The 113479-nt window shown below is 70.7% G+C and carries 105 protein-coding genes, 2 tRNA genes and 1 pseudogene (1 of these 108 cut by a window edge); 63 read left to right on the plus strand and 45 right to left on the minus strand.

The annotated features are described in order from the left end of the window. Positions 1-156 precede the first annotated feature (156 nt). Positions 157-417, minus strand: a pseudogene (locus tag H7965_RS08995) (transposase); the annotation flags it as partial. Positions 418-602: 185 nt separating this feature from the next. Between H7965_RS08995 and H7965_RS31695 the strand changes: the two are divergent. Then, positions 603-1706 (plus strand): tyrosine-type recombinase/integrase, encoded by a 1104-nt coding sequence (locus H7965_RS31695; protein ID WP_186770244.1) that lies wholly within the window; start codon positions 603-605, stop codon positions 1704-1706. A 20-nt stretch (positions 1707-1726) separates the two neighbouring features. Here the strand turns inward: H7965_RS31695 and H7965_RS09005 are convergent. The 5 genes from H7965_RS09005 to gyrA form a co-directional block, all read right to left on the minus strand. After that, a tRNA-Lys gene (locus H7965_RS09005) sits at positions 1727-1802 on the minus strand. A 103-nt stretch (positions 1803-1905) separates the two neighbouring features. Continuing rightward, complete coding sequence (locus H7965_RS09010; protein ID WP_186770245.1) at positions 1906-2520, minus strand: peptidylprolyl isomerase; 615 nt, start codon at positions 2518-2520, stop codon at positions 1906-1908. A gap of 24 nt (positions 2521-2544) precedes the next feature. Then, positions 2545-3036 carry a peptidylprolyl isomerase gene (locus tag H7965_RS09015; RefSeq protein WP_222440537.1) on the minus strand — a complete coding sequence of 164 codons (492 nt, stop codon included), beginning with the start codon at positions 3034-3036 and terminating at the stop codon, positions 2545-2547. A gap of 86 nt (positions 3037-3122) precedes the next feature. Next, positions 3123-3635, minus strand: coding sequence for a pantetheine-phosphate adenylyltransferase (gene coaD, locus H7965_RS09020; RefSeq protein WP_186770247.1), 513 nt, complete (start codon positions 3633-3635; stop codon positions 3123-3125). Continuing rightward, a complete protein-coding gene (gene gyrA, locus H7965_RS09025; protein ID WP_261394127.1) occupies positions 3628-6453 on the minus strand; it encodes a DNA gyrase subunit A in 2826 nt (941 codons plus the stop codon). Before gyrA ends, coaD begins: the two co-directional genes overlap by 8 nt. 237 nt (positions 6454-6690) lie before the next feature. Here gyrA and H7965_RS09030 point away from each other — a divergent pair, with 237 nt between their 5' ends. Further along, positions 6691-7923: an ABC transporter substrate-binding protein gene (locus H7965_RS09030; RefSeq protein ID WP_186770248.1), complete on the plus strand. Its 1233-nt coding sequence runs from the start codon at positions 6691-6693 to the stop codon at positions 7921-7923. Between the two features lie 181 nt (positions 7924-8104). Here H7965_RS09030 and H7965_RS09035 read toward each other — a convergent pair whose 3' ends face one another. Together H7965_RS09035 and H7965_RS09040 are read right to left on the minus strand one after the other, a co-directional pair. Beyond that, entirely contained in the window at positions 8105-10408 is a 2304-nt protein-coding gene (locus H7965_RS09035) for a DNA topoisomerase IV subunit A (RefSeq protein ID WP_186770249.1), read from the minus strand. A gap of 218 nt (positions 10409-10626) precedes the next feature. Then, positions 10627-12531: a hypothetical protein gene (locus H7965_RS09040; RefSeq protein WP_186770250.1), complete on the minus strand. Its 1905-nt coding sequence runs from the start codon at positions 12529-12531 to the stop codon at positions 10627-10629. A 596-nt stretch (positions 12532-13127) separates the two neighbouring features. On the opposite strand from H7965_RS09040, the gene H7965_RS09045 reads away from it, so the two are divergent. Both H7965_RS09045 and H7965_RS09050 read left to right on the plus strand, forming a co-directional pair. Next, entirely contained in the window at positions 13128-15680 is a 2553-nt protein-coding gene (locus H7965_RS09045) for a glycosyltransferase family 2 protein (RefSeq protein WP_186770251.1), read from the plus strand. Positions 15681-15752: 72 nt separating this feature from the next. After that, the gene (locus H7965_RS09050; protein WP_186770252.1) at positions 15753-17099 is read left to right on the plus strand and encodes a glycosyltransferase; all 1347 of its coding nucleotides are present in this window, start codon (positions 15753-15755) and stop codon (positions 17097-17099) included. 29 nt (positions 17100-17128) lie between these two features. Here the strand turns inward: H7965_RS09050 and H7965_RS09055 are convergent, their stop codons facing one another. Next, positions 17129-18436, minus strand: coding sequence for a hemolysin family protein (locus H7965_RS09055; protein WP_186770253.1), 1308 nt, complete (start codon positions 18434-18436; stop codon positions 17129-17131). 177 nt (positions 18437-18613) lie between these two features. On the opposite strand from H7965_RS09055, the gene H7965_RS09060 reads away from it, so the two are divergent. From H7965_RS09060 to H7965_RS09075, 4 genes are all read left to right on the plus strand, one after another. Beyond that, positions 18614-18907 carry a hypothetical protein gene (locus tag H7965_RS09060; protein WP_186770254.1) on the plus strand — a complete coding sequence of 98 codons (294 nt, stop codon included), beginning with the start codon at positions 18614-18616 and terminating at the stop codon, positions 18905-18907. 203 nt (positions 18908-19110) lie between these two features. Continuing rightward, complete coding sequence (locus H7965_RS09065) at positions 19111-19740, plus strand: bifunctional 4-hydroxy-2-oxoglutarate aldolase/2-dehydro-3-deoxy-phosphogluconate aldolase (RefSeq protein ID WP_186770255.1); 630 nt, start codon at positions 19111-19113, stop codon at positions 19738-19740. Continuing rightward, complete coding sequence (locus H7965_RS09070; protein WP_186770256.1) at positions 19737-20687, plus strand: sugar kinase; 951 nt, start codon at positions 19737-19739, stop codon at positions 20685-20687. Before H7965_RS09065 ends, H7965_RS09070 begins: the two co-directional genes overlap by 4 nt. A 46-nt stretch (positions 20688-20733) precedes the next feature. Beyond that, entirely contained in the window at positions 20734-21156 is a 423-nt protein-coding gene (locus H7965_RS09075; protein ID WP_186770257.1) for a hypothetical protein, read from the plus strand. Between the two features lie 84 nt (positions 21157-21240). Here H7965_RS09075 and H7965_RS09080 read toward each other — a convergent pair whose 3' ends face one another. From H7965_RS09080 to H7965_RS09095, 4 genes are read right to left on the minus strand one after another with little or no spacing between them, the layout of a single operon-like run. Next, on the minus strand, positions 21241-22734 hold the full coding sequence (locus H7965_RS09080) for a M81 family metallopeptidase (protein ID WP_186770258.1): 1494 nt from the start codon (positions 22732-22734) through the stop codon (positions 21241-21243). Beyond that, positions 22734-23981, minus strand: a complete 1248-nt coding sequence (locus H7965_RS09085; protein WP_229682548.1) for an allantoate amidohydrolase — start codon at positions 23979-23981, stop codon at positions 22734-22736. The genes H7965_RS09080 and H7965_RS09085 overlap by 1 nt, the downstream gene beginning before the upstream one ends. After that, positions 23978-25234: a Zn-dependent hydrolase gene (locus tag H7965_RS09090; RefSeq protein WP_186770260.1), complete on the minus strand. Its 1257-nt coding sequence runs from the start codon at positions 25232-25234 to the stop codon at positions 23978-23980. The genes H7965_RS09085 and H7965_RS09090 overlap by 4 nt, the downstream gene beginning before the upstream one ends. A gap of 4 nt (positions 25235-25238) precedes the next feature. After that, entirely contained in the window at positions 25239-26531 is a 1293-nt protein-coding gene (locus H7965_RS09095) for an ArgE/DapE family deacylase (RefSeq protein WP_186770261.1), read from the minus strand. Between the two features lie 112 nt (positions 26532-26643). On the opposite strand from H7965_RS09095, the gene H7965_RS09100 reads away from it, so the two are divergent. From H7965_RS09100 to H7965_RS09120, 5 genes are all read left to right on the plus strand, one after another. Further along, positions 26644-27678 (plus strand): histone deacetylase family protein, encoded by a 1035-nt coding sequence (locus H7965_RS09100; RefSeq protein WP_186770262.1) that lies wholly within the window; start codon positions 26644-26646, stop codon positions 27676-27678. Further along, the gene (locus H7965_RS09105) at positions 27678-28664 is read left to right on the plus strand and encodes a dipeptidase (protein WP_186770263.1); all 987 of its coding nucleotides are present in this window, start codon (positions 27678-27680) and stop codon (positions 28662-28664) included. Before H7965_RS09100 ends, H7965_RS09105 begins: the two co-directional genes overlap by 1 nt. 65 nt (positions 28665-28729) lie before the next feature. Continuing rightward, entirely contained in the window at positions 28730-30259 is a 1530-nt protein-coding gene (locus H7965_RS09110) for a YifB family Mg chelatase-like AAA ATPase (protein ID WP_186770264.1), read from the plus strand. Between the two features lie 153 nt (positions 30260-30412). Then, positions 30413-32119 (plus strand): gamma-glutamyltransferase, encoded by a 1707-nt coding sequence (ggt, locus tag H7965_RS09115; RefSeq protein WP_186770265.1) that lies wholly within the window; start codon positions 30413-30415, stop codon positions 32117-32119. A gap of 50 nt (positions 32120-32169) precedes the next feature. Next, positions 32170-32649, plus strand: a complete 480-nt coding sequence (locus tag H7965_RS09120; protein ID WP_186770266.1) for a CreA family protein — start codon at positions 32170-32172, stop codon at positions 32647-32649. Here H7965_RS09120 and H7965_RS09125 read toward each other — a convergent pair. The 6 genes from H7965_RS09125 to H7965_RS09150 are packed head-to-tail and all read right to left on the minus strand — an operon-like array spanning position 32601 to position 39428. Continuing rightward, complete coding sequence (locus H7965_RS09125; RefSeq protein WP_229682549.1) at positions 32601-33767, minus strand: ABC transporter ATP-binding protein; 1167 nt, start codon at positions 33765-33767, stop codon at positions 32601-32603. The two genes, H7965_RS09120 and H7965_RS09125, sit on opposite strands and share 49 nt — an antisense overlap. After that, a complete protein-coding gene (locus tag H7965_RS09130; RefSeq protein ID WP_186770267.1) occupies positions 33760-34761 on the minus strand; it encodes an ABC transporter ATP-binding protein in 1002 nt (333 codons plus the stop codon). Before H7965_RS09130 ends, H7965_RS09125 begins: the two co-directional genes overlap by 8 nt. Continuing rightward, positions 34761-35669, minus strand: coding sequence for an ABC transporter permease (locus H7965_RS09135; RefSeq protein ID WP_186770268.1), 909 nt, complete (start codon positions 35667-35669; stop codon positions 34761-34763). The genes H7965_RS09130 and H7965_RS09135 overlap by 1 nt, the downstream gene beginning before the upstream one ends. Position 35670: 1 nt before the next feature. Further along, entirely contained in the window at positions 35671-36657 is a 987-nt protein-coding gene (locus H7965_RS09140) for an ABC transporter permease (RefSeq protein ID WP_186770269.1), read from the minus strand. A gap of 25 nt (positions 36658-36682) precedes the next feature. Then, positions 36683-38278, minus strand: coding sequence for an ABC transporter substrate-binding protein (locus H7965_RS09145; protein ID WP_186770270.1), 1596 nt, complete (start codon positions 38276-38278; stop codon positions 36683-36685). A gap of 49 nt (positions 38279-38327) precedes the next feature. Continuing rightward, positions 38328-39428 (minus strand): AI-2E family transporter, encoded by a 1101-nt coding sequence (locus tag H7965_RS09150; protein ID WP_186770271.1) that lies wholly within the window; start codon positions 39426-39428, stop codon positions 38328-38330. A gap of 125 nt (positions 39429-39553) precedes the next feature. On the opposite strand from H7965_RS09150, the gene otnI reads away from it, so the two are divergent. From otnI to H7965_RS09165, 3 genes are all read left to right on the plus strand, one after another. Next, positions 39554-40330, plus strand: coding sequence for a 2-oxo-tetronate isomerase (otnI, locus tag H7965_RS09155; protein ID WP_186770272.1), 777 nt, complete (start codon positions 39554-39556; stop codon positions 40328-40330). A gap of 43 nt (positions 40331-40373) precedes the next feature. Further along, positions 40374-41255, plus strand: coding sequence for a 2-hydroxy-3-oxopropionate reductase (locus H7965_RS09160; RefSeq protein ID WP_229682550.1), 882 nt, complete (start codon positions 40374-40376; stop codon positions 41253-41255). 344 nt (positions 41256-41599) lie between these two features. Further along, entirely contained in the window at positions 41600-42481 is an 882-nt protein-coding gene (locus H7965_RS09165) for a helix-turn-helix domain-containing protein (RefSeq protein ID WP_186770274.1), read from the plus strand. A 64-nt stretch (positions 42482-42545) separates the two neighbouring features. Here the strand turns inward: H7965_RS09165 and H7965_RS09170 are convergent, their stop codons facing one another. Continuing rightward, positions 42546-45197 (minus strand): bifunctional acetate--CoA ligase family protein/GNAT family N-acetyltransferase, encoded by a 2652-nt coding sequence (locus tag H7965_RS09170; protein WP_186770275.1) that lies wholly within the window; start codon positions 45195-45197, stop codon positions 42546-42548. Positions 45198-45372: 175 nt separating this feature from the next. On the opposite strand from H7965_RS09170, the gene H7965_RS09175 reads away from it, so the two are divergent. The 6 genes from H7965_RS09175 to H7965_RS09200 all read left to right on the plus strand — a co-directional run bounded on the left by H7965_RS09175 (position 45373) and on the right by H7965_RS09200 (position 55947). Then, positions 45373-46323, plus strand: coding sequence for an alpha/beta hydrolase (locus tag H7965_RS09175; RefSeq protein WP_186770276.1), 951 nt, complete (start codon positions 45373-45375; stop codon positions 46321-46323). Between the two features lie 305 nt (positions 46324-46628). After that, positions 46629-47588, plus strand: a complete 960-nt coding sequence (locus tag H7965_RS09180; protein WP_186770277.1) for a complex I NDUFA9 subunit family protein — start codon at positions 46629-46631, stop codon at positions 47586-47588. Positions 47589-47826: 238 nt separating this feature from the next. Continuing rightward, complete coding sequence (locus tag H7965_RS09185) at positions 47827-49293, plus strand: NAD(P)-dependent oxidoreductase (protein ID WP_186770278.1); 1467 nt, start codon at positions 47827-47829, stop codon at positions 49291-49293. 5 nt (positions 49294-49298) lie between these two features. Then, positions 49299-53828, plus strand: coding sequence for a glutamate synthase large subunit (gene gltB / locus H7965_RS09190; protein ID WP_186770279.1), 4530 nt, complete (start codon positions 49299-49301; stop codon positions 53826-53828). A 149-nt stretch (positions 53829-53977) separates the two neighbouring features. Next, positions 53978-54646, plus strand: a complete 669-nt coding sequence (gene fzlA, locus H7965_RS09195; protein WP_186770280.1) for an FtsZ-binding protein FzlA — start codon at positions 53978-53980, stop codon at positions 54644-54646. Between the two features lie 341 nt (positions 54647-54987). Next, positions 54988-55947: a Bug family tripartite tricarboxylate transporter substrate binding protein gene (locus tag H7965_RS09200; RefSeq protein WP_186770281.1), complete on the plus strand. Its 960-nt coding sequence runs from the start codon at positions 54988-54990 to the stop codon at positions 55945-55947. A 78-nt stretch (positions 55948-56025) separates the two neighbouring features. Here the strand turns inward: H7965_RS09200 and H7965_RS09205 are convergent, their stop codons facing one another. The 4 genes from H7965_RS09205 to H7965_RS09220 all read right to left on the minus strand — a co-directional run bounded on the left by H7965_RS09205 (position 56026) and on the right by H7965_RS09220 (position 60140). Continuing rightward, positions 56026-57174, minus strand: a complete 1149-nt coding sequence (locus tag H7965_RS09205; RefSeq protein ID WP_456308136.1) for an ABC transporter substrate-binding protein — start codon at positions 57172-57174, stop codon at positions 56026-56028. A 197-nt stretch (positions 57175-57371) separates the two neighbouring features. Continuing rightward, positions 57372-58448, minus strand: a complete 1077-nt coding sequence (locus tag H7965_RS09210) for a tartrate dehydrogenase (protein WP_186770283.1) — start codon at positions 58446-58448, stop codon at positions 57372-57374. A gap of 52 nt (positions 58449-58500) precedes the next feature. After that, the gene (locus H7965_RS09215; protein WP_186770284.1) at positions 58501-59307 is read right to left on the minus strand and encodes a calcium-binding protein; all 807 of its coding nucleotides are present in this window, start codon (positions 59305-59307) and stop codon (positions 58501-58503) included. Positions 59308-59420: 113 nt separating this feature from the next. Next, positions 59421-60140: a DUF1028 domain-containing protein gene (locus H7965_RS09220; protein ID WP_186770285.1), complete on the minus strand. Its 720-nt coding sequence runs from the start codon at positions 60138-60140 to the stop codon at positions 59421-59423. Between the two features lie 102 nt (positions 60141-60242). Between H7965_RS09220 and H7965_RS09225 the strand changes: the two genes are divergently transcribed. The 17 genes from H7965_RS09225 (at position 60243) to H7965_RS31705 (ending at position 72628) form a co-directional block, all read left to right on the plus strand. Further along, on the plus strand, positions 60243-61232 hold the full coding sequence (locus H7965_RS09225) for a Bug family tripartite tricarboxylate transporter substrate binding protein (protein WP_186770286.1): 990 nt from the start codon (positions 60243-60245) through the stop codon (positions 61230-61232). Between the two features lie 9 nt (positions 61233-61241). Continuing rightward, entirely contained in the window at positions 61242-62024 is a 783-nt protein-coding gene (locus H7965_RS09230; protein WP_186770287.1) for an NUDIX hydrolase, read from the plus strand. Between the two features lie 162 nt (positions 62025-62186). Further along, entirely contained in the window at positions 62187-62906 is a 720-nt protein-coding gene (locus tag H7965_RS09235; RefSeq protein WP_229682551.1) for a response regulator transcription factor, read from the plus strand. A 20-nt stretch (positions 62907-62926) separates the two neighbouring features. Beyond that, positions 62927-64315, plus strand: a complete 1389-nt coding sequence (locus H7965_RS09240; protein ID WP_186770288.1) for a sensor histidine kinase — start codon at positions 62927-62929, stop codon at positions 64313-64315. Positions 64316-64492: 177 nt separating this feature from the next. Further along, positions 64493-64579 (plus strand) — tRNA-Leu (locus H7965_RS09245). A 26-nt stretch (positions 64580-64605) separates the two neighbouring features. Beyond that, positions 64606-65277 (plus strand): ribonuclease D, encoded by a 672-nt coding sequence (locus H7965_RS09250; RefSeq protein WP_186770289.1) that lies wholly within the window; start codon positions 64606-64608, stop codon positions 65275-65277. 210 nt (positions 65278-65487) lie between these two features. Next, positions 65488-66192 carry an LPS export ABC transporter periplasmic protein LptC gene (lptC, locus tag H7965_RS09255; protein WP_229682552.1) on the plus strand — a complete coding sequence of 235 codons (705 nt, stop codon included), beginning with the start codon at positions 65488-65490 and terminating at the stop codon, positions 66190-66192. Further along, complete coding sequence (locus H7965_RS09260; RefSeq protein WP_186770290.1) at positions 66189-67190, plus strand: LptA/OstA family protein; 1002 nt, start codon at positions 66189-66191, stop codon at positions 67188-67190. The genes lptC and H7965_RS09260 overlap by 4 nt, the downstream gene beginning before the upstream one ends. Further along, positions 67190-67963: an LPS export ABC transporter ATP-binding protein gene (gene lptB / locus H7965_RS09265; RefSeq protein ID WP_186770291.1), complete on the plus strand. Its 774-nt coding sequence runs from the start codon at positions 67190-67192 to the stop codon at positions 67961-67963. The genes H7965_RS09260 and lptB overlap by 1 nt, the downstream gene beginning before the upstream one ends. A gap of 78 nt (positions 67964-68041) precedes the next feature. Beyond that, positions 68042-69538 (plus strand): RNA polymerase factor sigma-54, encoded by a 1497-nt coding sequence (gene rpoN / locus H7965_RS09270; protein WP_186770292.1) that lies wholly within the window; start codon positions 68042-68044, stop codon positions 69536-69538. Between the two features lie 155 nt (positions 69539-69693). Then, on the plus strand, positions 69694-70308 hold the full coding sequence (hpf, locus tag H7965_RS09275) for a ribosome hibernation-promoting factor, HPF/YfiA family (RefSeq protein ID WP_186770293.1): 615 nt from the start codon (positions 69694-69696) through the stop codon (positions 70306-70308). Positions 70309-70531: 223 nt separating this feature from the next. Continuing rightward, on the plus strand, positions 70532-70903 hold the full coding sequence (locus tag H7965_RS09280) for a hypothetical protein (protein ID WP_186770294.1): 372 nt from the start codon (positions 70532-70534) through the stop codon (positions 70901-70903). Between the two features lie 4 nt (positions 70904-70907). Next, positions 70908-71162 carry a hypothetical protein gene (locus H7965_RS09285; RefSeq protein WP_186770295.1) on the plus strand — a complete coding sequence of 85 codons (255 nt, stop codon included), beginning with the start codon at positions 70908-70910 and terminating at the stop codon, positions 71160-71162. Beyond that, positions 71159-71497 (plus strand): DUF1488 family protein, encoded by a 339-nt coding sequence (locus tag H7965_RS09290; protein WP_186770296.1) that lies wholly within the window; start codon positions 71159-71161, stop codon positions 71495-71497. The genes H7965_RS09285 and H7965_RS09290 overlap by 4 nt, the downstream gene beginning before the upstream one ends. 17 nt (positions 71498-71514) lie before the next feature. After that, positions 71515-71652 carry a hypothetical protein gene (locus H7965_RS09295; protein WP_186770297.1) on the plus strand — a complete coding sequence of 46 codons (138 nt, stop codon included), beginning with the start codon at positions 71515-71517 and terminating at the stop codon, positions 71650-71652. Between the two features lie 166 nt (positions 71653-71818). Next, on the plus strand, positions 71819-72088 hold the full coding sequence (locus H7965_RS31700; protein WP_315898684.1) for a hypothetical protein: 270 nt from the start codon (positions 71819-71821) through the stop codon (positions 72086-72088). Between the two features lie 30 nt (positions 72089-72118). Beyond that, the gene (locus tag H7965_RS31705) at positions 72119-72628 is read left to right on the plus strand and encodes a transglutaminase-like domain-containing protein (RefSeq protein ID WP_315898685.1); all 510 of its coding nucleotides are present in this window, start codon (positions 72119-72121) and stop codon (positions 72626-72628) included. A 57-nt stretch (positions 72629-72685) separates the two neighbouring features. On the opposite strand, the gene H7965_RS30820 is transcribed toward H7965_RS31705, so the two are convergent. The 6 genes from H7965_RS30820 to H7965_RS09325 form a co-directional block, all read right to left on the minus strand. After that, positions 72686-72820, minus strand: coding sequence for a hypothetical protein (locus H7965_RS30820; protein WP_261394128.1), 135 nt, complete (start codon positions 72818-72820; stop codon positions 72686-72688). Between the two features lie 7 nt (positions 72821-72827). Further along, positions 72828-74000: a uroporphyrinogen decarboxylase/cobalamine-independent methonine synthase family protein gene (locus tag H7965_RS09305; RefSeq protein WP_186770298.1), complete on the minus strand. Its 1173-nt coding sequence runs from the start codon at positions 73998-74000 to the stop codon at positions 72828-72830. A gap of 55 nt (positions 74001-74055) precedes the next feature. Further along, positions 74056-74439, minus strand: a complete 384-nt coding sequence (locus H7965_RS09310) for a c-type cytochrome (RefSeq protein ID WP_186770299.1) — start codon at positions 74437-74439, stop codon at positions 74056-74058. Next, the gene (locus tag H7965_RS09315; RefSeq protein WP_186770300.1) at positions 74436-75440 is read right to left on the minus strand and encodes a Vgb family protein; all 1005 of its coding nucleotides are present in this window, start codon (positions 75438-75440) and stop codon (positions 74436-74438) included. Before H7965_RS09315 ends, H7965_RS09310 begins: the two co-directional genes overlap by 4 nt. A 290-nt stretch (positions 75441-75730) precedes the next feature. Then, positions 75731-75985, minus strand: coding sequence for a DUF1150 family protein (locus H7965_RS09320; protein WP_186770301.1), 255 nt, complete (start codon positions 75983-75985; stop codon positions 75731-75733). 55 nt (positions 75986-76040) lie between these two features. Continuing rightward, entirely contained in the window at positions 76041-76541 is a 501-nt protein-coding gene (locus tag H7965_RS09325; protein ID WP_186770302.1) for an Hsp20 family protein, read from the minus strand. 126 nt (positions 76542-76667) lie between these two features. On the opposite strand from H7965_RS09325, the gene def reads away from it, so the two are divergent. Genes def through truA form a run of 3 tightly spaced genes read left to right on the plus strand, consistent with a single transcriptional unit; the run spans position 76668 to position 78899 of the window. Next, positions 76668-77201 (plus strand): peptide deformylase, encoded by a 534-nt coding sequence (gene def, locus H7965_RS09330; protein WP_186770303.1) that lies wholly within the window; start codon positions 76668-76670, stop codon positions 77199-77201. A 31-nt stretch (positions 77202-77232) separates the two neighbouring features. Further along, positions 77233-78138 (plus strand): methionyl-tRNA formyltransferase, encoded by a 906-nt coding sequence (gene fmt, locus H7965_RS09335; RefSeq protein ID WP_186770304.1) that lies wholly within the window; start codon positions 77233-77235, stop codon positions 78136-78138. Further along, on the plus strand, positions 78138-78899 hold the full coding sequence (gene truA, locus H7965_RS09340; protein WP_186770305.1) for a tRNA pseudouridine(38-40) synthase TruA: 762 nt from the start codon (positions 78138-78140) through the stop codon (positions 78897-78899). The genes fmt and truA overlap by 1 nt, the downstream gene beginning before the upstream one ends. 138 nt (positions 78900-79037) lie before the next feature. Here the strand turns inward: truA and H7965_RS09345 are convergent, their stop codons facing one another. Continuing rightward, the gene (locus H7965_RS09345) at positions 79038-80465 is read right to left on the minus strand and encodes an amidase (protein WP_186770306.1); all 1428 of its coding nucleotides are present in this window, start codon (positions 80463-80465) and stop codon (positions 79038-79040) included. Further along, on the minus strand, positions 80462-80668 hold the full coding sequence (locus tag H7965_RS09350) for a hypothetical protein (protein ID WP_186770307.1): 207 nt from the start codon (positions 80666-80668) through the stop codon (positions 80462-80464). The genes H7965_RS09345 and H7965_RS09350 overlap by 4 nt, the downstream gene beginning before the upstream one ends. Before the next feature lie 126 nt (positions 80669-80794). Here H7965_RS09350 and H7965_RS09355 point away from each other — a divergent pair, with 126 nt between their 5' ends. Genes H7965_RS09355 through H7965_RS09380 form a run of 6 tightly spaced genes read left to right on the plus strand, consistent with a single transcriptional unit; the run spans position 80795 to position 86521 of the window. Beyond that, positions 80795-81934, plus strand: coding sequence for a mandelate racemase/muconate lactonizing enzyme family protein (locus tag H7965_RS09355; RefSeq protein ID WP_186770308.1), 1140 nt, complete (start codon positions 80795-80797; stop codon positions 81932-81934). Between the two features lie 3 nt (positions 81935-81937). Next, positions 81938-82933 (plus strand): hydroxyacid dehydrogenase, encoded by a 996-nt coding sequence (locus H7965_RS09360; RefSeq protein ID WP_186770309.1) that lies wholly within the window; start codon positions 81938-81940, stop codon positions 82931-82933. Further along, complete coding sequence (locus H7965_RS09365) at positions 82930-84099, plus strand: mandelate racemase/muconate lactonizing enzyme family protein (protein WP_186770310.1); 1170 nt, start codon at positions 82930-82932, stop codon at positions 84097-84099. Before H7965_RS09360 ends, H7965_RS09365 begins: the two co-directional genes overlap by 4 nt. Beyond that, positions 84096-85232 carry a mandelate racemase/muconate lactonizing enzyme family protein gene (locus H7965_RS09370; protein ID WP_186770311.1) on the plus strand — a complete coding sequence of 379 codons (1137 nt, stop codon included), beginning with the start codon at positions 84096-84098 and terminating at the stop codon, positions 85230-85232. Before H7965_RS09365 ends, H7965_RS09370 begins: the two co-directional genes overlap by 4 nt. A 52-nt stretch (positions 85233-85284) precedes the next feature. Continuing rightward, a complete protein-coding gene (locus H7965_RS09375; protein WP_186770312.1) occupies positions 85285-86244 on the plus strand; it encodes a Bug family tripartite tricarboxylate transporter substrate binding protein in 960 nt (319 codons plus the stop codon). Between the two features lie 52 nt (positions 86245-86296). Beyond that, positions 86297-86521: a PsiF family protein gene (locus tag H7965_RS09380; protein ID WP_186770313.1), complete on the plus strand. Its 225-nt coding sequence runs from the start codon at positions 86297-86299 to the stop codon at positions 86519-86521. A gap of 90 nt (positions 86522-86611) precedes the next feature. Here H7965_RS09380 and H7965_RS09385 read toward each other — a convergent pair whose 3' ends face one another. Both H7965_RS09385 and H7965_RS09390 read right to left on the minus strand, forming a co-directional pair. Continuing rightward, on the minus strand, positions 86612-88555 hold the full coding sequence (locus H7965_RS09385) for an AsmA family protein (protein ID WP_186770314.1): 1944 nt from the start codon (positions 88553-88555) through the stop codon (positions 86612-86614). 101 nt (positions 88556-88656) lie between these two features. Next, the gene (locus H7965_RS09390; protein WP_186770315.1) at positions 88657-89343 is read right to left on the minus strand and encodes a DUF1194 domain-containing protein; all 687 of its coding nucleotides are present in this window, start codon (positions 89341-89343) and stop codon (positions 88657-88659) included. Positions 89344-89468: 125 nt separating this feature from the next. Between H7965_RS09390 and H7965_RS09395 the strand changes: the two genes are divergently transcribed. Further along, complete coding sequence (locus H7965_RS09395; protein WP_186770316.1) at positions 89469-90275, plus strand: alpha/beta fold hydrolase; 807 nt, start codon at positions 89469-89471, stop codon at positions 90273-90275. A 178-nt stretch (positions 90276-90453) separates the two neighbouring features. Here the strand turns inward: H7965_RS09395 and H7965_RS09400 are convergent, their stop codons facing one another. Further along, positions 90454-91428 carry a tripartite tricarboxylate transporter substrate-binding protein gene (locus H7965_RS09400; RefSeq protein ID WP_186770317.1) on the minus strand — a complete coding sequence of 325 codons (975 nt, stop codon included), beginning with the start codon at positions 91426-91428 and terminating at the stop codon, positions 90454-90456. A gap of 81 nt (positions 91429-91509) precedes the next feature. Then, entirely contained in the window at positions 91510-93222 is a 1713-nt protein-coding gene (locus tag H7965_RS09405) for a gamma-glutamyltransferase family protein (RefSeq protein ID WP_186770318.1), read from the minus strand. A 140-nt stretch (positions 93223-93362) separates the two neighbouring features. Here H7965_RS09405 and H7965_RS09410 point away from each other — a divergent pair, with 140 nt between their 5' ends. The 7 genes from H7965_RS09410 (at position 93363) to phoB (ending at position 99744) form a co-directional block, all read left to right on the plus strand. Next, positions 93363-94157 (plus strand): enoyl-CoA hydratase-related protein, encoded by a 795-nt coding sequence (locus H7965_RS09410; RefSeq protein ID WP_186770319.1) that lies wholly within the window; start codon positions 93363-93365, stop codon positions 94155-94157. A 202-nt stretch (positions 94158-94359) separates the two neighbouring features. Continuing rightward, positions 94360-95409, plus strand: coding sequence for a phosphate ABC transporter substrate-binding protein PstS (gene pstS, locus H7965_RS09415; RefSeq protein ID WP_186770320.1), 1050 nt, complete (start codon positions 94360-94362; stop codon positions 95407-95409). Positions 95410-95491: 82 nt separating this feature from the next. Then, on the plus strand, positions 95492-96475 hold the full coding sequence (gene pstC, locus H7965_RS09420) for a phosphate ABC transporter permease subunit PstC (protein ID WP_390624559.1): 984 nt from the start codon (positions 95492-95494) through the stop codon (positions 96473-96475). A 4-nt stretch (positions 96476-96479) separates the two neighbouring features. Continuing rightward, positions 96480-97367: a phosphate ABC transporter permease PstA gene (gene pstA, locus H7965_RS09425; protein ID WP_186770321.1), complete on the plus strand. Its 888-nt coding sequence runs from the start codon at positions 96480-96482 to the stop codon at positions 97365-97367. Between the two features lie 80 nt (positions 97368-97447). Further along, entirely contained in the window at positions 97448-98233 is a 786-nt protein-coding gene (gene pstB / locus H7965_RS09430) for a phosphate ABC transporter ATP-binding protein PstB (RefSeq protein WP_222440542.1), read from the plus strand. 60 nt (positions 98234-98293) lie between these two features. Next, entirely contained in the window at positions 98294-99013 is a 720-nt protein-coding gene (gene phoU / locus H7965_RS09435) for a phosphate signaling complex protein PhoU (RefSeq protein WP_186770323.1), read from the plus strand. Between the two features lie 14 nt (positions 99014-99027). Continuing rightward, positions 99028-99744: a phosphate regulon transcriptional regulator PhoB gene (gene phoB, locus H7965_RS09440; protein WP_229682555.1), complete on the plus strand. Its 717-nt coding sequence runs from the start codon at positions 99028-99030 to the stop codon at positions 99742-99744. Here phoB and H7965_RS09445 read toward each other — a convergent pair. Next, the gene (locus H7965_RS09445) at positions 99717-100301 is read right to left on the minus strand and encodes a nucleoside 2-deoxyribosyltransferase (RefSeq protein ID WP_186770324.1); all 585 of its coding nucleotides are present in this window, start codon (positions 100299-100301) and stop codon (positions 99717-99719) included. The genes phoB and H7965_RS09445 overlap by 28 nt on opposite strands. A gap of 88 nt (positions 100302-100389) precedes the next feature. Between H7965_RS09445 and H7965_RS09450 the strand changes: the two genes are divergently transcribed. From H7965_RS09450 to H7965_RS09470, 5 genes are all read left to right on the plus strand, one after another. Further along, positions 100390-101202, plus strand: a complete 813-nt coding sequence (locus H7965_RS09450) for an alpha/beta hydrolase (protein WP_186770325.1) — start codon at positions 100390-100392, stop codon at positions 101200-101202. 75 nt (positions 101203-101277) lie between these two features. Next, positions 101278-102201 carry a branched-chain amino acid ABC transporter permease gene (locus H7965_RS09455; RefSeq protein WP_186770326.1) on the plus strand — a complete coding sequence of 308 codons (924 nt, stop codon included), beginning with the start codon at positions 101278-101280 and terminating at the stop codon, positions 102199-102201. Between the two features lie 5 nt (positions 102202-102206). Then, the gene (locus H7965_RS09460) at positions 102207-103151 is read left to right on the plus strand and encodes a branched-chain amino acid ABC transporter permease (RefSeq protein ID WP_186770327.1); all 945 of its coding nucleotides are present in this window, start codon (positions 102207-102209) and stop codon (positions 103149-103151) included. Beyond that, on the plus strand, positions 103144-103899 hold the full coding sequence (locus H7965_RS09465; RefSeq protein WP_186770328.1) for an ABC transporter ATP-binding protein: 756 nt from the start codon (positions 103144-103146) through the stop codon (positions 103897-103899). Before H7965_RS09460 ends, H7965_RS09465 begins: the two co-directional genes overlap by 8 nt. Next, the gene (locus H7965_RS09470) at positions 103899-104615 is read left to right on the plus strand and encodes an ABC transporter ATP-binding protein (RefSeq protein ID WP_186770329.1); all 717 of its coding nucleotides are present in this window, start codon (positions 103899-103901) and stop codon (positions 104613-104615) included. The genes H7965_RS09465 and H7965_RS09470 overlap by 1 nt, the downstream gene beginning before the upstream one ends. Positions 104616-104722: 107 nt before the next feature. Here the strand turns inward: H7965_RS09470 and H7965_RS09475 are convergent, their stop codons facing one another. The 7 genes from H7965_RS09475 to pqqA all read right to left on the minus strand — a co-directional run bounded on the left by H7965_RS09475 (position 104723) and on the right by pqqA (position 109806). After that, positions 104723-105484 (minus strand): enoyl-CoA hydratase, encoded by a 762-nt coding sequence (locus H7965_RS09475; protein WP_186770330.1) that lies wholly within the window; start codon positions 105482-105484, stop codon positions 104723-104725. 197 nt (positions 105485-105681) lie between these two features. After that, positions 105682-105942 carry a hypothetical protein gene (locus H7965_RS09480; protein WP_186770331.1) on the minus strand — a complete coding sequence of 87 codons (261 nt, stop codon included), beginning with the start codon at positions 105940-105942 and terminating at the stop codon, positions 105682-105684. A 175-nt stretch (positions 105943-106117) separates the two neighbouring features. Continuing rightward, positions 106118-107221: a pyrroloquinoline quinone biosynthesis protein PqqE gene (pqqE, locus tag H7965_RS09485; RefSeq protein ID WP_186770332.1), complete on the minus strand. Its 1104-nt coding sequence runs from the start codon at positions 107219-107221 to the stop codon at positions 106118-106120. Next, a complete protein-coding gene (pqqD, locus tag H7965_RS09490) occupies positions 107218-107487 on the minus strand; it encodes a pyrroloquinoline quinone biosynthesis peptide chaperone PqqD (protein WP_186770333.1) in 270 nt (89 codons plus the stop codon). Before pqqD ends, pqqE begins: the two co-directional genes overlap by 4 nt. After that, positions 107484-108227, minus strand: coding sequence for a pyrroloquinoline-quinone synthase PqqC (gene pqqC, locus H7965_RS09495; protein WP_186770334.1), 744 nt, complete (start codon positions 108225-108227; stop codon positions 107484-107486). Before pqqC ends, pqqD begins: the two co-directional genes overlap by 4 nt. Beyond that, positions 108224-109156: a pyrroloquinoline quinone biosynthesis protein PqqB gene (pqqB, locus tag H7965_RS09500; RefSeq protein ID WP_186770335.1), complete on the minus strand. Its 933-nt coding sequence runs from the start codon at positions 109154-109156 to the stop codon at positions 108224-108226. The genes pqqC and pqqB overlap by 4 nt, the downstream gene beginning before the upstream one ends. A gap of 542 nt (positions 109157-109698) precedes the next feature. Continuing rightward, positions 109699-109806 (minus strand): pyrroloquinoline quinone precursor peptide PqqA, encoded by a 108-nt coding sequence (pqqA, locus tag H7965_RS09505; protein ID WP_222440532.1) that lies wholly within the window; start codon positions 109804-109806, stop codon positions 109699-109701. A 134-nt stretch (positions 109807-109940) separates the two neighbouring features. Between pqqA and H7965_RS09510 the strand changes: the two genes are divergently transcribed. Further along, entirely contained in the window at positions 109941-110975 is a 1035-nt protein-coding gene (locus tag H7965_RS09510; RefSeq protein ID WP_186770336.1) for an aspartate-semialdehyde dehydrogenase, read from the plus strand. A gap of 196 nt (positions 110976-111171) precedes the next feature. Further along, positions 111172-112389, plus strand: a complete 1218-nt coding sequence (locus tag H7965_RS09515; protein ID WP_186770337.1) for an NADP-dependent isocitrate dehydrogenase — start codon at positions 111172-111174, stop codon at positions 112387-112389. 180 nt (positions 112390-112569) lie between these two features. Here the strand turns inward: H7965_RS09515 and H7965_RS09520 are convergent, their stop codons facing one another. Next, positions 112570-113479, minus strand: partial view of a serine/threonine-protein kinase gene (locus H7965_RS09520; protein ID WP_186770338.1) — the 3' portion only. The gene runs 1184 nt beyond the window's last position; 910 of the gene's 2094 nt are visible here — the last part of the coding sequence; its start codon lies off the right edge, out of view; its stop codon occupies positions 112570-112572.

Consider the following 113479-nt stretch of genomic DNA (forward strand, 5'->3'; position numbering starts at 1 on the left):
CAACATGGCGGCGGCCGATGCGCTGACCCCGGAGAGAAGCAAGAGCTCCGCAGGCTCCTTCATCCCTCATCCACTCAGGCCAGGAGCAGCAAATGAGGAGTTGCGCCATGCGCCCCGAATAGAGAAGTAGTTTCCCTCCGGTGCGGGGCAGTGCCCCGCACCTTTCAGGATCTGCTTGTCGAGCGTCAGCTCCGCCACCGCCCGCTTCAGCCGCGCATTCTCTCGCTCAAGGTCCTTCAGCCGACGCGCCTGGTCCACCTTCAGGCCACCGTACTCAGATCGCCAGCGGTAGAACGTCGCCTCCGATACCTCGAGCCGGCGGCAGATCTCCCCCACCGTCCGACCCTGCGCAAACTCCACCTCAGCCTGCCGCAGCAGCCCGATGATCTGCTCCGCCGTGTGACGCTTCCTTGGCATCACTGCCCCCTTCCAAGGAGGCCAACTCTCTCATCACAGATGGATCCCAGGCAGGGGGGAAGGTCAGCCCCGGCGCTCGCCCCGATCCGGCCCAGCCCTGGTGTGATCCTCTACCTGCGCCGGGATCTGGACGCATGGCTTGACCGCCATTCGCCTGGAGGCGCAGCGTCCGCGGAGGCAAACCCGTGGCTGAACCCGTGACGACGATCCGGCTCAAGCACATCCAGCGGTTCCGTGACCGCCACGGGCACCAGAGGCACTACCTACGGCTGCCCGGCCGCCCCAAGGTGCCGCTGCCCGGTGTCCCGGGCTCGGCCGAATTCATGGCCGCCTATCAGGCAGGTATCACCCTGCCAGCACCGGATGTCCCGCCAGCCGTGCGGGAGCCTGCCGCTGGCACGCTGGACGCGCTGGCGGTCTCCTACTACCGGAGCGAGGCTTTCACCGCCCTGCGAGCCTCCACGCAGGCAAACCACCGCAGAATCGTGGAGCAGATGCGGGCAAAGCACGGCACCAAGCCGGTGCAGCTGCTAACGCCGGAGGCGGTGCAGTTGCTCTTGGCCGAGAAGGCCGGACGCCGCGTGGCAATGAACCACCGGCTGAAGCTACTGAAAGCCCTCATGGCCCGGGCTGTCGAGACGAAAACGATCGTTGCCGATCCGACGACCGGGTTGCGGCGGGTGAAGCACAAGGCCCGCGAATACACGACATGGAGCGAGGATGAGATCGCCGCATATGAGGCGCATTGGCCGAGCGGCACCCGGCAGCGTCTCGCCTTCGCGCTGCTGCTCTACACCGCCCAGCGGCGCAGCGACGTGGTGCGGATGGGCCGGCAGCATCTTCGCGGTGGCATGATCGAGGTTCGGCAAATCAAGACCGGCGCCGAGCTGCTGCTGCCCATCCATGCGGAGCTGGCGGCCGAGCTACGGCATGTGCCGGCCGGGCAGATGGTGTTTCTTATGACCAAAGAGCGTGGCGGGCAGTCGAAGCCGTTTACCTCGGATGGCTTCTACAACAGCTTCATCGGTTGGTGCCGCGAGGCCGGCATCCCTCCAGGTCGCTCGCCGCACGGCCTACGGAAGGCGTGCGCCCGCCGCCTAGCCGAGGCCGGAGCGACGGTCCACCAGATTGCTGCCGTCACAGGGCACCGGAAACTGGCCGAGATCGAACTCTACACGCGGGCGGCTGAACAGGCCCGCTTGGCAAAGGCTGGGATGGGCAAAATACGGAACGGGTCTGTCAACCCTCGCCCGGTCAAGCTGTCTACCCGGCGTAAGATCGGCGGATAACTGCGATTTTTCCCGTGATGTGGTGAGCCGGGTGGGACTCGAACCCACGGCCACGAGATTAAAAGTCCCGTGCTCTACCAGCTGAGCTACCGGCTCACGCGTCGCGGGGGGCGCCCGTACGGGCACGCATCCCCGCTGTCAAGTCAGGCGCGGGCCCTAGCAGGCGCCCGCGCCGGCATCATCCTTTCCGCGACCGGGCTCAGCCCGCCGGCGCATCCGCCGCGACGCGGGCCTTCACCAGCCGGTCCGGGCCCTGGACGATACCGTTGCCACCGGTGCCGCGCTTGATCTTGTCCACCGCTTCCATCCCGCCGACGACCCGCCCCCAGATGGTGTACTGGCCGTCGAGGCTCGGCGCCGGCGCGAACATGATGAAGAACTGGCTGTTGGCGCTGTCCGGGTTGGCGGTGCGCGCCATGCCGCAGGTGCCGCGGACGAAGCGCGCCTTGCCGGGTGGCGAGAATTCGGCCGGCAGGTCGTCGTAGCCGGCATCGCGGGCGCCGCCGGTGCCGGTGCCGGTCGGGTCGCCGCCCTGCGCCATAAAGCCTTCGATCACCCTATGGAAGGGCGTGTTGTCATAGAAGCCGGCTCTCGCCAGCGTCTTGATGCGCTCGACATGCTTGGGCGCCAGCTCCGGCAGCAGCTCGATGGTCACCGCGCCGTCCTTCAGCTCCAGGATCAGCGTGTTCTCGAGCTTCGGGTCGGGCTCGGCGGGCGCGGCCGGCGAGTTGGATGGCACGGTCTCGGTCGACTCGGGCGCGGTGCCTTCGGTGACGATGATCTCGGTCGGGGGAGTGCCGGCTTCGTCGCTCATGGTCTGGATCCTTTATCGGTTTGGTCAGGCGGTGACGAGGCGGGCGCGGATCAGCCGGTCCGGCCCCTGCACCATGCCGCTGCCGCCTGCGCCGCGCTTGATCTTGTCCACCACATCCATGCCGGCGACGACCCGGCCCCAGATGGTGTACTGGCCGTCGAGGCTCGGCGCCGGCGCGAACATGATGAAGAACTGGCTGTTGGCGCTGTTCGGGTTCTGGCTGCGCGCCATGCCGCAGGTCCCGCGGATGAAGCGGTACTTGTTGGTGAACTCGGCCGGCAGGTCGGGGAAGCCGGCATCGCGGGCACCGCCGGTGCCGGTGCCGGTCGGGTCGCCGCCCTGCGCCATGAAGCCTTCGATCACCCGGTGGAACGGGGTGCCGTCGTAGAAGCCGCGGCCGACCAGGGCCTTGATCCGCTCCACATGCTTCGGCGCCACATCGGGCAGGAACTGGATGGTGACCTGGCCGTCCTTCAGCTCCAGCACCAGCCGTTCCTCGGCGGCACGGGCGCGCATCGGCAGCGCAGCCGTACCGGCGAGCGCGGCAAGCCCCGCGAGGTCGCGTCGTCGTATCATCCCCTACTCCTGATCCAGGTCGGCAGTCAGTCGGCGGCGGGCTGGCGCACCCGCGCCAGGGTCCGCTCATGCGTCAGCTTCGGCACGAAGCTGGCGATATCGCCCCCCAGCCGGGCGATCTCCTTGACGAAACGCGAGGAGATGAATTGGTTCGTCTCGCTGGCCATCAGGAACACCGTCTCGATCTTGGGATCGAGCCGGCGGTTCATCCCGGCCATCTGGAATTCATAGTCGAAGTCCGAGACGGCGCGCAGCCCGCGCACGATGACGCCGGCGCCGAGCTGCTGGGCGAAGCCGATCAGCAGCCCCTCAAAGGGCACCACCTCGATGACGGTGCCGGTGCGGGCGGCGATGGTATCGGTTTCCGCGCGCACCAGCTCCACCCGCTCCTCCAGCGGGAACAGCGGGCCCTTGCCGATGTTGATGGCGACGCCGACCACCAGCCGGTCGACGATGCGGGCGGCGCGGCCGATGATGTCCAGATGGCCATTGGTCACCGGGTCGAAGGTGCCGGGATAGAGGCCGATGCGCTCAGCCATCGGTGTCGATCCCTGGCCCGGCCTCGGCCGGCGGCTCGGTTGCCGCAAGCGCGCCAGTCTGCGCCGTGCCGGCTTCGGGGCCGGCCTCCCCCTGGTCGTCGACGACCGGGAAGCAAGATGTCACGCGTTCCCCCTCGTTCAGTCTGAGCAACATCACGCCCAGGCTGCGCCGGCGCGTCAAGCGCACCTGGTCGGCTGGCAGCCGGATCAGCCGGCCGGTGTCGGTCACCAGCATCACATCGTCGCCGGGGCGCACCGGGAAGGTGGCCACCACCTCGCGGCCGGTGCGGCGGCTGAACAGCATGCCTTCCAGCCCCTGCCCGCCGCGGCCGGTCAGCCGGTAGTCGTAGGCCAGGCTGCGCTTGCCGAAGCCGCCATCGGTGATGGCGAGGATGATCTCCTCCGCCTCCTCAAGCTCCCGCGCCCGCTCCGGCGTCAGGGTGATCTCGGCGATGTCCTCGGCCGCGCCGCCCTCCTCGGCCTCCTCGGCCGCGGCGGGCGCAGCCTCGGCCTCCTCATGGCCATTGTTGCGGCGGCGCTGGGCGGCGTTGCGGATAGCGGCCTCGCGCTCGGCCGGCGTCGCCTCCACATGGCGCAGCACCGACAGCGCGATCACCTCATCGCCCTTGCCGAGCCGGATGCCGCGCACGCCGTCCGAGCCGCGCCCGGCGAACACCCGCAGCACGTCATCGGAGGCCTGGAAGCGGATGGTGCGGCCCTTGCGGGTCGCCAGCAGCACGTCATCGCCCTCGCGGCAGGTCTGTACGCCGATCAGCGAATCGCCGTCATCCAGCTTCATCGCTATCAGCCCGGCGGAGCGGACATTGCGGAAGTCGGACAGCTTGTTCCGCCGCACATTGCCCGAAGCCGTGGCGAAGACCAGATGCAGCCCGTCCCACAGGCTCTCATCCTGCGGCAGCGGCAGCACGGCGGTGATCTGCTCGGCTTCCTGCAAGGCCAGCACCTGGCGCAGCGAGCGCCCCTTGCCCTGAGCGCCGCCTTCCGGCAGCTGCCAGACCTTCTCGCGGAAGGCGATGCCGCGGCTGGTGAAGAACAGCACCCATTGGTGGGTATGCGCGATGAAGCTGCGCATCACCACATCGTCCTGCCGCGTCGCCGCGGCGCTGCGGCCGCGGCCGCCGCGGTGCTGCGCCCGGAAGGTTTCCAGCGGCGTGCGCTTCACATAGCCGTCGCGGGTCAAGGTGACGATCATGTTGCCCGGCTCGATCAGGCTCTCGTCGTCGACATCGGCGATGCCGTCCATGATCTGCGTCATGCGCGGCGTGGCGATCTGCGCCCGCACCGCCCGCAGTTCCTCGGTCATCACCTCCATGCGGCGGGGGTGGCTGCCGAGGATGTCCAGCAGCTCGCGGATGCGGGCGCCGACCTCCTCCAGCTCGCCGGTGATCTTGTCGCGCTCCAGGCCGGTCAGGCGGTTCAGGGTCAGTGCCAGGATGCCGCGGGCCTGCGCCTCGGTCAGCCGCACCGTGCCTTCCGGCGTCACCACATTGCCGCTGTCGTCGATCAGCGCCAGCAGCACGCCGACATCGCCGGCCGGCCAGTCGCGCGCCATCAGCGCGGTGCGCGCCTCGGCCGGGTCGCGGCTGGCGCGGATCAGCCGGATGACCTCGTCGATATTGGCCACCGCGATGGCGAGGCCGATCAGCAGGTGCCCGCGTTCCCGCGCCTTGGCCAGCCTGAAGCGCGAGCGGCGGAGAATCACCTCCTCGCGGAAGGCGATGAAGGCCTTCAGCGCATCGATCAGCCCCATCTGCCGCGGCCGGCCATTGTCGAGGGCCAGGAAATTCACCGCGAAGGAGGTCTGCAGCTGGGTCATGCGGTAGAGCTGGTTCAGCACCACCTCCGCCGTCGCATCGCGCTTCAGCTCGATGACGATCCGCATGCCGTCGCGGTCGCTCTCGTCGCGCAGGTCGGAGATGCCCTCGATCGCCTTGGAGCGGACCAGCTCGGCGATCTTCTCAATCAGGCTGGCCTTGTTGACCTGGTAGGGGATCTCGGTGGCGATGATGGCCTGGCGGCCGCCGCGCATCTCCTCGATCTCGCATCTGGCGCGCAGCGGGATGGAGCCGCGGCCGGTCTCGAAGGCGGCGCGGATGCCGGCCCGGCCGAGGATCAGCCCGCCGGTCGGGAAATCCGGCGCCGGCATGATCTGCATAAGCTCGGCGAGCGGAGTGGCTGGCTCGGCGATGAGCTTCAGGGCAGCGTCGATCACCTCGCCCGGGTTGTGCGGCGGGATGTTGGTCGCCATGCCAACGGCGATGCCATTGGCGCCATTGACCAGCAGGTTCGGAAAGGCGGCCGGCAGTACCCGCGGCTCCTCGCCGGATTCATCGTAGTTCGGCTGGAAATCGACGGTGTCCTCGTCGATGCCTTCCAGCAGCGCCGCAGCGGCGCGAGCCATGCGCACCTCGGTGTAGCGCATGGCCGCCGGCGGATCGCCGTCCATGCTGCCGAAATTGCCCTGGCCGTCGATCAGCGGCACCCGCATGTTGAAGGGCTGCGCCATACGCACCATGGCATCATAGATCGAAGCGTCGCCATGCGGGTGGTATTTGCCCATGACGTCGCCAACCACGCGGGCCGATTTGCGGTGCGGCTTGTCGGCGGTGTAGCCGCTTTCCTGCATCGCAAAGAGGATGCGGCGGTGCACCGGCTTCAACCCGTCCCGCGCATCCGGCAGGGCGCGCGCAACGATCACGCTCATGGCATAGTCGAGGTAGGAGCGGCGCATCTCCTCCTCGAGCGCGACCGGGAGGCTCTCCTCCGGCCGGCTGCCGCCGTTCTCTGTCTCGCTCAAGCGCTGGATGCTCTCGTCTGCTGCGGATCGGGCTTCGGCCGGCGGCCATGACGGGACCCGCGCCCGGCTGGCGCGGGGGGTCCCGACCCATTGGAATCGTGGTCTTCATATAGGCTCTGCGGGCGAATTTTCCAAACCGGATCGCTCGACAAACCGCTACCGCGCCTGGCCTTCTCCCCCCTAGGCTGGCGACTTCGAAGACGGCGCAACGGCCGCAGAACGAACAGGGAGTCGAGCATGCCGCAACCCACCGCCACCCTCACCCGCCGGGCTGGACTCGGCCTTGCCGTGGGCGCCGCCATCGATCGTCAGGGGCACGCCCAGGCGCCGATCCTGCGCATCGGCGTGCTCTCCGACATGTCCGGCCCCTACCGCGACATCAGCGGGCCGAATTGCGTCGTCACCGCGCGCCAAGCGATCCAGGATTTCGGCAACCGGGGCTTCGCGGTGGAGCTCGTCCAGGCCGACCACCAGAACAAGGCCGATGTTGGGGTGAATATCGCCCGGCAATGGTTCGACCAGGGGGTGGACGCGGTATTGGAGGTGAACAACAGCGCTATCGCCCTGGCGATCAACACCCTGGCGCGGGAGAAGAACAAGGTCCACCTGAACAGCGGCGGGGCGTCGAGCGATCTCACCGGCCCCGGCTGCTCGCCCAATATGGTGCATTGGACCACGGACACCTGGGCGAATGCGCAGAGCACCGGCGGGGCGCTGGCCAAGGCCGGAGCGAAGCGCTGGTACTGCATCACCGCCGACTACGCCTTCGGCCACTCGGTCCAGCGCGAGGTGACGCGGGTGATACAGGCCAATGGCGGCCAGTTGGTCGGCAGCAGCGTCTACCCTTTCCCCCAGACCACCGACTACTCCTCCTTCCTGGTCACCGCGGCGTCCATGCGGCCGGACGTCATCGCCCTTTGCAACGCCGGCACCGACATGATCAACTGCGTGAAGCAGGGGCAGGAATTCGGCCTCGCCGGCCGCAACATCCGGGTCGCGGCGATGATCGGCTTCATCATGGACGTCCACACCCTGGGCCTGCCGACCGCGCAGGGGCTGATCCTGACCGAGAGCAGCTATTGGGACCTCAACGACCGGACCCGGGCGCTGACCGAGCGGCTGCGCGGCAAGATGGTCAACAACCACATGCCGAACAGCGTGCATTTCCAGGCCTATTCCTGCGCCCTGCATTACCTGAAGGCGGTGGAAGCGATCGGCCTACCGGCGGCCAAGGCCAGCGGCCTCGCCGCCGTCGAGGCGATGAAGCGCCTGCCGGCCGATGACGACGCCTTCGGCCCCGGCGCGGTCCGCGCCGATGGGCGGAAGATCCACCCGACCTACCTGTTCCAGGCCAAGGCCCCGGCCGAAAGCCGTGCCCCCTGGGACTATCTGAAGCTGATCGCCACCACCCCGGCGGAGCAGGCCTTCCGACCGGTCGCCGATGGTGGCTGCCCCTTCCTCCGGGGCTGAACGGCGAAACCGGGCCGCCGGCGCCTGTTACCGACGGCCCTGAAGGTTGTCACCTTCAGGCCCCCTCAGTCGCCGGGCGCAAACCTCCGGTTTGCTTGGCTTCGCGCCACCTGGCGCGGGCATTCGCGGCCTCGGACCGGCCAAGGAACCGGTCCGCTGCTATGACCCGGCGGCCCCTGCCCTATTCGAACCGGTTGCTCTTCGGGAAGCCGTGCGGCGGCGGCCTGCCGGCGCCGGCCCGGTTGCCACGCCAGGGCTGCAGATCGGTTTCCACCCGCATCCGCCCACCGCCGTTGCGCCAGCTCAGCCCCTCCTTCCGGGTGAACACCTTGGCGTCGGACAGCCCGCCATCCTTGTAGGATTGCAGCTGCACGCCGCGGCCGCGCGCCATCTGCGGCAACTGGTCCAGCGGGAAGAGCAGCAGCTTGCGGTTCTCACCGACCACCGCGACGGTGTCCCCCTCGGCCGGGATGCAGAGCAATGCCTCCCGGCCCGGCTCTGGCATCAGCACCTGCTTGCCGGTGCGCTTCTCCGCCAGCAGTTCCTCGCCGGCGACGAGGAAGCCGCGGCCGTCGGTGGTGGCGACCAGATAGCGCAGCCCCTCCGCATGGACATGCATGGAGAGCAGCGTGTCCTCATTGGTCAGGTCGAGCAGCAGCCGCACCGGCTGGCCGTCGCCGCGGCCGCGCGGGATGGCCTCGGCCTTCAGCGTATAGGCCTTGCCGTTGGTCGCGAAGAACACGATGCGGTCGGTGCTCTGGGCATGCGCCCAGGTGTGCAGCGAATCGCCTTCCTTGAACCGTAGCTCGGCATCCTCGGCGATGTGGCCCTTCTGCGCCCGGATCCAGCCCTTCTCCGAGAGGATGATGGTGATTGGCTCGCGCTCGACGAAGGCGTTCTCATCCACCGTGATGGCCGGCAGCGCGGCGCCGGTCTCGGTCCGTCGCTTACCCAGCGCGCCATCGCCGAACTTCACCCGCGTCGCCTCGATCTCGGCGCCGATCGCCTCCCAGCGCTTCGGCTCGGATTTCATCAGCCCCTGCAGGCCCTTCTGCTCCGCCGAGAGCTTCCTGTGCTCCTTGCGGATCTCCATCTCTTCCAGCTTGCGCAGGGCGCGCAGCCGCATGTCGAGAATGGCGTTGGCCTGCAGCTCGGTCAGTTCGAAGGTCGCCATCAGCGCCTCCTTCGGTTTGTCCTCCTCGCGGACGATGCGGATCACCTCGTCGAGGTTCAGGTAGACGATCAGGTAGCCGTCGAGGATTTCCAGCCGGCGGGCGATCGCCGCCAGCCGGTGCTCGGTGCGCCGCACCAGCACCACATGGCGATGCTCCACCCAGCTCCAGACCACCTCGGGCAGGCCCATCACCCGCGGCGTGCGCTCGGCGTCCAGCGCATTCATGTTGAGCGGCAGCCGTGTCTCCAGATCGGTGGCGCGGAACAGCGTCTCCATCAGCATGGCCGGATCGACCGCGCGACTCTTCGGCTCCAGCACCAGCCGCACGATGTCGGTGCTCTCGTCGCGGATATCGCCGAGGAGCGGCAGCTTCTTCTCCTCCAGCAGGGCGGCGATCTGCTCGATCAGCTTGGCCTTGGCGACCTGGTAAGGGATCTCGCTGACGATGATCTGCCAGGTGCCGTTCTTCGCCGGCACCTTCTCCCACTTCGCCCGCACCCGGAAGCCGCCGCGGCCGATGCGATAGGCCTCGCGCATCGCCGCCGCCGGCTCCACCAGCACGCCCCCGGTCGGGAAATCCGGCCCCTTCACCTCGGCCAGCATCGGCGCGAGGGAGGCATCGAGGAACTCCGCGCGGGCGCTGCCGGGCGCCCCGAGCGCGACCTCGGCCAGGGTGAGCTTGCGGTCGCGGAAGACCTGCAGCTGCGTCAGCGCCGCGCCGCAGAGCTCGCCGGCGTTGTGCGGCGGGATACTGGTCGCCATGCCCACGGCGATGCCGTTGGCGCCATTCGCCAGCAGGTTCGGGAAGGCGGCAGGCAGCACCATCGGCTCCTGCTCCTCGCCGTCATAGGTGGCGCGGAAATCGACGGTGTTCTCGTCGATGGCCTGGAGCATCGCCTGGGCGACCTCGGTCAACCGCGCCTCGGTGTAACGCATGGCCGCGGCGTTATCGCCGTCGATATTGCCGAAATTGCCCTGGCCCTCGACCAGCGGGTAGCGGGCGGCGAAATCCTGCGCCAGCCGCACCATGGCGTCGTAGATCGCGGCATCGCCATGCGGGTGGTATTTGCCCATCACGTCGCCGACGATGCGGGCGCATTTCTTGAAGCCGGCGGCGGGGTCCAGCTTCAGCTGATGCATCGCCCAAAGCAGCCGCCGATGCACCGGCTTCAACCCATCCCGCACATCCGGCAGGGAGCGCGCCATGATGGTGGACATGGCATAGGCCAGGTAGCGTTCGGACAGCGCATCGGCGAGCAGCGTGTCGCGGGTGCCGCCGGCGTCGGGCAGCGCCTTGGTGTCGTCGGGCATGGGGCTCCGGTATTCGCGCTTCGTTCTCATCGGCGGTGTAGCGGATTGGCCGCCCCGATGCCAGCCTCAGCCCGCAACCGCAGCGACGCCGAGGGCCTAGCCCCCGGGCCGGGCCTGCGCGGCCATGGCCGCCGCCGGCCGTGCGATCCGCTGCGCCGGGCGCATCCAGTGCCGCGTCACCTTGTATTCGGCCAGGCTATGCAGCGCGACCTGCCGGGTCACTGCCAGATGGTCGTGAACCAGGATGCCCGCCGGCAGCTTCGCCTCGGGCTGCGCCGCCAGATGCATCGCCAGGGCGCGGGTGAGCAGCCCGGCCCGGTCCGCAGCCAGACCGAATCGGCATCGCCGCGGTTCACCCCCTCCACCGCCAGCCGCAGCGCCAGCGCCACCACCGGATGCCCCGGCGCGGCACCGATCAGGTTGTTGCCGATGGAGCCGAGATCCTCCTGGTACAGCACCAGCGTCGTCCCCGGCGGCGCCAGGGGCGCGAGGCTGCCGAACAGCCGGTCATCGGCATCGGCCCACCAGCCGCCCTCGGTCGCCAGCACCGCCAGGCGCAGCAGGTCGGACCGCTGGGTGGCATCGCGCAGCCGCCGCCAGGCCACCACCACCGGCACCGGCTGCGTCGCCCGCAGCCAGCCCAGCGCCGCCGCATCGTCGAAGCGGGTGATGGTGAAGCCGGGGCAGCGCTCCGCCCAGCTCGCCATCAGCGCGGCGACATCATCCGGCAGCACCGCGCCGTCCCTGTACTGCGCCAGCCACGGCGGGATCGGCGGCGCGGCGGCCGGGCCGCCGGCCGGGGTGAAGCCGCCGGACTGGTGCAACGCGATCATCAGCGCATAGGCGCTGCCGAAGTGATCCGGCATCTCCCGCACCAGCCCGAGCAGCGGGGCGATCCGCGCCGCCGCCGGCTGTGCGGCCAGGGCGGCAAGCCGCGCCAGCAGCTCCGGCTCCAGCGCCAGGTCATCCAGCAGCTGGCCGTGGAAGGTCTGCAAGACCCTCGCCACCCGCCCCTGCAACCGCGCCGCCGCCGCATCCAGCCGGACCTGCGCCGCCAGCTCCGCCCGCGTCCCCGCCAGGTCGAAGCGGGCCAGCCGCACCATGGCCAGCCGGGCACGCGGCCAGGGATCGTCCGGCGCCAGGGCGGACGCGCGGGCGAGATGCGCCTCGGCCGCCGCCAGATCCCAGTGATCGGCGGCGACCAGACCGTGTAGATGCTCGATCCGGGCCCGCCCGGCGAGGCTGGTTGCCGGCGGTCGTGCCGCCAGCAGCGTGGCGACCGCGGCCGGGTCGCCCGATTGGTGCTCCAGAACCACCCGCTCGAACCAGGGGGCGAAGCGGTCGGCGGGCATGCCGCGGGCGAGCGCCAGCGCCTCGGTGACGGCGCCGCTGCGACGCAGCAGCTCCAGTCGCTTGGCCGGCAGTGCCGGCACCGCCGGCAGCGTCCGGCTGCCCTCCTCCAGCAGCGCCAGCGCCGCCGGCATCCTGCCCTGCTCGGCGAGGATCTCGGCCGCGCCGAGGTAGCACCAGGGGCCGGGCCGGCCGGTGGCAATCCCGGCCTCGAAGCTGGCCAGCGCGGCAACATGGTCGCCGGCCATACGATGATGGGCGGCGGTATGCTCCAGCGCCGGGGCATGCGCCGGGTCGATCTCCAGCGCTCGCTGCAGCAGCGCCAGCGCCTGCGCCGGGGCATTCAGCGCGCGTTCCTCAACCGCCGCCTCGAATCGCGTCACCGCTTCGGCCGCCCGACCGCCGCGGCGCAGCAGGTGGCCGAGGGCCATCCGGGCGGTGACATTCTGCGGGCAGAGCGCCAGCACGCCGCGCCAGGCCAGCTCGGCCTCCTCCGGCGGCGCGGTCCGCGCCAAGGCCTCGGCGGTGGCGACCAGCGCGGCCGGGTCCGGGTCGCCTGGCGGCGCCTCCGCCAGCCTGCCGAGCCCGACCAGTGCCTTCGATTCGCCCGGGGTGTCGCGCAGCAGCAGGCGGTACAGCGCCACCGCTTCCGCCTGGCAGCCGAGGCGGTGCAGCGCCCCGGCGAGGGCCAGCCGCCCGGTCACGCTGGCCAGCGCCGCCGCCAGGTGGTCGGCCAGGGTCCCGCCGTCCTGCCCCTCCGCCAAGGGGACCACGGTATAAGCCGCCGGTTGAAGGTCATGGGCGTAACATACCATCGCCGCGCGGCGGCGCATCCATGGAGGCGACCCATCGGGGTGCTTCGCCACAGGCGCTTCATGGACCGGCAACCTATGCGGGCTAGAGCCGGCCGGGTTCAGGTCGCGCCGCCCGAAGCGCCGCCAAGATGCGCCTGATACCGGTGGCCAGCTGGTGGGATCGCCGGGAAAGAACCAGCAGGCAGGCATGCGGTACGGGGTCGCGTATGACAGAAATGAATCTCGGCCCGTCAATAAACCGGAACAGTCGGCGTCCTATGCGACAGAATATCCCCTGCGCCTGGTCGGCGAAAAATCCATCGCTGCGTGACCTGGCGCCCGACATGCTTATTCGCCTGAAGGGCGCTGTGCGCTTGACACAATATGACCCCTGCGCGAGTTTGCCGTGGCAGGCGGGGGCGAGCGAATCCGTAGCAGAACAGAGGCGACTCCCGTCACCGGCACTGCCGCGCCGCAGCGTTCTTTGCCCCAACCGGAAGCATGTCCGGCGCCACCTCCAGGCCCAGCCATAGCACCTGTCGTCACGACCCCGCCGCCCGCGGAGACCAATACGCATGACCGATGCCGCCGCCACGGATACCGCCCCTCGCCCTGCCTCGGCCGCGCCGCCCCCACCTGAAGCCGCATTCGAGCGGCTGGAGATCGGCGACCGCTTCCTGCTGCTGTCCGGCTGGGTCACCGCCCCGGCGCCGCACCGGCTGATCCTGGGCGATGCGGCCGAGATACCGCTCAACGGCACCTTCCCCCGGCCCGACCCGGCATCGGACGCGGCCGAGGAAACGCAGGGCTTCGTTATCGACCTGCCGCGCCCGGCCGGGCCGCTGGAGGCGATGACCATCGGCCTGCGGAGCCTGGCCCGTGGCCTGATCACCGTGCCGCTCGGCGGGCTGCCCAGCCGCGCGTTCCAGCCGCGCGGCCATCTTGATCATGTCTCGCCCGACCGTCTTGCCGGCTGGATCTTCAACCCGGCCCTGTGGCACGGCCCGGCCGATCAGGCGGCGATCGAGCTGCTGATCGACGGCCAGCACCGGGTGCCGCTGTCGCTAAACTGCCAGCGCCCGGACCTGCCCGTCTCGGCCGCCCAGGCGGGGCGGCTGCTCGGCTTCGAGCTCGGGCTGCGCGAGGTGGCCGAGCTGATGGCGCAGGCCCAGGTGCGGCGCGAGCTGCTCGGCGGCGAGCACGACTACGCGCTGCTGACCGGCGGCATCCAGGTCGGCGGCCTGCGCCGCGGCCGCGGCCGGGTGATCCTGCGCAGCCAGCGGGCGGGGACCGCGGCCCCCGCCGCGCCCAAGCCGTCGCCCGCCGCACCAGCCCCGAGCCCTACCGAGCCCGCCGGCTACATCGACTACTACGGCCATATCCCGGCGCTCGGCGGCTGGATCTTCGGCGGCTGGGTGCGTGGTGAGCTGCTGGCGGAGGTCACCGAATGCCCGGCGACCGCGAGCTTCGAGGCCGGCGCCCTGACGGCCCAGGCGATGACCGGCCGCCACCCGCGCCAGGACATCGCCGGCCTTGGCCAGGGTTTCGTCGCCTTCCTGCCGGGCGACCCGGTGCCGGCGGCCGAGGATGCGACGCTAGGCGCGCTGAAGGGCCTGACCTTCGAGATCGGCGGGGCCCGCCAGCTCAGCCCCTCGCTGGGCGCGATCCTGCCGGAGCCGACCGAGCTCATCGGCATGGTCCGCGCCCTGCTCGCCACCGCCGAGGGCGGGCTGGCGAAGCCGACGCCGCTGCACAGGCTGCTCTCCCGCCCGGTGTTCGATGGCGTCGAGACAGTGTCGCGGCTCTCCACGCCGGTGCATCTCGAAATCGACACGCTGCTCTTCGCGCCGGACCGAGGCCTGGCGATGATCGGCTGGTTTCTCGACCCAACGCGGTCGGTGAAGAGCATCCGGGCGCGGGTCGGCGGCAGGCTCTCGGTGCCGCTGACGACGCGCTGGATCGCCACCGAACGGGCCGATATCCGCGACGCCTTCGCCGGGCGCTACGCCCTGGACCATGCCCGCTGGGGCTTCGTCACCTTCGTCGAGGCGCCGACCGCGGAACTGCGCAACGCCCATCTGGAGATCGAGCTGCAGGATGGCGCGATCGCCTTCTACCCACTGCCGCCGCCAGCCGAGGGCGGGGTCGCCGCGATCCGCCGGCTGCTGAACGGCCTCGACCTCGCAGCCGATGAGGTGGTGGCGCTGTGCTCCAGGGTGCTGGGCCCGCCGACGGTCGCGCTGAACCGTGCCCGCCTTGCCGCCGCCGGCACCCCGACCGAGGTGATGGTGGGCGAGCCGCCGGAGCGGCCGCGCTGCTCGGTCATCATCCCGCTCTACGGCCGCATCGACTACCTGATGTACCAATGCGCGCTGTTCTCCGAATACGGGCTGCCGGCGGATGAACTGATCTATGTGCTCGACGACCCGCCGAAGCGGGCCGAGCTGATCGCCCTGGCGCGCTCCGCCTACCGTCGCTTCGGCATTCCGCTTCGGCTGGTGCTGCTGCCGCAGAACCTCGGCTACGCCCCGGCCAACAACGCCGGGCTGGCGGTGGCGCGGGGCGAGTTCATCTGCTTCCTGAACTCCGACGTCATGCCGCGCGACGGGCAGTGGCTGGACCGGCTGACCGGGGCGCTGCGCGACGACCCGACGCTCGGCGTCACCGGCGGGCTGCTGCTGTTCGAGGACGGCACGGTGCAGCACGACGGCATGGCCTTCGAGCGACTGCCGCAGCTCGGCAACTGGCCCTTTCCGATGCATCCTGGCAAGGGCCGCATCCGTGGCCCGGCGCGCGGCCTGCACCGCGAGCCGGCGATCACCGGCGCCTGCATGGTGCTGCGGCGCGATCTGGCGCAGCGGCTCGGCGGCTTCGACACCGACTACGTGATCGGCGATTTCGAGGATGCCGACCTCTGCTTCCGGATCCGCGCCGAAGGGCTCGACTGCGCCGTCGACGACGCCGCGGTGCTGTGGCACCTGGAACGCCAGTCGCAGGGGCTGCCGGGAAATTCCTGGCGATTCAACCTGACCCTGGTGAATGCCTGGACCTTCGCCGAACGCTGGAGCGGGATGATCCCCGGCGCAACGCCGGCCGGCGGCGATCCCGCGGTGCTGCGGCTGTCCTGACCTCCCTGCCGGCCGAACGTCTTCCGAACCGATGGTGATCCCGATGCAGCGCCCGACCTGCGGAGCCCCGGCGTGAGCCGCCCCGCCACCCGCACCCGCACCCTGTCCCGCCCCGCCGCGCCCGAGCCGGAGGCCCCTGCCCGGCCGCCCATGCGGGTGCTGGTGATGTCGCACATGGACCCGCGGGTCTCCCGCGGCGGGGCGGAGATCGCCGCCTTCCAGCTCTATACGAAGTTGAAGGCGGACCCGGGGGTGAAGGCCTGGTTCCTCGCGGCCGCCCCCGGCCGGATCAACGAGCGGCTCGGGGTCCGGCTGACCCAGCCCTTCGGGCCGGATGAATACGTCTATGTCGGGCATGGCTTCGACCATGCCATCCACGCCAACTCCGACCCGGAGTTCCCGCCCGAGTTCATCCGCCTGTTGCAGGAGTTGCAGCCGGATGTGGTGCACCTGCACCACTACACCAACTTCGGCGTGGAGGTGCTGCTGCAGATCCGGCGGGCGGTGCCGGCGGCGCGCATCATCCTGACGCTGCATGAGTACCTCGCCATCTGCAACCACTTTGGCCAGATGGTGAAGCGGCCGGGCTTCGGCCTGTGCGAGAAATCCAGCCCGCGCGACTGCGCCCGCTGCTTCCCCGAAAAGTCCGAGCCGGATTTCTTCCTGCGCGAGCTGTTCATCAAGCGCTTCCTCCGCCTGGTCGACCGCTTCATCTCGCCGAGCCGGTTCCTCGCCGACCGCTACATCGCCTGGGGCATCGAGCCGGCGCGGATGACGGTGATCGAGAACGGCATGCCGGAACGCCCGGGTCATGCTGCGCCGCTGCCCTACCCGCCGGTGGAGGATGGCGTGGTATTCGGCTTCTTCGGCCAGATCTCGGCGCTGAAGGGCATCAACGTGTTGCTTGAGGCGGCGGCACTGCTCGACAAGGCAGGCGTCGACCGGGTCCGCATCGACGTGAACGGCGACTATTCCGGCCAGCCGGAGCCGTCCCGGCAGGATTTCGAGAGGCGGCTGGCCGGCGCCCCGGGGAATTTCCGCTATCGCGGCGCCTATGAGAACAACCGCGTCGACAGCCTGATGCAGCAGGTGCATGCGGTGCTGGTGCCGTCGGTCTGGTGGGAGAATTCGCCGCTGGTGATCCAGGAGGCGCTGCTGAACCGCCGGCCGGTGATCTGCTCCGACATCGGCGGCATGGCCGAGAAGGTGCGCGACGGTATCGACGGTTTCCATTTCCAGGCCGGCAGCGCCTGGTCGCTGGCCAATCTGCTGCGTGGCCTGGCCGCCGACCCGCAGCGGCTGCTGGCGGTGCAGCGCAGCCTCGCCATGCCGCCGACGCTGAGCGAAACCGCCGCGGCGGTGCAGGCGGTCTATGCCGAGCTGATGGCGGCGCCGGCGCCCGGCGTGGCGGCGGAATAGCCTTGCCGCGGCGGGGCCAGTGGCCCCGCCTACCCGCCGCCCGGCGCCTCCTCCCGGCTCGCCAGCACCTTGTCCACCCGCCGCCCGTCCATGTCGACGATCTCGAACCGCCAGCCGGCCCAGACGATCCGGTCACCCTCGCGCGGCACCCGCTGCAGCAGCGCCAGCATCAGCCCCGCCACGGTGTGGTAGGTGCCGCGCGCCGGCAGCTCCGGCAGGTCGAGCTGCGCCCGCAGCTCGTCGCTCGGCATCATTCCGTCCAGCAGCAGGCTGCCGTCGGCGCGGGTCACCGACTCACCCGGTGTCGCCGGCAGCTCCGGCACGCCGATCTCGCCAATGATCGATTCCAGCAGGTCGCTGTCGGTCACCACCCCCTCGAAGCTGCCGTATTCATCAAGCACCAGGGCGATGCCGAGCGGGTCATGACGCATCCGCTCCAGCGCATCCATGGCCGAGAGGTTGTCGGGCAGCACCATCGGCTGGCGCAGCGCCCGCTGGATCGACAGCGGCTCGCCTTCCAGCAGCAGGTTGAGCAGGTCCTTCGCCACCACCACGCCGACCACATTGTCGACCCGCCGCTCCGCCACCACGAAGCGCGAGACGGTGTGCGCCCGCAGCACCGCGGCGATATCCGCCGGCTGGGCGTTGCGGTCGATCCAGACCACGTCGTTGCGCGGCGTCATCAGCGCCCGCACCGGCTTGTCGGCCAGGCGCAGCACGCGCTCGATCATATGGCGTTCCTCATGCTCGAGCGCGCCGGCCTCGACACCCTCGGCGACCACCGCCTTGACCTCCTCCTCGGTCACCGACTGGTCCTGCGGCAGGTGCGCGCCGAACAGCCGCAGCACCAGGCCGGAGGAGCGACTCAACACCCAGACCACCGGCCCGGTCCAGCGCGCGAGGAATGCCATCGGCCGGGAGACGGCGATCGCGAAGCGTTCCGGGTCGCGCAGCGCCAGTTGCTTCGGCACCAGCTCGCCGAGGATGAGATTGGCGTAGGTGATGATGACGACGACCAGGACGAAGGCGACTTCATTCGCCAGCGGCGCCATTATGGGGATCCTCGCCAGCGCCTCGCCCAGCGGCCCGGCGAAGCGGGCGCCGCCGAAGACGCCGGCGAGGATGCCGACCAGGCTGATGCCGACCTGCACCGTCGGCAGGAAGCGATGCGGATCCTCGGCCAGCGCCAGCGCCGCGGCGGCGCCCGGACTGCCGAGCCGTTGCATCGCCATCAGCCGGCCACGGCGGACCGAGACGATCGCCAGTTCGCTGAGGGCGAAGACCCCGTTCAACAGCACCAGAAGCAGCAGAATCGTGATCTCGACGCCGATGAGCATGCCAGTCCCCGTTTCGCCACGTCTTCTACGCCGCCTACCGGCGGCACGGTAGCGGTGGCCTGGCAGGGGAGGCCCGGCAGATCGGGTACCGGACCAGTATCAAATTTTTAACAAATCCCGCTGGACGCGAATCAGCTGCGCATTTACCGTTGCTTCATCATTCGATGAGGGCCGCCCATGCCGGACCAGCTCACCCCCGCCGTCGTCCTGGCTTTCCCAGCGCGACCGCAGGACCGGCTGCGCCACGCCCTGCGCAACCTGGAAACTGCGCTGGCCGAGCAATCCGCGGCGGTCGCCGGGCTGCGGGCCGAACTCGGCGCGCTTTCCGGCGCGGTCGCCCGGCTGGAGAGCTCGATGACCTGCTATGCCGGGGCGCTGGACCAGGCTGCCGCCACCGCCGCCGGAGCCGACCAGGCCGCCCGTGCGCTGGAAGCCACTGCCGGCGGAATGCTGCGCACCGTGCAGGGCTGATCCGGCCCGCGGCATCGCCGATCGCGACGGCCCACACCCGCCCCTGGTCGCCCGCCTGCCACCGCCGCAGGATGGCGGCTACAGCAGATTGGCGTTCATGTCGGAGCACCAATCCACTGTAGCCTGCTGTCCGTAAAACGGGTCGGCGCTCCCGGGCGTTCACGCCCTTCCGCGATCCGCTCCAACCGCGGGAGGCAACGGCGATGACCCACCCCTTGATTCCTGAATTGCGCCGGGCCCGGGTGGTCCCGGTGATCCGCACCTCCACCGCCGCCCTGGCCGCCACCGCCTGCGACTGGCTGCGGGCGGAGGGCCTCAGGATCCTGGAGATTACCCTGACAACCCCCGATGCCATCGGGCTGATCCGCAACTTGGCGGCGCAGCCCGGGCTGCTGGTCGGCGCCGGAACCGTGCCCGACACCGCGGCGGCCGAGGCCTGCCTCGCCGCCGGCGCGCAATTCCTGGTGACCCCCTGGGTGGCGCCCGAGATCGCGGCGGCGGCGCGGGCCGCCGGCGCCTGTGCCATGCTCGGCGCCATGACACCGACCGAGATCCGCGCTGCCCGCGCCGCCGGCGCCGATGTGGTGAAGCTCTTCCCCGCCAGCTCGGCCGGCGGGCCGGCGCATGTGAAGGCGGTGCGCGCGGTCTTCCCCGATACGGTGTTCTGCCCGACCGGCGGGGTCGATGCGGCGAACGCGCCCGACTACCTGGCGGCCGGCGCCGCCTTCGTCGGCATCGGCGGCAAGCTGGTGGAGGAGGCCCGCATCGCCGCCGGCGACCGCGCGGCGATTCAGCGCGCCGCGCGCGATGCGCTCGGGCTGATGCAGGCATGAGCGCCGCCGCCCCCGCCGCCGTCGACATCCTCTGCATGGGCGAGCCGATGCTGGAGCTGAACCAGCGCCCGGCGGATGCCGAAGGCCGCGTGTCGTACCTGGAAGGCCATGGCGGCGACACCAGCAACGCCGCCGTCGCCGCGGCGCGGCAGGGCGCCCGCGCCGGCTACATCACCGCCATCGGCGAGGACCGCCCCGGCCGCTCGCTGCTCGCGCTGTGGCAGCGCGAGGGGGTCGACACCGGCACGGTGCTGCGCCGCGCCGATGCGCCGACCGGGATGTATGTCGTCACCCACGACGCCGAGGGCCACCACTTCACCTTCTATCGCCGTGACAGCGCCGCCAGCCGCTACGGCGTGCAGGACGTGCCGGAGGCCGCGATCCGCGCCGCCCGGGTGCTGCATGTCTCGGGTATCAGCCAGGCGATCTCCACCAGCGCCTGTGACGCGGTGTTCCATGCCATCGCCGTGGCGAAGGCGGCCGGGGTGCGGGTATCCTACGATACCAATCTGCGGCTCGCGTTGTGGCCGGCTCGGCGTGCCGCGGCGGTGATCCATGCCGCCGTCGCCGAGGCCGATATCGCCCTGCCCTCGCTGGATGATGCGCAGGCGCTGACCGGGATCGAGGCGCCGGAGGCAATCGCCGATTTCTATCTTCGGCTCGGCTGTCCGCTGGTGCTGCTGAAATGCGGCCGCGACGGCGTGCTGCTGGCGACGCCGGAGACGCGGCTGTGCATCCCGCCCTGCCGCGTCGAGGCGGTGGATGCGACCGGCGCGGGCGATACCTTCGCCGGCGCCTTCCTCGCCCGCACCATGCTGGGTGATGCGCCGGAGGCCGCGGCGCGCTACGCCAATGCCGCCGCCGCGCTCTCCACCACAGGCTTTGGCGCGGTGGCGCCGATCCCGCACCGGGCTGCGGTGGAGGCGCTGCTGCAGACATCCGGCTGACAGGCGATCGTTTACTTCTCGGAAGCCATCGGGCTAGGGATGACCAATGCGCCGTGCCGCCCTCGGGATCCTGTTGCTGCTCACCGCCTGCGCCGAAACCGGCGCGCGCACCGCCGGCACCGCCGCGCCGGGCGAGATGCTGCTGGCGCGTGCGCCGACCATCGGCGCGCTGGTTCGCGCCGCCCCGCTCTGCGGCCGGCCACTGACCATGCTGGCGCAGGACCGCGCCGCACGGCTGGAAACCGCCGCCATCGCGCTGCACCAGCAGCAGGGCGGCCTCGCCGCGCGTGACGAATTCCTGCGCGGCATGGAGCCGCCGGCCTTCGACCCACGCCGTCGGGGCAGCGACCGCGCCGCCTGGTGCAGCGCGCGCGAGGCCGAGATCACCCGGCTCGATGCCATGCTGAGCGGGGAGGACGGCAAGGCGCTGGTGCGGAGTGCCGAGGCGGTGATGGGCGAGGTGCGCTGATCTCGACAGGCGCCCCTGGGGAGGGCGCCGTCTTGCCCGCCCCCCTGTCGCCAGGGGGCGAGCGCCCCCTGGACCGGCCCGAGTTCAACGATTGGCCCCCGGCCGCAGCCGCAGCGAGGGCCGGAGGTTGGTGAAGGGCAGCACCGCCGGATCCGCCACCACCGGACCGGGCGCCGCGACGACGATCACCCGCTCCGCGATCGGCTGGAAATGTGCCCGGAAATGCACGCTGCTCTTCAGCGCGATGATCTTCTGCGCGGCCGGCTCCACCCCGATGTGGGTGAATAGCGCCTGGTCCAGCGCCTGCATCTTCCGCGACACCACGATGACCCGCACGCCGGAGGAGACGCGGATCAGCGCGGTCGGCCCAAGGTCGGCGGGATTGCCCTTCGACATCGGTCCGGTCGCGGTGAAGCGGCCGTCGGTCAACGCCTCCACCACCGCGGTCACCGCCAGCGGCGCGCCGTCGCTGCGGCCGCCAAGGGAGAGCGGCAGGGTCGCGCCCACCCCCGCGGCATGGCAGGCGGCGGCGCTCTCGGCGTCGTTGATCAGCCCGAGCACCGCGCCCTGCGCATCCTGCCGGATCAGCTCCGCCAGCAGCCCGGTGGTGTCGCCATGCCCGCCACCGCCGGGGTTGTCCTGGGTATCGGCCATCACCACCGGCTTCGCCGCGCCGCGGGCGATGCCGATCGCCTCCGCCACACCCTCCGCCGCAAGGGCGACGCCGCCGGCGAAATCCGGCTCATGCGCCTCGATCCAGAATTTGAGCCCGGCGACCGCGGCCTCGGCCTGCGCCGGAGTGTCGGCGTAGCCGGCGATGGCGACGCCGCAGCCGGGGAAATCGGCGTAGGGAAAGCCGAAGCAGAAGGCGAGTTCCGTCGCGCCATGCTCCGCCTCAAGCCGCGCCCGCTCCTCCAGCACCGCGGCCATCGGCGGCACCATGGTGCATTGCATGGTCAGCGGGATCAGGAAATCGATCTCGGCGAAGGCACGCGCCCAAGGCTTGCCGCGCTGGATGCGCTGCAGCAGCAGCCGCGTCGCCTGCGCCCCGGCCGGCTTCATGTCGACATGCGGGTAGGTGCGGTAGGGCACGAGCGCATCCGCCAGCGCCACCATCTGCCGGGTCATATTGGCATGCGGGTCGAGGCTGACGGTGATCGGCAGCGCCGGGCCCACCACCGCGCGGACCCGCCGCAGCAGCTCGCCCTCGGCATCGTCATGGCCGACCGCGACCATGGCGCCGTGCAGTTCGAGGAAGATGCCGTCGAGCGGCCCCGCCGCCAGTGCATCGGAGAGCTCGGCGACCATCAGCGCGGCGATGCGCTCGAAGGCCTCGGCCGTCACCGGGCCGGCCGGGTTGGCGAAGCACCAGACCAGCGGGACGATCTCGGCGCCGACCGCTTCCAGCACCTCGATCGCCCCGGCGCAGGGCACGGAGGTGTGGCGCAGCGTCTCGATCATGGTCGCCGGCCGCTGCAGCCCGGGAAAGCCGCCGGGCTGGAGGAATTCACGCCAGCCGGTCGGCAGCGGGGCGAAGGAATGGCTCTCGTGCTGGAAGCCGGCAATGGCAATGCGCATCAAACTCGGTCCTTGGAATTGGCCGTGGCGACCACGGCATCGGCCAGCACCCGCAGGCCGATATCGGCCCAGGCGCGGGAGATGGATTCGCTCGGGTGGTGGCTGATGCCGCCATGGCACGGGATGAACAGCATCACCGCCGGCATGCATGCCGCGGCGTGGTAGGCGTCGTGGCCGGCGCCGGAGAGCATGTCGCGGTGCCTCGCGCCATGTCGCGTGGCGGCCTCGCGCAGCCGGGCGGCGAGCGCTGCATCGAAGCCGACGCGCGGGAAGGACCAGTAGGGCTCGCGCCGGACCACGACGCGGCGGCGGGCGGCGATGCCGGCAAAGGCTGCATCGGCCTCGGCCAGCAGCGCGGCCAGGGTGGCATTCTCCGGATGGCGGTACTCGAAGGCGAAGCGGGCGCCGCCGGGCACCACCCCATCGGCGCCCGGGTCGGCCATGAAGCGGCAGATGGTCATGCGGCCATCCGGCGCGCGGTCGTAGAGGATGCGCTCGCCGGCCGAGATCATCTCGGCCGCCGCCAGCACCGCATCGCGCCGCATCTCCATCGGCGTGGTGCCGGCATGGCTGGTCTCGCCGGTGACGGTCACCAGCGCCCGTTCCGTGGCGAAGCCGCCCGTGACGATGCCGAGGTCGAAGCCCTCGGCCTCCAGCACCGGCCCCTGCTCGATATGCGCCTCGAAATACGCCGCCGCGGTGCGCAGCCCGGCGGGATCGGCGCTGCCGGCCCAGCCGGTGGCGGCGAGGGCGTTGCCATAGCGCTCGCCGTCATCCAGGGCGCGGCGGTCCAGGACCTCGTTCTCCGGCAGCACGCCCATGGCGCCGGCGGCGCCGATCATCGAGGGGCTGAAGCGGCAGCCCTCCTCGCTGGTCCAGTTCACCAGCACGATCGGCGCTTCGGTGACGGTGCCGCTTTCATGCAGCGCGTGCAGGATTTCAAGCCCCGCCAGCACGCCATAGGGCCCGTCGAATTTGCCGCCCGAGGGCTGGGTATCGAGATGGCTGCCGACAAGCACTGGCGGGCGGGCGGGGTCCCTGCCCTCCCGCCGCAGCGCCATGTTGCCGAGGCGGTCGACGCTGAGGGTCAGGCCGATCTCGCCGCCCCAGCGTGCCAGCAGCGCCCGCGCCTCGCCGTCCAGCGCCGAGAGGGCGGGCCGGTTGTTGCCGCCCTCCGGCGTGGCGCCGATGCGGGCCATCGCCATCAACCGGTCCCACAGCCGGTCGGGCGAGAGAGGGAGGTTCACCGGCCCACCAGCCCGGCCGTCGCCAGCGCCGCATCGGCCAGCACCTGCAAGCCGGCGGTGGCCCATTCGGGGGTGATGCTCTCCGCCTCATTGTGGCTGATGCCGCCGTGGCAGGGGGTGAAGACCATCACCACCGGCACCTTGCGCGCCAGGTAGACGGCGTCATGGCCGATGCCGGTCGGCATCTCGTGGTAGTTCAGCCCGCGCGCCTTCGCGGAATCGCGGGCGCGCTGCACCAGGGTCGTGTCGAAGGGCGTCAGCGGCGAGTGCCAGAAGGGCGTGACGGTCGCCGTGACCTTGCGTGCGGCACTGACCTCGGCGGCGCGCGCGGCCAGCGCCTCGCCCATGCGGGTCAGGCAGTCCGGATCGCCGTGGCGCATGTCGACGGAAAAGAAGACCCGGCTCGGCGCGATGTTGCGGGAGCTGGGGTAGACCTCCACCACCCCGACCGTACCGCGCCCCGCCTCCCCCGTGGGAGAGCAGGTCGAGAGCGCGATCTCCTCCACCGCCGAGATCAGCGGCGCCGCGGCCATCAGCGCGTCGCGCCGCCCGGCCATGACGCTGCCGCCATGGGCTTCCTCGCCCTCCACCACCACCTCGAACCAGCTCTGGCCCAGGGCATGGGTGACGATGCCGACGTCATGGCCGCCATCCTCCAGCACCTTGCCCTGCTCGATGTGCAGTTCGAGATAGGCGCCCACCTTCTGCAACTCCGTCGGGTCCGCCTCGCCCTGCCAGCCGATGCGCCGCAGCTCCTCGCCGAAGACCGCGCCATCGGCGGCGCGCTTGGCCAGCACCTCCGCCTCGGTGAAGAGGCCCATGGCGCCGCCGCTGCCCATCATCGGCGGGGAGAAGCGGGCGCCCTCCTCATTGGTCCAGTTGACCAGCAGCAGCGGCGCCTCGGTCTCGGCGCCGGATTCATGCAGCGCCCGCATGATCTCGAGCCCCGCCAGCACGCCCAGCACGCCGTCGAATTTTCCGCCCGTTGGCTGGGTGTCCAGATGGCTGCCGATGGCGACGGGCGCGCGCGAGGGGTCGCGCCCCTCCCGCCGGAATACCATGTTGCCGAGCCGGTCGACGCTGAGGGCCAGCCCGCAGGCCTCGCCCCAGCGCCGGAACAGGGCGCGGCCCTCGGCATCCGCGTCGGTCAGGGTCTGCCGGTTGCTGCCGCCCTTGGCGGTGCCGCCGATCCTCGCCATCTCCATCAGGCTGTCCCACAGCCGCGCCCCGGAAAGCGGGATATTGCTCGTCATCGCATCATACCTTCTCGACGCCGCACCATTCGGCCATCGTGAGCGCGATGGTGCGGGTGATGTCCTGCATGCTGTCCAGCCCGACATTCTCGTCGATGCCGTGGATGTCGACCGCATCCGGCCCGAAGCATGCAACCGGCGTGCCCTGGTAGAGCTGGAAGAAGCGGCCGTCGGTGAGGCCGGTAGCGGGATAGTCGCGCAGGCTGCCGCCGCTGACCTCGGCGTGGTGGCGCCGCGCCAGCCGCACGATCTCGGCCCCGGTGTCGAAGACGCAAGGGTCGGCCATGAATCCCTTGAACTCCAGCTTCACCTGGGCGCCGCGCAGCCGCTCATGCTGGCACATCCGCGCAACGAGCGCCTCGATATCCGCCTTGGTTTGCACCGCGGTGTAACCCATCATCACCCCGACCCTAAGGCCGATGCGGCAGCGGCTGGCGACCGAGGAGTTCCACTCGCCGCCCTCGATGGTGCCGAGGTTGACGTTGACCGGATGGTTGATGCCGCGGAAGGCCGGGTGGATGCGCTCGGCGCGGTTCAGCTCCGCCTCGTAGTCCTTGAAGGCGCCGGCGATGATCGTCGCTGCCTCGATGGCGTTCACCCCCGCCTGCATGTCGCGCACATGCGCCGGGCGGCCGCTGACGGTCACCCAGGCCCAAACCACCCCGACCTCGGCGGTGTAGAGCGCCGCCATGCCGGGGCCGGGCTCCGGGATGATCACCGCATCGGGCTTCGGCATCGCCAGCATGGTGGCAAGCGCCCCGTTGCCGCTGCATTCCTCCTCGATCACCGCCTGCATCTGCACCTCCCCCGCCGGCTGCAGCCCGGCGAGCTGCAGCGCGCGAAAGGCGGTGACGTAGGAGACGATGCCGGCCTTCATGTCGCCGGCGCCGCGGCCGTACATCCGGCCGTCGCGGATGCTGGGCTCGTAGGGCGGCGTCGCCCACATGTCGGCGGCGCCTTCCGGCACCACATCGACATGGCCCTGCAGCGCCAGGCTGCGGCCGCCGCCGGCCTTCGGCCGATGCAGCGCGACCACGTTGTCGCGGCCCTCATAGGGGATCAGTGGCGGCGAGAAGCCGGGATGCGCGGCCAGCGCCTCCGCCACCACCGGCACGCGGCGCGGTGCCAGGCTTAGCCCTTCGTAGATCCGCGCCATCTCCTCCAGCGCCGATTGCTCGTTGCCGAGGGTCGAGGGGTAGCGCACCAGCCGCTCCAGCGTCTCCACCGACCAGTCGCGCAGCGCGTCGACGGCGTCGAGGATGGCGCGGCGGGCGCCGGGGTCGAGGGCATGGGTCATGGCGGCTCCTGCGCGGATCCGGGCGAGTCCAGCGGTTTCGCCGCACGCTGTCCAGGCATTGCCGCGCCGTCCGGCTTATGGACAAGGCCGCCGCCGCTGCTAGCGTTCCCCGATGCGCGCATTCCACCATCCCGACCAGCAGCGGCACCAGCCACGCTTCTTCCTCATCCGCGGCCAGGTCCGGCCGAATTTCGAGGTTCCGGCGCGGGCCGAGGCGCTGCTCTCCGGCCTTGCCACCCTCGGCATCACGCCGGAGGTCGCCCCCGCGCCGGATCGCGCGGCGCTGGAGGCGGTGCATGCGCCAGACTACCTGGCCTATTTGGAAGGCGCCGCCAGCGCCTGGGCGGCGCTGCCGGATGCCGGGCCGGAGGTGGTGGCCAACATGCACGCCACCGCCGATGCCCTGGCCAATGGCGCGCGCCGGCCGCAGGGCATCATCGGCCAGGCCGCCTGGTACAGCGCCGACAATGCCTGCCCCATCGGCCCGGGCACCTGGGAAGCGAGCCGCGCCGCCGCCGGGGTGGCGCTGGCCGCGGCGGCGGAGGCATCGGCCGGGCGCAGCGCCTATGCGCTGTGCCGGCCGCCCGGCCACCACGCCTACCGGGCCCGGGCGGGCGGGCACTGCTACCTCAACAACGCCGCCATCGCCGCCGCCGCGCTGCAACGCGCCGGGGCGAAGCGGGTGGCCACCATCGACATCGACAGCCATCACGGCAACGGCACCCAGGGGCTGTTCTGGGAGAGCGATGCGGTCTTCACCTTCTCGGTCCATGGCGACCCGCACCGCTACTACCCCTTCTTCACCGGCCATGCCGAGGAACGCGGCGGCGGCCCCGGCACCGGGCTGAACCTCAACGCCCCCCTCGCCTTCGGCACCGGCGACGCCGGCTGGCTGGCGGCGATCACGGATGGCGCCGCCGCGGCGCGGCGCTTCGGCGCCGAGGCGCTGGTGGTCTCGCTCGGCTTCGATGCCAGCGAACATGAGCCGCTGAACGCCCTCGCCGTCACCGCCGATGGCTTCGCCCGGGCCGGGGCGCTGCTCCGCGGCCTCGGCCTGCCGACGGCGATCATCCAGGAGGGCGGCTACAACGTGGATTGGCTGGGGCGGCTGCTGGAACGCTTCCTCACCGGCTGGGGCGAGGCGTGATGGGCCTGCTGACCCTCGACACCCATATCGACATCCGCTGGCCGGAACCGCCGGATCCGCTCGCCGAAGGCCCGATGCGGGTGGATTTCCCGAAGATGGCACGCGGCGGCCTCGGCGCCGCGGTGTTCATCGCCTATGTCCCCCAGGGCCGGCGCGACGAGGCCGGCCATGCCGCCGCCGCCGCCCGCGCCGAGGCCATGCTGCGCCACATCCGCGCCCGTGCCGATGGCGAGGCGCGACGCTTCTGCGCCACGCCGGACGAGCTGCTGGCCTGCCATGAGGCCGGCGCGCTGGCGGTGCTCTCGGCGGTGGAGAACGGCTATGCCATGGGCCACGACCTCGGCGCGCCGGCCCGCTGGCGGGCGCTCGGCGCCTGCTACCTGACCTTGACGCATGATGGCCACAACGACCTCTCGGACAGTGCCCGGCCGCGCGAGCCGCTCGGCGATGCGGCGGAGGAGCATGGCGGGCTCTCGCCGCTCGGCCGCCAGGCGGTGGCGGCTCTGAATGCGGCGGGAATGCTGGTCGATGTATCGCATGTCTCGAAGGCGGGGATGATGCAGGCGGCGGACGTCTCACGCTCCCCGGTCGTCGCCACCCACACCGCCTGCCGCGCCCTCTGCGACCACCCGCGCGGCATCGATGATGCGCAGCTCGACATGCTGCGCGCGGTCGGCGGGCTGGCGCAGATCACCGCCGTCCCCTCCTTCCTGCGGCCGACGCCGGAGGGGGGGAAGAATCCGGCGAGCGTCGAGGACATGGCCGACCATGTCGATCATGCGGTGCGGCGCATCGGCATCGAGCATGTCGGCCTCTCCTCCGACTTCGACGGCGGCGGCGGGGTGGAGGGCTGGCAGAATGCCGCCGAGACCGCCGGGCTGACCGCGGCACTGGAGTGGCGGGGCTATGGCCCGCGCGAGCTCGGGCTGCTGTGGTCGGGGAATTTCCTGCGGATCTGGCGGCGGGCCCAGGCCATCGCCGGCTGAGCGGCAGCGCCCGGGGCCAGCTCCTGGTTGATTGCCTATCCGGATCGGCTACTCTCCACCCCCGGATGAGCATCGCCCGCATCGCCACCTTCGCCTTCTCCGGCATCGAAGCCGCGCCGGTGGAGGTGCAGGTGCAGATCGCCGCCGGCCTGCCCGCCTTCCTCGTCGTCGGCCTGCCGGACAAGGCGGTGGCCGAGAGCCGGGAACGGGTTCGGGCCGCGCTTTCCGGCATGGGGCTGTCGCTGCCGCCGAAGCGGGTGCTGGTCAATCTGGCGCCGGCCGACATCCTCAAGGAAGGCTCGCATTTCGACCTGCCCATCGCGCTCGCCGTGCTGGCGGCGATGGATGTGCTGCCGCGGGAGGAGATGGCCGGCTATGCGGCGCTGGGCGAGTTGTCGCTCGACGGCACGCTGAATCCGGTCAGCGGCGTGCTGCCGGCGGCGATCGGCGCCTCCTCCCGCGACCTCGGGCTGATCTGCCCGGAAGCCCAGGGCGGCGAGGCCGCCTGGGCCGGGCGGATCGAGGTGCTGGCGGCGCCCGACCTGCCGGCGCTGCTGAACCATTTCCGCGGCACCCAGGTGCTGACCCCGCCGGAGCCACCGCCGCCCGAGGCCGGGCCCTGGCAGGGCCCCTGCCTCAGCGATGTGAAGGGCCAGGAGAGCGCCAAGCGGGCGCTCGAGATCGCCGCCGCCGGCGGGCACAACCTCCTGATGGTCGGGTCGCCGGGCGCCGGCAAATCCATGCTCGCGGCCCGGCTGCCCGGCCTGCTGCCGGCGCTGACCCCGGCCGAGGCGCTGGAGGTCAGCATGATCCACTCGGTCGCCGGCATGCTGCGCGACGGGCGGCTGGTGGTGCGCCCGCCCTTCCGCGAGCCCCACCACTCCGCCACTGCCGCGGCACTGAATGGCGGCGGCAACCGCGCCCGGCCGGGTGAGATCAGCCTGGCGCATCACGGCGTACTGTTTCTCGACGAATGGCCGGAATTCCCGCGCCAGGCGCTGGAAGCGCTGCGCCAGCCGATGGAGACCGGGCGCACCACCATCAGCCGCGCCAATGCGCATGTCACCTACCCCGCGCGCTTCCAGTGCATCGCCGCGATGAATCCCTGCCGCTGCGGCTACCTCGGAGATGCGTCGCGGGAATGCGGCCGGGCACCGCGCTGCGGCGAGGAGTACCAGGGCCGGCTCTCCGGCCCGCTGCTGGACCGCATGGACATCGCCATCGAGGTCACGCCGGTGCCGCCCACCGAGCTGTCCCGCGCGCCGGCCGGCGAGCCGACCGAGGTGGTCGCCGCCCGCGTCCAGGCGGCGCGCGACCGCCAGCGCGACCGCTACGGCGCCGATGGCCCGCGCTGCAACGCCGCGGCGGCGGATGGCGTGCTGAACCGTACGCTGGAGGCGGAACCGGCGGCGCGGCAGCTCGCCGAACAGGCGGCCGAGCGGCTGCGGCTCTCGGCTCGCGGCTTCACCCGCACCCTGCGGGTGGCGCGCAGCATCGCCGACCTCGCCGGCAGCGCCACGGTGCAGCGGGCGCATGTGGCGGAGGCGCTGGCCTTCCGGCATCGCGGCGCGGCGCGTGCACCGGTCGCGCCGTGACACCGGAGGGGTGCTGCCGCTAGATAGAGCGGATCGCCGGAAGGCCGAGAAGCCTGAAGGCGTGAATCTGCTCTGAAACCAACAGGCTGGAGCCGGACGCAGCCCGGTTGGGACTGCGACCCGCTTCAGCGCCCCTTCACTTGCGGAGTGGCCATGGTCCGCCTGCTGCTGCTCCTGCTGCTTCTTGCCGTCTCCGCGCAGACACCGGCCCGGGCGCAACGCCAGATGGTGGCGGCGGCGCATCCGCTGGCGGCCGAGGCGGGCATGGCGATGCTGCGCGCCGGCGGCGGCGCCATCGACGCCGCCATCGCCGCGGGGGCAATGCTCGGGTTGGTGGAGCCGCAATCCTCCGGCCTCGGCGGTGGCGCGCTCATGCTGCATTGGGACGCGGCGGAGCGGCGCCTTGCCGCCTGGGACGGGCGGGAGGTGGCGCCGGCGGCGGCGCCGCCCGGCCTGTTCCTCCGCGACGGCCAGCCCCTGCCCTTCCTCGATGCCGCAGTCGGCGGCCGGGCCGTCGGCGTGCCGGGGGCGATGCGCATGCTGGAGGCGGCGCATCGGGCGCATGGCAAGCTGCCCTGGGCGCAGCTCTTCCAGCCGGCCATCACTGCCGCCGAGGAGGGCGTCAGCGTGACCCCGCGCCTCGCCGCGCTGGTGGCGCGGGAGGAATCCCGGCTGCGGCGTGACCCGCAGGCGCGGGCATTGTTCCTGCCGGATGGCAGGCCGATCGCCGAGGGCAGCCTGCTGCGCAACCCGGCCTATGCCGCGACCCTGCGCGCCATCGCCGAGCAGGGCGCCGATGCGCTGCACCGTGGCGCCATCGCCGGCGAGATCGCCGCCGCGGTGCGGGCCAGCGGCAACCCCGGGCTGCTGACGACGGATGACCTTGCCGGTTACGCGCCCCGGCGGCGCGAGGCGGTCTGCGGCCCCTATCGTGAGCACATGATCTGCGGCATGCCGCCACCCAGTTCCGGCGGCGTCGCGGTGCTGCAGATCATGGCGATGCTGGCGCATCAGGACATGACCGCACTCGACCCACGCAACGGCGCGACGGAGGCGCAGCTGCTGGATGCCGCGCATCTGCTGGGCGAGGCCGGGCGCCTCGCCGTCGCCGACCGCAACCGCTACCTGGCCGATTCCGACCACGTGCCGGTGCCGGTGCGCGGCCTGCTCGACCCCGGCTACCTGATGCTGCGGGCCCAGCTGATCGACCGCGACCGGGCGCTGGCCACGCCCCGCGCCGGCAATCCGCCGTGGCAGGAAGGGCCGCCGGTCGCCAGCCAACCGGTGCAGCCGGACGGCGGTACCAGCCATCTCTCCATCATCGATGCCGCCGGCAATGCGGTGGCGCTGACCACCACCATCGAGGATGTCTTCGGCGCCCGGCTGATGGTGCGCGGCTTCCTGCTGAACAACGAGCTGACGGATTTCAGCTTCCTGCCGGAGCTGGGCGGCCGGCCGGTGGCGAACCGCGTCGCGCCGGGCAAGCGGCCGCGCTCCTCCATGTCTCCGACCATCGTCTTCGGCCCGGACGGGCTGCCGCTGGCGGTGCTCGGCTCGGCCGGCGGCTCGCGCATCATCGGCCATGTGGCGCAGACCCTGGTTGCGCTGCTGGATTGGGGGATGGAGCCGCAAGTCGCGGTATCCCTGCCACGCATCGGCGCGCTGAACGCGACCTTGGAGCTGGAGGCCGGCACCGGCGCCGCCGCCCTGGCCCCGGCGCTGGAGGCGCGCGGCTTTCCGGTGGAGGCGCGCACCATGACATCCGGCCTGCATGTCATCCGCGTGCTGCGGGATGCCGAGGGCGTGCGGCTGCAGGGCGGTGCCGATCCGCGGCGCGACGGCGTCGCGCTCGGCGAGTGAAACCATTCTCGGCCCGGCGCGTGATGGCCGGGCCATTCGGGAGTTCCGCCATGCGACCGCTGCTGCTCGCCATGCTGCTGATCGCCGCCTCCCCCGCACTGGGGCAGGAGACGAAGGAGATCGGCCATGTGAACACCGCGCTGACCAACCTCGGCCTGACCCGCAGCCATCGCGTGGTGATCGAGCGCTTCGACGATCCTGAGGTTTCCGGTGTCTCCTGCTACATCAGCCAGGCCCGCACCGGCGGGGTCAGCGGCATGGTCGGGCTGGCGGAGGATCCGGCGCGCTTCGGCCTGAGCTGCACCACCACCGGCCCGGTGCGGGTGACCGAGGGCGCCCGGCGCGGCGAGCGCGGCGAACGGGTCTACGAGAGCAACACCAGCCTGTTCTTCAAGGAAACCCGGGTGCACCGCTTCCTCGATGAGGAGCGCGGCGTGGTGGTCTACATGGCCTGGTCCACCAAGCTGGTGGATGGCTCGCCCTACAATGCGGTGGCGGTGGTGCCGATACGCGGACCCGGGGGCCGCTGATCCATCGGGGTGAAGGCGGCGCCGTCGCGGCCTTCCTCCACCGCATGGCAGGCGACCACGGTTTCCGGCGTGCCGCGGGCCGGGATCAACGCCGGGCGCTCCGCCTTGCAGCGGTGATTGGCCAGCGGGCAGCGTGGATGGAAGGGGCAGCCGGAGGGCGGGCTGATCGGGCTCGGCACCTCGCCGCCCACGGGCACGCGCTGGCGCCCGGTCATGTCGAGGTCCGGGATCGCCTCCATCAGCGCCCGCGTGTAGGGGTGGCGCGGGGCGTTGAACAGCGTCTCGGCCGGCGCCAGCTCGACCAGCCGGCCGAGGTACATCACGCCGATGCGGTCGCTGATCTGCCGGACCACGGCCAGGTTGTGGCTGATGAACAGGTAGGTCAGGCCGAGGCGGCGCTGCAGATCCTTCATCAGGTTGAGGATCTGCGCCTGGACCGAGACATCCAGCGCCGAGGTTGGCTCATCGCAGACCAGGAACTCCGGGTTCGAGGACAGCGCCCGGGCGATGGAGATGCGCTGGCGCTGGCCGCCGCTGAACTCATGCGGATATTTCTCGCCATCCAGCGGGGAGAGCCCGACCTGCGCCAGAAGTTGCGCGACCCTCTCGCGCTGAGCCGCATTGTCACGGGTCAGCCCGAAGGCGCGGATCGGCTCGGCGACGATGTCGCGGACCCGCCAGCGCGGGTTGAGGGAGGCATAGGGGTCCTGGAAGATCATCTGCATACGGCGCCGCTGCTCGCTCGCCGCGCGGGCCTTCTCCAGGTCCTGGCCGTCGAACAGCACCCGGCCGCGGGTCGGCTGGTAGAGGCCGACGACCAGCCGTGCCACGGTGGATTTGCCGCAGCCGCTTTCGCCGACCAGCGACAGGGTGGTGCCCTTCGGAATCTCGAAGGAGACGCCATCCACCGCGCGCAGGATGCGGCGCCCCTCCCGCGCCAGCAGGCGCTGCAGCAGCGGACGGGAGACATCGAAGTATTTCGCCAGCTCCTCGGCGGCAAGCATGGGGGTCGCGCCGGAGGCGCGCGGGGGAGAGGCGCCGGAGGCGCGCGGGGGAGATGCGTCGGAGGCGTGTGGGGGAGGTGCGCCGGAGGCGCGCATGGCGATGTCGTCAGCCATGCCGTAGCGCCTCCGGCGCCTGCTTCTCCGAAGCTGGGTCGTAGAGCCAGCAGGCCGCCCGCGTCGCGCCGGTCTCCAGCAGCTCCGGCCGCTCCACCCGGCAGCGGTCGAAGACATGCGGGCAGCGCGGGTTGAAGGCGCAGCCGGGCGGGATGGCCGAGAGCCGCGGCATGGCGCCGTCGATCTGCGCCAGATGCTCGACACGGCGGTCGAGCGGCGGGATGGAGGCCATGAGGCCGGTGCTGTAGGGGTGCCTCGGGTCCTTCACCACTTCCCGCACCGGGCCGATCTCGGCGATCCGGCCGGCGTACATCACCGCCACGCGGTCGGCGGTCTCGGCGATCACGCCCATGTCGTGGGTGACCAGCATCATCGCCGTCCCCTTCTCCCGCGCCAGGCGCTTCAGCAGCGCGATGATCTGCGCCTGGATGGAGACGTCGAGCGCGGTGGTCGGTTCATCCGCCACCACCAGCTTCGGCTCGGCGCAGAGCGCCAGCGCGATCACCACCCGCTGGCGCATGCCGCCGCTGAACTCATGCGGGTAGCTGTCGACCCGCTGCGCCGCCGCCGGGATGCCGACCATCTCCAGCCAGCCGATGGCGCGCTGCCGCGCCTCCCCGCCGGAGAGGTCGAGGTGGGTCTGCATCGTCTCGATGAGCTGGTCGCCGACCGTGTAGAGCGGGTTCAGCGTGGTCAGCGGATCCTGGAAGATGGCGCCGATCTCACGGCCGCGGATGCGCCGCATCTGCTCATGGGGCAGGTTGTCGATCCGCCTTCCGTTCAGCAGGATCTGGCCGCCGGCGATGCGGCCAGGCGGCTCCAGCAGCCCGATGATGGCGGCCCCGGTCATCGACTTGCCGGCGCCGCTCTCGCCCACGACGCCCAATACCTCGCCCGGCTCGATCGCGAAGGAGACGCCATCGAGCGCGGTCAGGGTGCCGCGCCGGGTCGGGAATTCCACGCGCAGGTCGCGGACGTCGAGGATCGGTGCCATCAGCGGAGCTTCGGGTTCAGCGCGTCGCGCAGCCAGTCGCCCAGCAGATTCACCGACAACACCATGGCGACCAGCGCGGCGCCGGGGAAGATGGTGATCCACCACTCGCCGGAGAACAGGAAGTCGTTGCCGATGCGGATGAGGGTGCCGAGCGAGGGGTGGGTCGGCGGCACGCCGACGCCGAGGAAGGAGAGCGTCGCCTCGGTGATGATGGCGTTGCCGAGGTTGAGGGTGGCGATGACCAGCACCGGCCCCAGCACGTTCGGCAGCACATGCGTCGCCATGATGTGCAGGGGCGAGAGGCCGATGACCCGCGCCGCCAGCACGTATTCCTTGTTGCGCTCGACAAGGGTGGAGCTGCGCACGGTGCGGGCGAATTGCGGCCAGGCGCTGATGCCGATGGCGAAGATGACGACGAAGAGCGCGATCTGGTCATGCGCCTCCCGCGGCAGGGCGGCGCGGACGATGCCGTCCACCAGCAGCGCGATCAGGATGGAGGGGAAGGTCAGCTGGATGTCGGCGATGCGCATCAGCAGCCCATCCACCGACCCGCCGAGGTAGCCGGCGACCAGCCCGATGGTCACCCCCAGCAGGGTCGAGAACAGCACCGCGCAGACGCCGACCAGCAGCGAGATGCGGGCGCCGTACATGATGGCCGAGAGCATGTCCCGTCCCTGGTCGTCGGTGCCAAGCGGGTAGCTCGCCTCGCCGATCTCGTCCCAGGCCGGCGGCTTGAAGGCATCGCCGAGGTTGAGGCTGGCGAGGTCGAAGGGGTTGTGCGGCGCGATCCAGGGCGCCAGCGCCGCGCCGAGGACGCAGACCAGCGCCACCAGCGCCGAGAGGACGGTGACCGGCGAGCGGCGGAAGGACCAGAACAGGTCGCTGTCGAGCAGGCGGGCGAGCGCCATCTCAGCGCCCCCGTGCCACGGCGCGGCCGATCCGCAGCCGCGGGTCCACCGCATAGTACAGCAGGTCGACCACCAGGTTGATGGTCACGAAGACCAGCGCGATCAGCACCAGATAGGCGGCCATCACCGGGATGTCGGCGGCGCTGACGCTCTGGATGAACAGCAGCCCCATGCCGGGCCACTGGAACACCGTCTCGGTGACGATGGCGAAGGCGATGATGCCGCCGAGCTGCAGCCCGGCGATGGTGATCACCGGCACCAGCGTGTTGCGCAGCGCATGGCCGAAATGGACGGCGCGGTTGCCGAGGCCCCGGGCGCGGGCGAATTTGATGTAGTCGGTCCTGAGCACCTCCAGCATCTCCGCCCGGACCAGCCGCATGATCAGGGTGAGCTGGAACAGCCCGAGCGTCACCGAGGGCAGGATCAGCGCCTTGATGCCGGACCAGGTCAGGAAGCCGGTGGACCACCAGCCAAGCTGCACCACCTCGCCGCGGCCGAAGCTCGGCAGCCAGCCGAGCCAGACGGAGAAGACCAGGATCAGCAGGATGCCGACCAGGAAGGGCGGCAGGCTGACGCCGATCAAGCTGACGGTCAGCAGCAGGCGGCTGAGCCAGGAGTTGCGGTAGAGTCCGGTGTAGACCCCCATCGCCACGCCGGCGACCAGGGCGATGATGGCGGCGCAGAAGGCCAGTTCCAGGGTCGCCGGGGCGCGTTCGCCAATCAGCTCCGCCACGGGACGGGACAGCCGGTAGGACAGGCCGAATTCGCCCTGCGCCGCATTGCCGATGAAGCGGAGGAATTGCACGAAGAAGGGCTGGTCGAGCCCGAGGTCGCTGACCAGGGCGGCGCGCTGCGCCTCGGTGAAATCCTGGCCGAGCATGATGGCGACTGGGTCGCCGACATAGGCGAACATGGCGAAGCTGATCAGCGCCACCGCCAGCATCACCGGCACCGCCTGCAGCACCCGCGAGACGATGAAGGCGAACATGCCTAGCGGCCGTGCCGTTGCGCGGTCATTGCGCGCCTGCCATGGCCCAGCGGAAATACGGCTGGTTGTTGGCCATGTGCGGGATGGTGACGGTACTGCGCATCGCCCAGGGAATCATCTGGTGGTGCAGCGGGATATGCGGCAAATCCTCGCGGTACAGTTGCAGCGCCTCGCGTATCGTGGCCTTCCGGGCCTCGCCGCTTTCGACCTTCATCCGCTGGATCAGCGCATCCATCCGCGGGTTGGAATAGCCGCCGTAATTCCAGATGCCGTCGCCCTGGGCGCCGTTGCGGGTCGCCAGCAGCGACTGGAAGGAATAGAGCGCATCGAGTGTCGGCACACCCCAGCCGAGCAGGTAGACGCTGGTGTCGTCGCGCTGGATCTGGGCGAAGAAGGGAGCCAGCGGCTGCGCCTTCACCGCGGTCCGCACCCCGGCGCGCGACCACATGGCGGCGATGTTCTGGCAGATCTGCTCGTCGTTGATGTAGCGGTTGTTCGGGCAATCCAGCGTCACCGAGAAGCCCTGTGGGTAGCCGGCCTCGGCCAGCAGTGCCCGGGCCCGCGCCGCGTCGAAAGGCAGCCGCACATCCTCCGATTTGGCATAGCCGTTGACCTGTTCGGGAATGAGCGTGCCGGTCACCACCGACTGGCCACGCATGGTGGTGCGGTGGATCGCCTGGATGTCGATCGCCTGGTACAGCGCCTGCCGCACCCGCAGGTCGCGGAACGGGTTCCTGCCCTTCACGTCGCTGTACAGCAGTTCCTCCCGCGCCGTGTCGAAGGCGAGGAAGATGGTCCGCACCTCCGGCCCCTCCACCACCTTCACCCCGGGTGCGGCGCGCAGCCGGTTGAGGTCCTGCAACGGCGGGTCGAGCACGAAGTCCACCTCACCCGACAGCAGCGCGGCGATGCGCGTGGCATCCGAGGCGATCGGGCGGAAGACGATCTCGGCGACGTTGCCGGTGTTGCCCTCCACCTGCCAGCCCCACCACGCCGGGTTGCGGACCAGCACGGTGCGCACATCCGGCTCCCGCGTCGCCAGGCGGTAGGCGCCGGTGCCATTGGTGTTGCGGGTAGTGACCATCTCCTCCCGCGCCCTGGTGTTCTGCGGGCGGGCAGCGTTGTTCGCCTCGGACCAGGCCTTCGACATCATGAAGACGCTGGCCAGCTTGTTGGGCAGGATCGGGTCTGGGGCCTTGGTGATGATGTCGACGGTCTGCGCGTCCACCGCCTCGACCTTGGCGATAGTATCGACATAGATGCCGAAGTTGCTGGTCGGCTGCAGCGCCCGGGTGATCGAGAAGACCACATCCTCCGGCCCGAAGCCCTGGCCGTCGTGGAAGCGGACGCCCTGCCGCAGGGTGAAGCGCCAGCGGCTCGGCTCCACCTGCCGCCATGCGGTGGCGAGGCCCGGGGTCAGCGAAAGGTCGCGGTCGCGGTGGATCAGCGGATCGTAGATCTGCTGCAGCACCATGGTTACGGTGCCGACGTTCTGGCTGTGCGGGTCCATGGTGTTGGGGTCGCCGCTCGCCGCCCAGCGCACGGTCTGCGCCATGGCCCCCACCGCCGGCATGGCCCCGAGGACCGCCACCAGGGCGGCCGCACGCACCCAGTGAACCATCGCCCAGTCTCCCATCGCGGCGCCGGTATGGCCGGTGCTCGGTGTTGCCCTATACGGCGGGCCCCGATGGCGCGGAAGGCCCCGCACGAACCTCCGAATCGGCCGTCAGCCCATCCGCTGCCCAGTCCTTCAGCAGGGTGAACCCGACCGCAAGCAGAACCGGGCCAAGGAACAACCCGAGGAAGCCGAAGGCCAGCACCCCGCCCAGCGCCCCAAGCAGGGTCAGCAGCAGCGGCAGGTCAGCGCCGCGGGAGATCAGCCAGGGCCGGATCACGTTGTCGGCACTGCTGATGCCGAAGGTGCCGTAGAGGCCGAGAAAGATCGCCCAGCCGGTCTCCCCCTGGCTGAACAGCCAGAGCGTCGCCGGGATCCACACCAGCGGCGCCCCCGCCGGCAGGATGGAGATGACGCCGGCGATCACCCCGAGCAGCACCGGCTGCGGCACGCCGGAGATCCACAACCCGAAAGCCGTCATCAGCCCCTGCACCACCGCGGTGCCGAGCAGGCCATAGACCACGCCACGGGTGACGTCGCCGACCAGCACCATCAGCCGCCGGCTGCGGTCACCGGCCAGGCGGTGCAGCGCCGCCTCGCTGCACTTGGCGATCGCCGGGCCGTCCCGGTAGAAGAAGAAGGCGAGGAAGATCGCCAGCAGCACCTCGGCGAGCCCCGACAGCACCGCCAGCAGCACGGAGAGCAGGCCCTGCGCCAGGGTGCCGGCATAGGGCTTCAGCAGATCGGTTATGGCCGAGAAGCCGAAGTCGATCTGACCCAGATACTCCGGCAGATACGACCCGACCAGCGGCAACCGGCCCAGCCAGTCGCCGAGGCCGGGCATGCCCTGGGTCAGCAGCGCTTCGACCGAGCCGCGCAGCCCCTCCACTTCCTCCCGCCGCGTCGGCGTCGCCAGCACGAGCGGTACGCCGATCAGCAGGAATTCCACCAGCACCATCACCAAGGCCGCGAGGCCGTTCGACATTCCGGTGCGCTCGCGCAGGAAGCGGAAGCCCGGCCAGGTGGAGAACACCAGGATTGCCGCCCAGAGCAGCGCCGAGAGGAAGGGCCGCAGCACCATGAGGCAGGCGATGGTCAGCGCCAGTACGGCGATCAGGCCGAGCAGGCGCGCCGCGGTGGAGCTTTCGGTCTGCATGCGGGCCTCCGTTCCGCCCCTGCGTAGCATCCGCCGGGCATGGCGTCAGTGGTTTGGCGCAGTAGCCAGGGCTGCGTGCCGCCGGTAGCCTCCCCGGAACCACGTCCGGGGGAGGTCACCGCATCATGCCGCGTTTCGCAGCCAACCTGTCGATGATGTTCACCGAGCATCCCTTCCTCGACCGGTTCGCCCGCGCCCGCGCCGCCGGCTTCGAGGCGGTGGAGTTCCTCTTTCCCTACGAGCATCCGGCCGCCGAGATCGCCCGGCGGCTCAAGGACAACGGGCTGCAGCAGGTGTTGTTCAATGCCCCGCCGGGCGACTGGGCGAAGGGCGAGCGCGGCCAGGCAGCGCTGCCCGGCCGCGCGGCCGAGTTCCGCGAGGGGGTGAAGCGGGCACTGGACTACGCCGCGGCGCTGGCCTGCCCACGGCTGCATCTGATGGCCGGCCTCACCCCCGCGGGGGTGCCGCGAGACACGCTGCTGGCGACCTACGCCGTCAACCTCGCCTGGGCCGCCGAGGAATGCAGCAAGGCCGGGGTCAAGCCGGTGATCGAGCCGATCAACCATCGCGACATCCCCGGCTTCTTCCTCAACACCACGGACGAGGGCGCGGCGATCATCGAGGCGATCGGGCCGGAGCGGATCGGGCTGCAATTCGACCTTTACCACTGCCAGATCACCGAGGGCGACGTGGTCAAGCGGGTGGAGAAGCACCTGCCGCTGATCGCCCACATGCAGGTGGCCGACAACCCGGGACGCCATGAGCCGGGCACCGGCGAGGTGAACTGGCCCTTCGTGTTCAGCCGCATCGATGCGCTCGGCTTCCGCGGCTGGATCGGTTGCGAATACCGCCCGGCCGGCGAGACCGAGGCCGGGCTCGGCTGGTTCCAGCCCTACAAATGAGGCACCCGGCCGCTCCACGAGACCGCAAGGAAGGACCATCGCCATGAAGATCGGATTCATCGGCCTCGGCATCATGGGCAAGCCCATGGCCGGCCACCTCAGGGACGCCGGCCACGAGATCATCGTGCCGGAACGCAAGAGCCTCGGCGCCGACCAGCGCGCCACCTTCACCGTCGTCGCCGACGCCAGGGCCGTCGCCGCCGCGGCCGAGATCATCATACTGATGGTGCCCGACACCCCCGATGTGGAGGCCGTGCTGTTCGGCCCGGCCGGCGTCGCCGAGGGGCTGGCGAAGGGCAAGCTGGTCATCGACATGTCCTCGATCAGCCCGACCGCGACCAAGGAATTCGCCGCGAAGGTGAACGCCCTCGGCGCCGACTACCTGGATGCGCCGGTCTCGGGTGGCGAGGTCGGCGCCAAGCAGGCGACGCTGACCATCATGGTCGGCGGCGAGGAGGCTGCGTTTGCCCGGGCCAGGCCGCTGTTCGAGCTGATGGGCAAGAACATCACCCTGGTCGGGCCGAACGGCGCCGGGCAGACCACCAAGGTCGCCAACCAGATCATCGTCGCCCTGACCATCGAGGCGGTGGGCGAGGCGCTGGTCTTCGCCAGCAAGGCCGGCGCCGACCCGGCCAAGGTGCGGCAGGCGCTGATGGGCGGCCTCGCCACCTCCCGCATCCTGGAGCTGCACGGCGAGCGGATGATCAAGCGCACCTTCAACCCCGGATTCCGCATCCTGCTGCACCAGAAGGATCTGAATCTGGCGCTGCAATCCGCCAAGGAGCTGGGCGTGGCGCTGCCCAACACCGCCTCGACCCAGCAGCTGTTCTCCGCCTGCGTCGCCGCGGGACATGGCGGGCTGGACCATTCCGGACTGGTGAAGGCGCTGGAAACCCTGGCGGTGCATCCGGTGATGGCGGATTGATCCCGGCATGAATGTTCCATTCATGCCGTGGCCGCGACGGGTGCCCATGGGCGGTTGCGCAGCGCCGGCCATGCGGCCTGGAACGCTGCCCGCGGGTTACGCCATGCGGCGCGCGTCGTAGCAGGACGCCTGGCGGCTGGGGCAGGACCGGTTGCGTCCGGCGCCTGCCTACAACCTATGGAAGGGGTAGGTGTTCATTAGATTTTGGCACTCCGCCCGTTACATGACGCGGCAGCGCTTGCTTTTGGCCTGAAGGGGCGCCAGTAATCCTAGACTCGCGCTCGGCATATGATCTAGTCTCAAAAATAGCCCAGGCGCGACTTGGGTCAGGTCTGGAGGCTTGCATGCGGTTTGTCGACATCGGGCAGCAATTGCGCGCCTATCGCCTGGAGTCCGGCCTGCGTGCCGAGGAGATCGCCGCGCGACTCGGCGTCTCCCGTGCCGCCCTCTACCGCTACGAGAAGGGCGAGGTCATCAAGCTGGATACCATCCGGCGGCTGGCCGAATTGCTCAAGATCTCGCCACTGTCGCTGCTTGGCATCGGGGTTGAGTATTTCTCCCGCCCGATCGCCTTCCTCGAACGCCTGCGCCAGGTGGAGGAAGAGGCCGACCAGATCCTCTTCGTCGGCGGTGCCGCCTGCTACCAGACCGCGACCGACGCCTTCGACGGCGCGGTGACCGAAGCCTGGACCGAAGCCGCCGACGCCAGCGCCGACCGGGCCTCGGCCCGCGCCCTGGCCGACCAGGCGCTTGGCCTGCTCGCGGCCCGGCGCAAGCAGCACCAGCAGCGTCGACCGACGATCATCGGCATCCTCTCCGAAGCTGCGCTCATCCGCTCCCTGCAGGATGGCGTCGCTGCCGGCCTCCCGCTGCCGGCCCGCACCCGCGCCCGCTGCCGCAGCGCCGCCATTACCGAGGCGGAGAGCATTGCCAGCTTGATGGAATCCGTCCCCATCGGAGTCCAGCTCGGCCTCTCCACCGGTTCCGACCTCTCAGGCAGCTTCATGGTGCTGCGCGGGCGGGACCGGGCGCATGTCGTCGGCAGCCCCTTCGCCCCGGACACCGCCCCCGGCGGCGGCCTCGGCGTCGCCATGATCACCGCCGCGGATGAGGCCATTTCGGTGCACCAGAGGGTGGCCGAAGCCGCCTGGCGGGATGCGCTGAAGGGCGCCGCCGCCGCCGCCCGGCTGCGGGATTTGATCAAGGTCGCCCAGGCGGCCGAATAGGCCCACCCCGGGTCACGCCCGATGGTGGGCCCGGCTCCGGGGCGTGCGCACCCCGCCGCGATCCCTACCCGCCCAGTTCCAGCACCGCCTCATACACCTCATCCTCCTCCGGCGACCGCCGAAGGGTGAAGCCGAGCGCGCGGACGAAACCGAGCATCGGCGCGTTATCGGCCAGCACATGGCCGAGCACCCGCCCAACGCCCTCCGCCCGGCCCCATTCGAACAGCCGTTCCATCAGGTGACGGCCAAGCCCCTGTCCCTTCATCTCCGGCGCCACCGTCACCGCGAACTCCGCGGTAGCCGAGTCCGGATCGCGGATCAGGCGCGCGACGCCAAGCGTCATCTCCGTCCGGTCCGCCTGACGGCGGGTGGCGACAAAGGCCATCTCGCGGTCGTAGTCGATCTGGGTCAGCCGGGCGACCAGTGCCGGCGACATCTCCTTCAGCGGCGAGAAGAAGCGCCAGCGGACATCCTCGGTGCTCAGCCGGCCGAAGGCTTCGGCATGCGCCGCGGCATCTTCCGGCCGAATCGGGCGAATGGTCAGCACCTCCCCGTCGCGGACACGGAAGGGCCGCGCCAGCTCGGCCGGATAGGGCGCCACCGCCAGCACCCCGGCCTCGCCCGCCGGGCGCAGCACCAGCGTCGCATCCGCCGCCAACACGCCCGCCGCATCGGCGAACAGCGGGTTGATCGTCAGGCTGGCGATCTCCGGGAAGTCCACCGCGACCTGGGACAGCCGGACCAGCGCATCGGCCACTGCTCCGGTATTGGCCGGCGGCCAGTCGCGAAACCCGGCCAGCAGCCTGGCGGTCCGCGACCGGCCGATCAGCTGGTCGGCCAGCGCCAGGTTCAGCGGCGGCAAATCGTATTCCTCATCCTCCAGCAGATCCGCGGCGGTGCCGCCCTGGCCGAAGCCGATCCACGGCCCGAACATCGGATCCTCGCCGAGCCGGAGCCGCAGCTCCAGCGCCCGCGCCGCCTGGCGCTGCACCAGGAAGCCGGCGATGCGCGCCTCCGGCCGGCGCTGCCGCACCCGCGCCAGCATGGCGACGGCTGCCTCCCGCACCTGGGCGGCTGTGCCGAGGCCGAGCTGCACGCCGCCCACCTCGCTCTTGTGCGGCAGATCGGGGCTGAGGATCTTGAGCACCGCCGGGAAGCCGAGCATGGCGGCGGCATCACCCGCCTCGGCCGGGCCGGCGGCGCGGCGGCCCGGCACCGTCGGCAAGCCATAGGCGGCGAGCACGCCCAGCGCCTCCTCCTCAGTCAGCCCCAGCCTGCCGGCGGCCCGGGCATCGGCCAGGATGCGGCGGACGGCGGCATGGTCGGGCGCCAGTTCCAGCACCTGGCGCGGCGGCAGCTCGGCGGCGGCGGCCCGGTTGCGGCGGTCCTGTGCCAGATGCAGCGCGCCGCGCACCGCCGCCTCCGGCGTGGCGAACACCGCGAGCCCGGCATTCGCCAGCAGTTGCCGCTGCCGCCCTGCCGTCGCCTGGCCGGACCAGCCCACCAGCACCGGCGCGGCGCGGCGGCCGGCGCCGGCTCGGCAGGCCGCCACCATGGCCTCGGCAGCGACATCGCCCGGCTCGAAGGGCTCCGGCGCGTGCAGCGCGACCACCGCATCGACCTCCGGCAGCGCCGCCATCATGGCGGCCACCTCGGCGAGCCGCGGCCCGGCTCCGGAGCCGAGCGAGAGCGGGTTGTCAGGTTGACGGCCACCTGGAAGCAGCGCGGCAAAGGCGGCCTGCGCCCCCGGCGACAGCACCGCCAGCCGGCCGCCACCGGCGACCACCGCATCCGCCGCCAGCAGGCCGAGTCCATGGCCATTGGTGACGATGCCGATGCGGTCGCCCTGGGCCGTGCCAGGGCGCGGCCGGGCCCGGGCCAGCGTCTCCGCCGCGGCGAGCAGATCCTCGAGCCCGGAGACCCGCAGCACCCCGGCGCGGCGCAGCGCCGCTTCCATCACCGCATCGCCGATCCCGGCGGCATCGGCCAGCCGCCCGCCGGCGCGCAGCGCGACCACCGGATGGGTCCGGGCGGTCGCGCGGGCAGCGGAGATGAAGGCGCGGCGGTTGCGGATCCGCCGCAGGTCGAGCAGCACCGCGCCGGTGTCCGCCTGCCGCGCCAGCCAGTCGAGCGCCGCGGCGAAGCCCAGGGTGGCATTGCCGCCGATGCCGATGACATGGCTGAAGCCGAGGCCCTCGGCGGCCGCCCAGTCCAGCACCGCCCGCGCCAGCGCCGAGGATTGCGTCACCAGCGCCAGCCGCCCCGGCAGCGGCGCGACATGGGAGAGCGAAGCGTTCAGCCCGATGGCCGGCACGCAGAGGCCGAAGCTGCCCTGCCCCAGCGCCCGGACCCCGGTGCGGGCGGAGACGGCGGCGAGGTCGGGTGCCGTGACGGGGACGATGGCGGCGAAGCAGCCGCGCGCCGCCAGCGCCTGCATCGCCGGCTCGAGCTCCGCCTGCGGCAGGCAGAGCACGGCGAGGTCGGGCGGATCCGACAGTTCGGCGATGCTGCCGGCCGGGGCCAGCCCCTCCTGCGCGATGCCGATGGCATGGAGCCGCCCCTTGAAGCCGCCGGCGGCAAGGTTGCTGGCCAGCACCGGCGCTTCCGCCATCCCGGGCGCCGCCACCAGCACCAGGCTGCGGGGCCGGAACAGCGCGCTGGCGCGAAAGGCGGCAGTGCCGCGAAAGGGCTGGGCAAGGACCATGGGGCGATGCACCACGACTCCAGATGCGGCTGGATCGGATCACGGTCCGGTCGGGACCGCGATCCGACCAGGCATTTCATTGTCGGAGCGGATGCCTCCGGGCGTGATCCGCTCCGGCGCGCGACACCCCCTTGCGGAGGACGGCGCGACCGCCTCCACTTCTTCCGGACAATGAGGGTTCAAGGCAATGGCGGATGCGCGGCTCGATCCGGAGATGGCGGCGTTCAACGCGATGATGGAAGCGCGGGCGGCGGCAATGCCGCCGATCACCCTCACCTTCCCCTTCGACGGGCCGCGGGCGCTGAACGACCAGCTCAGCATGAGCGTGGCCGGTGGCGGCCCGGCGCTGGCGGTCAGCGAGGACCGCTGGCTGCCGGTGCGCGGCCGCCGCATCCAGTGCCGGGTCCACCTGCCGCCCGGCCCCGGGCCGCATCCGGTGCTGGTCTACATCCATGGCGGCGGCTGGGTCTGGGGCAGCATCGACACCCATGACCGGCTGATGCGCGAATACGCCGCCGCCGCCGGCTGCGCCGTCATCGGCCCGGATTACGCGCTGAGCCCGGAGGCGGTCTTCCCGCAAGCGTTGGAGGAATGCGCCGGAGTGCTGCGATGGGTCGCGGCGCATGGGGCGGAATGGGGGCTCGATACCGGCCGCATCGTGCTCGGCGGCGACAGCGCCGGAGGCAATCTCGCGGCCGGGCTGGCGCTGTACCTGCGGGAGTCGGGCGAATCGCTGGCGCTGCGCGGCCTGCTGCTCAACTACGGCGTCTTCGACAGCCGGCTCGACACCCCGAGCTACCGGGAATTCGCCACCGGCTATGGGCTGAGCGAGGAGCGGATGCGCTTCTACTGGAGCGTCTACGCCCCCCGGGCGGCCGACCGGCTCTCCCCTTTTGCCGCGCCGCTGCGGGCCGACCTCCGCGGCCTGCCGCCCTGCCTGCTGCACATCGCCGAGCTGGACGTGTTGGCCAGCGAGAACCACGCCATGGCGGCAAGGCTGCGCGAGGCGGGGGTGGTGGTGGAGAGCGCCGTCTTCGCCGGAACCGTGCACGGCTTCCTGCGCGCGGTGGGGCATGTCGGCAAGGCGAAGCAGGCGGTGGCAGAGGCCGCGGCCTGGTTGCGGGCGCGGTTCAGGTAGATGCAGGCATGGCGCGAATAGTAAAATCAATAAAAACAATGGTTTGATCGGTATTCCATTCAAGCTGAGGCGCTGCCCCTAAACCCCTGCCGGGGCCAAGGCTTGGCCCTGGACCCCGCCGTCAGCCGCCAGTCGAACAGCTTCGCCTCGACAGGCCAGGGTCTGGAGGACATCCGTCCCTCCGGCGGGGCCATGGGGCAGCGTCCCCATTCTTCCTGCCTTTCCCCATGCCACCTCCACGGCTTGGCGGCGGACGACGCCCGCCATATGGTCCGCGGCCGCCTACCAGGGAGCCTCGGGTCATCATGCGCGGAACCACCGTCAGGAAAGTCGCCACGGTATTCGGAGGCTCCGGCTTCATCGGCCGCTATGTGGTCCAGCGGCTGGCGCAGCGCGACTACATCGTGCGCGTCGCCGGCCGGCACCCCTCCGCCGCGCGCTTCCTGCAGACCCAGGGCCGGGTCGGCCAGATCGTCCCACTGGCCGCCGCGGTGACGGATGAGCCGGCGGTGGCCCGCGCCGTCGCCGGCGCCGATCTGGTGGTCAACCTGGTCGGCATCCTGCACGAGCGGCGGCGCGACGACTTCACCCGAATCCACACCAATGGCGCCGGGCTGGTGGCCCAGCTGGCCGCGGCAGCAGGGATCGAGCGGCTGGTGCATGTCTCGGCGATCGGCGCCGATCCGGCCAGCCCTTCCGCCTATGGCCGCAGCAAGGGCGAGGGCGAGGCGGCGGTGCGCGCGGCCTTTCCGCAGGCCACCATCCTCCGCCCCTCCATCGTCTTCGGTCCGGAAGACCAGTTCTTCAACCGCTTCGCCGGCATGGCCCGGATGCTGCCCTTCATGCCGGTGGTCTCCGGCGCCACCAGGTTCCAGCCGGTCTATGTCGGCGACGTGGCCGATGCGGTGGCGGCGGCGGCCGAGCACGAGGAGGCGCCGGGCCGCAGCTATGAGCTGTGCGGCCCCCGGGCGGTCAGCTTCCGCGAGTTGCTGCACTATATCCTGGAGGTCACCGGCCACCGCCGGCCGCTGGTGGACATGCCGGCCGGTCTCGTGCGGCTGCAGGCGCGGCTGTCGGAATTCCTGCCCAACCCGCCGCTGACCCGAGACCAGCTTTTGATGCTGCAGCGTGACAACATCTGCACGGGCGAGGCGCCGGGGCTGCCGGCGCTCGGGATCAGCCCGAAGGCGATGGAGGCGGTGGTGCCGGGCTATCTGCTGCGTTTCCGGCCGGGTGGCGGGCGCCGGCCGCAGCACGCCGGATGATAGGTCCGATTCGGCCTTTTTTATGCTTGACGTTGCTCTCCTGTCCGGCAGCTTGATGATGGGCGGCTCGAAAAAGGACAGATAATCTGCCCTAACTGGGAAAAAGGACTCGCCTTCGGGCTGGCAGGGCTCTAAAGCTGCGCCAAAGCTTCCGGCCGCAGCGGTTGGGTCGTGCCTGGTGTCGTTTCAGCCATGCCTCGGTGCCCACCACGCGTCGCCGGCATTCCGAGGATCCGACATGGCCGAGCGCATGCTGCAATTCGTCCGCCTCCGACAGGCCCAGCCGGACAAACGCGACCTGTCGGCGCGGCGTTCGGACTTCGGCGAGATCTATCGCGAATTCGCCGCCGAGGCGGCGGCCGAACAGTCCAGCCGCTGCAGCCAGTGCGGTGTCCCCTTCTGTTCGGTGCACTGCCCGCTGAACAACAACATCCCCGACTGGCTGAAGCTGACCGCCGAGGGCCGTCTCGAGGAAGCCTACGAAGTCTCCTCCGCAACCAACACCTTCCCCGAGATCTGCGGCCGCATCTGCCCGCAGGACCGGCTGTGCGAAGGCAATTGCGTCATCGAGAAGGGCTTCGAGAGCGTCACCATCGGCGCCGTCGAGAAATACATAACGGATACCGCCTGGGAGAAGGGCTGGGTCAGGCCGCCGACCCCGCGCCAGGAACTGCCCTACAGCGTCGGCATCATTGGCGCCGGCCCGGCCGGCCTCGCGGTGGCCGAACGGCTGCGGCTGCGTGGCTACCAGGTGCATGTCTACGACCGCTATGACCGGGTCGGCGGGCTGATGATCTACGGCATCCCCAACTTCAAGCTGGAGAAGGACGTCGTGCTGCGCCGCTGGCAGCAGTACGAGGCCGGCGGGATCCAATTCCACCTCAACCTCGCCGTCGGCCGGGACATCTCGCTCGCGGAGCTGCGGGCGCGGCATGACGCGGTCTTCATCGGCACCGGTGTCTACAAGGCGCGCGATATCGAATGCGTCGGCAGCGGGCTCGACGGCATCGTCCCCGCGCTCGACTACCTGACCGCTTCCAACCGCGACAACCTCGGCGATGCGGTGCCGGACTTCGCCTCCGGCGCGCTGAATGCGAAGGGCAAGCGGGTGGTGGTGGTCGGCGGCGGCGACACCGCCATGGATTGCGTGCGCACCGCGGTGCGCCAGGGCGCCACCTCGGTCACCTGCCTCTACCGGCGCGACAAGGCGAACATGCCGGGTTCGATGCGGGAGGTGAAGAACGCCGAGGAGGAGGGCGTGGAATTCACCTGGCTGGCGGCGCCCGAGGCGTTCCTCGGCGATGCCGGCTCCGCCAGAGGGGGCGAAGGCCAGGTCAGCGGCGTGCGCGCGGTGCGGATGCATCTCGGCCTGCCCGATGCGACCGGGCGGCAGCAGGTGGCGCCGATCGCCGGCAGCCAGTTCACCATTCCCTGCGACCTGGCGATCAAGGCGCTGGGCTTCGACCCGGAAGACCTGCCCCTCGCCTTCGGCGAGCCGGCCCTGCCGGTGACGAAATGGGGCACGCTGAAGGTGCACCACCGCACCATGATGACGGAGCTGCCCGGCGTCTTCGCCGGGGGCGACATCGTCCGCGGCGCATCCCTGGTGGTCTGGGCGATCCGCGACGGCCGGGACGCGGCGGAGCAGATCGATGCCTATGTGAAGGCGAAGGCGAGCCAGGCGCTCGCCACGGCGGCGGAGTGACGGTGATGGACGAGAACGGGCAGGCTTTCGCCGAGGGCTTCCGGGCCAATACCGCGCGCCTCGCGGATGCGCATATCGACCTCACCGAGCATGACGCCTGCGGCGTCGGCATCGTTGCCGCGCTGGACGGCAAGCCGCGGCGGGAGGTGGTGCAGGCTGGCATCGACGCGCTGAAGGCAGTGTGGCACCGCGGTGCCGTCGACGCCGACGGCAAGACCGGCGACGGCGCCGGCATCCATATCGAGATCCCGCAGGATTTCTTCGCCGAGGTGGTGCAGCGCGGCGGCGACCGGCTGCGCCCCGGCCGCATCGCGGTCGGCATGGTGTTCCTGCCGAAGACCGATTTCGGCGCGCAGGAACGCTGCCGGCAGATCGTCGAGACCGAGATCCTGGGCGCCGGCTATGCCATCTATTCCTGGCGCCAGGTGCCGATCAACGTCGAATGCATCGGCGAGAAGGCCAATGCGACCCGGCCCGAGATCGAGCAGATCCTGATCTACGACCCCGAGCAGCGCGACGAGTCGACGCAGGAGCGTGACCTCTACGTCATCCGCCGGCGGATCGAGAAGCAGGCGATCGCGGCGCAGATCAACGAGCTGTACCTCTGCTCGCTGTCCTGCCGGTCGCTGATCTACAAGGGCATGTTCCTGGCCGAGAGCCTGACGGAATTCTACCCCGACCTGCTCGACCCGCGCTTCGTCTCGCGCTTCGCGGTCTACCACCAGCGCTACAGCACCAACACCTTCCCGACCTGGCGGCTGGCCCAGCCGTTCCGGATGATCGCCCATAACGGCGAGATCAACACCGTGAACGGCAACGCCAATTGGATGAAGAGTCACGAGACCCGGCTCTCACACCCGCTGCTCGACCCCTATCTGGACGACATCAAGCCGGTGATCCAGGCCGGCGGCTCCGACACCGCGACGCTCGATAACGTCTTCGAGCTGCTGGTGCGCGGCGGCCGCGACGCGCCCATGGCGAAGGCGATGCTGATCCCGGAATCGCTGAGCAACAACGCCACCATGCCGGAGGCGCACCGCGACCTCTTCCTCTACTGCAATGCGGTGATGGAGCCCTGGGACGGCCCGGCCGCCATTGCCGCCACTGATGGCCGCTGGATCATCGCCGGCCTCGACCGCAACGGTCTGCGGCCGCTGCGCTACACCCAGACCGCTAGCGGGCTGCTGATCGTCGGCTCCGAGACCGGCATGGTGAAGTTGCCGGAGGAGCAGATCGTCGCCAAGGGCCGGGTCGGCCCCGGCCAGTGCATCGCCGTCGACCTGGAGGAGGGCACATTCTACAGCGACACCGCGCTGAAGGACATGCTGTCCGGCCGCAAACCTTTCGGCAAATGGACCGAGCGCACCACCCGCATCGACGGCATCGTCAAGGCCGACAACGCCGAGCCGGAGCTGTTCCGCGGCGAGGAGCTGCGCCGCCGCCAGCTCTCGGTCGGCTATACGCTTGAGGAGCTGGAGACCATCCTGCATCCGATGGTGGAGGACAGCGCCGAGGCGGTCGGCAGCATGGGCGACGACACGCCGATCGCCGTGCTTTCAAGCCAGTACCGCGGGCTGCACCATTACTTCCGCCAGACCTTCAGCCAGGTCACCAACCCGCCGATCGACAGCCTGCGCGAGACGCGGGTGATGACGCTGAAGACCCGTCTCGGCAACCTCGGGAATATCCTCGACGAGGACCCGACGCAGTGCGACATGCTGATGCTGGACAGCCCGGTGCTGTCCAACGCCGAATTCGCCGCCATGCGCCAGTACATGGGCGCCAGTGCCTGCGAGGTGGATTGCACCTTCCTCGTCGCCGACGGCGAGGCCGGCCTGCGCCGCGCCATCGACCGGATCCGGCGCGAGGCGGAGGAAGGCGTGCGCAGCGGCTGCGCCCATGTCGTGCTGACCGATGAGCAGCAGGGGCCGGAACGCGCCGCCATCCCGATGATCCTCGCGGTCGGCGCCGTGCACACGCATCTGGTGAAGAACTCGCTCCGCACCTTCACCAGCCTCAATGTCCGCGTCGCCGAATGCGTCGACGTGCACTATTTCGCCGTGCTGATCGGCGCCGGCGCCACCACGGTGAACGCCTATCTGGCGCAGGAGAGTATCGCCGACCGGCACCGCCGCGGGTTGTTCGGCGACATGCCGCTGAAGGAGTGCGTCACGCACTACAAGAAGGCGGTGGACAAGGGCCTGCTGAAGGTGATGTCGAAGCTCGGCATCTCGGTGCTGTCGAGCTACCGCGGTGGCATGAATTTCGAGGCCATCGGCCTGTCACGCGCCCTGGTGAACGAGTTCTTCCCGGGCATGCCGAGCCGCATTTCCGGCATCGGCCTCTCCGGCATCGCCCGCCGCATCCTGGCGCTGCACCGCACCGCCTGGGACGCCGATGTGGTGACCCTGCCGGTCGGCGGGCTCTACAAGCTGCGCAAGCGCGGCGAGAATCACGCCTTCGACGGCAGCCTGATCCATACCCTGCAGCGTGCGGTGGAGACCGACAGCTACACCACCTTCAAGCGTTATTCGGAAGCGGTGCGGCGGCTGCCGCCGGTCGCGCTGCGCGACCTGCTGGACTTCCGCGCCGATGGCCGCGCGGCGGTGCCGCTGGAGGAGGTCGAGAGCATCACCGAGATCCGCAAACGCCTGCTGGCGCCCGGCATTTCGCTCGGCGCCCTCAGCCCCGAGGCGCATGAGACGCTGTCGATCGCGATGAACCGCATCGGCGCCCGCTCCGACAGCGGCGAGGGCGGCGAGGACCCGGCCCGCGCGCGGCCGCGCGCCAATGGCGACAACGCCAACAGCGCCATCAAGCAGATCGCCTCCGGCCGCTTCGGCGTGACGGCGGAGTATCTGAACGCCTGCCGCGAGATCGAGATCAAGGTGGCGCAGGGCGCCAAGCCCGGCGAGGGCGGGCAGCTGCCCGGCTTCAAGGTGACCGGGCTGATCGCCAAGCTGCGGCACTCGACCCCCGGCGTCACCCTGATCTCGCCGCCGCCGCACCACGACATCTACTCGATCGAGGATCTGGCGCAGCTCATCTACGACCTGAAGCAGATCAACCCGGATGCCGCGGTCTGCGTGAAGCTGGTCAGCCGCTCCGGCATCGGCACCATCGCCGCTGGTGTCGCCAAGGCGAAGGCGGATGCGATCCTCGTCTCCGGTCATTCCGGCGGCACCGGCGCGAGCCCGCAGTCGAGCATCAAATACGCCGGCCTGCCGTGGGAGATGGGGCTCTCCGAGACCCATCAGGTGCTGCTGCTGAACCGGCTGCGACACCGGGTGAAGCTGCGCACCGATGGCGGCATCAAGACCGGCCGCGACGTGGTCATCGCCGCCATGCTCGGCGCCGAGGAGTTCGGCATCGGCACCGCCAGCCTGGTCGCCATGGGCTGCATCATGGTGCGGCAGTGCCACAGCAACACCTGCCCGGTCGGCGTCTGCACCCAGGACGAGACGCTGCGGCAGAAATTCGCTGGCTCCCCGGAAAAGGTGATCAACCTGTTCAGCTTCGTGGCGGAGGAGGTGCGGGAGATCCTCGCCTCCCTCGGCTTCCGCAAGCTGACCGACGTGATCGGCCGGACCGAGCTGCTGAAGCAGGTCAGCCGCGGCTCCGAGGATCTCGACGACCTCGACCTCAACCCGCTGCTGGTCAAGGCGGATGCCGGCCCGCATGCCAGCTACTGCACGCTGGACGGCCGCAACGAGGTGCCGGAGACGCTGGACGCGGACATGATCCGCGATGCCCAGCCGCTGTTCGAGCGGGGCGAGAAGATGCAACTCGCCTACAACATCCGGAACACCCACCGGGCGATCGGCACCAAGATCAGCAGCCGCATCGTGCGGAAATTCGGCATGTCCGGGCTGCAGCCGGGGCATCTGACGGTGCGGCTGCGCGGCACCGCGGGCCAATCGCTCGGCGCCTTCGCGGTGCGCGGCCTGAAGCTAGAGGTATTCGGCGACGCCAACGACTATGTCGGCAAGGGGCTGTCCGGCGCCTCCATCGTGGTGCGGCCGGCGCCCTCCTCGGCATTGGTCTGGAACGAGAACAGCATCATCGGCAACACCTGCCTCTATGGCGCGACGGCGGGTGAGCTCTTCGCCGGCGGCCAGGCCGGCGAGCGATTCGCCGTCCGCAACAGCGGCGCGACGGCGGTGGTGGAAGGCTGCGGCGCCAATGGCTGCGAGTACATGACCGGCGGCACCGTCGTCATCCTCGGCCCGGTCGGAGATAATTTCGGCGCCGGCTTCACCGGCGGCATGGCCTTCCTCTACGACGCCGACGACACCTTCGAGAAGCGGGTGAACCCCGACACGCTGCTGTGGTCGCGCCTCGCCTCCGCGCATTGGGAGGCGGCGCTGAAGACGCTGATCGCCCGGCACGCCGAGGAGACGGGATCGCGCCTCGCCGCCCGGCTGCTGAACGACTGGACGGAGGAGCGGACGCGCTTCTGGCACGCGGTGCCGAAGGAATACGCGAAATACCTGGCCGCGCCGATGCGCGACCCGGTGGCCGTCGCGGCGGAGTAGAGCGTGACCGCCTGGGGTTGGAACAACCGAAGGCGGGAAGCGCACGGCCTGGCACCAGGGACCGGGTTGGCGCGCGGGGAAGGCGAATAACCTCCTCCGCTGCGCCGCAACAGCTTCTCCACGGATCGCACCGGTGGCATAAGCCGCCGGTGCGCATCCTTCATCACCTGCCGCTGTCGCCCTATGCCCGCAAGGTCCGCCTCGCATTGGCGGAGAAGCGGATTCCCTTCGAATTGCGGGTCGAGCGGGTCTGGGACCGCCGCCCGGAATTCCTCGACATGAACCCGGCCTGCACCGTGCCGGTGCTGATCGAGGAGACCGGCCTGGCGATCGCCGACAGCTACGCCATCTGCGAGTACCTCGACGAGGCCTATCCGGACATCACGCTGTTCGGCCGGACCCTGGCGGAACGCGCCGAGGTGCGGCGGCTGGTGTCCTGGTTCGACGACAAATTCAACACCGAGGTCACCCGCAACCTCTACTACGAGAAGCAGATGAAGCGGCTGCTCGGCCGCGGCAATCCGGATTCCGGGGTAATCCGCGCCGGTTACGCCAACCTCCGGCCGCATCTGGAATACCTTGGCTGGCTGGCGGAAACCCGCGCCTGGCTGGCCGGGCCGCAGGTGAGCCTCGCGGATTTCGCCGCCGCGGCGCATCTCTCGGCGCTCGACTACATCGGCGACGTGGATTGGAGCACCAATGAATCGGCGAAGGAGTGGTATGCGCGGATGAAGTCCCGCCCCGCCTTCCGCCCTCTGCTGGCCGACCGGGTCAGCGGCGTGACGCCGCCGCCGCATTACGCCGATCCGGATTTCTGACGCTCGCCCGCCGCAGCGCCGGCGCCATCAGCCCGCGGCGCCACCACTGGCAAGTTGTCGCCTGGCGGGACGCCGGGCTCGGCACCGTGATCATCACCGCGACGCCAGCGTCCGCATGCCGCGCCACAACACCAGCGCGCTTGCCGGCACCCGGAAGCGCAGCGGCCAGCCCGGACTGGCGCATCGCTGCCGAGGCGGACGGTGGCACCGGGTTCTCGCAGGCGGGCTGATCGCCACCATGGCGCATCGTCGTCAGTGCCGGCCGCGCCGGAGCACGGACATTGCCGATATCTGACGCCGTGATAGCAATGCCGCTACCCACTGATCCCCGGAGTGCATTGATGGCTTTCTCGCGTCGTGTCGCATTGGCCGCCCCGGCCCTGCTGCTGCCCAGCCTGGCCAGGGCACAGGGCTGGCCGGACCGGCCGATCCGCCTGGTTGTCGCCTTCCCCGCCGGCAGCGTCACCGACACGCTGATGCGCCATTTGGCGGAACCGCTGGGGCGTGAGCTCGGCCAGCCGGTGATCGTCGACAACCGCCCCGGCGGCAATGGCGTGGTCGGCACCGAGAGCGCCGCCCGCAGCCCGGCGGATGGCCATACCTGGTGCGTGGTGAGCGTCACCAATGGTGCGCTGAACACCTATACCGTGCCGCGGCTGCCCTATGACCCGCTCAAGGATTTCACCCCGATCGGCTTCATCGCCGAAACCGCCTACATCCTGGTGGTGCCGGCCGCCTCGCCGGCGAAGGACCTGGCCGGGCTGATCGCGCTGGCGAAACAGCGACCGGGCCAGCTGACCTACAGCCACGGCAATTCGAGCGCGCTGATCGCCTCGGCGACCCTGGCGCGGATGGGTGGGGTGGAAATGACCGCGGTGCCCTATCGCGGCGGGCCGGAAGCGCTGACCGATGTCATTGCCGGGCGAATCGACAGCACCTGGACGGATTTCCCCGCCGGCATGCCGCAGATCCGCGAGGGCAAGGTGCGGGCGCTGGCGGTAACCCTGCCGCAGCGCTTCCCGCTGGCACCGGAGATCCCCTCGGCGGCGGAGACGCTGCCAGGCTATGGCTTCACCTTCTGGTTCGGCATGTCGGCCCCTGCCGGCACCCCGGCGCCGGTGGTGGCGCGGGCGAATGCGGCGATGAACAAGGTTCTGGCCTCGCCGGAATTTGCCGACCGCGTCGCCCGCCTCGGCTATGTGCCGCGGCCGACCGAGCCGGAGTGGTTCCGGAGCTTCCTGCGCGACCAGATCAAGGAGCTGACGCAGCGGGCGAAGGAGGCAGGGATCGAGCCGGGCTAACGCGGCCCCCTGCCCTTTCGCCTCCTCGATCCAGCCGCGCCTGCGCGGCCCCTATCACCGGCTGCTGGCGATGCTGTTTTAGCTCCGCACCAGCGGGCAGCCGCCCTCGGCGATCGGCCGGAATGCCTCATTCGCCGGAATGGTGCGGACCAGCTTGTAGTAATCCCAGGGGCCCTTCGATTCCTCGGGCTTCTTCACCTCGAAAAGGTAGACAGGGTGGATCTTGCGCCCATCGGCGCGCACCTCGCCCTCGCCGAACAGCGGGTCGCTGGTCTTGATCTCCTTCATCCTGGCCACCGTCGCGGCGCCGCTGCGCTTCGCCGCCTCGACGCCGCCCATTGCCTCCACCGCCTTCAGGTAGTGCAGGGTGGAGGAATAGCAGCCGGCGTGGATCTGGGTCGGGCGGATGCCGCGGAACTGCGGGTGGAACCGCTCGGTGAAGGCGCGGGTACCGTCGTTCAAATCCCAGTAGAAGGATTCCGTCAGGTTCAGCCCCTGCGCCGTCTGCAGGCCGAGCGCGTGCACGTCGGTCACCTGGAACAGCAGCGCGGCGATCTTGGTGCCGCGCCGGGTCAACCCGAATTCCGCCGCCTGCTTGATGCTGTTGATGGTGTCGCCGCCGGCGTTGGCCAGGCCGATCACCTGCGCCCGGCTGGCCTGGGCCTGCATCAGGAAGCTGCTGAAATCGGTGGTGCCCGGGAAGGGCGTGCGTACCGAGCCCAGCACTTGGCCGCCGCCTTCCCTGACCTTCGCCATGGTGTCGCGCTCCAGCGCATGGCCGAAGGCATAGTCGGCGGTGATGAAGTACCAGGTGCGGCCACCGGCCGCGACCATGGTCTTGCCGGTGCCGTTGGCCAGCATCCAGGTGTCGTAGGACCAGTGGATGGTGTTCGGCGTGCAGGCCGGGCCGGTGAGATCGGCCGTCGCCGCGCCGGAGTTCAGGAACACCTTGTCCCGTTCCTTGGTCACCGATGAGACGGCGAGCGCGACGGAGGAGGTCGGGACGTCGAGGATCACATCCACGCCATCGCGGTCGAACCACTGCCGGGCGATGTTGGAGCCGACATCCGGCTTGTTCTGGTGGTCGGCCGCGATCACCTCGACGCGGATGCCCTTCTCCGCCACCTTGAAATCCTCGATCGCCATGCGCGTGGCGACGACCGAGCCCTGGCCGGTCAGGTCGGCATAGAGACCCGACTGGTCGTTCAGCACGCCAAGCCGGAGCACCGGCCCACCCTGAGCAATGGCCGGCCTCGCAAGCCCTGCCGGAAGAGTCGCAACTGCGGCACCGAGCTTCAGAATAGTCCTGCGGTCCATGGCCGATCTCTCCTGCGGGCCGGCTTGGCGCCGGGCCCGTTACAAGAAGAAATCGCCCAGACTTACAAAGCGTTCAAGGTCGTTTCGTAATTCTCTCGCGGCTTGGCTCAGGCATTGATGCCGGCCAAGGCGGCGATCACCGCATCGGTCACCGCAGCGGTCGTTGCGGTGCCGCCGAGGTCCGGGGTCAGCACCGCGCCGCGCCCTGTCACCGCCTCCACCGCCGCCATCAGGCGACGCCCGGCCGCGGCCTCGCCGAGGTGCTCCAGCAGCATCGCCGCGGTCCAGAAGGCGCCCAGCGGGTTGGCGATGCCCTTGCCGGTGATGTCGAAGGCCGAGCCGTGGATCGGCTCGAACATCGAGGGGCGCTTGCGGGACGGGTCGATGTTGCCGGTGGCGCCGATGCCGAGCGAGCCGGCCAACGCCGAGGCCAGGTCGGAGAGGATATCGGCATGCAGGTTGGTGGCGACCACGGTGTCGACCCGCCCCGGCTGCATCACCATGCGCGCGGTCATCGCATCGACCAGCACCTTCTCCACCGTCAGTTCCGGGTACTGGGCGGTCACGCCGGCGCAGACCTCGTCCCAGAACACCATGCCGTGGCGCTGGGCATTGGATTTGGTCACCACGGTCAGGTGCTTGCGCGGGCGGGACATGGCGATCTCGCAGGCATGGCGGCAGATGCGCTCGACCCCGGCGCGGGTGAAGACCGCGACATCCATGCCGACCTCGATCGGCAGCCCACGATGGGCCCGGCCGCCGACGCCGGCGTATTCGCCCTCGGAATTCTCCCGCACAATCACCCAGTCGATCTGCCGGCCGAGTTCCTCGCGCAGCGGGCCGGTCACGCTGGGCAGCAGCCGGGTCGGCCGGACATTGGCGTATTGGTCGAAGCCCTGACAGATCGCCAGCCGCAGCTCCCAGAGCGTGACATGGTCGGGGATGTCGGGCGCGCCGACGGCGCCGAAAAAGATGGCGTCGAAGCCTTCGAGCTGGCGCAGCCCGTCCGCCGGCATCATCTGGCCGGTAGTGCGGTACATCGCGCTGCCCCAGTCGAAATCCTGGATATCGCAGGCGAAGCCGCCATCGGCGGCGGCGGTCGCCGCCAGCACGCGGCAGCCGGCGGCGATCACCTCCGGCCCGATGCCGTCGCCGCCGATGGCGGCAATCCTCAAACGGCGCATACGCCCCTCCCCTCTCTCCTGGATCGGCGCCGGCTGTACGAGCGCGCGGCCTTCAGGCGAAGAGGAAGTCGCCCGCGCCCGGATGATGCTCGCCGAGCAAGGTGATGCTGACGTTGCCCTGGGTCGGCACCTCGTCGGGCGGCAGCGAGTAGATCGGTACCCAGACCTCGACCAGGGTGTTGCCGTCGACGACGCTGCTGCGAACCTGCAGATGCGTGGCGTCGGTGAACGCCGCCTCGCCCAGAATGTCGAGGGCCGCATCCGGGACGATCGACCGCAGGTGGGAGAAGTCGAGCTTGTCCAGCCCGTCCTCGAAATCCGTCACCACATCGCCGCGGGTGTCGAATACCGGCAGCTTCGCCCGGCTGTCGAGGGCGCCGAAGACGAAGCGGTCGGCGCCGGCGCCGCCGGTCAAGGTATCGGCGGCGACGCCGCCTTCCAGCACGTCGTCGCCGGCGTCGCCGTGAAGAAAGTCGGCCCCGCCGCCGCCGAGCAGCGTGTCATTGCCGTCGCCGCCCAGCAGCGTGTCGGCACCATCGCTGTCGCGGGCGTAGGCGTCGCGGTAGGGATTGCTCTCCGCCAGCACGCCCCAGCCGGAGATCAGGTCGTTGCCGAGGCTGCCGTTGGCGTAATCCGCCCCGTAGCCGGCATGCACCGTATCGTCGCCGAAGCCGGCGTCGATCAGGTTGCCGGGGATGACGACATCCGTATAGGGCTCCGGAAAGATCGGTGGGTGCGGCCCGTCGAGGCCGTCGCCGTAGATGAGGTCATTGCCGGCACCAGCCCAGATCAGCTCGGCTTCGGCGGAGCCATGGAGGGTGTCGGCATTCCAGGTCCCGATAATCAGGCGATAGGACATCATATCCTCATAAAAACGTATATATTATTCTATATCAACCTAAACGCGCACCTCCGTCATCTCTCTGCACAACCAAGCGACGGCTCGGAAGGTTACTCTGGCAAGGCCGCGATTCAGCGACGGAACCGCAAGGCCAGCCCCCGGGCCCGCCAATCCGCCTCGATCCCGTCGAGGTCCACCCGGCCGGAGGGGTTGCCCCGCCGCGGCATCTCCAGCAGCGCCGGTTGCCGCTCCCGGGTCCAGACGCCCAGCAGACGCCGGAGTTCATCGAGCGGAGCCAGATGGTCATCGACCCGTATGTTGAGGTCGGGGAAATCCTCCGTCGTCACCATCAGCATCGCCGCGGATTGCCGGCCGCGCCGGTCACCGCCTGCCGCCTCTCCGGCATCGAGCGCCGCCATCAGCCGGTCCGGCAGCGGCAGCGACGCATCGGCGGCGAAGCGGGCGTAGGTGTCCGCCACCACCGCCGGCCCGGCCAGCATGTTGCCGGCGACGGAGAAGCCCTCGGCGGTGCTGTGGCCGCACCATTCGACGCAATTCTCGCCGGTCCAGGCGGCACTGCGGCCGTGCCGGTCCACGGCGTGCACCTGACGGATGCCGCGGCCCTCGTCGCCGACCAGCGCACCCTCGATGGCCGCCGCCGGATGCAGACCGCGCTGCATCGCATCCAGGATCGCCGGACCGAGATAGCGGTTGGTCATGGACTGCGTCGAGACCGCGCCGACCCCGGCACGGACAAAGGGGCAGCTGGCGCCGACGGCGAAGGCGCAGGTGGTGACGGCGACAGCAAAGGCGCCGGTGACGCTGTCATGGGCAACAATGGACCAGGTCATCTCTCGGAGCTCCCGCGGCGGACCCCCCATCCTACGCGCCGGGTTGCGCCGCGGCAGGGGTAGAGGCAGCCTGCTGACAAATCAGGGAGGCAACAATCCATCATGACCGTCACCCATCCTGCCGTCGGCCGCCGCGCCGCCCTGGCCCTCCCGGCGCTGCTGGCCGCCGCCCACCCGGCGCACGCCCAGGCCGCCTGGCCGGACCGGACAGTGCGGCTGGTGCTGCCCTTCGGCGCCGGCGGGGCCATCGACACCCTGGCCCGCACGGTGGCCAACGCCTTTCCCGCCCAGGCCGGTGGCCAGACCCTGGTGGTGGAGAACCGCGCCGGGGCCGGCGGCACCATCGCCGGCGCGACGGTGGCCCAGGCACGGCCGGATGGCGCAACGCTGATGATGGCCGATCTCGGCGCCAACGCCATCGGCAAGGAACTGCAGCCGAGCCTATCCTATGACCCGGTCGGGAGCTTCGCCGCGATCTGCCATCTGGTGAACCTGCCGCTGGCACTGGTGGTGCCGGCGGCCTCCCCGGCGCGCGATGTGGCCGGGCTGGTCGCGCTGGCGAAGCGCGAGCGCGACATGGTCTACGCCCATCCCGGCATCGGCTATGTCGGGCATCTGGCGCAGGAGATGTTCCTCCGCCAATCCGGCATCCGGATGACCCCGGTGCCCTATCGCAGCGGCGCCGAGGTGGTCCGCAGCCTGCTGGCGAACGAGACTGGCAGCTCCTTCATCACCGTCTCCACCAGCCTGCCCTTCCTGCGCGAGGGCAAGCTGCGGGCATTGGCCGTCGCTTCCCCGAAGCGGGTCGGGCTGCTACCGGAGGTCCCGACCGTGGCCGAGACACTGCCGGGCTTCGAGGCGACGGTCTGGCACGGCATCGTCGGCCCCGCCGGGTTGCCAGTGGAGATCATCGCCGCCGCCAACCGCGTTTTCAACGCGGTGGCGCAACAACCCGAGGTGCGGCGCATGGTCGAGCAGAATCAAGCGGGCGAAGTGGTTGGCGGCAGCGCCGAGAGCTTCGCCGCCTTCATCCGCGCCGAGCACGTTCGCTGGGCGCCGCTGATCCAATCCTCCGGCCTTCGCATCGAATAGGCAGAACTGATGTCCGAGAGCACCCCCGCCCCCGCCCGCCCCGCCGCCACCGTCCTGCTGCTGCGCGACTCCGCCTCGGGGCCGGAGGTGTTCATGGTGGTGCGCCATCGGCAGATCGAATTCGCCGCCGGCGCGCTGGTCTTCCCTGGCGGCCGTGTTGAGGCGGCGGATGCGGAGATCGCCGCCGGACTAGGCGCCACCGACCCCTTCGCTGCCTTCCGTGTCGCCGCCATCCGCGAGGCCTTCGAGGAAAGCGGGCTGCTGCTGGCCCGCACCGCCAGCGGCGTGCCGCTGACGCCGGACCAGGGCGCCGCTGTCGCCGCGGCGCATCGCGACGCGCTCAACGCCGGCAGCCGCGGCTTCGCGGCGCTGCTGCAGGCGGAGGCGCTGGTGCCCGACATCGGGGCGCTGGTGCGCTTCGCCCATTGGGTGACGCCGGACGACTTGGCCAAGCGGTTCGATACGCATTTCTTCCTGGCCCCGGCGCCCGGCGGCCATGCCGCGACGCATGACGGGCATGAGGCGGTGGACAGCGTCTGGATTTCCCCCGAGGCGGCTCTGGCCGAAGCCGCGGCCGGCACAAGGACACTGCTGTTCCCGACCCGGATGAACCTCGGCCGGCTGGTCGGCGCCACCTCGCTAACGATGGCGCTGGAGACGGCGGCGGCGCAGCCGGTGGTGACGGTACAGCCGCGGCTGGAAACCGATGCGACCGGCACCCGCCTGCTCCGCATCCCGGTCGAGGCCGGCTATGGCGGGCCGCTGTTCCCGGTCGGCCAGCGGGCGATGTAGCCGGGTTCGGCCGCCCGGAACCAGCGGCGCCGGCCGCTGCCGGTGATGGATGCGCCGCCGGGTCAGGCGCCAACTGGAACGATTCCAGAATATCTTGCGGTACCGGGCTTCCAGCCTCATGTATTCACTGATGAATTGCGCCACCCGGGCGGTCCCGCCCCGGTGTCGCCGACGGGAATTGGAGAACGGACGCTGCGGACCCTGCTTGTCGAGGATGACGCCCGCCTCGCTGAACTCGTCGGCGAGGCGCTGCGCCGGCATGGCTGGCTGGTCGATGTCGTGGGGAGTTGCGCCGACGCCTATGCGGCGCTGCGCTCGGCCGATTACCGGGTGATGGTGCTCGATCTCGGCCTGCCGGATGGCGATGGCATCAGCCTCGTGCGCGGCCTGCGCATGGTCGGCGATCCGCTGCCGATCCTGATCCTCACCGCGCGCGGCCGGGTCGCCGAGCGCATCGCCGGGCTGAACGCCGGCGCGGATGATTACGTGGTCAAGCCCTGCGCCGCGGCGGAGCTGCATGCCCGGATGCGCGCCCTGACCCGCCGGGCCGCCGGTGCGGCCAGCCCGACGCTGCGGCTGGGACCGCTGGAGTACGACCAGTCATCGCGGATGGCGAGCGTGAACGGCGCGGCGCTGCGGCTGACCCTGCGGCCGTCGATGGTGCTGGAGACGCTGCTGCTGGCGCGTGGCCGCTTCGTGCCGCGCGCCACAATCGAGAACGCGCTGAGCAATTTCGAGGGCGGGCCGGAGAGCGGCGCCATCGAGGTCTATGTCAACCGGCTGCGCAAGGCACTGGAGGCCGCCGCGCCGGATGTCAGGATCGAGAACCAACGCGGCTTCGGCTACCGCATCGTCCATGCCGCCACCGGCGCCGACTCCTGATGCGATCTTCGCGATCCTTCATGCCGCGATCGCTTACCCGGACCGGCGTCGTCATCCTGCTGGCCGCCACCCTCGTCGCCGCCGCCGCATCGGTCGGCCTGCTGCTCAGCCGCAACACGGTGGTGATCGCCGACAAGGAACTGGAGGTGCTGGCGGCGAATGCGCATACGCTGGCAAGCGGGCTGCGCTATTCGGACGACACCGGCGAATGGCACCTGGACCTGCCGCAGGTCCTCGCCAGCCGCTTCGACCCCGCCTATGGCCGTGCCTTCTACGCGGTGCGGGACGGCTCCGGCCGGGCGGTGCTGTCCTCGATGGACCAGATGCCGGGCGACGTGCCGATCGTCCTGCCGAATTCGACCTTCGAGGAGCCGGCCACCTTCCGCCTGCGTCGCGGCGGCATGGTTCTGCGCGGACTCTCCATCCCCGTGGAGATCGCGGGCACGCCGCTGATCGTCCAGGTGGCGGATAACGTCATCCACCCGGATGTGGTGACCGACGATCTTTCGGCGGATTTCCTCGCCCGCGTGTCCTGGGTGATCCTGCCGGTCTTCGTGGCGCTGGCGGCGGTGTGCTTCGGCACGCTGCATCTCTGCATGCGGCCGATCCACCTGCTGTCGCGCCGCGCCGCGGCGCTGTCGGGCGCCAACGAGCGCCTGCCGGAGGACGAGACCCCGGATGAGATCCGACCGCTGGTGCGGGCGATGAACGCCGCGCTCGACCGTGCCGAGCGGGCTTTCGACGCGCAGCGCCATTTCACCGCAGAGGCGGCGCACCAGATGCGGACCCCGCTGGCCGTGCTGAAGGCGCATGCGGAGCTGATCCAGGACCGCCGCACCGGTGCGCTGCTCGACCACGATGTCACCGCGCTGGAACGCATCGTCGACCAGCTGCTGATCCTGGCCGAGATCGACACCGCGGAGATCGCTCCCTCCGGCACGCCGGTGGATCTGCGGGCGCTGGCCGAGGCGGCGGTCGAATTCCTCGACCCGCTGGCGGCCAGGCAAGGTGTGGAGCTGGTGCTCGACACGCCGGCCGAGCCGGTGTTGGTCGACGGCCATGAGGAGCCGCTGTATCAGGCCATCCTCAACCTGCTGCACAACGCCCTCGGCCACAGCCCGGCGGCAGGCAAGGTGCGCGTCGGCGTCCTGGCCCCCGGCATGGTGGAGGTTGCCGACCAGGGGCCCGGCGTGCCGCTGCAGCAGCGGGAGCTGGTGTTCCGCCGCTTCTGGCGATCGCAGGGGGAACGCGCGACGCGGCGGCGCGGCGCCGGGCTTGGCCTGGCTATCGTGCAGCGGGTTGCCGATTTGCATCGCGGCAGCATCGAGGTGGAGGACGCCCCCGGCGGCGGCGCCCTGTTCCGGTTGCGCCTGCCGGCGCTGGCGGCGGCGGAAAGCGCCGCCGCCTGACGCCGTGGCCGGCCTCTCCGGGTGCTGCCTGCGGCCCGCGGGAGCACCGCCGGGACGGCGGAGCGGCGGACCTGCCCGATCGGAAACGAATGTCGCAAACTTCGCTGGGGGGTGCTTGACGACGGCATCGCCGGCCTCTATTTCGCGCCTCCTCTGCAGCGACTAAGTGCAGCAGATGCCCAGGTGGTGGAATTGGTAGACGCGCTGGCTTCAGGTGCCAGTGACCGCAAGGTCGTGAAGGTTCGAGTCCTTTCCTGGGCACCACCGCCCTCCCCCGCGACATATCACCGATGGCGGTGACGCTGTTCTCCCGCGGGACCTCAGCCAGGAGCCCCGCCGTGATCCGCCTGCACCGGCACGATCTGCCCGAAGGCCTCGACCTCGGCCCGATGGTCGCAATCGACACCGAAACCATGGGACTCAACCCGCACCGCGACCGGCTGTGCCTGGTGCAGCTCTCGGCCGGTGACGGCGATGCCCATCTGGTGCAGATCATCCCGGAAGCGCTCGGCGGCCGCGGCGCCAATTGCCCGAACCTGAAGCGCCTGCTGACCGACCCTGACCGGGTCAAGCTGTTCCACTTCGCCCGCTTCGACTGCGCCGCGCTGCGGCAGCACCTGGGGGTGACGGTGGCGCCGGTGGTCTGCACCAAGGTTGCCGCCAAGCTGGTCCGCACCTTCACCGACCGGCACGGTCTCAAGGATCTCTGCAAGGAACTGCTGGGGGTCGAGCTGTCGAAGCAGCAGCAGAGCTCGGATTGGGGCGCGCCGGAGCTGAGCTCCGAGCAACTGGCCTATGCCGCCTCGGACGTGCTGCACCTGCACGCGCTCTGGGCGAAGCTGGAGGCGCTGCTGCGGCGCGAGGGCCGGCTGGAGCTCGCCGAGGCCTGCTTCCGCTTCCTGCCCACCCGCGGCGCGCTTGACCTGCTGGGCTATGAGGAGCCTGATATCTTCGCCCATTGAACGGCTGGAGACGGACCGGCAATCGTCCGTCGGCCACATTGGCATGATTCTTGTCCTGCATCGCCAAGGGAACGTTGACCCCTGTCGCGGCGCAGCCCATACAGCGGGCGTGACCTTGTCCCTGCCCCTTCCCGGCCCGGCCCGGCCGTGGCGCCCGGCCAGGACCGCGGCGCGGCACGAATGCAACATGCCACCCCGGGCGGAGGCGCCATGCCGCCGATGACCCCGGATCGCAGCACGTCCCCGCGTCCGGCCGCGGGGCGGGCCATGGTGCTGCCTGGCCGCCAGATGCTGGCGCCGTCGCGCCGCCGCCGCCCGCCAACCTCCGGCCAGCTCGCCCGGCGCCGCTTCGCCGTACGCTGGGCCAAGCGGCTGCTGCCGGCGCTGGCGCTGCTGCTGCTCGGCGCCGTGGCCTTCTGGCCGGAACTCGAAGGCAATGAGGACCGCTCCCGCGTCAGCTTCCGCCGCACCGTCCAGCCGCGGGCCGAGGCGCTGCGGGTGGTCAACCCGCGCTACCAGGGAATCGACGAGCTGAACCGCCCCTTCACCATCACCGCCAAGGTCGGCCAGCAGCCGGGCAGCGCCGAGATCCTCGACCTCGAGGAGCCGCGCGCCGACATCACCCTGACCGATGGCGCCTGGATCTTCGTCCAAGCCCACCAGGGCCGCTTCGACAAGCCGGCCCAGCACCTCGACCTCACCGGCGAGGTGACGATCTACCATGACAATGGCACCATGCTGCTGACCGACAGCGCCGCGGTGGAGATCGATGCCGGCACCGCCAGCGGCGACAGCCCGGTCGCCGCCCAGGGCAGCTTCGGCACCCTCACCGCCGACGGCTTCCGGCTGACCGAGCGCGGTGCCGTCATCGTCTTCACCGGCCATGCCCATGCGGTGCTGGAGGGCGGGCGATGAGCGCCCCCCATCCGCGCCGAACCGGCCGCGTCCTTGCCGCGCTGCTGCTCGGCCTCGCCACCTTCGAGGGGGCCCTTGGGGGCGTGAAGGCCCAGGGCATCGACCTGTCCCAGGGCGGGCCGGTCGACGTCACCGCGACCGATGGCATCGAATGGCGCCAGGCGGAGCAGGTGGTGATCGCCCGCGGCGATGCCCGGGCCGCCCGCGGCGGCGTGGTCGTCACCAGCGACCGGCTGCTCGCCCGCTACCGCCAGTCCGGCGCCGGCGCGGCCCCGCCGGCCACCGCGCCAGCCTCCGCCCCGGGGCGTCCCGCCGGGGCCGCGGCGGATGCGGCGCTCGGCGGCAGCAGCGAGATCTGGCGGCTGGAGGCGGAAGGCTCTGTCCGCATCACCACCGCCACCGACACAGCGCGCGGCGATCGTGCGGTCTATGACATCGACCAGGCGGTGCTGGTGCTGACCGGCCGCAACCTCGGCCTGACCACGCCGCAGCAGGTGATCACCGCCAGCAACAGCCTGGAATACTGGTCGCAACGCAAGATGGCGGTGGCCCGCGGCAATGCCGTGGTGGTCGACACCGCGGAGGATCGCCGCATCACCGCCGATACCCTCGTCGCCTATTTCCTCGACGGCCCCGGCGAGGCCCCGGCGCCACGCCCGGTGGCCGAGCCGCGCCAGGGCGAGCGTAACGTGCCCGGCGCCGGCCGGATGGACCGGGTCGAGGCCTTCGGCAATGTCGAGATCCGCACGCCGACCGATGTGGTGCGTGGCGACCGCGGCGTATATTCCGCCGCCACCGGCATGGCCCGGCTGCTCGGCAATGTCCGCATCACCCGCGGCGACAACCAGCTTAATGGGCGGGAGGCGATCGTGAACCTGCATACCGGCGTGGCCCGCCTGGTCGCCTCGCCCGGTGCCCGGGTGCAGGGCCTGGTGGTGCCGAACAGCCAGACGAGCGAGGACGCCGGCCGGCCCGTCACGCCGGAGGGCGAGCGGTGATGGACCAGACCGCGACTGCCGCGGCGCCGGCGCTGCGCGCCCTGGGCGGCGACGGCGGGCTGGTCGCCACCGGCCTTGGCAAGCGCTACCGCAAGCGGCCGGTGGTGCGGAACGTCTCCGTCAACCTGCGCCGCGGCGAGGCGGTGGGGCTGCTCGGCCCGAACGGCGCCGGCAAGACCACTACCTTCTACATGATCACCGGGCTGGTGCAGCCGGACGAAGGCAGCGTGGTCATGGATGGCCATGACGTGACCCAGATGCCGATGTACCGCCGTGCCCGCCTCGGCCTCGGCTACCTGCCGCAGGAGGCCTCGATCTTCCGCGGCCTGTCGGTGGAGGACAACATCCGCGCCGCGCTGGAGGTGGTGGAGCCGGTGCGCGACCGGCGGGAGCAGATGCTCGACAGTCTCCTGGCCGAATTCGGCATCGCCCATCTGCGCCGCGCCCCGGCGCTGGCGCTCTCGGGCGGCGAGCGGCGGCGCTGCGAGATCGCCCGGGCGCTGGCCACTCATCCTTCCTACATTCTTCTCGACGAACCTCTGGCCGGCATTGACCCGATCGCGGTGGGCGAGATCCGCGACCTGGTGAAGCATCTGAAGGACCGCGGGATCGGCGTGCTGATCACCGACCACAATGTGCGCGAGACGCTGGAGATCATCGACCGTGCCTACATCCTGCACGAGGGCCAGGTGCTGATGGAGGGCGCGCCGCGCGACATCGTCGCGCATGAGGGCGTGCGCCGGGTCTATCTGGGCGAAAGGTTCAGCCTGTAGCCCCGCCATGCACGACGCTTCCACCCCACCCCAGCGTGCATCGGGCGGCGCGGCGCCGCGCCGGCGGGATAGCTAGCCATGGCGATGGTCCCCCGCCTCGACCTGCGGCAGTCGCAGGCGCTGGTGATGACGCCGCAGCTGCGGCAGGCGATCAAACTGCTGCAATCCTCCAACCTCGAGGTCAATGCCTTCGTCGAGGAGGAGCTGGAGCGTAACCCGCTGCTGGAGCGCGACGAGCGTTCCCTGCCCGGCCCCGAGGCCGGCCACCGGGTCGACCCGCTGCCGGCGCAGACGGAGGGCCAGGACAGCCACGCCGCCGCCAGTTCGGATGCGCTGCCGGATGCCGCCTCGGGCCCGCTCGATGCGGAATGGCACAATGTCTATGATAACGGCGCCAGCTACGAGAGCCCCTATGGCCGCGGCGGCCGGGCCGATTTCGCCGATGAGCTTTCCGGTGTCGAGGATCTCGCCGGCACCGGCCTCACCCTGCGCGAGCACCTTGGCGAGCAGGTGCGGTTGACCTTCCGCGACCCGCGCGACCGGCTGATCGGGGCGCAGCTGGTGGCGCTGGTCGATGGCGCCGGCCGGCTCGCCATCACCGATGAGGCGCTGGCGGCGGCGATGGGCTGCGAGGTGGAGCGCGTGGCCGGCGTCCGGTCCCGCATGCAGCGGTTCGATCCGGTCGGAATGTTCTGCCGCGACCTGCGGGAATGCCTCGCTGTCCAGCTTGCCGAACACAACCGGCTGGACCCGGCCATGCAGGCGCTGCTCGACAACCTCGACCTGCTGGCGCGGCGCGACCGGCTGGCGCTGCTGCAGGTCTGCGGCGTCGACAGCGAAGACCTGGCCGAGATGATTGCCGAGCTGAAGCGGCTGGACCCCAAGCCCGGCGCCAGCTTCGACGCCGCCCCGGCGCCGGCGGTGGTGCCCGACGTGCTGATGCGGCGGGCCCCGGATTTCGTCGAAAGCGGCGCCTGGATCCTGGAGCTGAACCCCGAGACCCTGCCGCGCGTCCTGGTCAACCGCGGCTTCCACGCCCGCTGCCAAGTCGGTGCCCGCAACCGCGAGGACAAGGCCTTCCTGGCGGAGAAGTTGCAGAGCGCGAACTGGCTGCTGAAAAGCCTGGAACAACGGGCCACCACCATCATCAAGGTGGCGCAGGAGATCGTCCGCCGCCAGGACGGCTTCTTCCGCCACGGGGTCGAGCACCTGCGCCCGCTGATCCTGCGCGACGTGGCGGAGGAGGTGGAGATGCACGAGAGCACCGTCTCCCGCGTCACCGCCAACAAGTACATCGCCACGCCGCGCGGCACCTTCGAGTTGAAATACTTCTTCACCACCGCCATCGCCGGCACGCTGGGCGGCGAATCCCACAGCGCCGAGGCGGTCCGCCACCGCATCCGCAGCATGATCGAGGCCGAGGACCCTGAGGCGGTGCTGTCGGATGACGCCATCGTCGAACGGTTGAGGCAGGAAGGCGTGGACATCGCCCGGCGGACCGTGGCCAAATACCGGGACGCGCTGCGCATCCCATCCTCCGTGCAGCGCAAGCGGGAGAAGGCCGTCCCGGCCTGATCCTGCCGGGCGGCGCCCGACCTTTCCCCGGTGCGGGCATGCCGCGCGGCATGACCCTGCGGCTTGCGCCGCGTCCGCCCCTCGTCGTGGCGCGCGGCGCCACCGCCGGCGCGCCGGGTGGACCTTTTCCGGAACGGGAAAGGAGAGTCGCCCTTATGCACATCACCGTCGCAGGCAAGCAGGTCGAGACCGGCGAGGCGCTGCAGCAGCACGTCCGGGACGGGCTTGCTGGTATCGCTCAGAAATATTTCGACCATGCGCTTGAGGCCAACGTCACCTTCCGGCGCGATGCCAAGGGCAGACTTGGGGCCTTCTTCGCCTGCGACATCAACCTCAAGGCCGGCCGCAACCTCTTCATGCGCGGCGAGGGCGAAGGCACCGATGCTCACCGCGCCTTCGAGGTGGCGGCCGAGCATGTCGCCAAGCGGCTGCGCCGCTACCGCCGCCGGGTGAACGAACATGCCCGCAGCCTGGCCGAGGCGCGTGACTCCGTGGCGGAAACGGCGACGCAGTACGTGTTGCAGGCCGAGGAGGATCAGCCGGAACAGGAAGCGCCGGCCGCGGCTGGCGACGGCCATGACAGCCATGGCGTCATCGTCGCCGAGCAGCTCACCGAAATCGCCCGGCTGACGGTCGGCGAGGCGGTGATGCGGCTCGACCTGACGCACCAGCCGGTGATGATGTTCCGCAACAGCGCCTCCGGTGCGCTGAACGTGGTGTATCGGCGGCCAGATGGCTGCGTCGGCTGGATCGACGCGGCCGCGCAATAGGCCGGATGGCCGGCAAGCACCCGGGCTGATCCCAAATCCTCGGCAAATCATGATGGCGAGGATTATTTTCAGGGTATTTGGCGACGACAGGATGTATTGGCACGTCATCGTCGCCATATCTGCTGGTGCGCTGGACCGCAAGCATTGCACGCCGATCGGCATCCGCACCCTTGCCGCGGATGCCGCCCCGAACTGCGCATCCCCGGCGCCGGAGGATGAAGCCATGAGCGGCCAGCCCGTGACCGGATCAGCGACCAAGCCGGCGACCATGATGGAGACGGCGGCGGCGAAATGGGCCGAATGGAAGCCCATCGCCATCGGTGTGGTGATCGGCCTGATCGCCGGGCCCATCGTCTCCAGCATCGCTGGCTTCCAGACCCGTACCAGCACCGCAGAGGCAGCCACTCGTGCCGGCATCGTCGAGCAGCAGGCGATGTTCTGCGCCGAGCGCGCCCGCGGCGCGATGCCGGCCGGCGCCGCCGTGCCCGAGTGGAATGCCCGCAACGAGCTGGCGCGCAAATGGGCCATCATGCCGGGCGCCACCACCGCCGACCCCGAGGTGGTCTACGCCTGCTCCGGCAAGCTCGCGGGCTGAGGCCATGTCGAACCGTTCACGCCGCGAGGAAGTGATCTTCCGTCGTCCCTTCCGCCTGAAGGGTTCGGCGGCCCTGGAGCCGGCTGGCACCTACACCGTGGAAACCGAGGAGGAGCTCATCGAGGGGCTGTCCTTCCCGGCCTGGCGGCGGGTCTCGACCACGCTGACGCGGCAGGCGGCGGGCAGTGCCACCTTCCAGGCGCTGCCGGTCAGCCCGCAGGAACTGGCCGCGATGCAAGCCGCGGACGCCGGCGCGTGATCGGCCTGGTCCCCGCGACTACCCCGGCACGTCCGCGCTGCGACGGACGGCGGGTGCTGTTCGAACTCAGCGACCAGGGCCGCAGCATCGCCTGCGCCATCTCGCTCGACGCCTTGCGCGACCTCAACGGGATGCGCGGCGACCGCGCGGCCGCGCTGCTCGAATGCTTCGTCGCAGCGCGCGGCCGCATCGAGGCGATCGCGCGGGACAAGCACCGGACCCGTTCGGCCGGTGTCTCCGGCACGCTGCACATCTGGTCCGACGACATCGACGACCCGCCGGCTGCCGGCGCCCCCGCTGTCGCCCTGCCCAGGCGGCATCGCCAAATCGCCTGACACGAAGGAGAACCGCCATGGCCAAGGGTCAGAAGCGCAGCAACCGCGAGATCAAGAAGCCGAAGGCACCGAAGAAGCCGGAGGCGATCACTGCCTCCCCGTTCAGCCGCGAGCCACCGGCAAAGAAGCCACCGCCCCCGCGCAGCACCGGCTGATCCTGGCCCGGACGGTCTCGGCCCTCCGCACGCGCCCGGCGTGACAGGCCGCGCGGCAGCAAACCCACGCCCACCATTGAATGGTGGCACCTGGGGCGAGGCCCCGGCAGGACAATCCGAATCGGCGCCGCCACTGCTCCCGCGTGCCGATTCCAGGGGACACGCCATGCGCATCAGCGCCGGCTGTCAGATCACCTACGACTGTCTCCAGCCGACGCCGATGTTGCTGATGATCAGCCCGCATCCCTCGCGTCTGCCCGTCCTGGTCGGGCCGCATGAGACGCGCTTCGATCCGCCGATCCCGGCCCGGGACTACCTCGACGGCTTCGGCAACCGCTGCACCCGCATCATCGCCCCGATCGGGCGGCTGGTGATCTCGATCCGGCTGGTGGTCGAGGATCCCGGCACGCCGGATGCCGTCGTGCCGGCGGCGTGACAGCGCCAGCTCGATAACCTGCCGGATGAGATGCTGGTATGGCTGCTCGGCAGCCGCTACTGCGACACCGACCGGTTGGCCGACACCGCCTGGCCGCTGTTCGGCCATGGCCCCATGGGCAGGGCCCGGGTGCAGGCGATCTGCGACTTCGTGCATGAGCGGATCGTCTTCAACGACCAGCACGCGCGGGCCACCCGCTCCGCCTCCGAGGCTTTCGAGGAGCAGCGCGGGGTCTGCCGCGACTACGCGCATCTGGCGGTGGCGCTGTGCCGCTGCGTCAACATCCCGGCACGCTACTGCACCGGCTACCTCGGCGACATCGGCATACCGCCGCCCTATGGGCCGATGGATTTCGCCGCCTGGTTCGAGGTGTACCTCGATGACCAGTGGCACACCTTCGACGCCCGCAACAACCAGCCGCGCATCGGCCGCATCCTGATGGCACGCGGCCGGGACGCCGCCGATGTGGCGATCGCCACGACCTTCTGGCCCTGCACCCTGGTGGATTTCCGGGTCTTCACCGATGAAGTCACGGCCTAGGCCGTTCCCACGCCGATCGGCATCCGCGAGCAGTATTCCCGGCCGGGCGATGCCCGGTCAGGCCGGGTCCGGTTCAGGGCCCGGCGTTGCCACCGGCGCGGCGGCGACCGGCTGATCCTTCGGCGGCGGCGCCTCCGGCGGGTCCGGCAGCTCCGCCTGGAAGCCACGCCGCGCCTCGCAGAGCCAGCACATCCCCGGCTCAGCCCGGGAACAGCCGGGCCGAGGCGAGGCGTGCCCCCTCGGCCAGACTGCGCAGCTTGGCCCAGACCACGTCCGGCGCCACCCGGCCTCGCCCTGCCGAGGTGTCGAAGCCGCAATCCGTGCCGGCCAGCACCCGGCGCGGGTCGCCCAGCACCTCGGCGGCGCGGATGATGCGCTCCGCCACCACCTCCGGGTGCTCGACGAAATTGGTCAGCGTGTCGATGACGCCGGCGACCAGCAGCTGGTCCGCCGCCAGCGGCATGCGGGCGAGGCAACCGACCTCATGCGCATGGCGCGGATTGGCGAAGGGCAGCACCAGCCCGCCGACCTCGGCCCGCAGCAGGATGGGCAGGATTTCCTCCAGCGGCACGTCGTGGTCGTGCGGCGCCTCGTAATTGCCCCAGCAAACGTGCAGCCGCACCCGGTCGCGCGGCAGGCCGGCGATGGCGGTGTTGATGGTGGCGACCACCCGCTCGACGAAATCGAGGAAATCCGCCAGCGGCCGGTCGCGGTAGGAGCAATGCCGCTCCAGCGCCAGATCGGGACAGTCGAGCTGCAGCAGGAAGCCATGCGCGACGATGGCGCGGTACTCGACGGCAAGCGCGGCGCCGAGCGCGGCGAAATAGGCGTCCTCGGTGTCGTAGTGCCGGTTCTGCACGATGGCGGCGACGATCCCAGGCGAGGGCGCGGTCAGGAAGGCCTCGGCATAGCGGCCGGCGGCGGGCGCCAGGGCGGCTGCGAAATCCTCGCACTCCGCCTCGATCACGCCGGGGTCGGCATAGGTCACCGGCGCCACCGCGGCGGGCAGGAATGCGGTGTTGCTGACGAACTCCTTCTCCGCCGATTGCTGGGCGAAGCCGGCCTGGAATTCCGGATAGGCCTCGATGTCGGCGAAGGTGGTGCGCTGGCTCTCACCACCAAAGCCGGTCAGCCGGTGACGCAGGTAGAGGGCGAAGGAATCCCGCTGCTGCTCGCCATTGTTGATGACGTCGAGCCCAGCCTCGAGCTGGCTCGGGACGATGCGGTGCAGCGCCGCCTGGCCCGCCGCCGCCACCGCCGCCGCGTCCACCGCCTCGCCGCGTGCCCGGCGGGCGTAGAGCCGGGTCAGCTCGGGCGGCCGCGGCAGGCTGCCGGTATGGGTGGTGAGGATGCGGTGTTCCGAGCGCTGCATGCGGCGTTTCCTTCGCTTGTCGGCCGCCAGCATAGCGCATCGGGGTGGCGGGACGTCAGTGGGCGCCCGCGTTGCGGCGGAGGAACCGCGCCACCGCCGCCCGGTCGGCCGCCTGCCGCAGCCCGTTGCCGCCCATCCAGAGGCCGGGGAACATCTCCTCCGGGTCCGCCAGGAAGCGCTCCAGCATCGGTGCGTCCCAGACCTGCCCGGCGGCACCACGCAGCACGGGCGAATAGTCGAAGCCCGGATCGCCGCCGACCTGCCGGCCGATGACGCCGGCGAGGTTCGGCCCGGGCCTCGGCGGGGCCCCGGCCTCGGCGCTGTGACAGCTGGCGCAGCGGGCGGCGAAGATGTCCGCGCCAGCCTCTGGCCGGGCCTCCGCCTCGGCCTGGGCCGGCGGCGCCAGCAGCAGCAGCGCCAGCAGGGCCGCCCGGATCACAGCCCGTAGTCGATCCGGATGATCCGGTCGGTGCCGCTCTCACCGCCCCAGGCCTGGCCATCCACCCCATCCATCTGCCGGACATTGGCGTTGGCCCGGTCCGAGGGGAATGCCAGGAACTGCTCCGTCAGCGGGTCGAAGCGGAGGATGGCGTTGGCGCCGAAATCGGTCAGCCAGACCTTGTCGGCCGGGTCGACCCAGACCGAATAGGCCCGCGGCCGCTCGCCCGGCAGGCGCCAGACCTTCCAGGAGCCGTCGCGCGGATCGTGCATGGAGACGTTGCCGCTGTTCCACTCGCTGATCCAGAGCCGCCCCTGCCGGTCCGACCAGACCCGACGGGCGCCCTGGTTCGGCGTCGGCGGCTCGATGATGCGGACCCGGCCGGTATCGAGGTCCTCGATCTGCGCCAGGTGGCTGCCGGCGAGGGAGACGTACCAGAGCGTGCCCTGCGGGGTGCGGGTGATGCCATAGGGGCCACGGCCGCGCGGCGCCTCCCACACCTCCATCCGCTCGCTGCGCGGATCGAAGCGGCCGTAGATGCCGTTCTGGCCGGTGAACCAGTAGCGGCCCTGCGGGTCGAAGACGCCGGTGTTGAGATTGGCGTTGGCGAAGCGCTCCGGCAGCGGCCAGAGCCGCACCCGGTGGTCGGCGGGATCAACCCGAACGATGGCGTTCCGGCCACCCTCGGTGACCCAGGCGGCGCCGTCCGGGCCGCGGGTGACGCCATGCGGCGCCGCGCCGGGCCCGAGGTTCACCACCCGGATGGAGCCATCCCTTGGGTCGAGCCGGTTGAGGGTGCCATTGCGCTGACCGCAGAACCACATGGTGCCGTCGCCAGCCGCGGTGACATCGCGTGATCCGACCCGGCCGCTGCCGGGGGTCCGTGCGTCGAACCAGGTGACCCGGTAGCCGGGCGGCACCGGCGCCGCGGCGCGAGCGGGGACAAGGCGGGCGGTGGCGAGCGCGGTTCCGGTCAGGGCGAGCAGCGAGCGGCGGCGCATGGCGGTTTCCCTCCTGCGGCGCGGTCCCGGCCGCGCCTCCGCCAAGCATGGGGATCGCGCCCCGTCCCGGACAAGGGCAAACCGCGCCTCCGGGCACTGCCGGAGCCGCGGCGCGTCAGCCTGCTTTGGTTGCGCCCAGGCGGAGGTGCCGGGATCGCCCGGCGCCCTTCACCACGTCATGGCCAAGCTTGATCCGGCCATCAACCCATTGTTTTCACTACAAGGCAGGATGCGCAGGTCAAGCCCGCACGCGGCGGGGAAGCTGCGCCCCGCCGTTCTCGGGCGTCTGACTAATGCAGCAGGACCGGCGCCATCTCATGCTGCAGGATGGCGGCCACCGCCAGCTCGGCGTTCGGGGCCGCGCCGATCGGCGCGCCATCGGCGCCATGGATGGCGATGGCGTGGACCCCATTCACCGTCACCGGGCGGAGATAGGCGATCTCGCCGGCGCCGAAGCGGGCCCAATCAGCATCCGAAAGCTGGCGGAGCGAGAACGACGCCTGCGGGGCCGCGGGGCTGCCGTTCGGGGTATCGTTGCGGTTCATCTCACTCTCTCCTTCTCGCAGGGCCGAAAGGCCCCTGCATCGGCGCCCAGGGGCCTCACCCCCGATTGGCACGCCCTTCGACAACGGGCTTCGCCGCCCCGTTGACCTTGGTGCTGACCGACGCCCCGCCGGTGGCCTGGCCGCCGGCGCCGCCGTTGATCTGGATGGTCTTGACCCGAACCTCGGGTTGCGGCCGCCGCAGGTCGACATGCAGCAGGCCATTGTCGAGCCAGGCGCCCTCGACCTCAATTCCCTCGGCGAGCACGAAGGCTCGCTGGAACTGCCGTGCGGCGATGCCACGGTGCAGGAAGACCCTGCCCTCGGAATCATCGTGCTGCCGGCCGCGGATCACCAATTGGTTGTCCTCCTGGGTGATCTGGAGGTCTTCCATGGCGAAACCGGCCACGGCGAGGGTGATGCGCAGCCTGTTCTCGGCGGTCTGCTCGATGTTGTAAGGGGGGTAACCATCGGTATTCTTGGCCACCCGGTCGAGCATTTGCTCAAGGTGATCGAAACCGAGAAACAGCGGCGAGCCAAACACTGACGGGCGCGACATGCGCGAGCCTCCTCATCCAGAGCGAAGCGCGTCACCGGGCCCGAAGCACCCTGTGACACCAGGGCATGTTGTCAGCCAGCCGGCCAGTTGCAAGGGGTTGAGGCCGGGGGGTAAAGCACCGCCATCATGTCCGATGCCGTGACCGACACCATTCCTATCCTGCTGGTCCCCGATGCGCGGCTGCGCGCCAAGGCGCGTGCCGTCGGGCCTGCCGATGCCGACCAGGTCCGGCTGCTGGCACCACGCATGCTGGATGCGATGTACAAGGCGCCCGGCATCGGCCTGGCTGCGCCGCAGGTCGGCAGCGGGTTGCGGCTGGTGGTCATCGACCTGCAACGTGACGAGAAGCCGGCGCCAATGGTGCTGGTCAACCCCGAGATCCTCGCCTTGAGCGAGGAGCTGGCGACGCGCGAGGAAGGCTGCCTCTCCCTGCCCGGCCAATACGCCGAGGTGACCCGGCCGGCCCGGGTCAAGGTGCGCTACCACGACCTGACCGGGTCACGGCAGGAGGTGGAGGCGGACGGGCTGCTCGCCACCTGCCTGCAGCATGAGATCGACCATCTGGATGGCGTGCTCTTCGTCGACCATATCAGCCCGCTGAAGCGCAACATGCTGTTGCGCAAGCTGGCCAAGGAGCTGAAGTCGAAGGCGCGCGGGTGACCGCACCGCACCCAGGACAGGCAACACCGCGATGAAGCTCGGCTTCATGGGCAGCCCGGATTTCGCCGTGCCGGCGCTGCGGGCGCTGCATGCGGCGGGGCATGAGATCGCCGTGGTCTATTGCCAGCCGCCGCGGCCGGCCGGACGCGGGCAGAAGGAAACCCCCTGCCCGGTGCACCGCACCGCGCTGGCGCTGGGGCTGCCGGTACGCACGCCGGCACGGCTGCGGCGCGATGCCGGGGAACATGCCGCCTTCGACGCCCTCGGCCTGGATGCCGCGGTGGTCGCCGCCTATGGGCTGATCCTGCCGAAGCCGATGCTGGAGGCGCCAAGGCGCGGCTGCCTCAACATCCATGCCTCGCTGCTGCCGCGCTGGCGCGGCGCGGCGCCAATCCAGGCGGCGATCCTGGCCGGCGATGCCGAGAGCGGCGTCACCATCATGCAGATGGAGGAAGGTCTCGACACCGGGCCGATGCTGCTGCGCGGCACGGTGCCGCTCGGCCCGCGCATCACGACGCCGCAACTGCATGACGCACTCAGCGAGATGGGCGCGGCACTGGTGCTGCGGGCACTGGCCGAGGACCCGCCCGCGGTGCCGCAGCCGGACGACGGGGTCACCTATGCACCGAAGCTGACCAAGGCGGATGCGCTTCTCGACTGGGCCCAGCCGGCAGCGGCGCTGGATGCACGGATACGGGCGCTGAACCCCTGGCCTGGCACCTATTTCATGCATCAGGGCGAGGCGATCCGCGTGCTGGCGGCGGAGCCTGCCGAGGGCGCCGGCCCGCCCGGCACGATGCTGGACGCGGCCGGGCTGGTCGGCTGCGGCACCGGCGCGCTGCGCCTGCTGCGGCTGCAGCGCCCGGGCCGCGGACCGCTGCCGGCCGGCGACTTCCTGCGCGGCTTTCCGCTGCCGGCCGGCACCACGCTCGGGTAATGCCGCTCTACGCCCTGACCCTGGAGTATGACGGCGGCCCCTTCGTTGGCTGGCAGCGCCAGGAGAACGGGCTCTCGGTTCAGCAGGTGCTTGAGGAGGCGGCGGCGAAGCTGAATGACGGCGTGCTGCCCGCCAGCATCGCCGCCGGCCGCACCGATGCCGGGGTGCATGCCGAGGGCCAGGTGGCGCAGCTCACCCTCGCCCGCGACCTGCCGCCGGAGCGGCTGCGGGAGGCGCTGAATTTCCACACCAGGCCGTACCCCGTCTCCGTGGTGCGGGCGGCGCTGGCGCCGGAGGGCTGGAATGCCCGCTTCGCCGCGGTGCAGCGCGGCTACCGCTACCGCATCCTCAACCGCCGCGCCCGGCCGGCGCTCGACGCCGGGCGGGTCTGGCATGTGCAGCATCCGCTGGATGCGGCGGCGATGCATGCGGCGGCGCAGGGGCTGCTCGGCAAGCATGATTTCTCCGCCTATCGTGCCGCCGCCTGCCAGGCGAAGTCGGCGCTGCGCACACTGGACCGGCTGGAGGTGGCGCGGCTGGGCGATGAGGTGGTGATCACCGCCGAGGCGCGCAGCTTCCTGCACCATCAGATCCGCAACCTGGTGGGCACGCTGGTGGAGGTCGGCTTCGGTCGGCGCGGGGTGGAATGGCCCCGCCGCGTGCTGGACAGCCGCGACCGCACCAAGGCAGGGCAGACCGCCCCGGCGGAGGCGCTGACCTTCCTTTTCGTGCGGTATGAGGTGGAGCCGGAGTGGAGGTAGCGAGAGAGGTGCCGCCTTTGTCGCACGCTCTCCGCCAATGGCCCGGGGCCTGAGTTCAACTCACGCCGGTCCAGGGGCCGCGTGGCCCCTGGCGGATGGGGCTTGGGGAAGGCAGCGCCTTTCCCAACACCGTGCTGTCTACAGAACCGGCGCCTTCCGGTGCCAGTCCGTCACCCGCTGGAAGGCATCCGCCGCCCGCAGCACCGTCGCCTCGGCGAAGGGCCGCCCGGCGAGTTGCAGCCCCACCGGCAGGCCGCGGTCGTCGAAGCCGCAGGGCAGGCTGATGGCCGGCAGGCCGAGGTAGTTGAACGGCCTTGTATTCGCCGAGACCGCCATGAACCGCGCCCAATTCGCCGGATCGGCGTCGATGTCGGTCTCCGCCAGGGTGGGCACCCGGGTCCGCAGGGTCGGGGTCGCCACCAGGTCGAAGCCGGTCAGCGCCTCGGCGACGAATTGCCGCAGCAATGGGCCGCGCCGCGACAGCGCCTCGATGTAGAGATGCCCGGGGATGGCGAAGCCGCCATAGATGCGGGCGCTGAGATGGATGGCGTAGTCGCCGGGGTGCTCGCGCATCCATTCGGCGTGGATCGCGGCGCTTTCAGTGCGGCTGACCAGCGCGGTGTAGGCGGAGATCGCCCGCATGCTCGGCACCTTGACCCGGGTGATGCTGGCGCCGCGCTCGGCTAGCGCCGCCAGCGCCGCCTCGAAGGCGGTCACCACCGGCTCATCCGCGTCCTCGAGGAAGTAGGTCTCGCAGACCGCGATCTTCAGGCCGCGGATGTCGCCGGTCAGCGCCGCCTCGTAATCCGGCACCGGCTCGCCTGCGCTGGTCGGGTCCTTCGGGTCATGGCCGGCGGTCACCTTGAGGAAGCGCGCGGCATCCTTCGCGGTGCGCACCAGCGGCCCGACATTGTCGCAGGAGAAGGAGAGCGGCATGACGCCGTGGCGGGAGACGCGGGTCTGGGTCGCCTTCAGCCCGGTGACGCCGCAGAGCGTCGCCGGCAGGCGGATCGACCCGCCGGTGTCGCTGCCGAGGGCGGCGGTGAAGAAGCGGGCGGCGATGCCGGCGCCCGAGCCGGAGGAGGAGCCGCCGGTGCAATAGGCGAGGTCCCAGGGGTTGTGGCAGTGGCCGAAATGCGCGTTGTGGCCGGTCGGGTTCTGCGCGAACTCCGCCATGTTCAAGGTGCCCATGTCGATGGCGCCGGCGGCGTCCAGCCGCTGCAGCACCGTCGCCGTCACCGGGGCGGTGAAGTCCTTGCGGATCTTCGAGCCGCAGGTGCTGACCTTGCCGGCACGGTAGTACATGTCCTTATGCATCATCGGCGCACCGGCCAGCGGGCCGGGTGTGGCACCGGAGGCGCGGGCCTTGTCGAGTGCCGCGGCGGCTTCCAGCGCGGCCTCGCGGTCCAGCCGGATCACCGCGTTCACCTTGGCGTCCTGCGCCTCGATCCGAGCGAGGCAGGCCCGGACCAGCGCTTCGGCCTTCACCGCGCCGGTCGCGAAGGCGTCGGCCGCCTCGGTCATGGAGAGTTCCGCCAGATCGGCGGGGGCGACGGGGGCGTTCATGCGCCGGGCTCCCGGCAGGCGCGGAGCGCCGCCTCGAAGCTGCTCGGCTCATCCTCGAACACCATGCTGCCGCGCAGCGCCGCCAGCTCGGCGATCAGCACGGCGTGGTCGGCGAGGCCCAGGCGGGCGGCGGCATTCGGCACCGAAACGCCGCTCCAGCGGCGGATTGCCTCCATGGTTGGCACCACAAGCTCCGGTTCCATCCGCAATGCTCCTTCAAGAGGCCCCGAACGGGCCATGGCGCGCGATCCTGGCGCCTCCGGACCGGGGGTAGCAAGCCGCGTGCCCACGTGGCAGCCTGCGGGAAAACCGGGGGGGAAGCGCGGCCGATGAAGGTCACCGGGGTCACCTGCCATATCCTGCAGTCGAAGGTTGAGAAGCCCTTCGTCTCGGCCCGCGGTTGGGTCTATGCCACCCGCGCCTCCTGCATCGTCGAGATCACGACGGATGAGGGCATCACCGGCTGGGGCGAATGCTACGGCCCGGCGGCGGTGAACAGGACGCTGATCGAGACGCAATACGCGCCGCGGGTCATCGGCCGCGACCCCTTCGACGTCGAGGTGGTGTGGGAGGATCTCTACAACCGCATCAAGGATTACGGCGCGCAGGGCTTCTCCATCACCGCCCTCTCCGGCATCGACATCGCGCTCTGGGACATCATGGGCCGGGCCATGGCCAAGCCGATCCACAAGCTGATCGGCGGCGCCTATCGCAGGAGCGTGCAGGCCTATGCCACCGGGCTCTACTTCATCGACATGGACAGGCTGGTCGAGGAGGCGGTGGAGGAAGCGCTCGCCTACAAGGAACAGGGCTTCCGCGCCATCAAGATGAAGATCGGCCTCGGCGACCCGAAGCTGGACTTCCGGCGCGTCGCCGCGGTGCGGGAGGCGATCGGGCCCGATGTGGCGCTGGCGGTCGATGCCAACCACTGCTTCAGCGTGCCGCAGGCGATCAGGCTCGGCCGGATGCTGGAACCCCTCGACCTGCTGTGGTTCGAGGAGCCGATCAGCCCGGAGGATCACGCCGGCTATGCCGAGGTGACGCGCACGCTGGACATGGCCATCGCCGGCGGCGAGAACGACTTCACCCGCTGGGGCTTCCGCGACATCATCGCCACCAAGGCGATGGATATCGTCCAGCCGGATGTCTGCGCCGCCGGCGGGATTTCCGAGTTGCGCAAGATCGCCACCCTGGCCTCGGCCTTCGGGGTGGAATGCGTGCCGCATGCCTGGGGCAGCGCCATCGGCCTGGCGGCGACGGTGCAATTCCTCGCCGCCCTGCCCGACCAGCCGCCAGCCTTCCGACCGCTGCCGCCGATGCTGGAGTTCGAGCAGACGCCGAACCCGCTGGGCGACCTGCTGGCGACGGTGCCGATCGTGCAGCGGCAGGGCATCGTCACGGTGCCCGACGGCCCCGGCCTCGGCATCGAGATCGACCGCGAAATCCTGAACCGCTTCAAGGTGGCATAGAGCATGAAGGTTGCGTTGACCGAGGCGATCGAGCCCGGAGGAATGGCGGTGCTGCGCGCCGCGGGGCTCGAGGTGATCGAGGGTCCGGGGGGCGAGCAGAGCGCCGAGGCGCTGCGCGCGCTCTGCCGCGAGGCCAGCGCGGTCATCGTGCGGCAGAAGCTGCCCGATGACCTGGCCGCCGCCTGCCCGAAGCTGCTGGTGGCGGCGCGGCACGGCGTCGGCGTCGATCTCATCCCGGTGGAGAACTGCACCGCGCACGGCGTGCTGGTCACCAATGTGCCGGGCGCCAATGCCGATGCGGTGGCGGAGTTCGTTGTGGCGCAGATGCTGGCCGCGGCGCGGCGGCTGGAGACGATGCACCGGGTGCATCTGGAGGAAGGCTGGAAGCCCGGCCGCGCCATCGCCGGCAGCGCCACCGAGCTGCGCGGCCGCACCCTCGGCATCGTCGGCGTCGGCGCCATCGGCACGCGGCTGGCGGAGATCGCGCATCACGGCTTCCGCATGAAGGTGCTGGGCTTCCAGCGGCGGCGGGAGGCGTTGCCGGGCTTCGTCGAATACGCCGCGCTGCCGGAGCTGTTTGCCGAGAGCGACCACATCGCCCTCGCCTGCCCGCTGACGCCGGAGACCAGGGGCCTCGCCTCCGCCGCGCTGATCGCCCGGATGAAGCCCTCCGCCTGGCTGATGAATGTCTCCCGCGGCGCGGTGGTGGAGGAGGATGCGCTGGTCGCGGCGCTGCGAGAGGGCGCCATCGGCGGCGCGGCGCTGGATGTCTATGCGGTGCAGCCGCTCGGCGCGCAGCATCCGCTGCGGAGGTGCCCGAATGCGATCCTCTCCCCGCATGTCGCCGGGCTGTCGCGCGAGAGCGCGGTGAAAATGAGCCAGGTGGCCGCGGAGGAGGTCGTGCGGGTGCTGCGCGGCGAGGCGCCGCGGCACCTGATCAACCCGGAGGCTGCCGCCGCGCACCAGGCGCGTCGTGCCGCACTGAGGCTCGCCACATGAAGATCACCCGCGTCCACGCCACCTGGGTGCAGGTGCCGATCCCGCCGGAACGGCAGCACCTCAGCGACTTCGGCAAACAGCCGAGCTTCGACAGCGTCATCGTCCGGATCGAGACCGATGCGGGCATCACCGGCTGGGGCGAGGCCAAGGCCGGCGTCGCCAGCACCGCCGCCTGCGCCGGCCTCGCCGCCATCATCAACCTGGACATGGCGCCGCTGCTGCTGGGCGAGGATCCGCGCGATGTCTCGCGGCTCTGGGACACGCTCTACAACATGCCGCGGCAGGGCTTCGCCATCGGCCGCGGGCATGTCTTCCCGAACCTTGGCCGGCGCGGCCTCTCGATCTGTGCCATTGCCGGCATCGACCTCGCGCTGTGGGACATCCTCGGCAAGTCGCTGAACGCCCCTGCCTGGCGCCTGCTCGGCGGCAGGCGGGCGGAGCGCATGCCGGCCTATGCCTCCGGCGGCTGGGCCGGCGAGGAGAAGATCGGCGAGCAGCTCCTCGGCTATGTGAAGCAGGGCGGCTTCCGCGCGGTGAAGATGCGGGTCGGCAGCATGGACGGGCCGGTGGCGCGCTCCGCCGCCCGGGTCCGCGCCGCCCGCGCCGCGCTGGGACCTGAGATCGGCCTCGCCGCCGATGCCCACGGCACCTGGACCGTCTCCGAGGCCAAGGCCTTCTGCCGTATGGTCGAGGATTGCGACCTGCTGTGGTTCGAGGAACCGGTCACCGCCGACGACAAGCAGGGCCAGGCCGAGGTCCGCCGCAGCAGCGCCGTGCCGATCTCCTCCGGCGAGAGCGAGTTCACCCGGCACGACTTCCGCGAGCTGGCGGAGCTGCGTGCCGCCGATGTGCTGCAGCCCGACCTCGCCATTGCCGGCGGCATCACCGAGGGCGTGCGCATCGGCGCCATCGCCGGCGCCTTCAACCTGCGCCTCGCCCCGCATCTCTGGTCCGGCGCTCCGGCCTTCGCCGCTGGACTGCACCTCGCGGCCAGCCAGAGCGCCGGCTTCATCCTGGAATACTCGCTCGGCCACAACCCGATGCTGCACGACCTGATCGAGGAGCGCTTCCCCGTCCAGGACGGCTTCGTCGAGATCCCCGACCGGCCGGGCCTCGGCATCACCGTGCGCGAGGATTTCCTCGCCCGGTACGGGAGGCAGTCATGAAGATCAGGGAGATCAAGGCCTATCCCACCAGCTTTCCGGTGCCGCCCGGCGGCGTCCGGCTCGGCATCGGCCAATCCGTGAAGCGCGACTGCGTCATGGTGAAGGTGACGACCGAGGATGGCATCATCGGCTGGGGCGAGAGCCACCACGGCCGGGCGCATACCGCCATCGCGAAGCTCATCGAGACGACGCTGTCGCAGCTCATCCTCGGCATGGATGCTGCCGACACCACCGGCGTCTGGGCGAAGATCTACAAATACCAGCTCGGCAGCCATGGCATGGGAGCGGCCTGCGCCATGGCGATGTCGGGCATCGACATGGCCCTCTGGGACATCAAGGGCAAGGCGGTGGGCTGGCCACTGTACCGGCTGCTCGGCGGCAGCCGCCGGCCGGTCGCGGCCTATGCCGGCGGCGTCGCCCTCGGCTACCAGCCGCCGGCGCAGCTGATCGACGAGGCGCAGCCGCTGATCGCCGCCGGCTACCGCGCGGTGAAGCTGCGCATCGGCGACACGGTGCGCGACGACACCGCGCGGATGGAGGCGGTGCGCAACGCCTTCGGCGATGGCCTCACCATCCTGACGGACGCCAACACCGGCTATTCCATCGGCGATGTGCGCCAGGTGATGCCGGCGATGGATGCGCTCGACATCGGCTGGCTGGAGGAGCCCTTCCCGGCGCATGACCACCACCTCTACGCCCAGGCCCGCGGCTATGGCCGCACGCCGCTGGCCGCCGGCGAGAACCACTTCACCCGCTTCGAATTCAGCCGCGTGCTGGAAGACCGGGTGATCACCATCTGGCAGCCCGATCTGTCGAAATGCGGCGGCATTACCGAGACCTTGCGCATCGCCGCCATGGCCAGCGCCTGCAAGATCCCGGTCAACCCGCATTCCTCGATGACCGGGGTGAACCAGGCGGCCTCCATCCACCTGCTCGCCGCCATCGAGAACGCCGGCTACTTCGAGGCCGATGTCTCGCACAACAACCTGTTCCGCGACCAGCTCGGCAGCGAGCCCTGGCGGATCGGCGGTGACGGGCATGTGCTGCCGCTGGAGGCCCCTGGCATCGGCGTCGAGGTCGATGAGGGATTCCTCCTCGCCCATCCGGCCATCGAGGGGCCCGGCTACGTGTAGATCGTCATCGGCGCGGCGAAGCGCCAACCACGACAGGGAGGGATAAGCGCCAATGAAGCGCCTGCTGATCACCATGCTGCTGCTGGCCGCCATGCTGCCGGCGCGGGCCCAGGATTTCCCCAGCCGCGACATCCGCTTCATCTGCGGCTTCGCCCCCGGCGGCACCTGCGACCTGCTGACCCGCATGCTGGCGGAGCAGCTCTCGCCGATCTTCCGGGTGAATGTGGTGGCGGAGAACCGCACCGGCGCCTCCGGCATGATCGGCGCCGACACCGTGGCGAAGGCGGCGCCGGACGGCCATACGGTGGTGCTGGCGACCATGGCCATGCACACCATCCTGCCGGAGATGCCGGGCATCCGGATGCCCTTCGATGTGGTGAACGATCTCACGCCCATCGCCAATGTCGCCAATATCTACAATGTGCTGGTGGCCAGCCCGAACGGACCGTTCCGCACCGTCCCGGAGCTGATCGCCCATGCCAAGGCCAACCCCGGCAAGCTGACCTACGCCAGCGCCGGCAACGGCAGCAGCCAGCACCTCTCGGCCGAGCTGTTCCAACGCCAGGCCGGCATCCAGCTGCTGCACGTGCCCTATCGCGGCGGCGCCCCGGCGATCATCGACATCGTCGCCGGCCGCACCGACATGATGTTCGGCAATTTGCCGGAGTTCATGGGCCAGATCCGCGACGGCGGGTTGCGCGCCGTGGCCTTCGGCGCGCCCCGCGCCAGCGCCCTGCTGCCGGAGCTGCCGATGATCAGCGCCACCATCCCCGGCTTTTCCATCCGCAACTGGTTCGGCGTCGCCGGCCCCGGAAAGCTGCCCAAGCCGGTGCTCGACCGCTGGGTGGCGGCGCTGCGCCAAGTGGCGGCCGACCCGGGCTTCCAGCGCCGCATGGCGGAGAACGGCATGGAGATCATCGTCGACGACCCGGACAGCTTCCGCAGCACCATCGCCGCCGACCGGCAGCGCTGGGGCGCCGTCATCCGCGAGGCGAATATCCGGGCCGATTGATCCTGGCGCGGAACAAGGTTCATGCTGGCGCGTCGCCATCCCGGAGTCGCGCATGATCCGCCTCGTCATCGCCGGTGCCTTGAGCCTGTTCCTCCTCGCCCCGGAACCCGCCGCCGCGGCAGACCGCCCGGCGCGGGAGCCGACCGCCGCCCAGCTCGCCGCGCGCGAGCGGATGCGGAACTGCAATGCCGAAGCCCGCAACCGCAGCCTGCGCGGCGACCCGCGCAAGGCGTTCATGCGGGAATGCCTGGCCAAGCGCCCTGATCGGCCGAGCTGAGCAGGCCCCGGTCGCCCTGCGGGACCGCGCCGGCTTTCGTTCACGCAAGCCGTTTCAGTCGCCAGGAGTCCAGCCTGCCGGTGATCTGCGCTACCGGCCACGCTGCCGGGATTTCTCGGTCAGCGCCTCGCACTGGTTGTTCTCACCGACGCCGAGCTGAATGGTCGGCAGCAGCGCCAACGGCGGGAAGACCACGCCGAGCCCCGCCGCGGCACCGGCCCGCGCCGCCAGCTCGCCGACCGCCGGGCGGATCTGCGGCGATTTGAAACTGCCGGTGATGCCGATCGGCGTCGGCAGCGAGCCGATGGTGATCCGCTTGCTGTCGGTCCGCAGCCAGAGGTCCAGCACCTCCCGCCCCAGCGACAGCTCGCCGCCGCCGGTCACCACATAGCTCTCGGTATCGAGCAGCAGCGCGCGGGTGCTCAGCGTGCCGCGCCGCAGCGCGAAATCGCCGATCAGGCATTCGATCTCGGTGCGCGCCGGGATACCGAGCGCCGAGAGCAGCGCATTGCCGAATTGCAGGCCGGAGAGATCGACCAGCAAGGCCGAAAGATTGCCGCCCACCGTCACCACCGTCAGCGCCCCGTCGCCTCGTCCCAGCAGTTCGGAGAAGGAGCGCCCGGTCGTCTCGATGCGCCCGACGCCGCCCAGGGTCCCTGCCCCACCGGCGCCGGCGGCCTGCATCAGCCGGGAGATGTCGACGCGCCGCAGTTCGATCTCGCCTTTGGCGTGCAACGCGCCGTCCTCTCTTGGCTCCAGGATGAATTCGCCGCCCAGCGTGCCACGGCCGATGCCGAAGCGGATGGGGTGCAGGCGGATGACGCCATCCTCGATGTCGAGCACCGTCTCCATCCTATCGAAGGGCATGGCGCGGCCCTTGATCTCTGCGGCGCGGTAGCGCAGGTGGATGTCGGCGAAGCGCAGCCGGGGAATGCTGATCGGCGTGGTCGGCAGCAGCCGCGGGCTCGCCTCTGCCCGCGCCACCGCCCGCCGCTGCTCGGGCGTGACGCCGGGGGTATCGGTGCGGCCCGGGGCAGCGCCGATGAAGCCGCCTAGGTCGGCCAGGTCAACGCTGCGGGAGTGGAGGTCGGCGTGCAGCACCGGCCGATCCTCGCCGGGGATGATGGCGAAGCGGCCGTTGAGATCGCTGCGCCCGAGCCGCCCCTCCACCTCCTCGAAGCGGAAGGCACCCTCGGCATAGTCCAGCCTTCCGGTCACCCGGAAGGGCGGGGTCGGCGGGATCGGCACGCCGGTCAGCGGCGCCAGCCGGGCCATGTCCGGCCCCTCGATGTCGAGCCGAAGGTCGGCGCCGCGCAGCGCCAGCGGATCCTGCAGCGTGCCGCGCAGCGCCACCCGCGTCGGGCCATTGGCCAGGGTCAGCTCGATCGGCCAGGGCTGGTTCGGGTCGCGCAGGTTGAGGATGGCGCCACCCCGCAGTTGTGCGGTGATCGGCTGGTCGGCGTAGCGGCCCTCGGCGTTGGCCAGCAGCCGTGGCGGCTCGCCCGGCGGCTCCTCGGTCGAGAGGGAGACGGTGAAATCCGCCCGCAGCCCGGCCAGCATGGTGTGCACCTTCCCGTCGCGCAGCAGCAGCGCGCCGATCTGCGGCCCCTGCACCGCCGGCCGGGATGCGGCGTCGCCGCCGAGGTTGAAGGCGTAGTTGGTCTTTTCATCCTCGCGGCTGCGCATCTCGACGGCCGGCTGGTCCAGCCTCACCGTCGGGATCACCAGGCTGCGGTCGCGCAGCAACGCCATGGCGTCGAGGTCGAGGCTCACGCGCGGCACCTCGGCGAAGGGCGGCTCGGCCTCGAACTCCGGTGGATTGCCGATGCGCAGCCCTTCGAGGGTCACGGTGGTGGTGCGGCCCAGATCCAGATGCAGGTGCTCGATCGACACCGGCCGGCCGAGCGCCGCGCTGGCGCGCGCCTCCGCCAGGGGAATCAGCCAGTCCCAGCGGAACAGGGCAACGAACAACCCCAGGGCGAGCAGCGGCAACCCAAGCCCCAATCCCCATCGCCAAGCGCGGCGGTTCGCCATCTCTCCCGGCCCTTTCCCTGCGGCAGCAAAGCGCCGGAAGGCGGCATGGGTTCAGGATCGGGCGGCAGGCACGCGGCCACCGCCTCGCGCCCGGCGGCGCATCAGGCGATCTCGCGCACCAGCTTCGCACGCAAGGCGCGGGCGATGTCACGGCGATCCTCGGCGGAGACGACGAAGGCGCCAGGGCCGCCGATCACCTCCCGCCGGTAGGTCTCGGCCAGCGCCTCGCCGTATCGGGTCACCTGGCCGGCGGCAGCGACCGCCAGGGCATTGATCGAGATGCCGGCCGCCACCGCATCGTCGCGCGCCGCGGTCGCCGGGCGGCGTGAGCGCAGATCCGGCCCGTCGCCCGAAAGGTCGATCACCCGCTCGGCGGCGCGGAACGGCGCCGCGCGCAGCAGCGCGGCGGAGTGGTCGATCGCATCGCCGATGGCGTTCCAGCTTTGCCGGCTGCGCGGCGCCGCCAGCACCGCCGCGGCCAGCGCCCTGGCGGAGGCGGCATCGGCCAGGCGCATCCACTCCACCACCGTCTCCGCCCCGCCGGGCGCGCCCCATTCCACCATGGTGACGGCGATGGCGCCCTGCGGCTTGCCGGCGATGGCGGACAGCACCGCAGGGTGGGAGAGCGCCTCGGCATAACCCACGCGCTGCAGCCTGAACTCATCCGCGTCGATCGAGCCGGAGGCATCGACGGCGAGCACCAGCAGCAGGTCGACCGCCGCCGGCTGTGCCCCGGCCGGCAGGCCGGCAAGCGCCGCGGGCATGGCGAGGAGGCGGCGGCGCTGCATGATGGACCCCCGGTGTCGTTCCGCAGGAGATGGGATGCGCCGGCGCCATGCCAAGCGCCGCCCTCGCTTGGCAGGCGTGCCGCGCGGGGGCATCGTTCCCATCAAGGTGCAAAGGGAACGCCACCATGCCAAGTCGAATGATCGACGGATACGACCTCAACTATGCCGAATCCGGCCAGGGGGCGCCGCTGGTGCTGGTCCATGGCACGCTGGGCGACCAGCGCTACTGGGCGCCGCAGATGGGCCCGCTCGGCGCGCACTACCATGTCATGGCGCTGTCGATGCGGCATTGCTGGCCGGGCCGCTGGGAGGATGGCGGCGATTTCACCATCGACCGGCATGTCGCCGATCTCGCAGGCTTCATCCGTGCGCTGGACGCCGGCCCGGTGCGGCTGATCGGCCATTCGCGCGGCGGCCATATCGCCTTCCGCCTGGCCGAGCGGCACCCTGATCTGCTCCGCGCCCTGGTGCTGGCGGAGCCGGGGGGCGAGCTGGACGAAAGCCTCGGCGGCAAGCCTGCCGGCAGCGGCCGGCAGGCCGGCGCCTTTGCCGAGGCGGCGGCGCTGGTCGCGGCCGGCGACATCGAGGGCGGGCTGCGCCGGGTGGCCGAGCACACCGGCGGCCCCGGCGCCTGGGAGCGCCGCAGCGAGGCGCGCAAGCAGATCGGCCGCGACAATGTGCGCACCTTGCTCGGCCAGATCCATGAGCGGCGGGCGCCCTACTCCCGCGCCGCCGCCGAGGCGATCCGCACGCCGACGCTGCTGGTGGTGGGCGAGAAGACGCTGCCAAATTTCGTCGCCAATGCGGATGCGCTGGAACGCCACATCGCCGGCGCCGAGCGCGTCGGCATCCCGGATGCCGCGCATCCGATGAGCGATGAGAATCCCGGCGCCTTCAACGCCGCGGTGCTGGCCTTTCTGGAGCGCCATTGAGGTGCGCCAGGGCTGTGCCCTCGTGCCGCTGTGCGGCGTAGGGAGAAGGAAGAATGAGGGGGCCTCGCCCCCTCAACCCCTCCACCAAGAGCCGAAAGGCCCCTGGAACGCTTTCACCCCAGCTTCCTGAAGCCGCTGTTGCATGCGGGTCGTGTCCGGCCTGCATGGCATGTAAGGGCTACTCCGGTCGCACGCCGGCGGCGCGCAGCACGGCAACGCTCCGGGCCATGTCCTCGCGCAGGAAGGCGGTCAGCGCCGCCTGCCCGCTGACCGTGGCAGGCTGCACGCCAAGTGCGGCCAGCCGCGGCGCGGCGCCCTGCACCGCCCCGGCAAGCGCCGCCTGCAGCGCGGCGACGGCCGCCGGCGGGGTGCGGGCGGGGGCCAGCGCCATGAGCCAGGCCTCGGCCCGCAGCGCCGGCAGCCCCGCCTCGGCCGAGGAGGGCACATCGGGCAGGCTCGGCGCGCGTTCCGGCCCGGCGATGGCGATGGGCCGCACCGTGCCCGCGCGGATATGGCTGGTCGCGGAGGCGACGGGGTCGATGGTGTAGACCACCTCGCCGGTGATCACCGCCTGCATGGCCGGGCCGCCGCCGCGATAATGCACCGGCTGCATGTCGACGCCGGCGACGGCGCGGAACACCTCGCCGGCCAGATGCACGGCGCTGCCGATGCCGGCGCTGGCGAAATTATACTTGCCCGGGCTGGCCCGCAGCATCGCCAGCAGCCCGGCCATGTCCTGCACCGGCAGCCGCGGATTCACCACCATCACCTGGGGGATCCGCCCGAGATGCGCGATGGGGGCGAAATCGCCGATCGGGTCGTAGGGCAGCCGGGAGACCAGCGCCGGCGCGATCACATGCGCATTGCTGTGGACCAAGATGGTGTGGCCATCCGGCGCCGCCTTGGCGACCGCATCGGTGCCGACCAGCCCAGCGGCACCGCCCGGGCGATTCTCGATCACCAGCGGCTGGCCGAGGGTGGCGGCGGCCGCCTCGGCGAAGACCCGCGCCACCAGATCGGTGGTGCCGCCCGGGGCGAAGGGCACGATCACGCGGACCGGCCGGTCGGGTGCCCAGTTCCTGGTGGAGGATTGCGCCCGCGCGACGGCGGGCAGGGCGAGCATCGCGGCCAGGGCAGCGCGACGTGTGGTCATGGCGTTCAACTCCCGACGGGTCTCATTCCGGGACCCGAGCGGCGCACCATGACCAATCAGCGACGCCTGTCCAGCCCCGGCTCAGGCGGCGATGGCATAGGCCGGCCGCCGCGGGTCGGCGCCGGCCGCCAGCATGCCTGTCCTCGGATCGGTGAGGATCACCTCCACCGTGCCGGCCAGCCAGGTCTTCTCCGGCCAGTCCTTCACCTCATGACCGCGGCCGGCAAGCTCGCCGCGCACCGCCTCCGGCACCCGGCTTTCCACCGCCAGCCGGCCGGGGAAATAGTCGAAGGGCGCGAAGGAACTGGGGAAGGAATAGCTGGCGAAGCGCGGCGCCTCGATCGCGTCCTGCACCTCCATCCCATGTTGCAGGATGTTCAGCACCACCTGCAGCATGGCCTGGATCTGCACGTCGCCGCCCGGTGTGCCGAAGGGCATGACGCCACCGTCACGGGTCACGATCATCGCCGGGTTCGGCGTCAGCCGCGGGCGCTTGCCGGGGGCGACGCCGCAGGGGTGGCTCGGGTCGGGCCGGCTCTGGCTGCCGCGGTTCGAGGGGATGATGCCGAGCCCCGGCACCACCGGCGAATTCCACGAGCCATCGGAAGGCGTGGCGCTGAAGGCGTTGCCCCAGCGGTCGACGACGCAGCAGTAGGAGGTATCGGCCTCGACCATCGGCGCGCTGCGTGCCGCCGGCTCCGGCCGGGTGGCGCCGGGGGGCAGGTTGCTGCCGAGGATCGGCCCCGGCATGCCGGGCAGCGCCCGCGCCGGGTCGATCTCCGCCAGCCGGGCGGCGAGGTGGCCCTCCGCCAGCAGCCGGTCAAGCGGCACGTCGATGAAGGCAGGGTCGCCGAAATGGTATTCCCGATCGGCCATCGCCGCCTTCATGCTTTCGGTGAAGAGATGGATGTAGTCGGCGCTGTTGTGCGCCATCCCGCTGATGCCGCCGCGCTCCATCAGCAGCAGCGCCTCCAGCAGCGCCGGCCCCTGGCACCAGGGGCCGCAGGTGATGACCTCATGCCCGCGCCATTCGCGCCGCACCGCCGGCTCCAGCTTCGAGCGGTAGCCGGCGAGGTCCTCCATGGTCAGGTAGCCGCCCTCGCGCGCCATGAAACCGGCGATCTCGCGGGCGATGTCGCCGCGGTAGAAGGCGGCATGCGCCGCGGCGAGGCCGGCGAGGCGCCCCTTGCCCGCGGCCTTCCGCTCCTCATCGACCATGTACTGCAGGGTGCGGGCGAGGTCGGATTGGACGAATTTCTCGCCCACCTGCGGCTGCCGGCCGCCGGGCAGGAAGATGGCGGCGTTGCCGGGCCAGCGGGCGTATTCGGCGGCGTGGTCGCGGATGTTCTGCGCCAGCAGCGGATAGACCGCGTAGCCGTCCCGCGCATGCCGCAGCGCGTATTGGGCGACATCGCCGAAGCCCATGGTGCCGTGCCGCTCCAGCGCGGTGATCCAGGCATCGGGCGCCGCCGGCACCACTGTGCGCAGCACGCCGTTCGGGATCTTGCCGCCATGCTCCCGCATGAAGAGGTCGGCCGGGATCGACTTCGGCCAGGTACCGAGGCCGGCGATGGTCTCCACCGTGCCGTCGGCCTTGCGGATGATGATCGGCGCGACGCCGGCGACATTCACCAGATCCGGCAGCACCACGCCGAGGGCGATGCCGGCGGCGCAGCCGGCGTCGATGGCGTTGCCGCCCGCCTCCAGCACCGCGAAGCCGGCGGCGGCGGCGAGGTAATGACCGGCCGAGACGGCGTGGCGGGTGCCGTAGAGGGTGGGACGGGTGGCGTACATGGCGAGCCTCCTCCGGAGGCAGCGAGGCTCCGCCGGCAGCGGAGCCGCTGTCAATCCCGCCTGGCGCGAGGCGGCGGCCTGGTCTGGCCTTCGGGGCAGCCGGCTGGCAGGGTGCGCGCCCTTTGAATGGAGGCCCCGCCATGGCGCCCGAAACCCCTGTCCTCCTCACCCGCGACCCCCGCGGCATCGTCACCGCCACCTTGAACCGGCCGGAGCGCAGCAATGCCTACAATGCCGCGCTGCTGCATTCCCTGATCACCGCCCTCACCGCGCTGCGGGACGACCCCGAGGTACGCGCCCTGGTGCTGCGCGGCGCCGGGCGGCATTTCGCCGCCGGGGCGGATATCCACTGGCTTTCCGAAGTGGCCGGCTATCCGCCGGATCGTGCCTTCGAGGCCTCGCTGGCCACCACGCGGGCGATGCAGCTGCTGAATGAGTTCCCCAGGCCGACCCTGGCCGTCATCCAGGGCGCCTGCTTCGGCGGCGGCGCCGGCCTCGCCTGCTGCGTCGATGTGGCGCTGGCGACGCCGCAGGCGGTGTTCGGCCTGACCGAGGTGCGGGTCGGCGTCTCCCCGACCCCGATCTCCACCCATATGATCCACGCCATGGGGCTGCGCCACGCCCGCCGCTACGCCCTGACCGGCGAGCGCTTCGGCCCGGAGGAGGCCCTTCGCATCGGCCTGGTGCATGAGGTGGTCGATGCCGATGCGATCGAGGACCGGCTGAGCGAGATCTTGGAGGCGGTGCTGCTCTCCGCCCCTGGCGCGGTGGCGGTGACCAAGACCAGCATGCTCGGCGCGGCCGGCCTCACCCTGGACCCTAGGGAGATGGCGATGCTGGCGCATGAGGGCTGGATGCAGCGCGCCTCGGCCGAGGGGCAGGAGGGGCTGGCGGCGTTCCGCGAAAAGCGGCGGCCGGGCTGGTACCCGGAGTAGGTCCGGTCGCACCCGGGTTGGAGGCGGCAGGGCTCAGGCGCGGGTGGCCGAATTACGGATGACTACCTGTGGTTGTCCCCTATGCTGTCATCGAAGCTTCATCGAACTGCAACCGTCCGGACGCAGAGCACGCTTAGGTAAGGGGCACCCCCGGCCGGGCAGGGAGTGGCCCGCCCGGCCAGCATAATCGTGGAGAGAGCGCGTGAACCGACGCAGCCTGCTTGCAGCCTCCGGCCTCGCCGTGGCGGCCCCCTTCCTGACCCGTCCGAGCCTCGCCCAGGGCGCCGGAATCACTGGCGCCGGCGCCACCTTCCCCAACCCGGTCTACCAGAAATGGGCCGAGGCGGGCCGTGCCGCGACCGGCATCACGGTGAACTACCAGTCGGTCGGCTCGGGCGCCGGCATCAACCAGATCAAGAACCGCACGGTGGATTTCGGCGCCACTGACGCCCCGCTGACCGTCGCCCAGCTCGAAGAGGCGAAGCTGCTGCAATTCCCCTCGGTGATGGGCAGCCTGGTGCCGATCGTGAACATCCCCGGCGTCGCCAATGAGCAGCTGAAGCTGACCGGCGAGCTGCTGGCCGACATCTACCTCGGCAAGATCACCAAGTGGAACGATCCCCGCCTGGTCGAGCTGAACCGCGAGGTGTCGCTGCCGAACCTGGCGATCGCCCCGGCCTACCGGGCGGATGGCTCCGGCACCACCTTCGTCTGGGTCTCCTACCTCTCGGCGGTCTCGTCGGAGTGGAAGTCGAAGGTCGGCGTCGGCACCTCGGTCCGCTTCCCCGCCGGCACCGGCGCGCGCGGCAATGAAGGCGTCGCCGGCACGGTCAAGAACATCCGCGGCGCCATCGGCTATGTCGAGAACGCCTACGCCATCACCAACAAGCTGGTCACCACCCAGCTGCGCAACAAGGCCGGCCAGTTCGTGAAGCCGACCCAGGAGGCCTTCATCGCCGCGGCGACCAACGCCGACTGGTCGGCCCCCGGCTTCGCCGCCAGCCTGATCGACCAGCAGGGCGCGACCTCCTGGCCGATCGTCTCGCCGACCTTCATCCTGCTGCCGAAGGATCCGGCGGATGCGGAGCGCAGCCGCAACGTGATGAAGTTCTTCGACTGGGCCTTCCGGAATGGCGCCACGCTGGCGCAGGAGCTGGAGTATATCCCGCTGCCGGCGCCGGTGCAGGACCGCATCCGGGCCGCCTGGAAGGCCGAGGTGAAGGTCAACGGCCAGCCGGTCTGGACCCTGTGACACCCGCCGGCCCCGCCACCGCGGGGCCGGCCCCGGCGGCGGACGCCGCCCTTCCTCGCCTCACCGGCCCGGAGCATTGAGCTTGCAGCAGGCAGCCACCCTCCCCCTCGGCACGCCGATGGGCGCCCGGCCCAGGCGCGGTGCCCGCGCATCGAGCCTCGGCGACACCATCTTCCGCGTTGCCTGCCATGCCGCGGGCGGCTTCGTGCTGCTGCTGCTCGGCAGCATCATCATCGCGCTGTTCATCGGCGGCCTGCCGGCCTTCCAAGCCTTCGGCATCGGCTTCCTCTGGTCCACCGAGTGGGATCCGGTGACCGAGGTGTTCGGCGCCGGCGTCTCCATCTACGGCACCATCGTCACCGCCGTGCTCGCCATCCTGCTGGCGGTGCCGGTCGCCTTCGGTGTCGCCTTCTACCTGACCGAGCTGTCGCCCGCATGGCTGCGCCGCCCGATCGGCACGGCGGTCGAGCTGCTGGCCGCGGTGCCGTCCATCATCTACGGCATGTGGGGCTTCTTCATGATCGCCCCGCTGATGTCGCAGTATGTGCAGCCGGCGGCGATCGACAGCCTCGGCGAACTGCCGGGCATCGGCGCCCTGTTCCAGGGCCCGCCCTTCGGCACCGGCATCTTCACCGCGGCGCTGATCCTGGCGATCATGATCCTGCCCTTCATCGCCGCCACCATGCGCGACGTGTTCGAGCAGGTGCCGCCCGTCTTCAAGGAGAGCGCCTATGGCCTCGGCGCCACCACCTGGGAGGTGATGAAGGGCGTGGTGCTGCCCTACACCCGCATCTCGGTCGCCGGCGGCATCATGCTCGGCCTCGGCCGGGCGCTGGGCGAGACCATGGCGGTGACCTTCGTCATCGGCAACGCCAACCGCATCAGCACCTCGCTGTTCGGGCCGGGCAACACCATCGCCTCGGTCGTCGCCCTGGAGTTCGGCGAAAGCGAGACCGACAGCCTGAAGCTCGCGGCGCTGCTGGCGCTGGGCTTCATCCTGTTCGTGCTGTCCTTCATCGTTCTTGCCATCTCGCGCTGGCTGCTGCGCGCCCGGCTGAAGGGCTGAGCCGATGAGCACCACACTCCAGCCGGCCCTGGCGCCAGCGAAGGACCCGGCGGTCGCCGCCCGTCTCGGCCGCCGCCGCAAACGCGCCGACGGCATCGCCCGCATCCTGTCGCTGGTGGCGACCGGCATCGGCCTGGTGTTCCTCGCCTCGATCCTGGCGACCCTGTTCTACAAGGGCTTCGGGGCGATGGACCTGGCGGTCTTCACCGAGGTGACGAAGCCGCCCGGCTCCAATGGCGGGCTGCTGAACGCCATCGCCGGCAGCCTCATCCAGGTGGTCCTGGCGACGGTCATCGGCACGCCGATCGGCATGCTGGTCGGCACCTACCTGGCCGAATACGCCAAGGGCTCGGCCTTCGGCAACGTCGTCCGCTTCGTCTCGGACATCCTGCTTTCGGCGCCATCGATCCTGATCGGGCTGTTCGTCTACCAGCTTCTGGTGCTGCCCTTCGGCGGCTTCTCCGGCTGGGCCGGCGTCGCCGCGCTCACCATCATCATCATCCCGATCGTGGTCCGCACCACCGAGGACATGCTGAGCCTGATCCCGAACACCCTGCGGGAAGCGGTAATCGGGCTTGGCGCGCCGAAGTGGAAGATGATCGTGCTGGTCTGCTGGCGCGCCGCGATCTCCGGCATCATCACCGGCATCCTGCTCGGCGTCGCCCGCATCGCCGGGGAGACCGCGCCGCTGCTGTTCACCAGCCTTGGCAACAATGCGTGGTCGACCGACCTGACCCGGCCGATGCCGAGCCTGCCGATCACCATATATTCCTACGCCGGCTCGCCGTTCCAGGACTGGATCGAGCTGGCCTGGGCCGGGGCGCTGCTGATCACCCTCGCCGTCCTGTTGTTGAACATCCTGGCCCGCAGCCTGCTGCGCAGCGGCAAGTGAAGGAGCATAGAATGACCCTGCCCAGCGCCACCACGGCCGACCGCACCGTCGGCACCGCGCCGCCTGCCTCCTTCGGCGGCATGCAGGCGCGGTCCGCCGCTGCGTTGAACGAGACGGTGCGGATCGCCATCCGCGAGCTCGACTTCTTCTACGGCGACAACCGCGCCCTGAAGAAGATCAGCTTCGACCTGCCGGAGAAGCAGGTGACCGGCATGATCGGCCCTTCCGGCTGCGGCAAGTCGACGCTGCTCCGGGTGCTGAACCGGATGTACAGCCTCTACCCGGGCCAGCGGGCCGAGGGCGAGGTGCTGATGGATGGCGAGAACATCATCGCCGCCGACGTCGACATCAACGCCCTGCGGGCCAAGGTCGGGATGGTCTTCCAGAAGCCGACCCCCTTCCCGATGACCATCCACGAGAACATCGCCTTCGGCATCCGGCTGCACGAGACGCTCTCGCGCACGGCGATGGAGGAGCGGGTGGAATGGGCGCTGACCCGCGCCGCCATCTGGGGCGAGGTGAAGGACCGGCTGCACAGTTCCGCCATGGGGCTGTCGGGCGGGCAGCAGCAGCGGCTCTGCATCGCCCGCACCATCGCGGTGCGGCCGGAGGTGATCCTGTTCGACGAGCCGACCTCGGCGCTCGACCCGATCTCGACCCTCAAGATCGAGGAGCTGATCGACGAGTTGAAGCAGGACTTCACCATCGCCATCGTCACCCACAACATGCAGCAGGCGGCGCGCTGCGCCGATCAGGTGGCCTTCTTCTACCTTGGCGAGCTGATCGAGATCGCCCCGGCCGGCGAGCTCTTTACCGCGCCGCGGCACCCGAAGACGCAGGAATACATCACCGGCCGGTTCGGCTGAGGCAGCGCCCGCCGGCGCCGCCCCGACCGCATCGCACGGATTGACCCGGGAACGGATACCATGGAACCGAAGGCCGAACACACCGTCCGCTCCTATGCCGAGGAACTGCGGCGGCTGCGCGAGATGGTCGCCCGCATGGGCGGCCTCGCCGAGCGGCAGGTGGCCGATTCCACCATCGCCCTGGTGCGGCGCGACGCCGAGATGGCGACCGAGGTGATGGGCCGCGACGCGGCGATCGACGCGCTGGAGCGCGAGATCGAGAATCTCTGCATCCGCCTGCTGGCGCTCCGCCAGCCGGTCGGCCAGGATCTGCGCCTGGTGGTCGCGGTGCTGAAGATCAGCCACGACATCGAGCGTATCGGCGACTACGCCCGCAACGCCGCGAAGCGGGCCATCGTGGTGTCCCAGCAGCCGCCGCTCGGCAGCCTGAACGGCTTCCAGCGCATGGCGGTGCTGGTGCAGGAGAACCTGAAGGGCGCGATGGATGCGCTGGTGAACAACGACGCCGCCCGCGCCGACGAGGTCTGGGCCGCCGACGAGCCGATCGACGAAGTCTACAACGGCATCTTCCGCGAAATGCTGACCTTCATGATGGAAGACCCGCGCAACATCACCGCGGCGACCCATCTGCTGTTCGTCGCCAAGAATCTCGAGCGCATCGGCGACCATGCCACCAACATCGCCGAGACCGTGCATTACGCGGTCAGCGGCGACAAGCTGCCGGAGGAACGCCCGAAGGCCGACAGCTCCGCCTTCGCCGTGGTCCGGCCGCCGGCCTGAGCGGGGATCGCGTCATGCCCGACATGATTCAGGGCACCGGCCGCCCGACCATCCTGGTGGTCGAGGATGAGGTGCCGCTGCTGACCCTGCTGCGCTACAATCTGGAGAAGCAGGGCTTCCGCGTCGATGAAGCGGCCGACGGCCAGGAAGCGCTGCTACGCGTCGCCGAGCAGCGGCCCGATCTGGTGCTGCTTGACTGGATGCTGCCCGCCCTCTCCGGCCTCGAGGTCTGCCGCCAGCTGCGCCGCCGGCCGGCAACGCGCGACCTGCCGATCATCATGGTGACGGCGCGCACCGAGGATCAGGACGCGGTCCGCGCCCTCGACACCGGGGCCGACGACCACATCGGCAAGCCCTTCGTGATGGAGGCGCTGCTGGCCCGCATCCGGGCGCTGCTGCGGCGATCCGGCAGCATCGCCACCAAGGGCACGCTGGCCTGGCGCGACCTCAACATGGACCAGGATGCGCACCGTGTCTCCCGCAACGGCAGGCCGCTGCACCTTGGCCCGACCGAATACCGGCTGCTGGAGTTCTTCCTGCAGCACCCTGGCCGGGTGTTCAGCCGCGAGCAGTTGCTCGACGCGGTCTGGGGCCGCGACATCCATGTCGAGCCGCGCACCGTCGACGTCCATATCCGCCGGCTGCGCAAGGCGATCAACGGCGAGGCCGATGCGGATGTGATCCGCACCGTTCGCTCCGCCGGCTATGCGCTGGACACCGAGGAGGGCTGAGCCCGCAATACCCGCGCCGCCGCCTCGACGCAGCGGGTGAAGGCGCCGAGGTCGCGCCAGCGCGCCTCCGCAGGCACCTCTTCCACCGCCAGACAGCCGCCGGCGGCATGCAGCCCGCCTTCCAGCATCAGGTTGTCATGCAGGTCGAAGGCTTCGACCAGCATGCCCTCCGCATCCTCCCACCCCTCGCCGCGGCGGCGCGCCGCGGGGCCGATTGCCGCCATGGTGCGCGCGCCGAAGCGCGCCGCGACATTGGTGTAGCCGAAGGCCGGCTTGCCCAGTGCCCGCATGAAGCCGAGTTCGAACACCGTGCCGGGGTCCGCCGAGGGGCCACGGAAGGGGGTCAGGTTGGCGATGATGGCGTCGCAACCGCGCATCTCCGCCTCCAGCTGACGGTAGACCCGGACCCAGGCCGGCTCGGCGGCGTCCGGCGCGGAAGGCGGCTCGGTGGGAAAGATTCCGACCAGCCCGTATGCGGCGCAGACCGCCTGCTTCGCGGCGGCGATCTCCGCGCAGTCGGCAAGAAATACCTCAGGCCCGGCGAGATAGATGCGCATGGGGCTGCTTCCCATGGATGGGGCAAAAAGGGAACAAGCAAGTGGATGATCCCTTGAAACGTTGTGTCGCCGCGGGTCCAATGCAGCGATGGATGCGCAGGCGGAATACGACAACCGGGCCATGGTACCGGAGCACCCGGGGATCATCGCCGGCTGGGCAGCGGATGCTGCCGCCTTCCGCGCCGCATGGCCGGAGGTGGAGCTTGGCCTCGCCTATGGTCCCGGCGAGCGGGAGAAGCTCGACCTGTTCCGCCCCGGGCCGGGCGAGTCCTGGCCGACCGCCCTCTTCATCCATGGCGGCTACTGGCAGGCGCTGGACCGCAGCTTCTTCAGCCACATGGCGCGCGGGCTGCTAGCACATGGGGTGGCGGTGGCGGTCGCCTCTTACGACCTCTGTCCCCAGGTGACGCTGGCGCGCATCGTCGAGCAGATGAGGGCAGCGGCCGTGCTGCTGCACCGGCGCACCGGCCGGCGGCTGCTGGCCGCCGGGCATTCCGCCGGCGGACACCTCACCGCCATGCTGATGGCGACCGACTGGCGCGCCCGCCACCCTGCCCTCCCAGCCGATCTGGTTCCCGCCGGCCTGCCGATCTCCGGCGTCTTCGAACTGCCGCCGCTGCTGCCGACCACCATCGCCACCGCGCTGCGGCTGACGGAGAGGGAGGCCGCCGCCCTGTCGCCCCGGCTGATGCCGCCACCGCCGCGCGCCGCGCTGCACGCCGTGGTGGGCGGCGCCGAAAGCGCCGAATTCCGCCGCCAGACCCGCGACTTCGCCGCCGCCTGGGGCGGCACGGCGGAGGAGCTGCCGGGGCTGAGCCATTTCACCGTGCTGGCCCCGCTGGCCGATCCGGCCAGCCCGCTGGTGACCCGCGCCGCGTCCATGGCCCTTGCGGCAGGGTAAAGCCTCACCTTTAAAGCCGTCTAGGATCGCCAACAGGGGGTGGATTGGCATGCCGGCGATGACCTGGGCGATGGGATGACGACACAGCTCCTGCTGGTGCAGACGCTGAACGGGCTGCAATTCGGCGTGCTGCTCTTCCTCGTCGCCGCCGGTCTTACCCTGGTTTTCGGGGTGATGGATTTCATCAACCTGGCGCATGGCGTGCAGTACATGCTGGGCGCCTACCTCGGCGCGACCCTGGCGGCCGCCACCGGCAGCTTCTGGGCCGGGCTGGCGCTCGCCCTGCCGGCGGCGCTCGGCTGCGGGCTGCTGCTGGAATGGCTGGTGTTCCGGCACCTCTACGCCCGCGACCACCTCAGCCAGGTGCTGGCCACCTTCGGCGTCATCCTCTTCCTGAACGAGGCGGTGCGCGTGCTCTGGGGCAGCGCGCCGCTGCAGACGCCGACACCCGAGGCGCTTGCCGGCGGCATCACCCTGATGCCGGGGCTGCAATACCCGGTGTACCGGCTGGCGATCCTCGGCGCCGGCCTCGGCACCGCGGCGCTGCTCTGGCTGCTGGTGGAGCGCACCCGGGCCGGGGCGCTGGTCCGCGCCGGCGCCAGCAACGCGCCGATGGTGGCGGCGCTCGGCGTCGATATCCACCGGTTGTTCATGCTGGTCTTCGGCTTCGGCGCCATGCTGGCGGGTTTCGCCGGGGTGATGGCGGCGCCGATCCTGAGCGTCGAGCCGGGGATGGGCGACACCGTCCTGATCCTCGCCTTCGTGGTCATCGTCATCGGCGGCATCGGCAGCGTGCGCGGCGCCTTCCTGGCGGCGCTGCTGGTCGGGGTGATCGAGACGCTGGGCCGTTCCCTGCTGCCGGATCTGCTGCGGCTGGTCCTCGCCCCCTCCCCGGCGCGGCAGGCCGGGGCGGCGCTGGGCTCGATGCTGGTCTACATGGCGATGGCGCTGATCCTGGCGGTACGGCCGCGCGGGTTGTTCCCGGCACGGGCCGGCTGAGCCGCATGGAACGGCTACGCGCGGCGGCGCTGCCGCTGCTGATCCTCGGGCTGCTGGCGGCGGCGCCCTTCATCGGCTTCGGCGCCGGCCATGAACTGACCCTGCTGGCCCGCGCCATGATCCTCGGCATGGCGGCGCTCGGCCTCTGGCTGCTGGTCGGCGGCGCCGGGCTGGTCAGCCTCGGCCATGCGGCGCTGCTCGGCGTCGGCGCCTATGCGGTGGTGGTGATGGATGCCGCCGGCATCACCGAGGCCGCCATCGTTGCCCCTTCCGCCATCGGCGCCGCGGCACTCTTCGCCCTGCTGACCGGCGCCGTGGCGATCCGCACCACCGGCGTGCACTTCATCATGATCACCCTGGCTTTCGGCCAGATGGGCTTCTTCACCGCCGCTTCGCTCGCGGTCTATGGCGGCGACGACGGCTACACCCTCTACGGCCGCACCACCCTTGGCGGGGCGCGCTGGCTGGAGGACCGGCTGGCCTTCCATTACCTCTGCCTCGGGCTGCTGGCCGCAACCCTGCTGGCCTGCCGCGCGCTGCTCGCCTCCCGCTTCGGCCGGGTACTGCGGGCGACGCGGGAGAACCCGCTGCGCGCAGCGGCGGTGGGCTTCAACCCCTACCCTTACCGGCTGGTCGCCTACACCATCGCCGGCGGCATCGCCGGGCTGGCCGGGGCGTTGCTGGCCAATGCGACGGAGTTCGTCGCCCCCTCCTTCCTCGCCTGGCAGCGTTCGGGCGATCTGCTGTTCATGGTGATCCTCGGCGGCCTCGGCTCGCCGCAGGGCGCGCTGCTCGGGGCGCTGGCCATGGTGCTGGTGGAGGAATGGCTGAGCCATCTGACCGAGCATTGGCGGCTGGTCTTCGGACCGCTGCTGATCCTCGCGGTGCTGTTCCTGCGCGGCGGGCTGGAAGGGCTGCCGGCGCAGCTCCGGAGACGGCGCGATGGCTGAGCCGGCGCCGATCCTGCAACTTGAGGGGCTGCGCAAGCGCTTCGGCGGGCTGGCGGTGACGGATGACGTCTCCCTCACGGTGGCGGCGCGCGGCATCCACGCCGTCATCGGCCCGAACGGCGCCGGCAAGACCACGCTGATCCACCAGATCAGCGGCACGCTGGCGCCGGATGCCGGCCGGATCCGCTTCGCCGGCCGCGACATCACCACCCTGCCGCTGCACCGCCGCGCTAGGCTCGGCCTCGCCCGCAGCTTCCAGATCACCGCCGTGCTGCCGGGCTTCTCGGCGCTGGAGAATGTGGCGCTGGCGGTGCAATCCGGCGCCGGCTCCTCCTTCCGCTTCTGCCGCCCGGCCGCCGCCGAGGCCCGGCTGAACACGGCGGCGCTGGCGGCGCTGGCCGAGGTCGGGCTGGAGCACCGCGCCGCTGTCGCTGCCGGGGCGCTGTCGCATGGCGAGAAGCGGCAGCTCGAACTCGCCATCGCGCTCGCGCTGCAACCCCGGCTGCTGCTGCTGGACGAGCCGCTGGCCGGCGCCGGGCCGGAGGAGACGGAACGCCTCATCGGCATCCTGCGCCGGCTGAAATCCGCCTACGCCATCCTGCTGGTGGAGCATGACATGCAGGCGGTCTTCGCCCTGGCCGACCGGATCTCCGTGCTGTCGCTCGGCCGCGTCATCGCCACCGGCACGCCGGAGGCGATCCGCGCCGATCCCGAGGTGCGCGCCGCCTACCTCGGTGAGGAGGAATGATGCTGCGGATCGCGGCGCTACAGGCCGGCTATGGCCAGAGCCAGGTGCTGGGGGAGATCGAGTTGGCGGTCGGCGCCGGCGAGGTGGTGACCCTGCTTGGCCGCAACGGCATGGGCAAGACCACCATCGTGCGCGCCATCATGGGGCTGCTGCCGGCGCTCGGCGGGCGCATCCTCGGCGGCAGCATCCGGTTCGGCGGGGATGAGGTGGCAGGCTGGCCGGCGCACCGGGTGGCACGGCAGGGCCTCGGGCTGGTGCCGGAGGGGCGGCAGGTCTTCCCGAGCCTCAGCGTGGAGGAGAATCTCACCGCCACCGCCGCCAACCGCGCCGGCGGCCCGGCGCGCTGGACCCTCCCCGCGGTCTATGCGCTCTTTCCCCGCCTCGCCGAGCGGCGGCGCAACAGCGGGGCGCAGCTTTCCGGCGGCGAGCAGCAGATGCTGGCGATCGGCCGGGCGTTGATGACCAATCCGAAGCTGCTGATCCTGGACGAGGCGACCGAGGGGCTGGCGCCGCTGATCCGCGCCGAAATCTGGGCGGTGCTGGCGAAGCTCAAATCCGAAGGGCAGTCGATCCTGCTGATCGACAAGAACCTGGCCGCGGTGATGCGCCTCGCCGACCGGCATGTGGTGGTGGAGAAGGGCCGCAGCGTCTGGACCGGCGACAGCGCCGCGCTGGCGGCGGATGCGACGGTGCGGGAGGGCTATCTCCACCTCTGACGCGCCATCAGGATTGGCTGCCGCCCACCCCGGGCGGAATCCGCCCAGGACCTGCCATTCGGTCGGGGGGTGCGGACAGGGCAGCCTCGGCGGGCGGCGCCGCCTGGTCAGCGGCGCCGCGCCGCGAAGCCCCCCAGCAGGCGGCGCGGCTCATCGGTGTCCCAGGCAGCGGTGAAAGCGGGGATGCCGGCGGCGACCGCCTCGCCCAGCGGCAGGTCCTCCCAGCGCCGGATCAGCGCCTTCTGCAGCCGGATCGCCCGCGGCCCCGCCTCGCCCAGCAGCGCCAGCCATTCCGTCACCGCGGCATCGAGCCTTTCCGCCGGGACCACCTTCTCGACCAGCCCCCACTCCGCCGCCTCCGCGGCCCCGATGGTCTCGCCAAGCAGCAGCAGGCGGCGGGTGCGGCCCCAGCCGATCAGCCCTGGCAGCAGCGCGGCTTCCACCACCGAGGGGATGCCCACGCGCACCTCCGGCATCCCGAAGCGGGCGGTGTCGGCGGCGATGCGAAGGTCGCAGGCGGCGGCGAGTTCCAGCCCGGCGCCCAGAGTCCAGCCGTTGATCCGGCCAATGACCGGCACCGGGCAGTCGCGCACCGCGCGGCAGCAGCCATGCACCAGGGTGATGAACGCGCGCGCCGCCTCGCCGTCCTCCAGCGCCGCCATGGCGCCGATATCGGCGCCGCCGACGAAGGCCTTGGGGCCGGCACCGGTCAGCACCACGGCATGCAGGGTCTCGTCGGCTGAGAGCCGGGCGAAGGTGGCGGCGAATTCGCGCATCAACTCGGGGTTCAGCGTGTTGAGCTTCGCCTCATGCGCGATGATGACGAAGGCCACCGCCCCCTGGCGTTCGACGCTGATCTTGCCGGCCATGCCGGACCCTCCCGAGCTGTTCCAGCCGGGAGGGTAGCGCCTTCCGGCGCGACGCGGCAGGCCGGAAGGCGCCTCATGCCAGCAGCATGGATCGTCCATCCATGCCGACTGCCAGGTGGCGCGTCGCCAAGTTTGCGGAGCAAGCCGCCCGGCGGTCGAAGGGGAGATTGATCGGTCACGATCAACCTCCGTCAGGCTCAGATCGGGTTGGCGCCCGGCAACGGCTCGCCCTCGTCGGGCAGCGTATCGGCGGCAGCGACATCGGCGGCGGCGACATTGCCGTGGTCCTCGCGCCATTCCGAGCGCTTTCGCATCGCCTGGCGCGCCAGGCAGGCGCCGCCGACGATCCCGGCGCCGACGCCAACGCCGGCCAGGAACGGCCCGATGCCGGCCAGCACGGCCATGCCGCCCATGGCGGTGCCGGCCATCGCCAGCGGATTGCAACTCGGCAGGAACATGAGCCTCTTCCCTTGAAGGTCTGGGCCGGCGGTGCGAAGCGGACCGATGATCCGCCCGCTTCGCACCGCCGGCCAGTGGTGCGGTGGCCCGATTCACCTGGAGCCTGGGGACCAGGCGCCCGGATCGGGCCATTGGAGTGTGGCGCGCCCGACGGCAACGGCAACCCCAAGGTCGTCAGGGCTGGCGCCGGGGTTCGCGGTAGGTGAAGCCCTCCCCGCTTGCCGCCGCCGTCGCGACTGCCGATGCCAGCAACGCATGGTGCGGCGAAAAGGCGCAGGCCGGGTCGGTGGCGGCGGCGTCGCCGGTCAGGGCAAAGGCCTGGCAGCGGCAGCCGCCCCAATCCACCTCCGCCCGGTCGCAGCCACGGCAGGGCGGCGGCATCCAGCCGGTGCCACGGAACCGGGCGAAGGCCCCGGAATCCTCCCAGGCCTGCCGCAGCGAAACCTGGCGCACATCGGGGAAGTCGAAGCCGGGCAGGCTTTCCGCGGCATGGCAGGGCAGCACCCGGCCGGCGGGAGACACCGCCAGGAAGCGCCGGCCCCAGCCGCCCATGCAGGATTTCGGCCGCGCCGCGTGGTAATCCGGCACCACATAGTCGATCACCAGCCGGCCGCTCAGCGCACGGCGGGCCGCCTCCACCGTTCGGGTCGCCGCCTCAAGCTGGTCGCGGCCTGGCAGCAGCGCGTCACGGTTGGCGAGCGCCCAGCCGTAGTACTGCACATGCGCCACCTCAAGCCGCCCGGCGCCGAGGTCGAGCGCCAGCGCGATCAGCGCCGGCAGCCGGTCGAGGTTCTGCCGGTGCACCACCGCGTTCAAGGTCAGCGGCAGGCCAGCCTCGGTGACCAGCCGCGCCGCCGCCAACTTCCTCGCATGACCGCCGGCATAGCCGCCGATGCGATCGGCGGACGCCGGTTCGGCGTCCTGGACCGAGAGCTGCACATGGTCCAGCCCGGCCGCCGCCAGCGCCGCCAGCTTTGCCGCATCCAGCAGCACACCGGCGGTGATCAGGTTGGTGTAGAGCCCGGCCGCGCTGGCCGCCGCGACGAGCGCCACGATATCACGCCGCGCCGTGGGCTCGCCGCCGGAGAGATGCACCTGCAGGCAGCCGAGCGCCGCCGCTTCGCGGAACACCCGCGCCCAGGTCGCGGTGTCGAGCTCGGCGCCAGGGCCGGTCAGGGCGGTGGGGTTGGAGCAATAGGGGCAGTGCAGCGGGCAGCGATGGGTCAGCTCGGCGAGCAGCGCGAGCGGCGCTTCGATGCTGCCCCGGCCCGCCGTCATGCCAGCACCACGCCCCGGGCGTGAAGATCCTCCAGCAGCGCCAGCACATCGGCCAGGATCTCCGTACGCGGCGCGTCGTAGAGGGCGGCGAGGTCGTCGGCCATGGCATCGATGCTGCGGGCCCCGTCCAGCAGCCGCAGCACCTCCAGCGCCACCGCGTCCGGCACGAACATCCGCTCCGGCCCCAGCACCACCCATTGACCGCGCGCCTTGTCCTCGCGCAGCCGCATCCCCGGCGCCAGGCGCGGGATGCTGGCGGGATTCATGGCGGCGTGCCGGGGCGGAAGGCGCCGGGCGGCGGCAGCGCGGGCGCGACATAGGCGAAATGCAGCGCATCGAGCTGCGCCCAGAGCAGGTCGCATTTGAAACGCAGTGCATCCATCACCTGCTCCTGCTCCGCCCGCGTCCGTGCCTCCCGCTTCACGTAGTCCAGGGCGAAACGCACATCCTGCGGCGCCTGGGTGAGGCGCGGGGTGAAATAGGCCAGCGTCTCCGCCGAGACGAAGTCGTAGCCCCGCAGCATGCCGGCGACGCGCTGCGAGATGATGTCCGGCGAGAACATCTCCGTGAGTGACGAGGCCACCGCTTCCAGCACCGAGCGGTATTTCACGAAGTTCACATAGGCATCCACCGCGAAGCGCGTGCCGGGCAGCAGCCCGCGCAGCGAGGTCACGTAGTCCCGGTCGAGGCCAAGCCCGTCGGTCAGCCGCAGCCAGCGCTCGACGCCGCCAGGGTGCTCGCCGTCGCCGTCATGGTCGGCCAGCCGCCGCCGCCATTCCCGGCGCAGCGCCGGCGTCGGCAGCCGGGCGATCAGGGAGGCGTCCTTCGCCGGAATGCTGGCCTGGTAGTAGTAGCGGTTCAGCGCCCAGGCCTGCACCTGCCCTTTCGTCAGCCGCCCGCCATGCAGCAGGTGATGGAAGGGGTGGTGGATATGATAGCGCTCCTCGCCGATGGCGCGGAGGCGCCGCTCCAGCTCCTCCGGCGGCAGCGGCGCGTCATCCGTCACAGCGTGATCTCCATGCCATCCTCGGCAACCTCCCAGCCGGCGGCGACGGCGGCCGCGCGCTCCGGGCTGTCGGCCAGCAAGACGGGGTTGGTGTTGTTCAGATGGATCAGAATGCGGCGCCGCACCCCGAGCCGGGCGAAGCCCGCCATGGTGCCCTCCGCGCCGTTGATGCTCATGTGTCCCATCCGCCGTCCGGTCTTCGGCCCGGCGCCGGCGCGGATCATCTCATCGTCCTGCCACAGGGTGCCGTCGAACAGCACGCAGGCGGCGCCTGCAAGCCGGGCGCGCAGCGCCGGCGTCAGGGCGGCGCAGCCGGGGATGAAGAACAGTGTCCCGCCGCCGGCGGAGAGGGCGAGGCCGATGGTCTCGCCATCCTCCGCCCGGCCGGGATCGGCGCCGCCTGCCTCCTGGAACAGCGGCACCTTGCCCGGTACGGCGAAGGCTTCGAGGGTGAGGCCGAGGGGCGTGCCGGCGGCATCGCACAAGGGCGTGCCCTCTTCCAGCGGCAACCGGCGCCGCGGCACCAGCGCCGGGTCCAGCACCTGGAAGATCGGGTTCGCCGCCAGCACGCCGAGCGCCGGCGCACCGGCGTAGAGGGCGAAGGGGTGGCGTTCCCGCAGGGTCAGCAACCCGGCGATGGCATCCACCTCGGCCCCGGTCAGCACCACCGCGGCGATCGGCGAGTGCCGTATGGCGCCGGGCCCCGGACGCGGGTGCAGCACCTGCGTCGCTTCCAGCTGCGCCCGCAGGTCGGGCGCGGCGTTCAGCAGCACCCAGCGCTGCCCATCGGCCGAGATCGCCACCGAGGTCTGGCTGCGCGGCCGCGCCGCGGGGTCGCCGGCGCGGGCGCGGCGGCAGCCCGGCCCGGCGGAATTCCATTGCGGGAAGCCCCCCCCTGCCCCGGCACCCAGGATGATCGCCCGCATCATGCCCCCCTGCGGAACAGGTTCAGCCACGCCCGGCGCAGGCTTTGATCTCGAGCGCGAGGGGGATTCCGGTCACGCGGGGCTTGCTCCAGACCATGGGATCTCCCCTTGATGACTGCGCCAGAGCGGATCGTGGAAGAACGTGAACGCCCCGGAACGCGAATCCGTTTCACGAGCAACGGCCCAGCGTGACTCGGCGTTCAGCCGGACTGCAAAGCGCTGTCGCGGCGTCTTGCCGGCTGCACGGGCGGGCCTCAACCGGCTACCGCCCTTGCACCGTCGCCGTCACCGCGGCGGCGGCGTGGCTGGCGGTAAGGTCGGCGGCCTACATACCGGCGATATCCCGCGCCAGCAGGTTCATCTGCTCGTGCCGGTGCCGTCGCTGCGGAAGGTGCGGAGCTAGGTTGCGGCGTGGAGCGGATTTTGGCCGGCCAGGTTCTGTACGCCAACGGTCGGGAGAAGACCGGACAGAAAGCCCGGCGCCGGAACGGCCGGCGCAGGGCCTCATGCAATGAGCGAAGAGAAGAATCGGCCGCGAGGAAGCCTCAGCCGATCTCCGCGCAGGCGTAGCTGTTGATCTCGAGCGCCAGGGATATCTCGGTTACGCGCGGCTTCTTCCAGACCATGTTTGCCTCCATCCGGCGGTGCGCCATCGGGTATGATGGCCCCCGGTGCAGGCACCATCAAGGGGATGGGCTGGTCTTCCCTTGAACCGCGGCCGTCCCGGCCCTACAGAACCGGCGCCCTCCGTCGAAGCGGGGGGCCTCGGTCGTTTCAGGAGCAGGTCATGGGCTACAGGGTCGCGATCGTCGGCGCCACCGGTGCGGTGGGGCGCGAGATGCTGAAGACCCTCGCCGAGCGGAACTTCCCGGTGAGTGAGGCCATCGCCCTCGCCTCGGGCCGTTCGACGGGGATGGAAGTGTCCTTCGGCGAGAAGACCGTGCTCAAGGTGAAAAACCTGGAGACCTTCGACTTCAAGGGCATCGATATCGGCCTGTTCTCCCCGGGCGCCTCGGTCTCGGCGGTGCATGCGCCGCGGGCGGCGGCGGCGGGCTGCATCGTCATCGACAACACCAGCCAGTTCCGCATGGACCACGACGTGCCGCTGGTGGTGCCGGAGGTGAACCCTCACCACCTGAAGCAGTTCAGCAAGCGGAACATCATCGCCAACCCGAATTGCTCGACCATCCAGATGGTGGTCGCGCTGAACCCGCTGCACGCCATCAGCCGCATCAAGCGGGTCGTCGTCTCCACCTACCAGTCGGTCTCCGGCGCCGGCAAGGAAGGCATGGACGAGCTGTTCAACCAGACCCGCGCCGTCTATGTGAACGACCCCTCTGTGCCCGAGCAATTCACCAAGCCAATCGCCTTCAACTGCATCCCGCACATCGACCGGTTCATGGATGATGGGAGCACGAAGGAGGAGTGGAAGATGGCGGTGGAGACCAGGAAGATCCTTGACCCCGATATCGCGGTCATCGCCACCTGCGTCCGCGTGCCGGTCTTCATCGGCCATTCGGAAGCCGTGCACGTCGAGTTCGAGGGCCCGATCACCGAGGAGCAGGCCATCGAGGCGCTGCGGGACGCGCCCGGCGTCCAGCTCATCGACAAGCGCGAGGATGGTGGATACATCACCCAGATCGACGCCGCCGGCGAGGATGCCGTCTACGTCAGCCGGCTGCGCCGCGACCCGACCGTGCCGCATGGCCTGGCCTTCTGGTGCGTCTCCGACAACCTGCGCAAGGGCGCGGCACTGAACGCGGTGCAGATTGCCGAGGCGCTGGTGGAACAGGGGCTGATCACGGCGAAGCAGGCGGCCTGACACCCGGGGCGCGGTGGCCCGGCCTTCCGGCGGCGGGCCCAGGCCACGGACCGGCGCTTGACCCTGCCGCGAGGCGCGAATTGCCCCTCCGGCCGGGCTTGCCCGCGTCCCGGCCCGGTGCGATGTTCCGGCCGCTTTCTGCAGCCCTGCCGCATCCGCGCACCGCTCCGCGGCGGGAGACGATGAGGATCGGTTCATGGCGAAGATCAAGGTAAAGACCCCCGTCGTGGAGATGGACGGGGATGAGATGACCCGCATCATCTGGGGGTTCATCAAGGACAGGCTGATCCTCCCCTACCTCGACATCGACCTGAAGTACTACGACCTCGGAATCCAAAAGCGCGACGAGACCGACGACCAGATCACGGTCGACGCCGCCAACGCCACCAAGCAGTACGGCGTCGGCGTGAAATGCGCGACGATCACCCCGGATGAGGCCCGCGTCGCCGAATTCGGCCTGAAGAAGATGTGGCGCAGCCCGAACGGCACCATCCGCAACATCCTCGACGGCACCATCTTCCGCGAGCCGATCATCTGCCAGAACGTGCCGCGCCTGGTGCCGCACTGGTCGAAGCCGATCGTCATCGGCCGCCACGCCTATGGCGACATCTACCGCGCCGCCGAGACCAAAATCCCGGGCCCGGGCAAGGCGACCATCAGCTGGACGCCGGCCGACGGCGGCGAGCCAGTGACCCTGGAAGTGACCAACTTCCCCGAGGGCGGCGGCGTGCTGATGGGCATGCACAACACCCGCAAGTCCATCGAGGGCTTCGCCCGCGCCTCCTTCAACTACGGCCTGGCGCGCGGCTTCAGCGTGTACTTCAGCCACAAGAACACGATCCTCAAGGCCTATGACGGCGAGTTCAAGGACATCTTCAAGGCGATCTTCGACAAGGAATTCGCCGCGCAGTTCAAGGCCGCGAACCTGACCTACGAGGACCGGCTAATCGATGACATGGTGGCCTCCGCCCTGAAGTGGGAAGGCGGCTATGTCTGGGCCTGCAAGAACTACGACGGCGACGTCGAGTCCGACATCGTCGCGCAGGGCTTCGGCTCGCTCGGCCTGATGACCTCGGTGCTGCTCTCCCCGGACGGCAATACGGTGGAGTCGGAGGCGGCGCACGGCACCGTCACCCGCCACTACCGCGAGCACCAGAAGGGCCGCGAGACCAGCACCAACCCGATCGCCTCGATCTTCGCCTGGACCCGGGGCCTCGCCTATCGTGGCAAGTTCGACAACACGCCGGACGTGACCGGCTTCGCCGAGACGCTGGAGAAGGTCTGCATCAGCACCGTCGAGAGTGGCCACATGACCAAGGATCTGGCCATCCTGATCGGCAAGGACCAGCCCTGGCTCAATACCCAGGCCTTCCTGGCGAAGCTCGACGAGAACCTGAAGAAGGCGATGGGCTGATCGGGCAGGCTCGGTTCCGCTGGACCCGGCGGAACCGAGCCTCCTGCGTGCCAGATCATGCCGCTGGGCGGCTTCCGGCGGCATTGGAATGGAGGCGGATGCGCGGATCAGCTCCGCGCATGAGAGGGGGTGGGCAACACCCCACCCACGACAACTGCGGCTGCGGCCCCGATCTCCCTCTCAGCGCCGCTGCACCGTCTCGATGATCATCGCCCGCACGGTGACTCGGCCGCCTTGCGCCTGGGCCTGCCGGATGCCGGTGGCCAGCGCCGAGAGATAAGCGTCCGCCTGCTCCACCACCGGCCGCCGTTGCGGGAAGATCGACCGGTCCGAAGCGAAGACCAGCGCCAGATCCGTGCCGAAAGGCTCATCCACCTCCCAGCCGGTGAAGCTGCCGCTGGGGTCGCCGAGCCGCGCCCGGGCGTTCGCCTGTTCAGGCCGGGAGGCGACGAGCTGCGCCACCTCGCCCGATTGCATGAAATAGGCGACATAGAGCTGCGCCGGCGCCGGCGGCATCGCCACCTCCATCCTCAGCAGCTCGCCCTTGGCCAGCGGCTGGGTGCCGAGGAGTTCGACCTGCGGTGCCGCCTCCGGCACCGCCGCCACCGGGCGGACCAGATCGAGCACCTGGCAATAAGGGCCGTCGAAGGGGGAGAGCTGCAGGCGCACCGTCTCGGGCGGGATGCCGCGGGCGGCGATCGCCTGCCGTACCGCCGCCTCCCCGCCGCGGCGGATCACGCCGGAGACGGTCAGAGTGGTCGGCGTGGCGGTCCAGGTCAGCAGGCTACAGGGGGCGGCGCTCGCGGCGGCGGCGCCGGCCAGGGGCAACTCGGCGCGCAGCCGCTCGGCGCGGCGGCGTTCCTCCTCCTGTCGCGCCTCCGCCTGCTGCTGCTGGCGGGCGGCCTCGGCCCGCTGGTCCGCTTCCAGCCGCGCCTGCTCGGCCTGGCGGTGGGCGCGGTCGCTGTCCTCGCGCGCCGCCTGCAGCCGGGCTGCTTCCTCCCGGGTCCGCTGCTCGACCGCCTGGCGCTGAGCCTCGGCCCGTGCCTGATCGGCCTGCTGCTCCCGTGCCCGCTGCTCGGCGGCGGTGCGC

It is taken from the genome of Siccirubricoccus deserti, assembly GCF_014283215.1.
Classification (GTDB): domain Bacteria; phylum Pseudomonadota; class Alphaproteobacteria; order Acetobacterales; family Acetobacteraceae; genus Siccirubricoccus; species Siccirubricoccus deserti.

Bases quoted from the DNA above. Each gene is read 5' to 3' on its own strand.
- H7965_RS09010 (WP_186770245.1), bottom strand. From the start codon at position 2,520: ATGAGCGACGAAGCCGGCACTCCCCCGACCGAGATCATCGTCACCGAA.
- H7965_RS09015 (WP_222440537.1), bottom strand. From the start codon at position 3,036: ATGCGCGCCCGTGCCGCCGAGGAACGGCTGGTGCTGGAGCTGAAGGAC.
- coaD (WP_186770247.1), bottom strand. From the start codon at position 3,635: ATGGCTGAGCGCATCGGCCTCTATCCCGGCACCTTCGACCCGGTGACC.
- H7965_RS09030 (WP_186770248.1), top strand. From the start codon at position 6,691: ATGCCGCAACCCACCGCCACCCTCACCCGCCGGGCTGGACTCGGCCTT.
- H7965_RS09035 (WP_186770249.1), bottom strand. From the start codon at position 10,408: ATGCCCGACGACACCAAGGCGCTGCCCGACGCCGGCGGCACCCGCGAC.
- H7965_RS09045 (WP_186770251.1), top strand. From the start codon at position 13,128: ATGACCGATGCCGCCGCCACGGATACCGCCCCTCGCCCTGCCTCGGCC.
- H7965_RS09055 (WP_186770253.1), bottom strand. From the start codon at position 18,436: ATGCTCATCGGCGTCGAGATCACGATTCTGCTGCTTCTGGTGCTGTTG.
- H7965_RS09060 (WP_186770254.1), top strand. From the start codon at position 18,614: ATGCCGGACCAGCTCACCCCCGCCGTCGTCCTGGCTTTCCCAGCGCGA.
- H7965_RS09065 (WP_186770255.1), top strand. From the start codon at position 19,111: ATGACCCACCCCTTGATTCCTGAATTGCGCCGGGCCCGGGTGGTCCCG.
- H7965_RS09070 (WP_186770256.1), top strand. From the start codon at position 19,737: ATGAGCGCCGCCGCCCCCGCCGCCGTCGACATCCTCTGCATGGGCGAG.
- H7965_RS09075 (WP_186770257.1), top strand. From the start codon at position 20,734: ATGCGCCGTGCCGCCCTCGGGATCCTGTTGCTGCTCACCGCCTGCGCC.
- H7965_RS09080 (WP_186770258.1), bottom strand. From the start codon at position 22,734: ATGCGCATTGCCATTGCCGGCTTCCAGCACGAGAGCCATTCCTTCGCC.
- H7965_RS09090 (WP_186770260.1), bottom strand. From the start codon at position 25,234: ATGACGAGCAATATCCCGCTTTCCGGGGCGCGGCTGTGGGACAGCCTG.
- H7965_RS09095 (WP_186770261.1), bottom strand. From the start codon at position 26,531: ATGACCCATGCCCTCGACCCCGGCGCCCGCCGCGCCATCCTCGACGCC.
- H7965_RS09100 (WP_186770262.1), top strand. From the start codon at position 26,644: ATGCGCGCATTCCACCATCCCGACCAGCAGCGGCACCAGCCACGCTTC.
- H7965_RS09105 (WP_186770263.1), top strand. From the start codon at position 27,678: ATGGGCCTGCTGACCCTCGACACCCATATCGACATCCGCTGGCCGGAA.
- H7965_RS09110 (WP_186770264.1), top strand. From the start codon at position 28,730: ATGAGCATCGCCCGCATCGCCACCTTCGCCTTCTCCGGCATCGAAGCC.
- ggt (WP_186770265.1), top strand. From the start codon at position 30,413: ATGGTCCGCCTGCTGCTGCTCCTGCTGCTTCTTGCCGTCTCCGCGCAG.
- H7965_RS09120 (WP_186770266.1), top strand. From the start codon at position 32,170: ATGCGACCGCTGCTGCTCGCCATGCTGCTGATCGCCGCCTCCCCCGCA.
- H7965_RS09125 (WP_229682549.1), bottom strand. From the start codon at position 33,767: ATGGCTGACGACATCGCCATGCGCGCCTCCGGCGCACCTCCCCCACAC.
- H7965_RS09130 (WP_186770267.1), bottom strand. From the start codon at position 34,761: ATGGCACCGATCCTCGACGTCCGCGACCTGCGCGTGGAATTCCCGACC.
- H7965_RS09135 (WP_186770268.1), bottom strand. From the start codon at position 35,669: ATGGCGCTCGCCCGCCTGCTCGACAGCGACCTGTTCTGGTCCTTCCGC.
- H7965_RS09140 (WP_186770269.1), bottom strand. From the start codon at position 36,657: ATGTTCGCCTTCATCGTCTCGCGGGTGCTGCAGGCGGTGCCGGTGATG.
- H7965_RS09145 (WP_186770270.1), bottom strand. From the start codon at position 38,278: ATGGTTCACTGGGTGCGTGCGGCCGCCCTGGTGGCGGTCCTCGGGGCC.
- H7965_RS09150 (WP_186770271.1), bottom strand. From the start codon at position 39,428: ATGCAGACCGAAAGCTCCACCGCGGCGCGCCTGCTCGGCCTGATCGCC.
- otnI (WP_186770272.1), top strand. From the start codon at position 39,554: ATGCCGCGTTTCGCAGCCAACCTGTCGATGATGTTCACCGAGCATCCC.
- H7965_RS09160 (WP_229682550.1), top strand. From the start codon at position 40,374: ATGAAGATCGGATTCATCGGCCTCGGCATCATGGGCAAGCCCATGGCC.
- H7965_RS09165 (WP_186770274.1), top strand. From the start codon at position 41,600: ATGCGGTTTGTCGACATCGGGCAGCAATTGCGCGCCTATCGCCTGGAG.
- H7965_RS09175 (WP_186770276.1), top strand. From the start codon at position 45,373: ATGGCGGATGCGCGGCTCGATCCGGAGATGGCGGCGTTCAACGCGATG.
- H7965_RS09180 (WP_186770277.1), top strand. From the start codon at position 46,629: ATGCGCGGAACCACCGTCAGGAAAGTCGCCACGGTATTCGGAGGCTCC.
- H7965_RS09185 (WP_186770278.1), top strand. From the start codon at position 47,827: ATGGCCGAGCGCATGCTGCAATTCGTCCGCCTCCGACAGGCCCAGCCG.
- gltB (WP_186770279.1), top strand. From the start codon at position 49,299: ATGGACGAGAACGGGCAGGCTTTCGCCGAGGGCTTCCGGGCCAATACC.
- H7965_RS09200 (WP_186770281.1), top strand. From the start codon at position 54,988: ATGGCTTTCTCGCGTCGTGTCGCATTGGCCGCCCCGGCCCTGCTGCTG.
- H7965_RS09210 (WP_186770283.1), bottom strand. From the start codon at position 58,448: ATGCGCCGTTTGAGGATTGCCGCCATCGGCGGCGACGGCATCGGGCCG.
- H7965_RS09215 (WP_186770284.1), bottom strand. From the start codon at position 59,307: ATGTCCTATCGCCTGATTATCGGGACCTGGAATGCCGACACCCTCCAT.
- H7965_RS09220 (WP_186770285.1), bottom strand. From the start codon at position 60,140: ATGACCTGGTCCATTGTTGCCCATGACAGCGTCACCGGCGCCTTTGCT.
- H7965_RS09225 (WP_186770286.1), top strand. From the start codon at position 60,243: ATGACCGTCACCCATCCTGCCGTCGGCCGCCGCGCCGCCCTGGCCCTC.
- H7965_RS09230 (WP_186770287.1), top strand. From the start codon at position 61,242: ATGTCCGAGAGCACCCCCGCCCCCGCCCGCCCCGCCGCCACCGTCCTG.
- H7965_RS09240 (WP_186770288.1), top strand. From the start codon at position 62,927: ATGCCGCGATCGCTTACCCGGACCGGCGTCGTCATCCTGCTGGCCGCC.
- H7965_RS09250 (WP_186770289.1), top strand. From the start codon at position 64,606: ATGGCGGTGACGCTGTTCTCCCGCGGGACCTCAGCCAGGAGCCCCGCC.
- lptC (WP_229682552.1), top strand. From the start codon at position 65,488: ATGCCGCCGATGACCCCGGATCGCAGCACGTCCCCGCGTCCGGCCGCG.
- H7965_RS09260 (WP_186770290.1), top strand. From the start codon at position 66,189: ATGAGCGCCCCCCATCCGCGCCGAACCGGCCGCGTCCTTGCCGCGCTG.
- lptB (WP_186770291.1), top strand. From the start codon at position 67,190: ATGGACCAGACCGCGACTGCCGCGGCGCCGGCGCTGCGCGCCCTGGGC.
- rpoN (WP_186770292.1), top strand. From the start codon at position 68,042: ATGGCGATGGTCCCCCGCCTCGACCTGCGGCAGTCGCAGGCGCTGGTG.
- hpf (WP_186770293.1), top strand. From the start codon at position 69,694: ATGCACATCACCGTCGCAGGCAAGCAGGTCGAGACCGGCGAGGCGCTG.
- H7965_RS09280 (WP_186770294.1), top strand. From the start codon at position 70,532: ATGAGCGGCCAGCCCGTGACCGGATCAGCGACCAAGCCGGCGACCATG.
- H7965_RS09285 (WP_186770295.1), top strand. From the start codon at position 70,908: ATGTCGAACCGTTCACGCCGCGAGGAAGTGATCTTCCGTCGTCCCTTC.
- H7965_RS09295 (WP_186770297.1), top strand. From the start codon at position 71,515: ATGGCCAAGGGTCAGAAGCGCAGCAACCGCGAGATCAAGAAGCCGAAG.
- H7965_RS31700 (WP_315898684.1), top strand. From the start codon at position 71,819: ATGCGCATCAGCGCCGGCTGTCAGATCACCTACGACTGTCTCCAGCCG.
- H7965_RS31705 (WP_315898685.1), top strand. From the start codon at position 72,119: ATGCTGGTATGGCTGCTCGGCAGCCGCTACTGCGACACCGACCGGTTG.
- H7965_RS30820 (WP_261394128.1), bottom strand. From the start codon at position 72,820: ATGTGCTGGCTCTGCGAGGCGCGGCGTGGCTTCCAGGCGGAGCTGCCG.
- H7965_RS09305 (WP_186770298.1), bottom strand. From the start codon at position 74,000: ATGCAGCGCTCGGAACACCGCATCCTCACCACCCATACCGGCAGCCTG.
- H7965_RS09315 (WP_186770300.1), bottom strand. From the start codon at position 75,440: ATGCGCCGCCGCTCGCTGCTCGCCCTGACCGGAACCGCGCTCGCCACC.
- H7965_RS09320 (WP_186770301.1), bottom strand. From the start codon at position 75,985: ATGAACCGCAACGATACCCCGAACGGCAGCCCCGCGGCCCCGCAGGCG.
- H7965_RS09325 (WP_186770302.1), bottom strand. From the start codon at position 76,541: ATGTCGCGCCCGTCAGTGTTTGGCTCGCCGCTGTTTCTCGGTTTCGAT.
- def (WP_186770303.1), top strand. From the start codon at position 76,668: ATGTCCGATGCCGTGACCGACACCATTCCTATCCTGCTGGTCCCCGAT.
- fmt (WP_186770304.1), top strand. From the start codon at position 77,233: ATGAAGCTCGGCTTCATGGGCAGCCCGGATTTCGCCGTGCCGGCGCTG.
- truA (WP_186770305.1), top strand. From the start codon at position 78,138: ATGCCGCTCTACGCCCTGACCCTGGAGTATGACGGCGGCCCCTTCGTT.
- H7965_RS09345 (WP_186770306.1), bottom strand. From the start codon at position 80,465: ATGAACGCCCCCGTCGCCCCCGCCGATCTGGCGGAACTCTCCATGACC.
- H7965_RS09350 (WP_186770307.1), bottom strand. From the start codon at position 80,668: ATGGAACCGGAGCTTGTGGTGCCAACCATGGAGGCAATCCGCCGCTGG.
- H7965_RS09355 (WP_186770308.1), top strand. From the start codon at position 80,795: ATGAAGGTCACCGGGGTCACCTGCCATATCCTGCAGTCGAAGGTTGAG.
- H7965_RS09360 (WP_186770309.1), top strand. From the start codon at position 81,938: ATGAAGGTTGCGTTGACCGAGGCGATCGAGCCCGGAGGAATGGCGGTG.
- H7965_RS09365 (WP_186770310.1), top strand. From the start codon at position 82,930: ATGAAGATCACCCGCGTCCACGCCACCTGGGTGCAGGTGCCGATCCCG.
- H7965_RS09370 (WP_186770311.1), top strand. From the start codon at position 84,096: ATGAAGATCAGGGAGATCAAGGCCTATCCCACCAGCTTTCCGGTGCCG.
- H7965_RS09375 (WP_186770312.1), top strand. From the start codon at position 85,285: ATGAAGCGCCTGCTGATCACCATGCTGCTGCTGGCCGCCATGCTGCCG.
- H7965_RS09380 (WP_186770313.1), top strand. From the start codon at position 86,297: ATGATCCGCCTCGTCATCGCCGGTGCCTTGAGCCTGTTCCTCCTCGCC.
- H7965_RS09385 (WP_186770314.1), bottom strand. From the start codon at position 88,555: ATGGCGAACCGCCGCGCTTGGCGATGGGGATTGGGGCTTGGGTTGCCG.
- H7965_RS09390 (WP_186770315.1), bottom strand. From the start codon at position 89,343: ATGCAGCGCCGCCGCCTCCTCGCCATGCCCGCGGCGCTTGCCGGCCTG.
- H7965_RS09395 (WP_186770316.1), top strand. From the start codon at position 89,469: ATGCCAAGTCGAATGATCGACGGATACGACCTCAACTATGCCGAATCC.
- H7965_RS09400 (WP_186770317.1), bottom strand. From the start codon at position 91,428: ATGACCACACGTCGCGCTGCCCTGGCCGCGATGCTCGCCCTGCCCGCC.
- H7965_RS09405 (WP_186770318.1), bottom strand. From the start codon at position 93,222: ATGTACGCCACCCGTCCCACCCTCTACGGCACCCGCCACGCCGTCTCG.
- H7965_RS09410 (WP_186770319.1), top strand. From the start codon at position 93,363: ATGGCGCCCGAAACCCCTGTCCTCCTCACCCGCGACCCCCGCGGCATC.
- pstA (WP_186770321.1), top strand. From the start codon at position 96,480: ATGAGCACCACACTCCAGCCGGCCCTGGCGCCAGCGAAGGACCCGGCG.
- pstB (WP_222440542.1), top strand. From the start codon at position 97,448: ATGCAGGCGCGGTCCGCCGCTGCGTTGAACGAGACGGTGCGGATCGCC.
- phoU (WP_186770323.1), top strand. From the start codon at position 98,294: ATGGAACCGAAGGCCGAACACACCGTCCGCTCCTATGCCGAGGAACTG.
- phoB (WP_229682555.1), top strand. From the start codon at position 99,028: ATGCCCGACATGATTCAGGGCACCGGCCGCCCGACCATCCTGGTGGTC.
- H7965_RS09445 (WP_186770324.1), bottom strand. From the start codon at position 100,301: ATGCGCATCTATCTCGCCGGGCCTGAGGTATTTCTTGCCGACTGCGCG.
- H7965_RS09450 (WP_186770325.1), top strand. From the start codon at position 100,390: ATGGATGCGCAGGCGGAATACGACAACCGGGCCATGGTACCGGAGCAC.
- H7965_RS09455 (WP_186770326.1), top strand. From the start codon at position 101,278: ATGACGACACAGCTCCTGCTGGTGCAGACGCTGAACGGGCTGCAATTC.
- H7965_RS09460 (WP_186770327.1), top strand. From the start codon at position 102,207: ATGGAACGGCTACGCGCGGCGGCGCTGCCGCTGCTGATCCTCGGGCTG.
- H7965_RS09465 (WP_186770328.1), top strand. From the start codon at position 103,144: ATGGCTGAGCCGGCGCCGATCCTGCAACTTGAGGGGCTGCGCAAGCGC.
- H7965_RS09470 (WP_186770329.1), top strand. From the start codon at position 103,899: ATGCTGCGGATCGCGGCGCTACAGGCCGGCTATGGCCAGAGCCAGGTG.
- H7965_RS09475 (WP_186770330.1), bottom strand. From the start codon at position 105,484: ATGGCCGGCAAGATCAGCGTCGAACGCCAGGGGGCGGTGGCCTTCGTC.
- H7965_RS09480 (WP_186770331.1), bottom strand. From the start codon at position 105,942: ATGTTCCTGCCGAGTTGCAATCCGCTGGCGATGGCCGGCACCGCCATG.
- pqqE (WP_186770332.1), bottom strand. From the start codon at position 107,221: ATGACGGCGGGCCGGGGCAGCATCGAAGCGCCGCTCGCGCTGCTCGCC.
- pqqD (WP_186770333.1), bottom strand. From the start codon at position 107,487: ATGAATCCCGCCAGCATCCCGCGCCTGGCGCCGGGGATGCGGCTGCGC.
- pqqB (WP_186770335.1), bottom strand. From the start codon at position 109,156: ATGATGCGGGCGATCATCCTGGGTGCCGGGGCAGGGGGGGGCTTCCCG.
- pqqA (WP_222440532.1), bottom strand. From the start codon at position 109,806: ATGGCGCACCGCCGGATGGAGGCAAACATGGTCTGGAAGAAGCCGCGC.
- H7965_RS09510 (WP_186770336.1), top strand. From the start codon at position 109,941: ATGGGCTACAGGGTCGCGATCGTCGGCGCCACCGGTGCGGTGGGGCGC.
- H7965_RS09515 (WP_186770337.1), top strand. From the start codon at position 111,172: ATGGCGAAGATCAAGGTAAAGACCCCCGTCGTGGAGATGGACGGGGAT.